Origin of the sequence: Pelagibacterium flavum, from assembly GCF_025854335.1 — a bacterium.
GTDB lineage: Bacteria > Pseudomonadota > Alphaproteobacteria > Rhizobiales > Devosiaceae > Pelagibacterium > Pelagibacterium flavum.
Genome location: NZ_CP107716.1, coordinates 3,458,768 through 3,572,417 on the forward strand (window position 1 = coordinate 3,458,768; position 113,650 = coordinate 3,572,417).

Annotated in this window: 112 protein-coding genes, 1 tRNA gene, 1 other RNA gene, 1 pseudogene and 1 riboswitch (2 of these 116 cut by a window edge); of the genes and pseudogenes, 47 read left to right on the forward strand and 68 right to left on the reverse strand. The window is 61.3% G+C overall.

From position 1 onward, the window contains the following. The 10 genes in view from OF122_RS17335 to OF122_RS17380 are tightly spaced (at most 33 nt apart) and all read left to right on the forward strand, a layout consistent with a single transcriptional unit that may run on beyond the window. Positions 1–601 carry the 3' portion of an ABC transporter permease gene (locus OF122_RS17335; protein ID WP_264225431.1) on the forward strand. The gene continues 377 nt to the left of window position 1, outside the view, so 601 of the gene's 978 nt are visible here — the last part of the coding sequence; the start codon falls outside the window, past its left edge; its stop codon occupies positions 599–601. Then, a complete protein-coding gene (locus OF122_RS17340) occupies positions 601–1,497 on the forward strand; it encodes a carbohydrate ABC transporter permease (protein WP_264225432.1) in 897 nt (298 codons plus the stop codon). The genes OF122_RS17335 and OF122_RS17340 overlap by 1 nt, the downstream gene beginning before the upstream one ends. Before the next feature lie 33 nt (positions 1,498–1,530). Continuing rightward, positions 1,531–2,928: an extracellular solute-binding protein gene (locus tag OF122_RS17345; protein ID WP_264225433.1), complete on the forward strand. Its 1,398-nt coding sequence runs from the start codon at positions 1,531–1,533 to the stop codon at positions 2,926–2,928. Then, complete coding sequence (locus OF122_RS17350) at positions 2,925–4,133, forward strand: ADP-ribosylglycohydrolase family protein (protein ID WP_264225434.1); 1,209 nt, start codon at positions 2,925–2,927, stop codon at positions 4,131–4,133. The genes OF122_RS17345 and OF122_RS17350 overlap by 4 nt, the downstream gene beginning before the upstream one ends. Positions 4,134–4,156: 23 nt before the next feature. Further along, positions 4,157–6,253, forward strand: coding sequence for an ADP-ribosylglycohydrolase family protein (locus OF122_RS17355; RefSeq protein ID WP_264225435.1), 2,097 nt, complete (start codon positions 4,157–4,159; stop codon positions 6,251–6,253). A 21-nt stretch (positions 6,254–6,274) separates the two neighbouring features. Continuing rightward, on the forward strand, positions 6,275–7,339 hold the full coding sequence (locus tag OF122_RS17360; protein ID WP_264225436.1) for an ABC transporter ATP-binding protein: 1,065 nt from the start codon (positions 6,275–6,277) through the stop codon (positions 7,337–7,339). After that, positions 7,339–8,541 (forward strand): CaiB/BaiF CoA transferase family protein, encoded by a 1,203-nt coding sequence (locus OF122_RS17365; RefSeq protein WP_264225437.1) that lies wholly within the window; start codon positions 7,339–7,341, stop codon positions 8,539–8,541. The genes OF122_RS17360 and OF122_RS17365 overlap by 1 nt, the downstream gene beginning before the upstream one ends. Further along, positions 8,538–9,332 (forward strand): HpcH/HpaI aldolase/citrate lyase family protein, encoded by a 795-nt coding sequence (locus tag OF122_RS17370; protein WP_264225438.1) that lies wholly within the window; start codon positions 8,538–8,540, stop codon positions 9,330–9,332. The genes OF122_RS17365 and OF122_RS17370 overlap by 4 nt, the downstream gene beginning before the upstream one ends. 5 nt (positions 9,333–9,337) lie before the next feature. Continuing rightward, positions 9,338–11,116: an SUMF1/EgtB/PvdO family nonheme iron enzyme gene (locus tag OF122_RS17375; protein WP_264225439.1), complete on the forward strand. Its 1,779-nt coding sequence runs from the start codon at positions 9,338–9,340 to the stop codon at positions 11,114–11,116. Then, complete coding sequence (locus OF122_RS17380) at positions 11,101–11,316, forward strand: hypothetical protein (protein WP_264225440.1); 216 nt, start codon at positions 11,101–11,103, stop codon at positions 11,314–11,316. The genes OF122_RS17375 and OF122_RS17380 overlap by 16 nt, the downstream gene beginning before the upstream one ends. A gap of 98 nt (positions 11,317–11,414) precedes the next feature. Here the strand turns inward: OF122_RS17380 and OF122_RS17385 are convergent, their stop codons facing one another. The 3 genes from OF122_RS17385 to OF122_RS17395 all read right to left on the reverse strand — a co-directional run bounded on the left by OF122_RS17385 (position 11,415) and on the right by OF122_RS17395 (position 13,125). After that, complete coding sequence (locus OF122_RS17385; protein ID WP_264225441.1) at positions 11,415–12,050, reverse strand: PRC-barrel domain-containing protein; 636 nt, start codon at positions 12,048–12,050, stop codon at positions 11,415–11,417. Between the two features lie 123 nt (positions 12,051–12,173). After that, positions 12,174–12,791 (reverse strand): hypothetical protein, encoded by a 618-nt coding sequence (locus OF122_RS17390; protein ID WP_264225442.1) that lies wholly within the window; start codon positions 12,789–12,791, stop codon positions 12,174–12,176. Between the two features lie 40 nt (positions 12,792–12,831). Continuing rightward, positions 12,832–13,125 (reverse strand): hypothetical protein, encoded by a 294-nt coding sequence (locus OF122_RS17395; RefSeq protein WP_264225443.1) that lies wholly within the window; start codon positions 13,123–13,125, stop codon positions 12,832–12,834. A gap of 391 nt (positions 13,126–13,516) precedes the next feature. Between OF122_RS17395 and OF122_RS17400 the strand changes: the two genes are divergently transcribed. After that, positions 13,517–14,863: an IS5 family transposase gene (locus tag OF122_RS17400; RefSeq protein WP_264225444.1), complete on the forward strand. Its 1,347-nt coding sequence runs from the start codon at positions 13,517–13,519 to the stop codon at positions 14,861–14,863. Positions 14,864–14,947: 84 nt separating this feature from the next. Here OF122_RS17400 and OF122_RS17405 read toward each other — a convergent pair whose 3' ends face one another. The 6 genes from OF122_RS17405 to OF122_RS17430 form a co-directional block, all read right to left on the reverse strand. Then, positions 14,948–15,142 (reverse strand): hypothetical protein, encoded by a 195-nt coding sequence (locus OF122_RS17405; protein WP_264225445.1) that lies wholly within the window; start codon positions 15,140–15,142, stop codon positions 14,948–14,950. A gap of 108 nt (positions 15,143–15,250) precedes the next feature. Then, positions 15,251–17,929 (reverse strand): EAL domain-containing protein, encoded by a 2,679-nt coding sequence (locus OF122_RS17410; protein ID WP_264225446.1) that lies wholly within the window; start codon positions 17,927–17,929, stop codon positions 15,251–15,253. A 29-nt stretch (positions 17,930–17,958) separates the two neighbouring features. Continuing rightward, on the reverse strand, positions 17,959–18,825 hold the full coding sequence (locus tag OF122_RS17415) for a FecR domain-containing protein (RefSeq protein WP_264225447.1): 867 nt from the start codon (positions 18,823–18,825) through the stop codon (positions 17,959–17,961). A gap of 219 nt (positions 18,826–19,044) precedes the next feature. Beyond that, positions 19,045–19,121, reverse strand: a tRNA-Arg gene (locus tag OF122_RS17420). A 118-nt stretch (positions 19,122–19,239) separates the two neighbouring features. Then, positions 19,240–20,673, reverse strand: a complete 1,434-nt coding sequence (locus tag OF122_RS17425) for a HAMP domain-containing sensor histidine kinase (RefSeq protein WP_264225448.1) — start codon at positions 20,671–20,673, stop codon at positions 19,240–19,242. A 26-nt stretch (positions 20,674–20,699) separates the two neighbouring features. Beyond that, complete coding sequence (locus tag OF122_RS17430) at positions 20,700–22,115, reverse strand: dihydrolipoyl dehydrogenase family protein (RefSeq protein WP_264225449.1); 1,416 nt, start codon at positions 22,113–22,115, stop codon at positions 20,700–20,702. A 280-nt stretch (positions 22,116–22,395) separates the two neighbouring features. Between OF122_RS17430 and rpmH the strand changes: the two genes are divergently transcribed. Genes rpmH through yihA form a run of 4 tightly spaced genes read left to right on the forward strand, consistent with a single transcriptional unit; the run spans position 22,396 to position 25,427 of the window. Further along, positions 22,396–22,530: a 50S ribosomal protein L34 gene (gene rpmH, locus OF122_RS17435; protein ID WP_264225450.1), complete on the forward strand. Its 135-nt coding sequence runs from the start codon at positions 22,396–22,398 to the stop codon at positions 22,528–22,530. A gap of 18 nt (positions 22,531–22,548) precedes the next feature. Continuing rightward, positions 22,549–22,923, forward strand: a complete 375-nt coding sequence (rnpA, locus tag OF122_RS17440; protein ID WP_264225451.1) for a ribonuclease P protein component — start codon at positions 22,549–22,551, stop codon at positions 22,921–22,923. Further along, on the forward strand, positions 22,920–24,746 hold the full coding sequence (gene yidC / locus OF122_RS17445) for a membrane protein insertase YidC (RefSeq protein WP_264225452.1): 1,827 nt from the start codon (positions 22,920–22,922) through the stop codon (positions 24,744–24,746). The genes rnpA and yidC overlap by 4 nt, the downstream gene beginning before the upstream one ends. A 60-nt stretch (positions 24,747–24,806) precedes the next feature. Then, entirely contained in the window at positions 24,807–25,427 is a 621-nt protein-coding gene (gene yihA, locus OF122_RS17450; protein ID WP_264227696.1) for a ribosome biogenesis GTP-binding protein YihA/YsxC, read from the forward strand. Between the two features lie 104 nt (positions 25,428–25,531). Here yihA and OF122_RS17455 read toward each other — a convergent pair. The 6 genes from OF122_RS17455 to OF122_RS17480 all read right to left on the reverse strand — a co-directional run bounded on the left by OF122_RS17455 (position 25,532) and on the right by OF122_RS17480 (position 29,905). Then, positions 25,532–26,480, reverse strand: a protein-coding gene (locus OF122_RS17455; RefSeq protein WP_264224182.1) for an IS630 family transposase whose coding sequence is annotated in 2 segments (ribosomal slippage) — positions 25,532–26,143 and positions 26,145–26,480 — 948 coding nt in all. Because the reading frame shifts where the segments join, the coding sequence is not laid out codon by codon here. 91 nt (positions 26,481–26,571) lie between these two features. Beyond that, positions 26,572–27,276: a glutamine amidotransferase-related protein gene (locus OF122_RS17460; RefSeq protein ID WP_264225453.1), complete on the reverse strand. Its 705-nt coding sequence runs from the start codon at positions 27,274–27,276 to the stop codon at positions 26,572–26,574. Between the two features lie 38 nt (positions 27,277–27,314). Further along, a complete protein-coding gene (msrB, locus tag OF122_RS17465; RefSeq protein ID WP_264225454.1) occupies positions 27,315–27,797 on the reverse strand; it encodes a peptide-methionine (R)-S-oxide reductase MsrB in 483 nt (160 codons plus the stop codon). A gap of 169 nt (positions 27,798–27,966) precedes the next feature. After that, positions 27,967–28,524, reverse strand: coding sequence for a fasciclin domain-containing protein (locus OF122_RS17470; protein ID WP_264225455.1), 558 nt, complete (start codon positions 28,522–28,524; stop codon positions 27,967–27,969). A gap of 110 nt (positions 28,525–28,634) precedes the next feature. Then, entirely contained in the window at positions 28,635–29,351 is a 717-nt protein-coding gene (locus OF122_RS17475; RefSeq protein ID WP_264225456.1) for an anti-sigma factor, read from the reverse strand. An 11-nt stretch (positions 29,352–29,362) separates the two neighbouring features. Continuing rightward, a complete protein-coding gene (locus OF122_RS17480) occupies positions 29,363–29,905 on the reverse strand; it encodes a sigma-70 family RNA polymerase sigma factor (protein ID WP_264225457.1) in 543 nt (180 codons plus the stop codon). Positions 29,906–30,051: 146 nt separating this feature from the next. Between OF122_RS17480 and argB the strand changes: the two genes are divergently transcribed. The 3 genes from argB to OF122_RS17495 all read left to right on the forward strand — a co-directional run bounded on the left by argB (position 30,052) and on the right by OF122_RS17495 (position 33,089). Continuing rightward, positions 30,052–30,942: an acetylglutamate kinase gene (gene argB, locus OF122_RS17485; RefSeq protein WP_264225458.1), complete on the forward strand. Its 891-nt coding sequence runs from the start codon at positions 30,052–30,054 to the stop codon at positions 30,940–30,942. 67 nt (positions 30,943–31,009) lie between these two features. After that, entirely contained in the window at positions 31,010–31,726 is a 717-nt protein-coding gene (locus tag OF122_RS17490; protein WP_264225459.1) for a pyrimidine 5'-nucleotidase, read from the forward strand. A gap of 139 nt (positions 31,727–31,865) precedes the next feature. Further along, entirely contained in the window at positions 31,866–33,089 is a 1,224-nt protein-coding gene (locus OF122_RS17495; RefSeq protein WP_264225460.1) for a hypothetical protein, read from the forward strand. Between the two features lie 130 nt (positions 33,090–33,219). Here OF122_RS17495 and OF122_RS17500 read toward each other — a convergent pair whose 3' ends face one another. Further along, entirely contained in the window at positions 33,220–34,074 is an 855-nt protein-coding gene (locus tag OF122_RS17500; RefSeq protein WP_264225461.1) for an LOG family protein, read from the reverse strand. 823 nt (positions 34,075–34,897) lie between these two features. Here OF122_RS17500 and dapD point away from each other — a divergent pair. Genes dapD through OF122_RS17525 form a run of 5 tightly spaced genes read left to right on the forward strand, consistent with a single transcriptional unit; the run spans position 34,898 to position 38,631 of the window. Further along, positions 34,898–35,743, forward strand: a complete 846-nt coding sequence (dapD, locus tag OF122_RS17505) for a 2,3,4,5-tetrahydropyridine-2,6-dicarboxylate N-succinyltransferase (protein WP_264225462.1) — start codon at positions 34,898–34,900, stop codon at positions 35,741–35,743. 5 nt (positions 35,744–35,748) lie between these two features. Beyond that, positions 35,749–36,918, forward strand: a complete 1,170-nt coding sequence (gene dapE / locus OF122_RS17510) for a succinyl-diaminopimelate desuccinylase (protein ID WP_264225463.1) — start codon at positions 35,749–35,751, stop codon at positions 36,916–36,918. After that, a complete protein-coding gene (locus tag OF122_RS17515; RefSeq protein ID WP_264225464.1) occupies positions 36,915–37,439 on the forward strand; it encodes a hypothetical protein in 525 nt (174 codons plus the stop codon). The genes dapE and OF122_RS17515 overlap by 4 nt, the downstream gene beginning before the upstream one ends. Positions 37,440–37,453: 14 nt before the next feature. Next, entirely contained in the window at positions 37,454–38,023 is a 570-nt protein-coding gene (locus tag OF122_RS17520; RefSeq protein WP_264225465.1) for a hypothetical protein, read from the forward strand. A 5-nt stretch (positions 38,024–38,028) separates the two neighbouring features. Then, the gene (locus OF122_RS17525) at positions 38,029–38,631 is read left to right on the forward strand and encodes a hypothetical protein (RefSeq protein ID WP_264225466.1); all 603 of its coding nucleotides are present in this window, start codon (positions 38,029–38,031) and stop codon (positions 38,629–38,631) included. Here OF122_RS17525 and truA read toward each other — a convergent pair. Genes truA through def form a run of 3 tightly spaced genes read right to left on the reverse strand, consistent with a single transcriptional unit; the run spans position 38,628 to position 40,846 of the window. After that, the gene (gene truA, locus OF122_RS17530; protein WP_264225467.1) at positions 38,628–39,365 is read right to left on the reverse strand and encodes a tRNA pseudouridine(38-40) synthase TruA; all 738 of its coding nucleotides are present in this window, start codon (positions 39,363–39,365) and stop codon (positions 38,628–38,630) included. The genes OF122_RS17525 and truA overlap by 4 nt on opposite strands. After that, positions 39,365–40,288: a methionyl-tRNA formyltransferase gene (gene fmt, locus OF122_RS17535; protein WP_264225468.1), complete on the reverse strand. Its 924-nt coding sequence runs from the start codon at positions 40,286–40,288 to the stop codon at positions 39,365–39,367. The genes truA and fmt overlap by 1 nt, the downstream gene beginning before the upstream one ends. A 42-nt stretch (positions 40,289–40,330) precedes the next feature. After that, positions 40,331–40,846, reverse strand: coding sequence for a peptide deformylase (gene def, locus OF122_RS17540; protein ID WP_264225469.1), 516 nt, complete (start codon positions 40,844–40,846; stop codon positions 40,331–40,333). Between the two features lie 105 nt (positions 40,847–40,951). On the opposite strand from def, the gene OF122_RS17545 reads away from it, so the two are divergent. Then, positions 40,952–42,097, forward strand: coding sequence for a DNA recombination protein RmuC (locus OF122_RS17545; RefSeq protein ID WP_264225470.1), 1,146 nt, complete (start codon positions 40,952–40,954; stop codon positions 42,095–42,097). A 61-nt stretch (positions 42,098–42,158) separates the two neighbouring features. After that, positions 42,159–42,566, forward strand: coding sequence for a hypothetical protein (locus OF122_RS17550; protein ID WP_264225471.1), 408 nt, complete (start codon positions 42,159–42,161; stop codon positions 42,564–42,566). Between the two features lie 37 nt (positions 42,567–42,603). Here the strand turns inward: OF122_RS17550 and recR are convergent, their stop codons facing one another. From recR to OF122_RS17575, 5 genes are all read right to left on the reverse strand, one after another. After that, a complete protein-coding gene (gene recR / locus OF122_RS17555) occupies positions 42,604–43,206 on the reverse strand; it encodes a recombination mediator RecR (RefSeq protein WP_264225472.1) in 603 nt (200 codons plus the stop codon). Between the two features lie 13 nt (positions 43,207–43,219). After that, the gene (locus OF122_RS17560; RefSeq protein WP_264225473.1) at positions 43,220–43,543 is read right to left on the reverse strand and encodes a YbaB/EbfC family nucleoid-associated protein; all 324 of its coding nucleotides are present in this window, start codon (positions 43,541–43,543) and stop codon (positions 43,220–43,222) included. Further along, entirely contained in the window at positions 43,540–45,270 is a 1,731-nt protein-coding gene (locus OF122_RS17565; RefSeq protein WP_408636265.1) for a DNA polymerase III subunit gamma/tau, read from the reverse strand. Before OF122_RS17565 ends, OF122_RS17560 begins: the two co-directional genes overlap by 4 nt. A 52-nt stretch (positions 45,271–45,322) precedes the next feature. After that, an RNA gene (gene ffs, locus OF122_RS17570) (signal recognition particle sRNA small type) lies at positions 45,323–45,417 on the reverse strand. Between the two features lie 54 nt (positions 45,418–45,471). Beyond that, the gene (locus OF122_RS17575; protein ID WP_264225475.1) at positions 45,472–46,305 is read right to left on the reverse strand and encodes a prephenate dehydratase; all 834 of its coding nucleotides are present in this window, start codon (positions 46,303–46,305) and stop codon (positions 45,472–45,474) included. A 292-nt stretch (positions 46,306–46,597) separates the two neighbouring features. On the opposite strand from OF122_RS17575, the gene OF122_RS17580 reads away from it, so the two are divergent. Next, positions 46,598–47,710, forward strand: coding sequence for a c-type cytochrome (locus tag OF122_RS17580; protein WP_264225476.1), 1,113 nt, complete (start codon positions 46,598–46,600; stop codon positions 47,708–47,710). Between the two features lie 81 nt (positions 47,711–47,791). Then, complete coding sequence (locus tag OF122_RS17585) at positions 47,792–48,733, forward strand: 2-hydroxyacid dehydrogenase (RefSeq protein WP_264225477.1); 942 nt, start codon at positions 47,792–47,794, stop codon at positions 48,731–48,733. On the opposite strand, the gene OF122_RS17590 is transcribed toward OF122_RS17585, so the two are convergent. Beyond that, the gene (locus tag OF122_RS17590) at positions 48,727–50,070 is read right to left on the reverse strand and encodes a leucyl aminopeptidase family protein (RefSeq protein WP_264225478.1); all 1,344 of its coding nucleotides are present in this window, start codon (positions 50,068–50,070) and stop codon (positions 48,727–48,729) included. The two genes, OF122_RS17585 and OF122_RS17590, sit on opposite strands and share 7 nt — an antisense overlap. Before the next feature lie 152 nt (positions 50,071–50,222). On the opposite strand from OF122_RS17590, the gene OF122_RS17595 reads away from it, so the two are divergent. Continuing rightward, positions 50,223–50,981 (forward strand): tetratricopeptide repeat protein, encoded by a 759-nt coding sequence (locus tag OF122_RS17595; protein WP_264225479.1) that lies wholly within the window; start codon positions 50,223–50,225, stop codon positions 50,979–50,981. Between the two features lie 32 nt (positions 50,982–51,013). Here OF122_RS17595 and OF122_RS17600 read toward each other — a convergent pair whose 3' ends face one another. The 9 genes from OF122_RS17600 to OF122_RS17640 all read right to left on the reverse strand — a co-directional run bounded on the left by OF122_RS17600 (position 51,014) and on the right by OF122_RS17640 (position 59,416). Next, complete coding sequence (locus OF122_RS17600; protein ID WP_264225480.1) at positions 51,014–52,000, reverse strand: type II secretion system F family protein; 987 nt, start codon at positions 51,998–52,000, stop codon at positions 51,014–51,016. Between the two features lie 12 nt (positions 52,001–52,012). Then, positions 52,013–52,990 (reverse strand): type II secretion system F family protein, encoded by a 978-nt coding sequence (locus OF122_RS17605; protein ID WP_264225481.1) that lies wholly within the window; start codon positions 52,988–52,990, stop codon positions 52,013–52,015. Positions 52,991–52,992: 2 nt separating this feature from the next. Continuing rightward, positions 52,993–54,468, reverse strand: coding sequence for an ATPase, T2SS/T4P/T4SS family (locus OF122_RS17610; protein WP_264225482.1), 1,476 nt, complete (start codon positions 54,466–54,468; stop codon positions 52,993–52,995). A 21-nt stretch (positions 54,469–54,489) separates the two neighbouring features. Beyond that, entirely contained in the window at positions 54,490–55,767 is a 1,278-nt protein-coding gene (locus tag OF122_RS17615) for an AAA family ATPase (RefSeq protein WP_264225483.1), read from the reverse strand. 64 nt (positions 55,768–55,831) lie between these two features. Beyond that, positions 55,832–57,160, reverse strand: a complete 1,329-nt coding sequence (locus tag OF122_RS17620; protein ID WP_264225484.1) for a type II and III secretion system protein family protein — start codon at positions 57,158–57,160, stop codon at positions 55,832–55,834. 45 nt (positions 57,161–57,205) lie between these two features. Continuing rightward, entirely contained in the window at positions 57,206–58,108 is a 903-nt protein-coding gene (cpaB, locus tag OF122_RS17625) for a Flp pilus assembly protein CpaB (RefSeq protein ID WP_264225485.1), read from the reverse strand. A gap of 262 nt (positions 58,109–58,370) precedes the next feature. Further along, entirely contained in the window at positions 58,371–58,907 is a 537-nt protein-coding gene (locus OF122_RS17630) for an A24 family peptidase (protein WP_264227697.1), read from the reverse strand. A gap of 23 nt (positions 58,908–58,930) precedes the next feature. After that, positions 58,931–59,110, reverse strand: coding sequence for a Flp family type IVb pilin (locus OF122_RS17635; protein ID WP_264227698.1), 180 nt, complete (start codon positions 59,108–59,110; stop codon positions 58,931–58,933). Between the two features lie 117 nt (positions 59,111–59,227). After that, complete coding sequence (locus tag OF122_RS17640) at positions 59,228–59,416, reverse strand: Flp family type IVb pilin (protein ID WP_264225486.1); 189 nt, start codon at positions 59,414–59,416, stop codon at positions 59,228–59,230. Between the two features lie 304 nt (positions 59,417–59,720). Here OF122_RS17640 and OF122_RS17645 point away from each other — a divergent pair, with 304 nt between their 5' ends. The 4 genes from OF122_RS17645 (at position 59,721) to OF122_RS17660 (ending at position 62,430) form a co-directional block, all read left to right on the forward strand. Next, positions 59,721–60,185, forward strand: a complete 465-nt coding sequence (locus OF122_RS17645; protein WP_264225487.1) for a pilus assembly protein N-terminal domain-containing protein — start codon at positions 59,721–59,723, stop codon at positions 60,183–60,185. A 132-nt stretch (positions 60,186–60,317) separates the two neighbouring features. After that, a complete protein-coding gene (locus tag OF122_RS17650; protein WP_264225488.1) occupies positions 60,318–60,878 on the forward strand; it encodes a TadE/TadG family type IV pilus assembly protein in 561 nt (186 codons plus the stop codon). 41 nt (positions 60,879–60,919) lie between these two features. Beyond that, positions 60,920–61,678 (forward strand): TadE/TadG family type IV pilus assembly protein, encoded by a 759-nt coding sequence (locus OF122_RS17655; RefSeq protein ID WP_264225489.1) that lies wholly within the window; start codon positions 60,920–60,922, stop codon positions 61,676–61,678. 134 nt (positions 61,679–61,812) lie between these two features. Then, on the forward strand, positions 61,813–62,430 hold the full coding sequence (locus OF122_RS17660) for an HAD family hydrolase (protein WP_264225490.1): 618 nt from the start codon (positions 61,813–61,815) through the stop codon (positions 62,428–62,430). Between the two features lie 100 nt (positions 62,431–62,530). On the opposite strand, the gene upp is transcribed toward OF122_RS17660, so the two are convergent. The 13 genes from upp to OF122_RS17725 form a co-directional block, all read right to left on the reverse strand. After that, a complete protein-coding gene (gene upp, locus OF122_RS17665) occupies positions 62,531–63,160 on the reverse strand; it encodes a uracil phosphoribosyltransferase (RefSeq protein WP_264225491.1) in 630 nt (209 codons plus the stop codon). A gap of 27 nt (positions 63,161–63,187) precedes the next feature. After that, positions 63,188–64,405, reverse strand: coding sequence for a phosphopentomutase (locus tag OF122_RS17670; RefSeq protein ID WP_264225492.1), 1,218 nt, complete (start codon positions 64,403–64,405; stop codon positions 63,188–63,190). Continuing rightward, entirely contained in the window at positions 64,405–65,724 is a 1,320-nt protein-coding gene (gene deoA / locus OF122_RS17675; RefSeq protein WP_264225493.1) for a thymidine phosphorylase, read from the reverse strand. Before deoA ends, OF122_RS17670 begins: the two co-directional genes overlap by 1 nt. Before the next feature lie 117 nt (positions 65,725–65,841). Then, complete coding sequence (locus tag OF122_RS17680; RefSeq protein ID WP_264225494.1) at positions 65,842–66,132, reverse strand: DUF6958 family protein; 291 nt, start codon at positions 66,130–66,132, stop codon at positions 65,842–65,844. Between the two features lie 127 nt (positions 66,133–66,259). After that, positions 66,260–68,629, reverse strand: coding sequence for an aldehyde dehydrogenase family protein (locus OF122_RS17685; RefSeq protein WP_264225495.1), 2,370 nt, complete (start codon positions 68,627–68,629; stop codon positions 66,260–66,262). 146 nt (positions 68,630–68,775) lie between these two features. Continuing rightward, a complete protein-coding gene (gene deoC / locus OF122_RS17690) occupies positions 68,776–69,765 on the reverse strand; it encodes a deoxyribose-phosphate aldolase (RefSeq protein ID WP_264225496.1) in 990 nt (329 codons plus the stop codon). Continuing rightward, complete coding sequence (locus tag OF122_RS17695) at positions 69,762–70,556, reverse strand: purine-nucleoside phosphorylase (RefSeq protein ID WP_264225497.1); 795 nt, start codon at positions 70,554–70,556, stop codon at positions 69,762–69,764. Before OF122_RS17695 ends, deoC begins: the two co-directional genes overlap by 4 nt. A gap of 15 nt (positions 70,557–70,571) precedes the next feature. Continuing rightward, positions 70,572–70,988, reverse strand: coding sequence for a cytidine deaminase (locus OF122_RS17700; RefSeq protein ID WP_264225498.1), 417 nt, complete (start codon positions 70,986–70,988; stop codon positions 70,572–70,574). Next, complete coding sequence (locus OF122_RS17705; protein WP_264225499.1) at positions 70,988–71,950, reverse strand: ABC transporter permease; 963 nt, start codon at positions 71,948–71,950, stop codon at positions 70,988–70,990. Before OF122_RS17705 ends, OF122_RS17700 begins: the two co-directional genes overlap by 1 nt. A gap of 3 nt (positions 71,951–71,953) precedes the next feature. Continuing rightward, entirely contained in the window at positions 71,954–73,063 is a 1,110-nt protein-coding gene (locus OF122_RS17710) for an ABC transporter permease (RefSeq protein ID WP_264225500.1), read from the reverse strand. Positions 73,064–73,071: 8 nt separating this feature from the next. Further along, positions 73,072–74,664 (reverse strand): ABC transporter ATP-binding protein, encoded by a 1,593-nt coding sequence (locus OF122_RS17715; protein ID WP_264225501.1) that lies wholly within the window; start codon positions 74,662–74,664, stop codon positions 73,072–73,074. Positions 74,665–74,695: 31 nt separating this feature from the next. Continuing rightward, positions 74,696–75,703 carry a BMP family lipoprotein gene (locus tag OF122_RS17720; protein ID WP_264225502.1) on the reverse strand — a complete coding sequence of 336 codons (1,008 nt, stop codon included), beginning with the start codon at positions 75,701–75,703 and terminating at the stop codon, positions 74,696–74,698. A gap of 177 nt (positions 75,704–75,880) precedes the next feature. Beyond that, positions 75,881–76,348 carry a CoxG family protein gene (locus OF122_RS17725; protein ID WP_264225503.1) on the reverse strand — a complete coding sequence of 156 codons (468 nt, stop codon included), beginning with the start codon at positions 76,346–76,348 and terminating at the stop codon, positions 75,881–75,883. Positions 76,349–76,506: 158 nt separating this feature from the next. Between OF122_RS17725 and OF122_RS17730 the strand changes: the two genes are divergently transcribed. The 5 genes from OF122_RS17730 (at position 76,507) to OF122_RS17750 (ending at position 81,147) form a co-directional block, all read left to right on the forward strand. Then, positions 76,507–77,712: a cell surface protein gene (locus OF122_RS17730; protein WP_264225504.1), complete on the forward strand. Its 1,206-nt coding sequence runs from the start codon at positions 76,507–76,509 to the stop codon at positions 77,710–77,712. A gap of 17 nt (positions 77,713–77,729) precedes the next feature. Next, positions 77,730–78,680 (forward strand): DUF6384 family protein, encoded by a 951-nt coding sequence (locus OF122_RS17735; protein ID WP_264225505.1) that lies wholly within the window; start codon positions 77,730–77,732, stop codon positions 78,678–78,680. A 7-nt stretch (positions 78,681–78,687) separates the two neighbouring features. After that, entirely contained in the window at positions 78,688–80,184 is a 1,497-nt protein-coding gene (locus OF122_RS17740) for a coiled-coil domain-containing protein (RefSeq protein WP_264225506.1), read from the forward strand. A 107-nt stretch (positions 80,185–80,291) separates the two neighbouring features. Continuing rightward, positions 80,292–80,639, forward strand: a complete 348-nt coding sequence (locus OF122_RS17745; protein WP_264225507.1) for an ArsR/SmtB family transcription factor — start codon at positions 80,292–80,294, stop codon at positions 80,637–80,639. A gap of 16 nt (positions 80,640–80,655) precedes the next feature. Then, positions 80,656–81,147 carry an SRPBCC domain-containing protein gene (locus OF122_RS17750; RefSeq protein WP_264225508.1) on the forward strand — a complete coding sequence of 164 codons (492 nt, stop codon included), beginning with the start codon at positions 80,656–80,658 and terminating at the stop codon, positions 81,145–81,147. Positions 81,148–81,206: 59 nt separating this feature from the next. Here OF122_RS17750 and OF122_RS17755 read toward each other — a convergent pair whose 3' ends face one another. Genes OF122_RS17755 through OF122_RS17765 form a run of 3 tightly spaced genes read right to left on the reverse strand, consistent with a single transcriptional unit; the run spans position 81,207 to position 84,189 of the window. Beyond that, the gene (locus tag OF122_RS17755; RefSeq protein ID WP_264225509.1) at positions 81,207–82,244 is read right to left on the reverse strand and encodes a histidine kinase dimerization/phosphoacceptor domain -containing protein; all 1,038 of its coding nucleotides are present in this window, start codon (positions 82,242–82,244) and stop codon (positions 81,207–81,209) included. Between the two features lie 5 nt (positions 82,245–82,249). Continuing rightward, the gene (locus OF122_RS17760) at positions 82,250–82,693 is read right to left on the reverse strand and encodes a response regulator (protein WP_264225510.1); all 444 of its coding nucleotides are present in this window, start codon (positions 82,691–82,693) and stop codon (positions 82,250–82,252) included. A 2-nt stretch (positions 82,694–82,695) separates the two neighbouring features. Next, on the reverse strand, positions 82,696–84,189 hold the full coding sequence (locus tag OF122_RS17765) for a sensor histidine kinase (protein ID WP_264225511.1): 1,494 nt from the start codon (positions 84,187–84,189) through the stop codon (positions 82,696–82,698). Between the two features lie 137 nt (positions 84,190–84,326). Between OF122_RS17765 and OF122_RS17770 the strand changes: the two genes are divergently transcribed. From OF122_RS17770 to OF122_RS17780, 3 genes are all read left to right on the forward strand, one after another. Further along, positions 84,327–85,052 (forward strand): VWA domain-containing protein, encoded by a 726-nt coding sequence (locus tag OF122_RS17770; protein ID WP_264225512.1) that lies wholly within the window; start codon positions 84,327–84,329, stop codon positions 85,050–85,052. Continuing rightward, complete coding sequence (locus tag OF122_RS17775) at positions 85,049–85,786, forward strand: DnaJ domain-containing protein (RefSeq protein WP_264225513.1); 738 nt, start codon at positions 85,049–85,051, stop codon at positions 85,784–85,786. The genes OF122_RS17770 and OF122_RS17775 overlap by 4 nt, the downstream gene beginning before the upstream one ends. A 121-nt stretch (positions 85,787–85,907) precedes the next feature. Next, a complete protein-coding gene (locus OF122_RS17780) occupies positions 85,908–87,908 on the forward strand; it encodes a BCCT family transporter (RefSeq protein ID WP_264225514.1) in 2,001 nt (666 codons plus the stop codon). A 34-nt stretch (positions 87,909–87,942) separates the two neighbouring features. Here the strand turns inward: OF122_RS17780 and OF122_RS17785 are convergent, their stop codons facing one another. Genes OF122_RS17785 through OF122_RS17805 form a run of 5 tightly spaced genes read right to left on the reverse strand, consistent with a single transcriptional unit; the run spans position 87,943 to position 93,344 of the window. Then, entirely contained in the window at positions 87,943–88,380 is a 438-nt protein-coding gene (locus tag OF122_RS17785) for a GNAT family N-acetyltransferase (protein ID WP_264225515.1), read from the reverse strand. Further along, on the reverse strand, positions 88,380–90,194 hold the full coding sequence (gene edd, locus OF122_RS17790; RefSeq protein ID WP_264225516.1) for a phosphogluconate dehydratase: 1,815 nt from the start codon (positions 90,192–90,194) through the stop codon (positions 88,380–88,382). The genes OF122_RS17785 and edd overlap by 1 nt, the downstream gene beginning before the upstream one ends. Positions 90,195–90,245: 51 nt before the next feature. Then, positions 90,246–90,944: a 6-phosphogluconolactonase gene (pgl, locus tag OF122_RS17795; protein ID WP_264225517.1), complete on the reverse strand. Its 699-nt coding sequence runs from the start codon at positions 90,942–90,944 to the stop codon at positions 90,246–90,248. An 18-nt stretch (positions 90,945–90,962) separates the two neighbouring features. Next, complete coding sequence (zwf, locus tag OF122_RS17800; RefSeq protein ID WP_264225518.1) at positions 90,963–92,444, reverse strand: glucose-6-phosphate dehydrogenase; 1,482 nt, start codon at positions 92,442–92,444, stop codon at positions 90,963–90,965. A 24-nt stretch (positions 92,445–92,468) separates the two neighbouring features. Then, on the reverse strand, positions 92,469–93,344 hold the full coding sequence (locus OF122_RS17805; protein WP_264225519.1) for a BadF/BadG/BcrA/BcrD ATPase family protein: 876 nt from the start codon (positions 93,342–93,344) through the stop codon (positions 92,469–92,471). A gap of 168 nt (positions 93,345–93,512) precedes the next feature. Here OF122_RS17805 and cobU point away from each other — a divergent pair, with 168 nt between their 5' ends. Continuing rightward, on the forward strand, positions 93,513–94,043 hold the full coding sequence (gene cobU / locus OF122_RS17810) for a bifunctional adenosylcobinamide kinase/adenosylcobinamide-phosphate guanylyltransferase (RefSeq protein WP_264225520.1): 531 nt from the start codon (positions 93,513–93,515) through the stop codon (positions 94,041–94,043). On the opposite strand, the gene cbiB is transcribed toward cobU, so the two are convergent. The 4 genes from cbiB to cobA are packed head-to-tail and all read right to left on the reverse strand — an operon-like array spanning position 94,040 to position 98,613. After that, positions 94,040–94,996, reverse strand: coding sequence for an adenosylcobinamide-phosphate synthase CbiB (gene cbiB / locus OF122_RS17815; protein WP_264225521.1), 957 nt, complete (start codon positions 94,994–94,996; stop codon positions 94,040–94,042). The two genes, cobU and cbiB, sit on opposite strands and share 4 nt — an antisense overlap. Then, complete coding sequence (locus OF122_RS17820; protein ID WP_264225522.1) at positions 94,993–96,459, reverse strand: cobyric acid synthase; 1,467 nt, start codon at positions 96,457–96,459, stop codon at positions 94,993–94,995. The genes cbiB and OF122_RS17820 overlap by 4 nt, the downstream gene beginning before the upstream one ends. Continuing rightward, the gene (locus tag OF122_RS17825; protein ID WP_264225523.1) at positions 96,456–97,802 is read right to left on the reverse strand and encodes a cobyrinate a,c-diamide synthase; all 1,347 of its coding nucleotides are present in this window, start codon (positions 97,800–97,802) and stop codon (positions 96,456–96,458) included. The genes OF122_RS17820 and OF122_RS17825 overlap by 4 nt, the downstream gene beginning before the upstream one ends. Then, positions 97,795–98,613: a uroporphyrinogen-III C-methyltransferase gene (gene cobA, locus OF122_RS17830; protein ID WP_264227699.1), complete on the reverse strand. Its 819-nt coding sequence runs from the start codon at positions 98,611–98,613 to the stop codon at positions 97,795–97,797. Before cobA ends, OF122_RS17825 begins: the two co-directional genes overlap by 8 nt. 72 nt (positions 98,614–98,685) lie before the next feature. Between cobA and OF122_RS17835 the strand changes: the two genes are divergently transcribed. Beyond that, entirely contained in the window at positions 98,686–99,450 is a 765-nt protein-coding gene (locus OF122_RS17835; protein ID WP_264225524.1) for a cobalt-precorrin-6A reductase, read from the forward strand. On the opposite strand, the gene OF122_RS17840 is transcribed toward OF122_RS17835, so the two are convergent. Both OF122_RS17840 and OF122_RS17845 read right to left on the reverse strand, forming a co-directional pair. After that, positions 99,425–100,414: a cobalamin biosynthesis protein gene (locus OF122_RS17840; protein ID WP_264225525.1), complete on the reverse strand. Its 990-nt coding sequence runs from the start codon at positions 100,412–100,414 to the stop codon at positions 99,425–99,427. The genes OF122_RS17835 and OF122_RS17840 overlap by 26 nt on opposite strands. 191 nt (positions 100,415–100,605) lie before the next feature. After that, the gene (locus OF122_RS17845; protein ID WP_264225526.1) at positions 100,606–101,625 is read right to left on the reverse strand and encodes a LacI family DNA-binding transcriptional regulator; all 1,020 of its coding nucleotides are present in this window, start codon (positions 101,623–101,625) and stop codon (positions 100,606–100,608) included. 131 nt (positions 101,626–101,756) lie between these two features. Here OF122_RS17845 and OF122_RS17850 point away from each other — a divergent pair, with 131 nt between their 5' ends. Then, the gene (locus tag OF122_RS17850) at positions 101,757–102,248 is read left to right on the forward strand and encodes a hypothetical protein (RefSeq protein ID WP_264225527.1); all 492 of its coding nucleotides are present in this window, start codon (positions 101,757–101,759) and stop codon (positions 102,246–102,248) included. Here OF122_RS17850 and OF122_RS17855 read toward each other — a convergent pair. Genes OF122_RS17855 through cobW form a run of 5 tightly spaced genes read right to left on the reverse strand, consistent with a single transcriptional unit; the run spans position 102,245 to position 108,627 of the window. After that, positions 102,245–102,775, reverse strand: a complete 531-nt coding sequence (locus OF122_RS17855; protein ID WP_264225528.1) for a hypothetical protein — start codon at positions 102,773–102,775, stop codon at positions 102,245–102,247. The genes OF122_RS17850 and OF122_RS17855 overlap by 4 nt on opposite strands. After that, positions 102,772–103,413 carry a cob(I)yrinic acid a,c-diamide adenosyltransferase gene (gene cobO, locus OF122_RS17860; RefSeq protein WP_264225529.1) on the reverse strand — a complete coding sequence of 214 codons (642 nt, stop codon included), beginning with the start codon at positions 103,411–103,413 and terminating at the stop codon, positions 102,772–102,774. Before cobO ends, OF122_RS17855 begins: the two co-directional genes overlap by 4 nt. Beyond that, positions 103,410–107,129 carry a cobaltochelatase subunit CobN gene (gene cobN / locus OF122_RS17865; RefSeq protein ID WP_264225530.1) on the reverse strand — a complete coding sequence of 1,240 codons (3,720 nt, stop codon included), beginning with the start codon at positions 107,127–107,129 and terminating at the stop codon, positions 103,410–103,412. The genes cobO and cobN overlap by 4 nt, the downstream gene beginning before the upstream one ends. Next, positions 107,129–107,572 (reverse strand): hypothetical protein, encoded by a 444-nt coding sequence (locus OF122_RS17870; RefSeq protein WP_264225531.1) that lies wholly within the window; start codon positions 107,570–107,572, stop codon positions 107,129–107,131. Before OF122_RS17870 ends, cobN begins: the two co-directional genes overlap by 1 nt. 2 nt (positions 107,573–107,574) lie before the next feature. Continuing rightward, entirely contained in the window at positions 107,575–108,627 is a 1,053-nt protein-coding gene (gene cobW, locus OF122_RS17875; protein WP_408636266.1) for a cobalamin biosynthesis protein CobW, read from the reverse strand. A 234-nt stretch (positions 108,628–108,861) separates the two neighbouring features. Then, positions 108,862–109,184: riboswitch (cobalamin riboswitch) on the reverse strand. Positions 109,185–109,273: 89 nt separating this feature from the next. Here cobW and OF122_RS17880 point away from each other — a divergent pair. Continuing rightward, on the forward strand, positions 109,274–110,251 hold the full coding sequence (locus OF122_RS17880) for an aldo/keto reductase (RefSeq protein ID WP_264225533.1): 978 nt from the start codon (positions 109,274–109,276) through the stop codon (positions 110,249–110,251). A 10-nt stretch (positions 110,252–110,261) separates the two neighbouring features. Here OF122_RS17880 and OF122_RS17885 read toward each other — a convergent pair whose 3' ends face one another. Further along, positions 110,262–110,927 carry an alpha/beta fold hydrolase gene (locus tag OF122_RS17885; protein ID WP_264225534.1) on the reverse strand — a complete coding sequence of 222 codons (666 nt, stop codon included), beginning with the start codon at positions 110,925–110,927 and terminating at the stop codon, positions 110,262–110,264. Positions 110,928–110,999: 72 nt separating this feature from the next. On the opposite strand from OF122_RS17885, the pseudogene OF122_RS17890 reads away from it, so the two are divergent. The 3 genes and pseudogenes from OF122_RS17890 to OF122_RS17900 all read left to right on the forward strand — a co-directional run. Beyond that, positions 111,000–111,413: pseudogene (locus OF122_RS17890) on the forward strand (winged helix-turn-helix transcriptional regulator); the annotation flags it as partial. Between the two features lie 81 nt (positions 111,414–111,494). Then, positions 111,495–111,932 (forward strand): VOC family protein, encoded by a 438-nt coding sequence (locus OF122_RS17895; RefSeq protein ID WP_264225536.1) that lies wholly within the window; start codon positions 111,495–111,497, stop codon positions 111,930–111,932. 181 nt (positions 111,933–112,113) lie between these two features. Beyond that, the gene (locus tag OF122_RS17900) at positions 112,114–112,488 is read left to right on the forward strand and encodes a DMT family protein (RefSeq protein WP_264225537.1); all 375 of its coding nucleotides are present in this window, start codon (positions 112,114–112,116) and stop codon (positions 112,486–112,488) included. Between the two features lie 51 nt (positions 112,489–112,539). On the opposite strand, the gene aztD is transcribed toward OF122_RS17900, so the two are convergent. Continuing rightward, positions 112,540–113,650: the 3' portion of a zinc metallochaperone AztD gene (aztD, locus tag OF122_RS17905; protein WP_264225538.1), read on the reverse strand. The gene runs 83 nt beyond the window's last position; 1,111 of the gene's 1,194 nt are visible here — the last part of the coding sequence; the start codon falls outside the window, past its right edge; the stop codon is at positions 112,540–112,542.

The window sequence follows — 113,650 nt, forward strand, 5'->3', positions numbered from 1 at the left end:
CAGTACCAATCTGCGCCGCTTCATTCAATCGGCGATCTACCTGCCGCACTTTCTTTCCTGGGTGGTGATCGCCGGTATCTTCATCGCCGCCCTGTCGCCCTCGAGCGGTGTCGTCAACGATATCGGGCAGGCGCTCGGATTTGCGCCGCGGTCTTTCATGACCGAGTCCGGCTCCATTCGCTGGGTCATTGTGTTTTCCGAAATGTGGCGGACGGCGGGCTGGGATTCGCTGCTCTATTTCGCGGCCATCATGGCCATCGATCCCCAGCTATACGACGCTGCGGAAATGGACGGGGCAAATCGCTGGCAGAAGATCATCCATGTCACCCTGCCCGGCATCACACCGACCATCGCAACTCTGTTCATCCTCAATGTCGGCCTGTTCATGAATGCGGGCTTTGACCAGGTCTTCAACCTGTCCAACGACGCCATCCGCGACCAGATCGATATCATCGACACCTATGTTTACCGGATCGGTCTGCAGTCGGGTCAGTTCTCGCTGGCGACAGCGGCGGGTCTGTTCAAGGGCGTTATCGGCATGGTGCTGATCGTTGCCGCGCACACCATTTCCAAGCGCCTCACCGGAAAGGGGGTGTGGTAATGGCCCGCGCCAATTCCACCCGTTTCGAGCGTCTCGAACAAACGATCATCGTATCGAGCCTTTTGCTCATGGTTGTCGTGACGGTTCAGCCGATCCTCAATCTGCTCGCCATTTCATTTTCCGATTCTGCACAGGTGCCCGGAATGAGCGGTCTGGCGGTGATCCCAAGGGGGTTTTCGCTCGATGTCTGGACGCTTCTGATCGCCAATCCCGAGGTCCAGCGCGGCCTGCTCAATTCGCTGTTCATCACGATTACCGGCACGATCCTCAACGTGACCTTCACCGCGCTGATGGCATGGGCACTGTCGCGCCCGCGGCTGCCGGGGCGCCGCATCCTGTTCGTTTTTGTTCTGGCCACCATCGTCTTCGAGCCCGGCCTGATCCCCGATTATTTCGTGGTGCGCGAGCTGGGCCTGCTCAACACCTATTGGGCGGTCATTCTCTATAAGCTCGTCAACGCCTGGTATCTGATCATCCTGATCCGGTTCTTTGAGGAAGTGCCCGGCGAGTTGCTCGAGGCGGCAGAGCTCGACGGCGCCAATGCGTTCCAGACACTGTGGAAAGTGGTGCTGCCTCTTACCATGCCGGCGCTGGCCACCATTACGCTGTTCTATCTCGTCTATCACTGGAACGAGTTCCTGCGCCCGATGATCTATCTCAACGATTCCAGCATGCACCCGCTGCAGGTCGTGCTGCGCAAGTTCGTTCTCGACGGCGACAAATCCTCAATGGTGGGGCTTGCAGCGATGTCGAACTATCAGGGCGCGGCCCAAATCAGCACGCGGGCGCTCAATGCCGGCATGATCATGCTGACCATCCTGCCCATTCTGGCGGTCTATCCGCTGATCCTGAAATTCTTCACGAAGGGCACCATGAGCGGTGCCCTGAAGGGATAACACAAGCAAAATTCCAACAAGGAGGAGGACCAGATGCTTGCAAGACACCTTATGACCACGGTCGCTGCCGTGGCGGCCACGCTGAGTTTGGGAGGCGGCGTTCTCGCGCAGGACACCCCGACCGTAACGATCATTGCGCACGAAAACCCTGGCGATGCCGAGCTTTTCGAGCGGATCGAGGCGGGCATGGCCGAGGCTGGAACGCCGGTCAATATCGAACTGGTCGGTCTGCCAAGCTCGGGCTACGCCGACGCGCTCAGCCTGCGCCTTCTGTCGGGCGAAATCCCCGACATCATCTATTTCCAGGGGGCAGATGCCGAATTTGCCAATCAGGGCATACTGGAAGATCTACGTCCCTGGATCGAGCAATCGAGCTACATCAAGGATGCAATGTGGCCCCACAACGAAGCCCGCATGGAGAACTATCCTTATCTTCTCTACATCTTCCCGGCGCGCACCAAATCGCCGGTGATGCGCTCGGACTGGCTCGAACAGAGCGGGCTCGAGGCACCGACCAATCTCGATGAATGGACGGCGTTCCTCACCGAGATGTCGCAGTCCGATTTTGACGGCAACGGTCAGATGGACACGTACGGCATTCTGGCGCCGGACAATACGGCCGAGCTCGACGCCATCTTCAACCAGTCCTTCGGCGTATCGTCGACCTGGCTTGAAGACGGAAACGGGGAATGGATCCATTCACGCGTCTCGGACGCCGAGCGTGACAAGCTGGCCTACTACCAGATGCTCTATGCCGAAGGCATTCTCGATCCCGAATATGTCACCTCCAACTGGGAAGTGAAGGAAGACAAGTTCTATTCGGGCCGTGTTGCCGTCATCATGGGCACCGCCGGTCCGGTGGTCGAGATCTACAGGACCAAGATGGCCGAGGCCAATCCCGGCGCCGATCTTGCTCTGCTCGATCCCCCCGATGGTCTTGAAGCGGTCAACGTGGCCAAGGAAGACCGCGGTTACGCCATCCACGCCATGAGCGAGAACAAGGAAGCCGCTTTCGCGGTTCTCGATTTCCTCGCCAGCCCCGAAGGCCAGTTCATCGACCGCATGGGTGTCGAGGGTGAGCATTACACCCGCAACGGCGATACATTCGAAGTGCTGCCGGCCATGGGCGGCTGGTATCCGCGCTTCTGGACGGCAAACCCTGACTATTGGACGCCGCCCGTCCCGTTGCTGTCGGACGTGGCTCAGGGTTCGCTTGAGCAAGGCGCCGAATATTTTGTCGCCGACAACGCCTTTGTCTGGCCCGCGGACCTCGCACCGAGCGTCGATGCGGCCGAACAATATTATCGCACCTCGGTGTTCCGCTTCGTTTCTGGTGAATGGTCGATGGACCAGTGGGACCAGTATGTCGACGGATGGTACGCCGCCGGGGGCCAGGCGATGACCGATCACGCAAGGACCGTTCTTCCATGACCACACTGCAGAACACGGGCCCGGCCTTCAAAAGCCGGGTTCGCGGACTGCTCCATGGCGTCGCATTCGGCGACGCCATCGGGGCGCCCGTCGAAAAGCTCACTCCGGCGGAAATCCAGTCCATGTATGGGCGGGTCAATTCTCTGGACAATCAATGGCACCGCACCAGTCGTGACCCGGCTGCGGGCAATGGGCGCGTGCGTGGCAACGGCATCGTCACCGACGATACGCTCATGACCCTCTCGCTCATGGCCGTCTATAATGAAACCGGCCGTCACATCGACGCCTGGGACATGGCCGACGGGATGGTACGCCAGATCGCATGGGTCAAACGCTATGTCCCCGAGCTCCAGCGCGAATGTCCGCTGCTCGAGCGCCTTTTCTATCCCGAGAAATGGATTTTCCAACGCCATCAGCTCTCAGGCTGCGATCCGCGCCAGGGTGGGATCGGCAACATGGTCAATTGCGGCGCGGCAATGTATATCGCGCCGATCGGCGTCGTGAACGCCTGTGATCCGCGCGCCGCCTATGACGAGGCCATCGCTTTCGCCTCGGGTCACCAGCAGAGCTATGGGCTGGAAGCTGCCGGCGTTTTGGCCGCCGCCGTCGCTGCTGCCTTCGTTCCTGGTACAAGTATCGATGCCGTGGTCGATGCCGCCTATGACCGCGCCAAGGACGGCACCCGTGCCGCCATCGGCGCAATCGCCGAGATTGCCAAAGATTTGCGTGCCACCGGTGCCGATTGTGGAGAGGTCGTGCGGGCGTTCCATGAGGCCATCCTGCCTTTTTCGCCGCTCGGGGACGATCTGGACCACACAGCCGCAAAGGCCGGGCGGCCGACCCCCAACTATCAGCCTTCCCGATTCCATTCGATCGAAGAGCTGCCACTGGCCCTCGGGTTTGCGCTCGTGGCGAATGGCGATTTCCGCCGGGCCGTCGAAGACGGCGTCAATTCCGGCCGCGATACCGATTCCATCGGGGTGATGGCCGGCGCGATCCTTGGCGCGATGCACGGAGAGGCCGTGATCGATCCTGCGGAAGCCCAACAGATCGATGCGATCAACCGGCTGGACCTCGCAGGCGAAGCCTCGCGTTTCGCTGCGACATGCAGCGCCATAATGAGCGCCGACCAGACGCGTCTGGAAACGCTCGCCGCCCAGCGCGCAGCCATTTTCGAGACGCCTGCTGTCGCGGCGCAGAACTGATACTCTTTTCAACAGGACCTTTAATGCTTTCCTCCTCCGATCTCGTCCACCGCATCTATTCGGGCTTTCTGGGCAAGGCCATCGGCGTGCGCCTCGGGGCGCCGGTCGAGCCGACCATCTGGAGCTATGAGCGCATCCGCGACACCTATGGCGAGATCACCGGCTATCTGCGCGACTTCAAAACATTTGCGGCAGATGACGATACCAACGGTCCGGTCTATTTCATCCGCGCCATGCGCGATTACCAGCTTGTGCCCACCCCGCAAGAGGTCGCAAAGACATGGCTCAATTATGCCGCCGAGGGCCACGGCATGTACTGGTGGGGCGGCTATGGCCGTTCGACCGAACACACCGCCTATCTCAATCTGCGCGCCGGCATCGAAGCACCGCAATCGGGTTCGATTGCCCAGAACGGCGCGGCGATTGCCGAACAGATCGGCGGCCAGATTTTCATCGACAGCTGGGGCTGGGTGAACGCGGGGAACCCTGAACGCGCCGCCGAGATGTCGGCCAGCGCCGCCTCGGTCGCCCATGATGGGGAAGGACTCCACGGCGCCCGTTTTTGTGCCGCGATGATCGCTGCAGCGTTCACGGCCAAATCGGTCGACGAATTGTTTGAGATCGGCCTTTCGGTCATCCCTTCGGACTCAAAATACGCCGCCGTGGTCAACGCCGTTCTCGGCCAGCACAAAAAGGATCCCGACGACTGGCGCGCCTGCCGAGATCTTTTGACCCGCGATTGGGGCTATGACCGGTATCCCGGCGTCTGCCACATCATTCCCAATGCCGGAGTTCTGGCGCTCGCCATGATCTACGGCAAGGGCGAGCTCTGCCGCACCGTCGAGATCGCCACGATGTGCGGCTGGGACACCGACTGCAATGCCGGCAATGCCGGGGCCATCATCGGCACCTTCCAGGGTATCCAGCCGAGCTGGGACAAATACCGCAAACCCATCAACGACATGGTCGTGACCTCGGGCGTCACCGGCGCGCTCAATATCGTCGATATTCCCACTTTCGCCCGCGAACTGGCGACGCTGGCCCTGCAACTGGGCGGCAGGGATGTGCCCGAAGGCTGGATAGAAGCGATGGAAGACCGCGGCATCCATTTCGACTTTTCACTGCCCGGCTCCACGCACGGGTTCAAAACGTCGGGCACCAACCAGCTCGAACTCAACTGGACCGACAAGGACAATGGCGCAGGAGTTGGCGCCCTGGAAATCCTCGTCGACCGTTTCGAACGCGGCCAGTCGGGCAAGGTGTTCTGGAAGCCCTTCTACCGGCGCGCCGATTTCGATGACGAGCGCTACCGGCCCATGTTCTCGCCGCTGGTCGCCAGCGGGCAGACCGTATCGTTCGATATCTTCATGGAGCCCTGGGAAGGCGACGGCCATTTGCGCATCGCGCCCTATGTCCGTGCCACGATGAGCAAGACAATCATCGAAACCGGGGCTTACCAGCAGCCGGCTGCGGGATCATGGACGCATGTCGAATTCACCGTCCCCGATGCGGATGGCGAAGCCATCGACGAAATCGGTATCGACATCGAATATTTCGGTCGGCTCAAATTTCTGGGCAAGCTCCACCTCGCCAATTTCCGCGTCACGGGCAAAGGCACGACCCGCATCGATCCGGCAAAAGAGGTCGAGGAATGGGAGGCGATCACCCGGTTCACCTGGAACAGGGGCTATTGGAAAAAGGACGGCGCGACGATCACCGGTCTCACCGATACCGATGCCGATCTTTGGACGGGTCACCTTTATACGCGTGACGCTGTTGTCAGCGCCGAGATCACCCCACAGTCGGGCGCCTCCCATCTTGTGAGTTTTCGGGCCCAGGGCACGTCGCGTTTCTACGCCGCCGGGTTTGAGGACGGCAAGCTCCGGATCATCCGCGAGGACTTCGGCAAGAGCGTTCTGGCCGAGACCGATTTCGCTGCCGAATTTGGCCGCTCCTATCATCTCTCAGTCGACGTCAAAGGCACCTCCATTGCCGTCAGCGTCGATGGCGAAAGGCTTCTTGGTGCAAGCGACGATCGTTTCGCCTACGGGCAGGCCGGCGTCCGGCTGGGCGGCCCCGGGCGCTTTGCGGTGTCCAAGTTTGAAATCGTCGAGCAATAGAGGCCGACAGGAAGGATTTCGATGTCCCAGATCACGCTCAGGAATGTCCACAAGCGCTACGGTCAGGTGCCCGTGCTCAACGACATTTCCATCGATATCGCACAAGGTGAATTTGTCGTTCTGGTCGGCCCCTCGGGCTGCGGAAAATCGACGTTGCTGCGCATGATCGCCGGGCTCGAAGACATAACGGGCGGCGATGTCGAAATCGGCGGCAAGGTGGTCAACACCATGCCTGCCAAGCAGCGCGACCTTGCCATGGTGTTCCAGTCCTATGCGCTCTATCCGCACATGAAGGTCGCCGACAATATGAGTTTCGCGCTCAAGCTGGCTGGTCAGCCTAAGGCCGAGATCGACGAACGGGTGAAGATTGCCGCCGACATTCTCGGCCTCGAAAATCTTCTTGACCGCCTGCCCCGCGAACTCTCGGGCGGACAGCGCCAGCGCGTCGCGATGGGCCGCGCCATCGTGCGCAATCCCACCGCCTTTTTGTTCGACGAGCCGCTTTCCAATCTCGACGCCAAGCTGCGTGTCAAGATGCGCTCGGAAATCAAGAAGCTGCATCAGCGGCTGGGCAAGACGATGATCTATGTCACCCATGACCAGACCGAGGCCATGACACTGGCCGACCGCATCGTGGTTCTCCACGATGGTGACATCGCCCAGCTGGGCACGCCGCTCGAGGTCTATCAGGATCCGGCCAATGCGTTCGTTGCCGGTTTTATCGGGTCGCCCGAAATCAATCTGCTGGCTGCCAGAACGCTTGGCCCCGAGGCCGCCGAAGTCGAGTTGACGGATGGCACGCGCATGCCGCTCGCCGGTCCGGTGGCGCTCGAAAAAGGCACGCCGGTCACCTACGGCATTCGCCCACAGCATTTCACTATATCCGATACCGGCGCCAAAGCGGAAATCGTTCTCGTCGAACCCACCGGGGACAGCCAGGAGCTCGTGGTGCGAACCGGGCAGACCGAACTGTCGGTGGTGTTGCACAATCGCGCGATTTATTCGGCCGGGGACATGATCGCGATCGCGCCCGACGCCGAAAAGGCCCTTCTGTTCGACACCAGGACCGGCGCGAGGCTGCGCTGATGGTGCGAAGGTTTGCCCCTGACGCCGATGGCCCGCTCAAGGGCATGAAGGTCATCGATCTCTCGCGCCTCGTCGCGGGGAACATGACGTCGCTGCAACTGGGTGATTTCGGTGCAGAGGTGATCAAGGTCGAGCCTCCCGCCGGTGATCCGTTGCGCGCCTGGAAGGATGGCGGTTCATCGTTTTTCTGGAAGGTCTATGGGCGCAACAAGCGCTCAATCGTGCTTGATCTGCGCCGCCCGGCAGCCATGGAAGCCCTCTGGTGGCTGATCGATGGCGCAGATGTGCTGATCGAGAATTATCGCCCCGGTACGCTTGAAAAGATGGGGCTTGGTCCCCAAGCGCTGCATGCGCGCAATCGCGGCCTGATTGTATTGCGTGTGTCGGGTTATGGTCAGACGGGCCCCTATGCTCGCCTGCCCGGCTTTGGCACGATCGTTGAAGCGATGAGCGGGTATGCCTATCGCGCGGGCTTTGCCGACCGTGAGCCCGTTCTCCCGCCGCTGGCGCTGGCCGACATGATTGCTGGCATCTATGGCGCGTCCGCGGTCACCACCGCTTTATTGGCTCGGGAAAAAGGACACGCTGAAGGACAAGTCATCGACCTCTCTCTGCTCGAGCCGATCTTTTCGGTTCTCGGTCCCGAAGCAGCGATCTTTGCCAAAACCGGGATCGTCAAGGAGCGTGTGGGGTCGGCATCGAACACATCTTGCCCGCGCAACGTCTATATCTGCTCTGACGGCAAATATCTCGCCCTCTCGGGTTCGACACAGGCGGTCGCTGAACGGATTTTCAGGATCATCGGGCGGGCTGACATGATCGATGACCCGAGGTTTGCAACGAACGCAGACCGCATAAAGCACCGCGATCTCGTCGATGCGGCAATTGGGGGCTGGTTCTCGGCCCGCACCAGCGACGACGCCCTGGAGATCATGCGTGACGCCGGAGCAACCGTCGGCCCGATCTATTCCATCGCCGATGCCTACGAGGACACGCATTTCCGTGAGCGCGAAGTGTTTGTCGATCTCGAGGACGCCGAATTTGGGTCCTTGCCCATGCACAACGTCCTGCCGCGTCTTTCGGCGACGCCCGGCGGATTCTATCGCGCGGCGCCCGAACTCGGCGCCGATGGTGAGGCAATCCTGAGCGAAATCGGTCTCGATCCGGCCAGCATCGCCGCCGCACTGGACATTTCGCAATGAGATTACGCTCGCTGCTTTACGTTCCCGCCGACAATGAGCGCTTCATCGCCAGGGCCCATGAGCGCGGCGCCGATGCGATCATCCTCGACCTCGAAGATTCCGTGCGCCCCCAATATCGCGACGCGGCCAGGAACGTTCTTGGTGCCTCCATCCAATCGACCCGGCGAAATGGCGCAAAGGTTTTCGTGCGCATCAATACGGAAAGCGCAATCCAGGACGCCGCCGCTGCAGCGGGCGCCGATGGACTCTATGTCTCCAAGGCCAGCCTCGCCCGGATCGGCGCACTGGCGACCGAATTTCCAAACCTTCCGCTCTTTGCCCTGATCGAAGATCCTTTGGCCCTTCTCGATGTCGCCGCCATTGCCGCCCATTCCGCGGTCGCCGGCCTTGCCGCCGGCGGCGAGGATCTGGCCACCGCTCTGGGCGCCATCCCCGATCCCGATGTGCTGCGGACGCCCAAGCTCCTGATCCATTATGCGGCAAAGGCCCACGGGAAATTCTCCCTCGGCCTATTTCGCTCGATCGCCGATTACACCGACCTGGCAGCCATCGAGGATGCCGCGAAGGAGGCCCGCCGTCACGGTTTCGATGGCGCAAGCTGCGTGCATCCCTCCGCCGTGCCCATTCTCAACACCGTCTTCGCTCCGACATCCGACGAGATCGATTGGGCCCACCGCGTTCTTGCCGCTGCCCGGATGACCGAGGCCGGAGCCTTCACAATCGACGGCCGCATGATCGATGCCCCGATTCTCGCCCGTGCCCGTTCGATCCTTTCGCGCCACACTGACTGATTGTCATGACCCGCCCCGGTTTCTCCCCGTATTCCCCCCGTCCCATCGACATGTCCACTCCGGTTCCGCTCGCCCCCGACGCGGATCTCTCGGTCCTTGATGAAGCCAAGATATTTGCTGCGCCCGATGACCCGGTCGATTGGCCAGCCTGGCGCGCCGCCATCACGCGCTGGCGCGATGAGGCCCGGCGCCGGATCGGCTATGATCCGCATCGCTACGAGGTGATGGCCGAGCCCGGCCCCCGCATTGTGGAAATGGTCTGGCTGTGGGACGAGCGGCTCTACGACTTTGCCACCGGGCGCTTTACTGTCGATGCCTATCTCGATGCTGGCGAGGCCGAATTCGGCGGCTTCGACGCCGTCATGCTCTGGAATGCCTATCCCGTTCTCGGTATTGATGCCCGCGACCATTTCGCGTTTTTCGAGGACATTCCCGAGCTTCCCCAAGTTGTCGCGGCCTTCCAGCGGCGCGGGGTCAAAGTCTATTTCACCTACTACCCCTGGGAGACGGGCTCTGGTCCCGAAGCGATCGAAAAGGTTACCGCGATCGTTGAGCGATGCGGCTTTGACGCGGTCTTCCTCGATTCCTCCAAGGAAGCCTCCTCACGCCTGCGCACCGCGCTCGATGCCATCGATCCAACGCTTCCCATCGAGTGCGAATCCCGCGTTCCGCTTGCCCAGATTGCCGATCAGACGATGAGTTGGGCGCAGTGGTTTGCCGACTCGAACGTGCCCGGCGTGTTGCGGGCCAAATGGTTCGAGCGCCGCCACGAATTGCATCACATTCGCCGCTGGAACCGCTCGCATCTCGACGAACTCCATTCCGCCTGGCTCAACGGCACCGGCGTTCTGGTGTGGCCGGTGGTCTTTGGCGTGTGGGTCGGGTGGAATGACCGGGACCGCGCCATTCTTGCCAATATGCGTCGGCTCTATTCTGAAAATGCCAGTTATTTTGTTTCCGAGAACTGGACACCGCTGGCAGATCATCCTGGTCACGACGCAGAGGTTTATGCCTCGCGTTGGGAAACAGGGGCGGGGCGCCTGTGGAGCCTCGTCAATCGCGGCCAAGACTATGCCGGTCCGCTGCTTGTTGTTGAGCCAAGCGAGGGTGAGCAGGGACTATGGATCGATCTGGTGTCCGGCGCGACACTGGCCACCGAGCGGCAATCGGACGGACGTATTGCGATTTCGGGCACCCTGCCGGCTGGCGCCATTGCCTGCATTGTGAACCGCGCTGCTCCCCCCGCCGCGCCAGGGGCGGACATCGCTTCGGTCGCCCCGGATTTTCCTGCCCGCGTCACAGAGCGTATCGGGGCGCCTATCGTTCGCCACGAACATGTCCCGGTCGGCATGGCGTTGCTCGAGGTTCCTGATGGAGAACTGACAGTCACTTATCGGCTGCGGGAAACCGGGCTCTATGGCGAAACGCCTTACATCGAAGAATGGAAACCCCTGCCGCCCAGGCTGCACCAGATCGCAACAATGACCCGTCCGCTCATTGCGCACAGCATCGCCATTGCGCGCGATGAGGTCACGAATGGCCAATTTGCCGAGTTTCTGGCTGCAACCGACTATCACCCCATGCGTCGAGAGCGCTTTTTGGCCCATTGGCACAAGGGAACGCCGCGCCCTGGGAGCGAAAACGAACCCGTCACCCATGTCGAACTCGACGACGCCCGCGCCTATGCGGCATGGGCGGGGTTGCGCTGCCGACTGAAGACGAATGGCAGGTGGCAGCGCATCGGGGCCTGCTCAACCGAGCCGAACCGATGGTCTGGAATCTGACCGAAAGCGAACATCACGACGGACGCACCCGCTTTGCGATCCTTAAAGGCGGTTGCGCGCCCCTGCCCCAGGTATCGGACTGGCACTTGGAATCCGGCCCGTTGGCGCCGGAGCGCTCGGTTAAACTTCTGGCCGTCGGGGCGGGTCTTGCCCGCTCTCCCATGATCGGCTTCCGCTGTGCTGCGGATATCGGGAGTTAGTCAGACGGCGCGTTGGCGCCCGATGTCTGCGGACCGAGGTCGAAGTCGACCCCGCCCCGCACATTGACTTCCGGACGCTCCCGGCCCTGACGCGAAACCTATTGCGCGGTCAGGCGCTGGTTCTCCCGGTCGTCCTGATAGGTGTCGGGATTGTATTCGGGTTGATTTTCCAGCTCCTCGCTGGTGAACGGGGTGAACACGTACCAGATGCCGCCCGCATCGACCATGAACTCCAGATTGTCCACGCCAAGCGCGACCTGACGGCTTCCGATGCCGAGAAATCCGCCGACGTCGACGACCATGGCATCGACTTCGCCTTCTGCTGTGAGGAGGACATCGTTTACGTTTCCGACGTTTTCATCGTTGGCGCCATAGACATCCGAGCCCATCAGATTGTCGACGGACAGCTGTTCGGGATCGCCCCGCTCAAGCTGGCTGCGGTCCATCATCGTTTGCCCTGGCGCAGTCTGGGGCTGCTGCCCAACGGCGGTGCCCATTCCGGCCTGTCCGATCTGGAAGTTGAGCGTGAACTGGCCGTCGCTCGTGGGCTCGATATAGATTGTGTCGCTGCTGCGGACGGTCACCCCCTGTCCGGCATTTGTAGCCATCGGGTCGTTCTGGGCGGACTGAAGGTCCAGCCCGTCGTCCTGAGAGGTCTGATCCTGGTTCTGCGCGACGACAGAACCCAACATCAGGGTCGAAATGGCCGTAGCTGTGAGGAAGGTGCGAAACATCTCACTCTCCTTAAATCTGTGTTCGATCTCAGTCGCCTGACGTCAGCGACATCCCGGAGATCAATGTCCGCCGATGCGAATTGTTTCTGACTGTCCCGGGAGACAACCTGAGTTATCTTTGGCCTATCCGAGCACCTGTTCCTGTGCACGCCGGCGTTGACGGCGAGACCGGATCTGATGGGTGGATGTGCCACTGCGCAGAAACCAGTCCGATCCGTCCTGCGCAAAATCAAACACCCGTTCCGCCCCGATCACCAATTCTTCGGATGCGTAGTCAGCCAGGATCTTCACCCGCAGAGACGCTTTCTCGAAATCGTCATTATCGATCGCCTCAAGGTCGGGACTTTCCTCGACAATACGCTCCAGAAGACCGTTGAAACTGCCCACTGGCATATAGTCACCGGACCGCATCGGACCTTGCCGGGTGCGCTGACGGGGATCGTCCGGAATATCCTCGCCGTCGCGACGTACAATATCGGTAACCGTCGCCGACCAGCATTTTCCCTCGGTCTCGAAGCTGACGATGATGGCTTCCACATAGATCGGCTCGGTGCTCATGTTGGAGATGAAGCACTCAGCATCAAGGCTCCTGCCTGCGGCCCTGTTGATGACGATCTTTGGCTGGGTCTGGCGTCTGTATTGCCGCAGGAAGGTACCGAGGTAGACGACCCAGACGATAAGCATGCCGAAATTTGACGCAACCGACAGGGCCGCGCCGTTATCTGATACCCATTCAAGCATTTTTACCTCGCCGGGCCCTTTTTGCAGCGCGAAAGCAGCGTCAGGCCGTCAGAACATGTCCCTCAATAACGCCGCGCTTGCCTTCGGGGTTCAATCCGCCGTCGCTGATCTGTTGTACGCCATAAAGCTTGTCGTCGGTGAAGGCGCTGGAGCGGATGGAAAAGATGTCGTCGTTTTCGTTGTGACGATCGGCGGAAGCGGCCTCAGCTTCTGCGGCTACCAGGCGTGCGTCTCCGCTAGATTTGGCGCGAACCAGCACGTCGCCATGATTCATTGCCAAATCCCAACCGGGGTCTTGAGGGTGAGCAAGTGGATACAGCTTGTAGATCGGCATGAGCTCGATTCCTTGGTGAACAGACGTTCAATTTATGAAACGAGCCCCGCTTTCGGCGGTTCCCGCACTCACTCAGGTGAACGCTGTCGCATGACCGCTGGAACTTGCCCCCGGCCAGGCCCGTTGGCCCCCGAGACTTGAGCCCGCTGAAACAAAAGTAAGGAGACATCTCATGGCAAATGCCGGCAAGAAAATGGGAGCTCGTCGCCCGTGAACAATTGGCAACGAGCTGGAATTGCGCGGTTTTCGGCGGCCTTGGAAGTATCCTGTTTCGCAAGGTTGTGAGGATTTGGCGGCATTTGCTTGCGTTTTCGCATGCGCGCGCATGAAGGGTCTGGGCATTTCGATCGCGGCCTGATTCAGTGCGAGGACCGAAGATGGAGCCCCGCCGATGCGCCCCAGGAAGCCCGACCCGACGCCGCAATCCGACATGTTTCGAGAGAGCCTGGAGGCGATCCTTGATCCCCGGCACGAGCTCCTGCGGCTTGCGGCACGCATCGACTGGGACCGGCTCGACGCGCTCTATGGCGCCACCTTCGTGGAGCAGGTCGGCCGCCCCGGCCTGCCGACCCGACTGATGGTGGGACTGCACCTGTTGAAGCACATCAAGGGACTTTCGGATGAGGCCGTGTGCGCGGCCTGGGTTGAGAATCCCTATCACCAGGCGTTTTGCGGCGAGACCCATTTCCAGCACAGGCTGCCGGCGGACCGCTCCTCGATGACCAACTGGCGCAAGCGCATGGACGCCGACAAGCTCGAAGCGCTGCTGGCCGAGACGATCTCGATTGCCATGGCAAGCGGTGCCGTCAGCGAGCGCCAGCTCGAACGTGTCACGGTCGACACCACCGTCCAGACCAAGGCAGTGGCCCATCCCACCGACAGCCATCTGATGCTGCGGGCGATCGAATGGCTGAACCGGGCGGCAAGGGCCAATGGCGTGCGGCTGCGCCAGTCCTATCTTCGCGTGGCACGCCGTGCCCGCAAGGAGGCGGCCCGCCTCATGCATGGCCGTGGCCACAAGCAGGCGAAGGCGCATCTGCGCTTCATGCGCACGCGGTTGGGCCGACTGATCCGCGACATCGAGCGCAGGATCGATGGCGACCCGACTCGCATGGAGGCTCTCGCAACCGTCCTGGAACGGGCCCGGATCATCCATGGCCAGAAGCCCGGCGACACACAGAAGCTCTACGCCTTCCACGCGCCGGAGGTCGAATGCATCGGCAAGGGCAAAGCTCGCACCCGATATGAGTTCGGCGCAAAAGCCTCCTTTGCCACCACCAACGAGCGCTGCAAGGGCGGCCAGTTCGTGCTCGGCGCCCTGTCCTTGCCCGGCAACCCGTATGACGGCCACACGCTCGGTGCTCAGCTCGATCAGGTCGCCCGCATCACCGGACAGAACCCCGCCCGTGCCTATGTCGACCGCGGCTATCGCGGACATGGGCTCAACCGCGACGGGCTGGAGGTCCATGTCTCTCACACGCGCGGCATCACCTCACCCACCATCAGGCGAGAACTGCGACGGCGAAACGGAATCGAGCCGGTCATCGGTCACATGAAGCAGGACGGCCATCTGGAACGAAATCCCCTCAAGGGCATCGAAGGAGACGTCATCAACGTCATGCTCTGCGCCATCGGTCACAACCTCCGGCTCCTCCTGGCATGGTTCAGGAAGCTTTTGTGGCTGATCCTGGCGCTCATCCTGTTCCCGAACAGCACGGCCCGCTCACGCCCTGCCTGACAAAACCGGATTCTTCACAGGCGACGAGCTCACCCCACGGGCCAGCAGGGCGCCAAGCCCGCTGGGAAGGTCGAGCCCGGCGCATTACCCGACGAATTCGACTATGCCGATGACATTCACGGTCGCAACAGCCTGCGCGCCAACCATCAGCAGAATGTCCGCAATGAGCGTCAAGCCCAGGCCGGTGCCACCGGCAAGACCGAGGGCATCGTTGAAAGTTTCGAAAAGCGCAGGAAAACCAAATAGACGTTCGGCGGGGGAACTCCCGTCAACGCCCAAGATCCGCCCGGCTTCCCCTTCCACAGCAATGGTGTGGGGCGCGCTACCGAAGCGCCCCACGGGGCCGCAGCAGCACTGAAATGGCCCACATCACCGCTTTAAGAGCCATCAAGCCGCCGCTTGGGCGATGAGTGCACCGTCGATCGGTCGGCTCCAGTAATAGCCTTGGCCAAATTCGCACCCGAGCTTTCTGAGAATTTCGGCCTGGTGGGCGTGTTCAATGCCTTCAGCAAGGACGCGCTTTCCCATCGTTTGGGCAATATCGATAATGCCGGCGACTATGCCGGGCGTGGCTCCGGGAACGGCCAGCCGATCGATAAACGCCTTGTCGATCTTGAGGATATCGAAGGGCAGCTGGTCGAGATAGGCCAGAGAGGACTGTCCGGTCCCGAAATCGTCGATGGCGATGGTAATACCCATTGATCTAAGTCTCTCGAGCTCGGCAACCACGTTCGCGCGCATGGACATGGTTGCTGTTTCAGTGATCTCGAGCTCAAGGCGATCGGCAGGAAGTCCGGTGATGTCGAGCGCCGCCGCGACGTCGGCGGCCAGATCGCCCAGTTCGAAATGCAGAGCAGAGATGTTTACGGCCACACGCATGCCGTTCGTCCAACGCAGCGCAGTCCGGCAGGCCTCCACCAACACCCAACGGGTGATTTCGACAATCATGCCGGTTTCTTCCGCGATGGGCAGGAACTCCCCCGGGGGGACAATCTCGGTCCCGCGCCGCCACCGCAAAAGAGCTTCGGCACCAATCATGCAACCGGTTCGCAGGTCGATTTGCGGCTGGAACTGAAGGAAAAACTGGTCATCCTCGAGCGCCTTGGCGAGCTTGGCCTCAAGCGTTCGATTGCGAGAAACCTGCGCCGATTGAGATTGATCGTAGAGGGTAAGCTGGTTGAGGTTTCGCCGGTCATTGGAAATGAGTGCCGCCTCGGCACGGCTTAGCCAGGTCTCGGGATTTTCCACAGCGTCTGCATCGGCGTAGCCGGCACTCAGGCCGACAGCTGCCGTGTGACCCTCGAGGTCGAAAGCGAGACGGGTGGTTTTGCCGATCATCTCGAACTGGTGCTCGATCCTCTCGTCAGACAAGGCTGCCACGGCAAACTGACCCTGGCCCAGATGGGCAACAGCCGAAAACCCGCTGGCTCGTAGCCGATCTGCGAATTGGCGCAGCAGCGTATCGCCAGCGCAGTGTCCGAGACTTGCGGTGATGGTGCCAAATCGCTCAAGCTGAACGACAAAGACGCCGGACACTTGCTCCCCGCATCCTTGTGCATCATGCAGGCGCTTAAGGAACCCCGAGCGCGACAAGGTATCTGTGAGCTGATCGTGATCGGCAAGATAGCGGAGTCTGGCTTCGCCGTGTTTGCGTGCCGTGATGTCCCGGAACGTTACCGTGACAATGCTCTGCTTTCGCTCGCCGAATGTGCTGTGGGTTGCCACATACTCAATGTTTCGGGGCCGGCCTTCGGATTCTACTATCGCTTCGCCCTGAACGCTCGTCTTGCAGTCGATGGCATTATCTATTGCCACGCCGATTTCGACGGGCAAAAGGTCCGAGAGATTCCGGCCTACCGGGGCACACCCAAGAAATTCGGTTGCGAAACGGCTTGCCGAGATGACCTCGCCATCGGGCTGCGCTATCAACACGCCATCAAAATTGTCCGCGATCACCTGCTTGAGCATGGCCCGGAAGGCATCGCGTTCGCCGCCAAGTCGCTGGACCAGGAAGCCGAGAATGCGGGTATCAAGGATTACGGTTCCAAGCATCAGTGCCGCCGTTCCAGCATGGTAGATGCCGGTGGGCAGCATCACGGCACTCCCAAGATAGAGAGCAAGCGCAACGCCCTCTACCGCTAGCGCTCCAATCGCAAGAGCGATGATGCGCACGATGGGACTATGAATAGGCAGAGCGACCTGTAGCGCAAGAAGCAATAATGCGGCCCCGGTCATCCACCAGGGTGAGGCATTAACGAGCCCACGGCCTGCAAGTGCAGTTTCGGCCGCCAGGATCTGAACCACCGCTCCGGGCTGTGGCCCCTGGTTCGGTGTGAAAAACAGGTCTTTCAGCTCCAGAGCTGACGCGCCAAGAACAACATGCTTGCCGGCAATCAGATCGGGTTCGGCTGTGCCATCGAGCAGGTCTCGCGCTGAAACTTTCGGTATGGTGTCAGCGTCGATTCCGTAGTCGAGCGACTGATACGAAGAGCCTTCACTGCCTCCCGCCAGTGCGGTGGCGAGCGATGGAATGCCGCCCTCCTGACTCCACGCATAAGAAGGCACTGCCCGAACGATGCCCAGCACGTCAGTGAGCGCACCAGCAGCGAACATGTCCGAGTATTTCAAGAACTCTGGCAGTGGGCGCGTGAGATCGCCACTCTCATTCCGCTGGAACGCAGCGAGATACACATACCCGCCCGCAGCTTCCAGAGAATCTGCAAGGGCCGCATCGTCCCCGCGGGCGCTGACCGCCGAAAAATCGACATCAACCCAGACATCGTAGGCGCCCAGTTCAAGCGCCCTGTCGATGATCTGGGCATAGACCGCGCGCGGCCAGGGCCAGATACCGACGGTATCGATAGTGGCTCCGTCTATATCGAGAAAGACGATGTCCTGGGATGCTGCGCGCGAACTTTGGCCAAAACGCCAATCGGCAAGGTCGCGGTCCAGCGAAACCGTCGCATTGAGCGCGGCCAGGGCAAAAAGACCGACTGCAATGAGCACCGCTCCGGCCAGACGGTAACGTCGGTTCCGAGTCGATGTATCAGCTTGCGTTCGGAACATCGCCCGCCTCCGGTGACGCGCGCTATCGCCTAGCCCTGCCCAACGCCATTGCCTGGCGCATTTCCGGATTTGCCAGGCGCTTCGCCCGAACGACCGGGCGCATTGCCGGAGTTGCCCGGTGCTTCGGCCGAACGACCGGGTGCATTGCCAGAGTTGCCCGGCGCATCACCCGAATTGCCTGGTGCACCGCCCGATTGTCCCGGCGTGTTCCCCGAGTTACCGGGTGCTTCGCCCGAACGGCCGGGTGCGTTGCCCGAATTGCCCGGCGCGTCCGAACTGTTGGACATACCATTGGACTGGGTGCCTGTCGGCACGTTTACCGGCCGTCCTGCAGCATCGATCACCGTAGGCAGCTGGCCCTGTCCCTCGACCGCCAGCCTGCCCGAGCCGCCGACGGCACGCTGACCGGCATTGATCGCGACCGAAAGACCGCGCTCGCTTTCAGTGACCGACACAGTGCCACGCTCAACCGAGACGTCGCCGCCGTTTTCGTCAGCGAACACAGTAAAGCGAGTGCCCTTGACCACCGCTACCATATGATGCGTCCGGATTCCGAAGTGCTCGACATCCAAAGCTTCCACATCCGCCGTGATCTCGCCCCCCGAATGGAGCACCCATGTATAGTCACGTCCTTCGAGCGCCGAAATCTGGATCTGGGAGTTTGGCCGCATCTCCAGCACCTGTTCGCCTGACCGGAACGTTACATGACCGTTGGCGCCCGTGCGGATAATGCGGCTGTCTTCGATGACGTCGCCAATCGATATTGGTATCCAGGTCTCATCGACCATGGCCAGGACAACGCCGCGCAGACGATCAGCCTGCCATTCACCTGCGATTGTTGGTTGGCTAGCCATCAGGGCGGCTGCGAATGCCAGAGCTGTCTTGAAAATATTCATGGGTGGCCTCCAATGTTGGAGCCATACTCGCCGCCCACAGTTAACGGAATGCTTCGCTCCGCAGCGACGAGTCGCGCGTGCTAAAGAACGCGTTAATGTCGGGATGACAATCCTGTTCAGGTGCTAGTCGATCGTCTCTATAGCGCCGATCAGCGACCCGGATTTATCCTCGCTGCGCAAGCGGGATGTTGGTGACGCAATCCAGGTCTTTGAAATGAATGGCGCGCCCGAAAGGATTCGAACCTCTGACCCCCAGATTCGTAGTCTGGTGCTCTATCCAGCTGAGCTACGGGCGCGCAGTGCCGTTGCGGTGAACGCGGTTTCGGGGCAGTTCGCCCGAGCGGCAGGCGAACGCTTATACTGGCTCGGCGGCCATTGCAAGGGGCCAGAGGGGGAAGTTTTTGAGGAAATTCGTCAGACGCCCCCAGCGGTGCCCGACGGCAGATCGATGGCGAAAGCTGTGCCTTGCGCCGTCTCGAGCAGTTCCACGCGTCCGCCATTGGCTTCGACAAGTTCGCGAACGATGGCAAGACCCAGGCCCGTGCCGCCGGCCCTTGCGGAGCCCTCAAATGCAACGAACAGGTTCTCTCGCGCGCGGGGCGGCAGGCCAGGTCCATTGTCGGCGACAACGAGCCGCATACCCTCAGCCGTCCGCTCATTGGAAAACTGGACATGGGGCGCTGCGACATCGGGGCTGGCCTCAAGCGCTTCGCGTGCATTCTTGAACAGATTGGTCAAAACGCGCGCAAGATGGTCAGGATCGACAAGAATGACCGAATCATCGGGAACCTGATTTTCAAACACGATCCGAGGATGCCCCGTGAGCCCGGCCGAAAGCGCGGCCTCGAAGCCGAGAGCCCGCAGATCGACTGGCTCGGCACGGGGCGGGGCCGATTGCTGACGACCGTAATCAAGCACCGTCTGGGCAAAGGTTATCGCCTTATCGAGCGTGGTTACGAGCCGCGGCGCCAGGCGCTGCACCTGGGGGTCATCGAGATTGGCCACCTGGTCTGAGAGCAATTGGGCCGAGGTGAGCATATTGCGCAGGTCGTGATTGATCTTGGACACAGCCATCCCCAGATCGGCCAGATGCCGGCGCTGGCGCAGCATGGCGAAGAGTTCGGCCTGCGTGTCGGCCAGAGCCCGCTCGAGAATGCCGATTTCATCCTTGCGGGCCGCGTCAGGCACGATGACCAGCGTGCCGTTTTCGGGATTTTCACGAAATGCCAGCATCTGGTTGGTGAGGCGCTTGATCGGCCCGATCAAAAGGCTCTCGGCCAGGATATAGATGACAAAAGCGGTAACCCCGGCAACGACGATGGAAACGAGCACGATATTGCCGGCATAGGTCAGAAGGTCGGCCCGCAGCGGGCTCTCGGGCATCAGGATTTCGACCACGGCGTCGCCCGCGCCGGGCGGGACGCCAACGATGCGCAGGGTGCGCTGCCCCCCAAGAAACAGAGTATCGAGCGCCTCGACAATCAACCGCATGGGGTTGGTGTCGCGCAGATCGGCCAGATGGGGCTGCTCGGGCATGGACACGGCCTCGAGCCCGATCAGATCGGTCTGTCCCTCACGGCGATAGACGATGGCGATGGCGCCGGCAGCCTGCAAGAGCGGGTCGGTGATCTCGGCTGGCAGGTCCATAACGTCGGGGGCGGTGTCGAATACCCGCACGGCCACGCCGCCGACACGCAGCCGGTCCTCGAGCCAGCCAACGCGATAATTGGCGAGCGAGGGCAGGAAAACAGCGACTTCCACAAGAAGAATGACCAGCGCGATCGCCGCTATGATCTTTATGGAGAGGCCGGAGAACGGGCCAGGCACCTTGGCAATGTCGCGTGTCATTGTGCCAGCCTACAATCCGATTTTACCTATGGCAACAAACGCTTAAGCAGACGCCGCCAGCCTGTGAACGCGGCGCCGGGATGGCCCCGGGCATATTCGGCGGCGGCCAGGGGTATGATCTGGGCGAAAGATGGGTATGGCACGACAAGCCCACCGAGTTCGGACAGCGTCATTTTCCGCGCAATGGCAAGGGCAAAGACCGGCACGAGTTCGCTGGCAGTGGGGCCCACCACGCCTGCGCCCACCACTCTGCCCGAGTCGTCGAGAATGATCTTGGCATGGCCATGCCGCTCGGCGCGCGCCAGGGCCGCGTCAGTCTGGGCCAGCGCGATGCGGACAATTTCGAAGCGATCCTTGAATCGTGCTCTGGCTTCGGGCTCGGTCATGCCGATCCTGGCAATGGCAGGGCTGGTATCAACGACGTGCGGCACCAGACCCTCGGCGCCTGCCGAACCGGCTATGGCATCCACAGCGAGCTCGGCGCTGTGGCGCGCCGCGTGAACCCCGACATGTCCGGCGGCGTCGCCGACAAGGAAGATGCGGCGGTTCGAAGTCCGGCCAAACCGCGCCAGCGCCGGGCGCGCGCCCTGCATGCGCACACGGGCAGCCTCTAGGCCCAATCCCTCGAAATCGGGCTCCCGCCCGGTTGCGAACAGCAAATGGGTGCCCTCGATCCGCTCTTCATCGGGTCCGGCCTTGATATCGAGGGCAACCTGCTCATTGCCGCCGGCGATAGAAACGATCCCTGTGTGGATGCGCAGCTCAAGCCCCTCGGCCCGCAGACGCCGCAACACGATATCGACCAGTTCGCTGTCTTCACCGGCCAATGGCTCGAGCATTTCAACGACGGTAACCTTGGCGCCCAGCCGCAAATGGGCCTGGGCCAGCGCCAACCCTGTCGCGCCCGCCCCTACGACGATCAGGTGAGACGGGCGGCGGGTTAGCTCGAAAATGGTTTCTGGCGTAAAGAACGGTACACCATCGCGCCCGGGAATGTCTGGCAGGATGGGCCGCGATCCGGTGGCGAGCAGAAAATGGGGCGCCTTGATCGAGCGTCCCGCGACCTCGATCGTGGCCGGGCCGGTGAACCGGGCCCGGCCCTTGACGATCTCGACGCCCTGGCCGACCAGATGCTCGGGAGAAACGGTCGCATTCGCATCTTCGATCATGGCGCGAATGCGCGCATTGATGCGGGCGAAATTGATGCGCGGTTCATCGGTGCCCAGGCCAAGATTCCTGGCGTTGCGAATATGGTCGGCTCGCTCTGCTGCGGCGGCCAGCGCCTGGGACGGCAGAGCCCCCCAATTGTGCGCAACGCCGCCAAACTCTCCGGCTTCGACCAGCACGACACGCAGCCCGCGCGCCAGCGCACGCTCGGCCGCCGCTATCCCGGCCGGACCGGCTCCAACGATGCAAAGATCGATCCTGTCGCCCTGCGCCACGCGGCTGCCCTCAACCTTTGACCTTGATCCAAGACCCCGGCCGAATCCATGATGGGTTATTGCCCCGCTTTTAGCGCGGCCAAAGCGCGCTGGCCAGCGCCAGAGAACACACGCGATTGTGGCCATAGCACAATTGACTTGCCCCCACCTTTTCCCTATAAGCCGCCCAACCTTTGCCGATGGCCCGGGACGGCTTGTCCCATTCCCTTTCGCGCAAGACTTAAAGACAACAGACAAGCTTAACCAGAGGATCGCGCGGACCGGCGCGCGATGAACCATAATGAAGCGTACTTTCCAGCCGAGCAATCTTGTGCGCGCCCGCCGTCACGGTTTCCGTGCCCGCATGGCGACCAAGAACGGCCGCAAGATTCTCAATCGCCGTCGCGCGATCGGGCGCAAGCGGCTTTCGGCATAAGTCGGGCCTCGCTCCGATATGCCGGATAGCCCGGCATTGCCGATACGGCGCCTGAAAAAACGGGCGCAATTTCTTAAAGCCGCGCGGGGCAATAAAATTGCCAGGCGCGGCTTTGTGTTGCAGGCCACACCTGTTGCCGACCTTGCTCCCGGTGTAGGATACACCGTGACCAAAAAGACCGGCAATTCGCCCGAACGCAGCCGCATCAAGCGTCGGCTGCGTGAAGCTGTGAGGGCCTGTTCGGACCGGCTGGTCGCCGGCCACGACTATGTGTTGATCGGGCGGCGCGAAAGCCTGTCCGAACCGTTCGACAATTTGACGCGCGAACTCGGCAAGGCCATCGCGCGCCTGCACAGACCGGCCCAAGCGCCAAGCGGACATCCAAAGCCATGAACGAAAACAATCGCAACATGATCCTGGCCGTCGTCCTGAGCATGCTCGTGCTCTTTGGGTGGCAGTTTTTTATCGCAGGACCACAGCTCGATCAGGCCCAGCGCCAGGCCGAACTTTCGGCCCAGCAGGAATTGGCTCAGGATAGTGCAGACCTGGCGGCCCCCAGCGCCGATGGCGTTGCCGGCGCGGCGCCATCGGCGGACACCGGCACCCAGGTCTTTGCGACGCGCGAGGATGCCCTTGCCGCCTCGGATCGTGTGGCGATCGAAACAGACGCTCTTTCCGGTTCGATCAATCTGACCGGCGCGCGCATCGATGATCTCCATCTGTTGCGCTACAACGAGACCCCCGACCCCGACAGCCCGACCATCACGCTTCTGTCCCCGGTCGGCTCGGACGTTCCCTACTATCTCGAACAGGGCTGGGTTGCCGCTCAGGGAAGCGATGTGGCGCTGCCCACCGGGCAGACCGAATGGAGCGTTGAAAGCGGCGACACGCTGACCGCCGAAACACCGGTGACGCTGGTCTGGGACAATGGCGAGGGGCTGATTTTCCGCCGCACCATCAGCGTCGATGAGAACTACATGTTCACCATCGACCAGAGCGTTGAAAATTCGGGCGCCGGCGATGTGACCCTGTTCCCCTATTCGCGCATCGCGCGGCTCTATACGCCCCAGACCCAGAATTTCTTCATTCTGCACGAAGGCCCCATCGGGGTTCTTGGCGATGCCAATCTGGTCGAGCGCTCCTATTCGGACCTCGAGAACGAAGGCCAGCTCGATTTCGCCTCGACGGGCGGCTGGCTCGGCTTTACCGATAAATACTGGGCCACCGCGATCATTCCGCCGCAGGAACAGGCGATCAACGCGCGCTATTTCCACGGTACCAGCGCGCCGAGCGGTCATGACTACCGAGCCAATTTCGTCGCCCAGGACGCTGTCGTTGTTCCTGCAGGCGGCAGCGCGTCGCACGAGAGCCTGGCCTTTGCCGGAGCCAAGGTTGAATCGATCATCGATTCCTATGAGACCGCCTATTCGATCGACCGGTTCGAGTTGATGATCGACTGGGGTTGGTTCCACTTCATCACCAAGCCGATGTTCTATCTCATCCGGCTGCTCTACGAATTCCTGGGCAATTTCGGCCTGGCCATCCTGGCGGTGACCGTCATCGTCAAGGCGCTGTTCTTTCCGCTGGCCAACAAGAGCTATGCCTCGATGGCCAATATGCGGCGCGTGCAGCCCAAGATGAAGGAAATCCAGGAAAAGCATAAGGACGATCGCGCTGCCCAGCAGCAGGCGATGATGGAGCTCTACAAGACCGAAAAGATCAATCCCATCTCGGGGTGCTGGCCGGTCCTGATCCAGATCCCGGTGTTCTTCTCGCTCTACAAGGTTCTGTTCGTTACCATCGAAATGCGCCATGCGCCGTTCTTTGGCTGGATTCAGGATCTGGCGGCGCCCGATCCCACCCACATCTTCAACCTGTTCGGCCTTCTGCCTTACGATCCCAGTGCGGTGCCGGTTATCGGCTCGTTCCTGGCCATCGGTATCTGGCCGGTCATCATGGGCATCACCATGTGGGTGCAGATGCGGCTAAACCCGCCCCCGGCAGACCCCACCCAGGCGATGATCTTCAACTGGATGCCGGTGATCTTCACTTTCATGCTGGCGACCTTCCCGGCGGGTCTGGTGATCTACTGGGCGTGGAACAACTTCCTCTCGGTCGTCCAGCAATGGTTCATCATGCGGCGCCATGGCGTGACCGTTGACCTGCTCGGCAACATCAAGAGCTCGTTCAAGCGCAAGCCCAAGGCTGCCGAATAGCGACAAGCGCGAGGGCCGGGAAACCGGCCCTTCTTTTTTGGATCGCCCAAAATGACCGATTTGCCTGAAACTGTCCGCCTGCTGTTTGCGCGCCCCTGGATATTCCTCAAGGGCTGCGTTCGCGTTTCCGATCTTCCGGCCGACGATATCGTCGAGATTGCCTTTGCCGGACGCTCCAACGTCGGCAAATCCTCACTGATCAACGCCCTTGTCGGCCAATCGGCGCTGGCCCGGACGTCCAATACGCCGGGCCGGACTCAGGAACTCAATCTGTTCGCCCCCCAAGAGGGCGGCATCCGGCTCGTCGACATGCCGGGCTATGGCTTTGCCAAGGCCCCGAAGCCGGCAGTCGAAAAGTGGAACAAGCTGATCCACCAGTTCCTGCGCGGGCGGCCAAATCTGCGCCGCGTCTATGTGCTGGTCGATGCGCGCCACGGCCCCAAGCCCAATGATGCCACGGTGATGAACGAACTCGACAGGGCTGCCGTGTCCTATCAGGTGGTGCTGACCAAGGCCGACAAGCTCAGCGAAAAGGACCTTGGCGGCGTAGTGGACATGACGGCCAAATTCATCGCCAAGCGCCCCGCCGCTCACCCCGAAATCATTCTCACCTCCAGTGAGAAGGGCCTGGGCATCGATGTGTTGCGGCGGGAAGTGGCGCGGCTGCGCGAGGGTCTTTAGAGTCGCAGCCCGATTGAATAGATCTGTGGCTTTAAGTCTTTGCTTTGGCGCGTGATCGAACCGGAAAAGTCTGCAACTTTTCCTGATCACACTTTTAGAGCCTTTCAGTTTTTAACAGAAGCGTATCCTGCATTTTCGAGATAATTTGCGCATTCGTCTTGGCTGATGTTTGAGATGAGGTGGCCGACGTGACGCCATGTATCCTCAAGGGTGCGCATTTGGGCTTGGCGCATCCAATGCTTGATCTTGGCGAAGGCCTGCTCGATCGGGTTGAGGTCGGGCGAATAGGGCGGCAGGAACCAGAGCCTGGCACCGGCGGCCTTGATGGCTTGGCGAATGGCTGCGGCCTTGTGGCTGCCGAGATTGTCCATGACGACGATATCGCCAGGTTCCAGCACCGGCACGAGTTGCTGCTCGACATAGGCGCGGAAGCACTGACCATTGATCGGCCCGTCGAACACGCAAGGCGCCGTCAGCCGGTCGCAGCGCAATGCGGCCAAGAAGGTGAGCGTGCGCCAGTGACCATGCGGGGCAAAACCACGCAGGCGTTTGCCCTTCTGCCCCCAGCCACGCAGCGGCGCCATGTTGGTCTTGATCCATGTCTCATCAATGAACACCAGCCGCCGGGGATCGAGATCCGCCTGAAAAGACCGCCAGCGCCGTCGCCGCCGGGCTATGTCGGCACGAGCATGCTCAAGGGCGAACAGTGTTTTTTTTGAAACGAAGCCCCTCACGGCGCAGGAATTTCCACACCGTATCGTGCGACACCTTCACCCCGCGCGCCGCCAGCTCCTCCTTCAGTCCGTGCAGCGTCAGATGCGGTCTCTGGTCAATGCGCTCAACGATGAATGATCGGTGAGGGTCGAGAATGCGCTTGCGGTGCCCACCCATCTTGCCGGGCTCCACCGAGCCCGTAGCCCGGTAGCGCTGATGCCACTTCACCGCCGAGGAAACGGCAACACCAAAGCGGGCCGCGACAGACCGGCAGCTCTCACCGGTCTCGATCGCACCAACGACACGCTCGCGAAGATCATTGGATAGAGGTGCTGTCATCAGATGCTGGCCTCCTTCCCAGCCGACATCTTGAATCACAAAATCCCGAACTCGGGAATCCCCAACCGATTCAATCAATGACTGAACCGCTCTAGCTGGTCAGAAACCGGCTGATGGCTCCCGAGAGGACCACACTGTCCGAGCGGGTCTTCATCGAATCGTGCGCCGCTTCGACTGTGTCGTCAGAAACCTTGCCACGCCGCAGATCGATCAGCGCGCTGGCATAATCGTCTTCGAATTCCGGGTGAGGCTGGAAACTCAGTATCTTGCCCCCGGCATAGACCAGCCCTGCGTTGGGCGCAAATTCGTTGCGCAGGATCACTCTGGCCATTGGCGGCGGCGCTATCACCTGGTCCTGATGGGAACAGGCTATGGCCAATTTTTCGACACCCGGCACGAAATGGGGATGAACAGGCATGACGTCATAGACGTGCCGCCCCAGTCCCCATCCCTTTTCCGATTTGCGCACATCTCCGCCCAAGGCGTCTGCGATGATCTGGTGGCCAAAGCAGATGCCCACCATCTTGGTGCCGCTTTCATGGGCCTGGCGAATGAAATCGCGCAGCGGGTTCATCCAGGGCAGCGGGTCGTAAACACCGGCTGGCGAACCGGTGATCAGCACGGCCTCCTGCTTTGCGGGATCGGGCAGCGGCGCCCCCTCGAGCACAGGCACGAAGCGGGGTGTGATGCCGGCGCCATGGCGGGCCAGCATGGTGGCAAACATTTCCGGATAGGGACGGAACCGGCCGCGCAATGGCTCTGGCACGAGGCCCGTTTCAATGATGGTGAGATACATGGGGAGGGACCGCAGACTAACGATCCCGCATACAGACCCTAGGCCGGGACGAACGTCAAGGCGACGCCGTTGATGCAGTGGCGCTTGCCGGTCGGTTCGGGTCCGTCATCGAAAATATGGCCCAGATGTCCACCACAGTTCGAGCAATGGCATTCGGTGCGCACCATCATGAATGTCGTGTCGATCGAAGTGCCGATCGCGTCTGGCAGCGCTTCCCAGAAGCTGGGCCAGCCGGTGCGGCTGTCATATTTGGCTTCCGACGAATAGAGCGCCTGCGCACAGCCGGCGCAATGATAGATGCCGGGCTCGTAGAGCTTGTCGAGCTCCGAGGTAAAGGATCGCTCGGTGCCGTGCTCGCGCAGCACATAATATTGCATGTCGTCGAGCCGCTCGCGCCATTCGGCTTCGGTGAGAGTAAAGGGAAAATCCCCCTCGGCGCCTTTGGCAGTCAGGACAAAGCCCAATGTGGCGGCGCTGGTGGCGGCGGTGCCGGCAAGCAGGAAATTGCGACGGTCGATCATGGTCATTCTCCTTGCGGCGTTTATCCCAGCAAATTGCCTCGCGATCCAGTCAAACCCGCGTGTATCGGGGCTGAACATGGTTGCGCCCGGCCGACGGAGGGCGGGCCGGGCGCAGTTTGCGGCTCATTGTCAGGATTGGGGGCGAACGCTGAGCCGCGGTGCCTGTTGCTTACATGGCCGGCGTGAAAACCGCGTCGGTCACATGGATGACGCCGTTGGACTGCATGACGTCGGCGATGGTGACGGTCGCGGCCGTGCCGTTTTCGTCGGTGATGGTTACAGTGTCGCCATCATAGGTGGCTTCAAGCATGCAGCCGCCCAGCGTTTCGATGGTGTGGCTGCCGCCATCGGCATCGATCATGCCCACAAGGTCAGCCGCGGTTGCTTCCACGCCAACCACGTGGCAGGTCAGAACCTGCTGCAGCATTTCGAGATTTTCCGGCATCAAAAGCGTCTCGACGGTGCCTTCAGGCAGGGCGGCGAAGGCGTCGTTGGTCGGGGCGAATACTGTGAAGGGGCCATCGCCCTGCAGCGTTTCGACAAGACCGGCAGCTTCCACCGCAGCGACCAGGGTCGTGTGGTCGGCCGAATTGACGGCGTTTTCGACGATGTTCATGTCCGGCGACATCGGCGCGCCGCCGACCATCGGGTTGTCCTGCGCGAAAGCAGCGCCAGTCAGCGCCGAGGTGGCCAGGAGGGCTGAAAGAGCAATAGCACGGGTCTGCATGGTGTTCGTCTCCTAAAAGATCATCTGTTTTGACCTCCCCTTTTTGGGGAAGTTCGGGACCAGTTACGGAGCGTGAGAACAACAAGTTTCAGCTTTTCGAAAAAAAAATGTCAGATAGCGGCAATCGGGCCGGCTGCCACGACCGGGCCCTGGGGATCGCCGGTTGGCGAGCCGCCTTCGACTTCCCGCGTGACGGCGAGCGTAATGCCCTGAGCCAACCGGCCGCGCAGCGTCTCATCGACTGCAATGGTCTGGGCCTCGGCCACATCGATCACACCCATAGAGATCGGTGCATTGTCGCCCTCGATGAACCAGAGCTCATAATCATTGCCGGCACCGGCCGGCGAGCCGGTACCGCTCACCCGCAAGGCCCCGGTGCCCGCATCATAGCGCGCGATAAAGCTCACGTCGCTGTCGACTGTCTGCATCGCCGCCACAAGTTGGGTGGTATCGAGCGGTGTTTCGACGGTCGGCAGGAGCAGATTGAGACCAACCGAGAGTACGGCCACAGCGGCCGCGACCCCGGCCAGCGACCGCCAGAGCAGGAGCGAATTGTACCAGGGCGTTTTGGCGGCCACATCGGCGAACAGTCTTTGCTCAATCTTGTTCAAGAGCCCCGCCGAGGGCGTTGTGGGCACGTAATCTTCATTAAAGGCGGAGAAGCGGTGCTCCCAATAGGCAACTTCGGCAGCAAGATCGGGGCGCGACTCGATTGCACGCGCCATTGCGGCGCGGCTTTGCGCGCTTGTCAGTCCCAGCACATATTCAGCAACCGCCACGCGGCGCTCTTCGTCCCGGTTCAGATCGTTGTCGTCAAAATCGCTCATCGTTTCGTCTATTATGCTCCAAGACAGTCGCGCAAGGCCAGGAGCGACCGGCGCAGCCAGGTGCGTACCGTATTGAGCGGGACGCCCAGCCGGTCGGCCAGTTCATTGTAGCTTTCACCTTCGACATAGGCCCGGCGCACCGCTTCGGCGCGTTCGGGCTTGAGTTGTTCCATGCACTGCTCGATCCGGTTGCCGTCATCGGCGTTCATTGCCGACTGCTCAGGCGTCATCCCGGAATCGTGCAGATCGAACGCTTCGTCAATATCTGTATGACCCGACCGTCGCGCACGCACCCTGTCGATAGCGTTGTTGCGCGCAATGGTAATCAGCCACGTCATGGGGCTCGCGGCATCGGGGCGATAGCCCTCCGCACGCTGCCAGACCTTGATGAAAACGTCCTGCAAGGCGTCCTCGGCTTCGCTCCTGTTGGAGAGTATACGCAGGCTCACGCCAAAAAGTTTCGCGCTCGTGCGGGCATAGAGGGCACGAAACGCGTCGCGATCGCGCAGAGCGACACGCGCCAGAAGATCGGCAATTTCAGCGGTATCGGCCATAGGCGCCCTCCCTATCGCGTAACAATTGCTTTTTTTACTACGCGCTTCATCCGTAATTGGATCACAAGGCGCCTGGCGAGGACTATTCACGGGGCGCGCGTTCGGGTTAGAGAAGTTTTCAAGACCAAACGGAGTTGCCTTGCCTCATGGCCGACGGACTTGAAAACGCCTACGACGCCGAAGTGCTGTCCAAGGCCCTGCCCTTCATGCAGCGCTACGAGAACAAGACGGTGGTCATTAAATATGGCGGCCATGCCATGGGCGATCCCGAACTGGGCAAGGCTTTCGCCCGCGACGTGGCCTTGCTGAAACAATCGGGCGTCAACCCGATCGTGGTTCATGGCGGCGGCCCGCAGATCGGCGACATGCTCAAAAAGCTCGGCATCGAATCCAAATTCGAGGGCGGCTTGCGGGTGACCGACAAGCGCACCGTCGAGATCGTGGAAATGGTGCTGGCCGGCTCAATCAACAAAGAGATCGTGGCGATGATCAACGCCGAGGGCGAGTGGGCCATCGGATTGTGCGGCAAGGACGGCAACATGGTGTTTGCCGAAAAGGCCAACAAGAAATATGTCGACCCGACCTCCAATATCGAGCGCGTTCTCGACCTCGGTTTCGTCGGCGAGCCTGTCGAGATCGACCGCACGCTGCTCGATCTTCTGGCCCGCTCGGAGATGATCCCGGTCATAGCGCCCGTCGCACCGGGCCGGGACGGGAACACCTACAACATCAACGCCGATACGTTTGCCGGCGCGATCGCGGGGGCGGTATTTGCCAAGCGCCTGCTGTTCTTGACCGACGTTCCGGGGGTGCTCGACAAGGATGGCGAATTGATCCCCGAGCTTTCGGTACGCGAAGCGCAGCAGCTTATCGCCGACGGCACGATCTCGGGGGGCATGATCCCCAAGGTCGAAACCTGCATCGAAGCGCTCGATCGGGGCGTTGAAGGCGTGGTGATCGTCAACGGCAAGACTGCCCATTCGGTACTGCTCGAGCTGTTCACCGAACATGGCGCGGGAACGCTGATGGTGCGATAGGGGGGGGGCCGATCACACCTTCGTTTCCAGTCATCTCCCATTCATCGATTTGGGGCATAATGGGACTATGAACCACATGAACCCGCCTGCCGCCTCCACCCGCCTCGATTTCGACCATGTCACGGACTGGGTTTTCGACCTCGACAACACGCTTTATCCGCGTGAGTGCAATCTGTTTGCCCAGATCGACACGGCCATCACAGGTTATGTGATGAAGGTCGCTCAACTCGATTTCGAAGCGGCGCGCAATCTGCAGAAGGCCTATTACCGCGACCACGGCACCACGCTGAACGGGCTGATGAAGTTCCATGCCATCGACCCCGACGACTATCTCGAAATGGTCCATGCCATCGACTACTCACCGGTGGAGGCGCATCCCGAACTCGTCGAGGCCATCGCCGCTTTGCCTGGGCGCAAATTCATCTTCACCAATGCCAGCGCCGGGCACGCCGAGGCCGTTCTCGCGCGCCTGGGGGCGTCCTCGCTCTTTGAGGGCATCTTCGATATCAAGGCCGCCAAATACCAGCCCAAACCGCTGGAAATCGCCTACACGGACTTTCTGGACGCACACGGGATCGGGGCCAGGCAGGCCATCATGTTCGACGATCTGGAGAAGAACCTGCGGGTGCCTCATGCAATCGGCATGGCGACGGTGCAGGTCGTGGCCGGTTCAGGGTTCGAACACGACCAGTGCGACGCGTGGGAGCTTGGCCGGGGCGAAGATCTGGACCATGTCCATCACATCACTGACGATATCGTGGCCTTTCTCGCGCGTTGCCGCTGACGCTTTTTTGCCCGATTGGCGTGATCGAAAAGTCATCTCAATGCATTACCGTCAATGCTGGCCGTATGTGGCAGCAATGGTATAAGTTCGCAGCTTTGTTGCAAAATGGCGTGATAGACGCCGAAAAACGGGGACCGTCATGAAAAACCTATCTCGCCTTTCCCTTGCCGCCCTCCTTTTGGCGGGAACCAGCCAGGCCGCTTTGGCGCTTGAAGCCACCGATTTTGCCGATCGGCTCGTCGAAACCAGCAAGCTGATGGGCGTTTCCTTTGCCTATGGCTCGGCCACGGCCGAAGGTGACACGGTAACGATTTCCGATTTCGTCATCTCGATGCCGGGCCAGGACGATATCGACGTTCCGGGCGATGTGGTGTTTACCGGCGTGGTGGAGACGGCCGAGGGGGGCTTTAGCGCCGAGCGGGCGACCATCGCCGACTTCGAATATACCGATGAGGAGGAAGGGTTTTCCGTCAGCTTCGTCGACATCGCGGCCGAGGGCATCGTGTTGCCGGCCGATGCGGGCCTCGATTCGGTCATCGAGATCGGATTCAACCTCTATGACCGCATTTCAGCGGGACCGCTGTCGATTTCAGACGAGAGCGGCACCGAACTTTTTGCCATCGACCTCATGGAAGTTACCATGGAGGAGCCGACGGCCGAGGGCGGTCTTAGTTCAGCCTATCAGGTCAGCGGCATTCGCGGCGATTTGAGCGCCATCGAAGAGCCCGAAGCCCAGGAGGTCATGGAAGCGTTCGGCCTCAGCCAACTCAGCGCTTCGATGTCGGGTTCGGGCACCTGGTGGCCACAGACCGGCGCGGCCAGTGTCGATGACGTCTCCTTTGTGGTCGATGAACTCGGTTCGCTGTCACTGGACTTTGCCGTCGAGGGCTACACCGAAGAGCTCTATCGCGAACTCATGAAGGTCAACCTCAAGATGGCCGAAATGGCCGAAGCCGGCATCGAGATCGATGAAGACCAGATGGCGGATATGTCGGAAGCCATGCTCGAGAAGATGGCCGATGTGAAGCTGGTCGACGGTGCGCTGCGCTATGACGACGATTCACTGTTCATGAAAGTGCTCGATTTCATCGGTGCCGAACAGGGCGTCGATGGCGAAACCTTCAAGGCCGGCCTGCAGTTCATGGTTCCGATGGCACTGGCAGAGGTTGAAAACGCCGCCTTCAAGACCATGGTCACAAACGCGGTCAACACCTTCATTGCCGACCCGCAGAACTTCACCATCTCGGTCGAGCCCGAAGAGCCCATCGCCTTTTCCGAGTTCGAAGGCATGGAAGCCGAAGTGGAAAACGATCCCTTCGTTCTGGTCGACCTTTTGAACGTGCAGATCACTGCCAACCAGTAAGCAGTCTGGTGATTGCCGGAGGGCCCGTCGACACCGGCGGGCCCTTTTTTGTTTGTCGCGCTTTTGAACCGAATAAATGGTGTCCACCCCGGATCATGTCCGGGGCATGCTTTTCTTGAACCCCTCCGGTTCAGGCTGGGTGTTCGATCCTGGGCAGATTGTAGGTCTGGCGCACGATCTCCCAGGCTTCGTCGGCGGTATCGACAAAACTGAAGAGCTTGAAATCGTCGGGCGAGATCGTCCCCTCTTCGGCCAGCGCCTCGAGGTTGAGAACCCGGCTCCAGAATTTCTTGCCAAACAGCAGCAAGGGAATGCGATCCATACGCCCGGTCTGGATAAGGGTCAGGGCCTCGAAAAACTCGTCCATCGTCCCAAAGCCGCCCGGGAAGATCGCCACCACCTTGGCGCGCATCAGGAAATGAATCTTGCGCGTCGCGAAATAATGGAAATTGAAGGAAAACTGCGGCGTCACATAGGTATTGGGCGCCTGTTCGTGCGGCAGGACGATATTGTAGCCGATCGAGGGCGCACCCACATCGGCGGCACCACGATTGCCCGCCTCCATCACCCCCGGACCGCCGCCCGTTGCCACCACATAGTCGGTGAAGTCGGTGGCTTTTGAGGTCAGCGAGGCCAGTTGAGCAAAGCGCCGCGCCTCCTCGTAATAGATCGAATTGGCCTCAAGGTTCTTTTTGGCTTCGTCGGTCTTTGCCGCCCAGGCGGGCTTGCCGGGCTCGGGGATGCGGGCGCCGCCGAACAGAACCACCGTCGAATTGACATTGGCTTCGCGAAGCCGGAATTCGATCTTGAGATATTCGAGCTGAAAGCGGACCCCGCGCAGGTCTTCGCTGGTCATAAACTCTTCGTCAGCGAAAGCCAGTCGATACGCCGCCGACTCGGTCTGCGGCGTATGCGGCGAATGGCGTACGGCTTCCATATCCTCCTTGGACGAACGCAGCGAGGAATGGCGTTTGCGGCCCATCATCAGGCTCCTTTTTGGTCTTTCAGTTCTGTTTACTATGTCAGGGCGGTATTAAGGATGGGTGGCGATTTTTCCAAGATCCTGACGCCGATGTGTGCTGCAGAGCTTAGCTCATTGTCGCTGCGGGTTGACCGGGGATTCGCAAAGGTTCGTGCCTTTGCCGTCTCGCCTCTCCACCCCCATTGTCATTCCGGGATTTATTCCCGGAATCCATCATGATGCGTCGCCACACGCCCCAGCCGCAAAGAAACTTATCCCCGCCCATTCAACCTCCCCCATACTCCCTTTCACGAACCCGCGCACATGGACGCAAGCGCAACGAACGTTTGGGCGGGGTCGGTCCGGGTTCCTTGCGGGTCGCCGCAGGGAAGGCCCAAACGTCACAAGCGCCGGACGGCGTGAACCGGCCGCCTGATCTCGGTTTCGAGGCTGGCGCGATTTTGCTAACGCCGTCGTACTCTCGAAAGGGAGAAGGGATTGACCCTAGCCTTCTGAAGGGCGACTAAGCCAAAAATCCCGGGCGCGTGGGGCGATGATCGCTTCATATACTAACTAAACATGCGGAGCGTTCATCGCCCCATGCCGTCTGTCTGGAGCGCTTCCAGAAAAAGTGGGAACCGGTTTTCGGTTCGGAAGCGCGACCAGCAAGAAAGTCATCAGCAAGCCGAGGCGATCTCGCCGTCGGCGGCTCTTGCATGTCTTGAAGAAAGCCCTCCTCCAGCCGGCATCCCAAGCCGAATATGGGTTTCCCCACCCAATCGCTTCGGTTAAGGTCCGCGCCGAATTCTCCCTTCCTTCTGCCAAGACTAAAAGGCCCGCAATTCCCATGTCCATGAGTGAGCTTGCCGCAACCATCGATGCCGCTTTTGAGGCCCGCGATAGTGTCAATTACCAGACGACCGGCGAAGTGCGCGATGCCGTCAACCAGGCGCTGGGATTGCTCGATTCGGGCCAAGCGCGCGTTGCGGAGAAAGCTGCCGACGGGGAGTGGGTGGTCAATCAGTGGCTCAAAAAGGCCGTGCTGCTCAGCTTCCGCCTCAACGACATGGAAGCCATTCCCGGCGGCCCGGGTGGCGCGCAGTGGTGGGACAAGGTGCCGTCCAAATTTGCCGGCTGGAGCGAGAGCCAGTTCCGCGCCGCAGGTTTCCGCGCCGTCCCCGGCGCCATAGTGCGGCACTCGGCCTTCATCGGCAAAAACGCCATCCTCATGCCGTCCTTCGTCAATCTTGGCGCCTATGTCGACGAGAGCGTCATGGTCGATACATGGGTCACCGTCGGCTCGTGCGCCCAGATCGGCAAGAATGTGCACCTCTCCGGTGGCGTGGGCATCGGGGGTGTGCTCGAACCGCTTCAGGCCGGACCGGTCATCATCGAGGATCACTGCTTTATCGGCGCGCGTTCCGAGATCGTCGAAGGCGTCGTGGTGGGCGAAGGCTCGGTCATTTCCATGGGCGTTTTCATCGGCCAGTCGACCAAGATCGTCGACCGGACGACGGGCGAAATCTTTTACGGCAAGGTGCCGCCCTATTCGGTGGTCGTCTCGGGTTCACTCCCCGGCAAACCGCTCCCCAATGGAGAACCCGGCCCGAACCTTTATTGCGCGGTGATCGTCAAGCGGGTCGATGAAAAGACCCGGTCCAAAACCTCGATCAACGATCTTCTGCGCGACTAGCGATCATGAGCAATCGCGCCGTCCCGCTGCTCGCCGATCTGATCCGCCGGCCTTCGGTCACCCCGATCGAAGAGGGCGTGCTCGACGTGCTCGAAGCCTTCCTTTCTCCGCTCGGGTTTGTCTGCACGCGGCTGAAGTTCGAGGGCGACGGCTCCTATCCGGTCGACAACCTCTACGCCACCCGCAAGGGCAAAGAGCCCGGACCACATCTGTTGTTTGCCGGTCACACCGACGTTGTCCCTCCTGGGGATGTCACCGCCTGGACCCATGATCCGTTTTCCGGCGAAATCGTTGATGGCGTCATGTGGGGCCGCGGCGCCACCGATATGAAAAGCGGCGTCGCCGCCTTCTGCGGTGCCGTGGCGCAGCTTGCCCAAACTGGCGCGCTGGAAAAGGGCACGGTCTCTCTCGCCATCACAAACGATGAAGAAGCCGACGCGGTAAACGGCACGAAAAAGCTGATGGAATGGGCCGAGGCGCAAGGCGAGAAATATGATTTCGCCATTGTGGGCGAGCCCTCCTCGTTCGAGGTCTTCGGGGACTCGATCAAGATCGGGCGGCGCGGGTCGGTTTCGGGCAAGATAACCGTTATCGGCAAGCAGGGGCACGCGGCCTACCCGCAGCGCGCCAACAATCCCATGCCGGTCGCAGCCGAAATCGTGCGAGCGCTTTACGTGCCGCTCGATGACGGTACCGAGCACTTCCAGCCCACAAATCTCGAAGTCACCGCGATCGACACCGGCAATCCGGCGTCGAATGTCATCCCTGAACGCACCACGCTGCGCTTTAATGTCCGGTTCAACGACATTTGGACCGGCGAGACACTGCTTGCCGAAATCCACCGTCGGCTCGCCGCAATCGAATTGCGCGGCTGTCATCTCGAATTCGAACAGCTCGGTCCCATCTCGCGGTGCTTTATCTCCCCGCCCGAGGGGCACGTGTCTCATTTGTGCGACGTGATGGAAGACTTCAACGGCGTCCGCCCGCTCCTCTCGACCATCGGGGGGACGTCGGACGCACGGTTCATCTCGCTTTATTGCCCTGTCGTCGAATGCGGCCTGATCGGAGCGACCATGCATCAGGTCGATGAGCGGGTACCGGTCGCCGATGTCGAGCGCCTGGCCGAATTTTACGCCACCTACATCGCCAGCTTTCTGGCAAGGAAGCAGGCATGACACTGGAAACGCTCAAGCAGGCCGGAGCCGGCTGGTCGAAGATCCTGGGCAGGCGCCCCGATTGGCAAAGCCATTTTCGCTTTGACGCCGAGGGCATGAATGGTGGTTTCCTTGCCTTTGGCGCCGCCGTTCTGGTTGCCATCGTTCTGGCAACGCTGCGGTTCGGCTTTCCCCCGCCCCTGGCCATGGCACTTGTCGTCGTCCAGCATCTGCTTCCGCTTCTGGCCCTGTTCATTGCCACGGGACTGGTCGCACGCCTGAGCGCCTTTTCCGGTTCCACCGCGAGCTTTGTGGTTCCTGGCCTCTACCTTCTGGCGGCGATGAAACTTGTCGAGGGTCTCGCAACGCTTCTGGGCGTACCGCTGGCCGGCGCCATACTGGCCGTTACCGGCATTCTAGGCTTCCGGCTGGCACAGGCAAACGGGCTGAGCCTCCCCACCGCGATCGGGTACGGGCTGGCCCTGTTCGTGCTGCTTGCGGTCCTGCCCATCGCCCTCTACATGTTGGTCAACGCCTTTTAGAAAGCCATTCTTTCGTGTCCCAAGCCCAGCCGACCCTTTTGGAAGAAACCCGTTCCGCTGTTGCCGGAACCTGGCGGCTGATTGTGGGGCGGCGCGACGCGCCGGGTTATTTCTTCACCGACATGCGCGGGCTCATCTCAAGCTTTATCGCGCTCTTGGTTTCGGTGGCCGTCACCTTTCTCATTTCGGCGCTTGTGGCCCCGGGAGAGGCTGAGGTCTCGACCTTCGCCGCGCTGGTTCAGAATGCATTGCTTTATGCCGGGATCATGGGCGGGTCGTGGGTCGTTTTGCGCCTCACCGGGCTCACCGAGAAGTTCGCGGCCTTCGTTACAGTCGAAAACTGGGTGAACGCCGTCGTCTCGATCGCACTCGCCTTTGTCGCGCTGGTGACCACCAGCGCGGAACTGATCCTGCTTCTGGCCGTGGTCATCGGTTTTCTGGCCCGCATCAACAATGCACGGCTGGTGGTGGGCATGAAGGCCGGACAGATCGTCATGCTCATCGTCGTCCAGACCATAGGCATGCTGGTTGCCCTGCTTGCCGTGGGGGTTCTTTACGGTCCCGTGCCCACCCCCGAGATCTGACCGGGGTGGTAGACCGCCGATCGAAATTGATCGAAGAAGGCGCCTCGGCTGTCGGGGGTACCTGGAACCTGATGCTGGGGCGCCCCGATGCCCTTTCCCGGTTCGACTTCTCCCAGCGTGGACTTGCAGGCAGCTTCATTGCCCTGATTGTGGCGTTTGTCGTCTTCACGGCCATTACGGAAATGGGCGCCGCGGCCCGGCAAACCATGTCGCCTGCCGGTCAACTCTTCATCACCGGCACCCTGATCGCAGCCCGCTTCGTCGCGCTGCGGGTTGTCCTGCCGTGCCTTGATGCGCTGCATGGTTTCCGACCCGTCATGGTTGCCAGCAACTGGGTCAATGCCATCGCGGTCGGAGGGCTGGTTGGAGTGACGTTTTGTGTCGCTTTCGCTGGCGCGCTGATGCTTGGCCCGACAGCGGGCGAAACGCTTGTCGCGATCATCCTGACGCTGTGGGCAGCCATCGCCATCGCCACCTTTATCGCAGAAATCAACATTCTGCGTATCATTGCAGGGTTGCGGGGCAGCGAGGTCGTCATGGTGCTGGCGGCTCAGCTCTTTGCTATGATCCTTGCGGTATTTATCCTCGCCCAGCTCCCCTTGGACTAATAATCGATCGCCATCAGGTAGAGCCCGGAGGATGGAGCCATGGCCCCACACCGCGACCTGTCCTGCGCGTCGAGCGCCGCCTTCAGACCAGTCACTGGCCAGCGCCCCTCCCCCACAAGCTTCAGTGATCCGGTCATGGAGCGCACCTGATGATGCAAAAAGGCGCGCGCCGACGCTTCGATGATGATCAGATCGCCGTCACGCTTGACGTCCAGCCTGTCCAGCGTGCGAAGGGGGGAATTGGCTTGGCATTGGGCGGACCGGAAGGTCGTGAAATCGTGCCGCCCCAGAATGGTCTGCGCGGCCTCTTGCATGGCTTTCTCGTCGAGCGGCACCGCCACGTGCCAAACCCTGTTGGCCTCCAGAGCCGGACGGGCGCGGCGATTGAGGATCAAATAGCGATAATGGCGCGCTTTGGCCGAAAAGCGCGCTTCGAAGTCCCCGCCGACCAATTGGCAGTCCAGAATGGCGATCGGGTGGGGCTTGAGATGGTAATTCAGCGCCTCGGACACGCGGAAGGGGTCCCATTCGCGTTCGAGGTCGAAATGGGCCACCTGCCCCCGTGCATGAACCCCCGCATCGGTGCGGCCCGCCGTCTGGGTGCGCACGGCCTCGCCGGAAAAGGCTTCGATGGCAATTTCGATTGCTTCCTGCACCGAAAGCGCATCGGCCTGGCGCTGCCAGCCCACGAAGGGCGTTCCGTCATATTCGATGGTCAGCTTGTAGCGGGGCATCAGCCCACCTGGCGCCCGGTCAAATCGCCCGCCCCGCGCAAGAAGGCTTCAGCATCCATTGCACCCTTGCCTTCGCGTTGTACCTGCCTGAACCGCACGGCGCCTTGCCCGCAAGCAATCGTCAGCCCCTCAAGCACGGTGCCAGGCTCGCCTTGCCCTTCGGTCAAGGTCGAGCGCAGCGCCTTGACCCGCACCGGCTTGCCGCCAAGCTCGATCTCGAACCACGCGCCAGGGAAAGGCGACAGGCCGCGGACATGGTTATGAACCTCTTGTGCGGGCCGGGAAAAATCGATCCGTGTCTCGGCCTTCTCGATCTTTTTGGCGTAGGTGGCGCCATCATCGGGCTGAGCGGTGAATTCGAGAGCGTCACGGTCAAGCGCCGACAGCGCCCGGCCCATCAGGTCCGCGCCGGTGCGCATCATTTCGTCATGGAGTTCGCCCGCCGTCATGTCCGGGCCGATGGAGATGAAATCGACAAGGCTTACCGGACCGGTATCGAGCCCTTCTTCCATCCTCATCACCGAGACCGCCGTGCGCTCGTCCCCCGCCATGATGGCCCTCTGGATGGGCGCGGCACCCCGCCAGCGCGGCAAGAGCGAGCCGTGCAAATTCAGACATCCCTTTTCGGGCGCTTCAAGCACCGCAGGCGGCAGCAGCAGGCCGTAGGCGACGACCACCGCCACTTCCGCGCCCAGCGCCGCAAAGGTCGCGACGTCGGCGGAGTCCTTGAAATTTTTCGGTGTGAACACCGGAATGCCGAACTCTTCGGCCGCCAGGTGCACCGGCGATTTACGCTCGGCCTGGCCGCGTCCCGCGGGCCTGGGCGCACGCGTATAGCACGCAACGACCTCATGACCGCGCATGACGATCTCGGTCAGCGTGGGCACGGCGAAATCGGGGGTGCCCATGAAGACGACGCGCATCGGATTGCCCTTCGATTTCGAGACGGATGGACGGCGCGCAGATCAGCTGGCGAGCCGGGCCTTTTTCTGGAACTTCTTGTTCACGCGGTCGCGCTTGAGGCGCGAAAGGTAGTCGATATAGAGCACGCCATCGAGATGGTCGATCTCGTGCTGCATGCAGACCGCAAGGCGACCCGTCGCGTGGCGGGTGATTTCCTCACCCTGCGGTGTGAAATATTTGACTGTGACCTCGGCGGGCCGTTCGACCTCGTAATAGAGCTCGGGGATCGACAGGCACCCTTCCTCGGACACAGCGGTTTGTTCGCTCAGGCCGACGATCTCGGGATTGACCATGGCGATCTTGCCGGAGTCCGGATTTTCCTCGTCGGCCAGATCGATCACCACCACACGCTTCATATAGCCGATCTGCGGACCGGCCAGCCCGATGCCGGGCGCGTCGTACATGGTTTCAAACATGTCATCGACGGTCTTTTGGAGGTCTTCATCGAACGCCTCGACGGGCTCGGCCACCTTGCGGAGCAGAGGATCGGGCAGGATGAGGATTTCGCGTACGGCCATTCAATAATCTCGGAATTGGTGTGTGACGCACTGGTTAATGCAGGTGTACCACGCGGGTCAAGCAAAGCGGATATGGGAAGGGGCGAATCAGATAACAAGAACATTATGGAAACAGTGCTCTTTGACATCGGCGGAACGCCCATAACCATCCTTGAAGCCCTGGCCGGCGGGCTGGCGATAGCGGTGCTCGGGCTCATTATCGTCCTGATCGGGCAGACCCGCGCCGCACGGCAGCGCGAGGAGCAGGCAGCAATCGATGCCGCGCGCAATGCCGAAATGGAACGGCACATGGCCGACATGATGCGCATTCAGTCGGAAATGACTGGTCGCATGCAGACCATGAGCGAAATTTTCGGCACGCGAACCTCCGATCTTGCCCGGGTTCTCACCGAGCGGATCGATGCCAATTCGCACCGGGTCAACCAGTCGATGACTGAAAATCGAACCAAGACCGACGAAACGCTCACCAAGCTCAATGAACGGCTTGCGGTGATCGACAGAGCGCAGACCAACATCACCCAATTGTCGGGCGAAATTGTTTCGCTGCAATCGATCCTGTCCAACAAGCAGCAGCGCGGCGCATTCGGTCAGGGGCGCATGGAGGCGATCATCGCCGATGGTCTGGCGCCCAATTCATATGAGTTTCAGGTTACGCTTTCCAACAATTCACGGCCCGATGCGCTCATCCATATGCCAAACAATGCACCATCGCTGGTGATCGATGCCAAATTTCCCCTCGAAGGCTGGCAGCGGATCACCGATGCGGAAACCCCCGAGGCGGTGCGCGCCGCCATGACCGGATTTCGCAACGATTGCACAACGCACATCAAGGCGATTTCGGAGAAATACCTGATCGCGGGAGAAACCCAAGATACCGCCTTTATGTTCGTGCCCTCGGAATCGATCTTTGCCGATCTGCACGAGCGGTTCGAGGACGTCGTACAGAAGGCGGCACGGGCTCGGGTGGTCATCGTGTCGCCCTCGCTGCTGATGCTGTCGATACAGGTGATTCAGGCGTTGCTGCGCGACGTGCGCATGCGCGAGCAGGCCCATATCATCCAGAAGGAAGTCGTCGCGCTTCTCGCCGATGTCGGACGCCTCAATGAGCGGGTCAACAAGCTCCAGAACCATTTCCGGCAGGCCAATCAGGATATCGACGACATCCTGATTTCAACCGGCAAGGTGACGCGGCGGGGCGAGAAGATCGAAGCGCTGGAATTCGAAGAGGAACGGCCTTCACTTCTCGAATGATCTGGCAACCTTGGCAAGGCTGCCGCGTTGTCCCGGCACGATCATGCCAAGGAGGAGAGCGATGGCAGAACATCCCCATGAAGGTCGCGTCATCCCGGTCGATCAGGCGCTCGGCGATGAGGCGAACCCTCGCGCCACACTCATGCCCATGAGCCTGGATGAGGTTAATGACTATCTCTACGACGAAAGCCGCCCGGCCGAGGAGCGACTCGACCGCCTGCGCGAGATTTCAGACAACCTCGCGGGATTGGAAGCATCCGATGTCGGGAGCGATATCGACACGTTGCGCGATGAGGTCCAGGCGGCCATCGCAGCGCTGGAGGGCGCCGGTCGCGCCGCGCCTGAAGATGCCGCGACCAGCTTTGATCCGGCAGATCATATCGAAAGCCAGTCACCCGATGATGATGACGCGATTTCACGCATCACAGGCGAACCCGATAACGAAGGCTACGAGGACAAGCCCGAGTGAACGAATTTCGGGCTGGCGCGCGAATGGCAAATGCCGGTCAAAATCGGGTGCGGGCCTTGAGGGCCTGGCTGAGCGTCCCTTCGTCGAGATAATCCAGTTCGCCACCAACCGGGACGCCGTGAGCCAGACGGGTTATGGTGATTCCGGTATCGGCGAGCCGATCGGTGATGTAATGGGCCGTGGTCTGCCCTTCGACAGTGGCATTAACCCCAAGAACGATTTCAGAATAGTCAGGCGCTCGACGGATCAGCTGATCAATGGAAAGATCGTCGGGACCCACCCCGTCAAGCGGGGAGAGTACACCTCCTAACACGTGGTAACGCACCTGCCCGATACCGGCGCGCTCAAGAGCCCAAAGGTCGGCCACATCTTCGACAACAATCAACAACCCCGATTCAGCACGGCGCGGGTCCGAGCAGATCGTGCAGGGGGAGATGGTATCGATATTGCCGCAGGTCTGGCAGACTTTGACAGCCTCAATGGCACGCTCTAGCGCAGCAGCGAGCGGGGCCATCAGCTGTTCTTTCTTCTTTATCAGATGAAGAACGGCGCGGCGGCCCGAGCGCGGGCCCAAACCCGGCAGGCGCGAGAGAAGCTGGATGAGTTGTTCGATTTCCGGCCCGCCGGAGGTGTTCGCCATGTCGCCCCGATTCCTAGAACGGGAACTTCATGCCCGGCGGGATCGGAAGACCCTCGGTCATTTCACCCATTTTTTTCTGCAGGAATTCCTCGCCCTTGCGGCGCGCATCGGCGTGAGCGGCAACAATAAGGTCTTCAAGGATTTCAGCCTCTTCAGGCTTGAGCAGCGAAGGATCGAACTTGACGCCCTGCAGATCGCCTTTGGCGGTCATGGTCACCGTGACCATGCCGGCCCCGGCCGTTCCTTCAACCACATGGGCGGCTGCCTCGGCCTGCATCTCCTGGGCCCGCTGCTGGAATTCCTGGGCCTTCTTCATCATGCCCATAAGATCTTTCATTCGTCTTCCTCCGGCTCGATGGGAGCTTCAAAATCCTGCGCTGCCGTTTCCAGCTCGTTGGTCAGATCAGGACGCGACTTGATGTTCACCAGCCTGGCGCCGGGGAAGGTCTCCATCACGGCTTTGACCAACGGGTCTTCGAGTGCCGCGTTTCGGGCATTATCTTCGGCCGCTCGCCGCGCCTCACGCAAAGTGGGTGCCGCGATCTCCTTGGTCGAGATGGTGACGAGCCAAGGGCGCCCCGTCCATTCCTTGAGCCTCGCCGACAGCATAGGCACGATGGAAGGGTTGGCAGAAGGCGTCAGCGCCACCTCGATGCGCCCAACTTCAAAGGACACCGGCTTGATATCGGATTCTAGAGCATGCTTGACAGCGATATCACGCTTTTCGCCAGCCAGGGCGACGATCTGCTCATAGGATTGCGGGACAGCACGCGCTTCGGTGCGCGGCGCCGATTGCGGTGACGGGTCGGGTGCTGCGGACGGCGCAAAGGCGCGCGCATGATTTCCACCACCACCATTGGGGGCCGGAGCAGACGGCACCGGGCCGGAATCGCCCGGTTGGCTTGTCAGCTTTTCGATCAGTTCGTCAGGGCTGGGCAGATCAGCAGCATAGGCAAGACGGATCAGCACCATTTCCGCCGATTGCAGACCGTTGCCCGACTGGGCGATCTCGGCGAGTCCTTTCGACAGGATCTGCCAGGTTCTGGTCAGGATGCGAAGACCGAGCTTTTGGGCCAGTTCGGCCCCGCGGCTGCGTTCGTCAGGTGTCAGCACCGGATCTTCGGCGGCCGACGGCACGATCTTGATGCGCGTTACCAGATGGGTCAACTCGGCCAGATCAGTGATAATCGTCGTCGGATCAGCGCCCGAATCATAAAGCGCGCGCGTGTCGTCGAGTGCGCCAGCGATGTCGCCGCCCATCAGTTTCTCAAAGAGATCGATGATCCGCGCCCGATCCGCGAGCCCCAACATGTCGCGTACCGACTGCACGCTGATCTGCCCGCCACCGTGAGCGATGGCCTGGTCGGTCAGCGAAAGGCAGTCACGCGCGGAGCCTTCCCCGGCGCGCACGATCATCGAGAGGGCCTCGGGTTCGACCGGTATGGCCTCTTTCTCGAGCAGTCCTGAGAGATACCCCGTCATCACCTCGGGCGAAATCCGCCGCAGGTCAAAACGCATGCAGCGCGACAGGATGGTCACCGGGACCTTGCGGATCTCCGTCGTTGCGAAGATGAACTTCACATAAGGTGGCGGTTCTTCGAGTGTCTTTAAAAGCCCGTTGAACGCCGATGTCGAAAGCATGTGCACTTCGTCGATGATGAACACCTTATAGGGTGCGCTCATCGGCGGGGTGCGAGTCATTGCGTTGATTTCGCGAATGGAATCAATGCCGGTATTGGATGCGGCATCCATTTCCATGACATCGACATGGGTGCCGGCGATAATCTCGGCGCAATGAACCCCTTCTCTGGACAGATCGAGCGTTGCATGCGGCCCGGTTTCATCGGCGTAGTTGAAGGCGCGGGCAAGAATTCTGGCGGTGGTGGTTTTACCCACGCCGCGCACGCCGGTCAGGATGAAGGCGTGGTGGATACGGCCGGTCGCAAATGCATTGCCCAGCGTCTTGACCATCGCGTCCTGCCCCACAAGGCTCTCAAAGCTCGATGGCCGGTACTTCCGGGCCAGAACCTGATAGGGCGTTGCTGGGGTCTGGGGGGTCACCATCGCGGGCCGTTGCTGGGGGAACTGCCGCGCCATTACCGAATGGCGCTATAGAGCAGGAGGCTGACGACGACCCGTGCCGTACTCGTTAGGGCTGCTTCCTTCCGGACCTGACCCGGTTGGCGAGCGGTTCGTCCGCCACCAACCTCCCGTCCCCTATGTGCTGCATCGGGAACGGGTTTGCAAGAGGTCAGTGGGACTCTTTCACGGCGCGGAGTCGGCTACCGGATAGATTCCGAGCAGTTTGAAATGGTCGGAGAAAAACCCCAGTTCCTCAAGCGCCAGCTTGACGTTGTGGTCGTCGGGATGTCCCTCGATATCGGCATAGAACTGGGTCGCCGTGAACGAGCCGCCGACCATATAGCTCTCGAGCTTGGTCATGTTGACACCATTGGTCGCGAATCCGCCCATAGCCTTGTAAAGCGCTGCGGGAACGTTGCGAACGCGGAAGACAAAGGTGGTTTTGATTTTCGTCCCGTTCGGCTTGGGCGATATGGGGTTACGCGCCATAATCAAAAAGCGGGTCGTATTATGGGCAGCATCCTCGATGTTTTCGGCAATGACATCGAGCCCATAGGTTTCGGCGGCAAAGCGCGAGGCGATGGCAGCGATCGACCGATCACCCTTTTCGGCGACTTCGCGGGCCGATCCAGCGGTATCGACCGAATTGATGGTGCGCAGTTTGTGTTTGGCAATGAACTTGCGGCACTGACCCAGAGCGACCGAGAGCGACTGTACGGCCTCAATGTCCGACAGTGTCGCGCCACGTACCCCCAACAGGTTCATGCGAACGGGAAGGTAATGTTCGCCGATGATATAAAGACCACTTTCGGGCAGAATGTGGTGAATATCGGTGATGCGGCCATAAAGGGAATTTTCGACCGGCACGACGGCGTAATCGGCCTCTCCCGTTTGCACGGCGGCGATGGTTTGCTCGAACGTCACGCAGGGGGCCGGCTGGTCGTCCGGAAAGAGCTCTACAGCCGTGGCGTGACTGAAAGCTCCCAATTCTCCCTGAAAGGCGATCTTGCGTGACATAGGCGTGGTCCCAAAGAATGAATGCGCGCGCACCTAACCCTCCCGACCAATGGGTGTCAATTGAACGCTGGGACGGCAAAATTTGGCTTGCGGGATTGTCGCACCCGGCCTATGGCGGTTGCGTGGGCCGTTGCTTCCATTATATGGTCCGCGCGCGGGCTTGACGGTCGAATCCGTGGCTTTGGCGCAGGTGTGGAAACGCCCTGCTTCCCGGATCGCCGATCGAGGGCCCGTGTTTTGCGTTCTGCTGCCGGCGCTCGGGCGGGGATAACGGTACGGAGAGACCGAGGTTATGAATTCATTTGAACTCAACAAGATTTTTGGTGCGATTCTGGGCACCTTGGTCTTTGTGATGGGTGTCAGCTTCATCGCTGACGAGGTTTACGCTCCGATCGAGGGACGTGGCGCGAGCTATGACCTTCCAGAGCCCGCTGCCGAAGGCGAAGGCGGCGGCGAAGAAGCACCGGAAGTGCCCTCGATTGCTGCCCGCATGCAAACAGCTTCTGCCGAAGAAGGCGCAAGCCTGATTACCCGGTGCCAGTCGTGTCACGATTATTCTCCGTCGAACGAGAACCGCACGGGACCCGGCATCTACGGGGTGGTCGGCCACCCCATCGCCAGCCATGAGGGCTTTGCCTATTCGGATGCGCTGGCAACGCTTGGGGCCAATGGCGAAATCTGGGACTACGAACATCTCGACGCCTTTCTGGAAAGCCCGCGCAATTACGCGCCGGGCACCAAGATGAGCTTTGCCGGCCTGTCCAACCCTGAAGATCGCGCCAATCTTATCGCATTCCTGCGCGAAAATTCGGACGATCCCTTCCCGCTTCCCGAGGCTCCTGCCGAGGAAGAAGCTGCACCCGCCGAGGGCGGCGAGGGCGAGGGCGGCGATGAGGCGCCGGTTGAAGACGAACTGACCGCTGCATTGGCGGCCGTGACACCTGAGGACGGCGAGGCATTGATCGTTCGCTGCCAGGCCTGCCACGACTATTCGGCTGAAAACGCCAACCGCGTCGGACCGGGCATCTACAATGTCGTCGGGGCGGAAATCGCCCAGCACGAGGACTATTCCTATTCGGACGCACTGGCGTCGCTGGGTGCCGAGGGCGAGACATGGACGCCGGAAAATCTCAGCGCATTCCTTGAAAGCCCGGCCGATTTTGCGCCTGGCACGCGGATGAGCTTTCCGGGACTGGCCAATGTCGAAGATCGCGCCGCACTGATCGTGTTCCTCAATTCGATTTCGGACAATCCCATCGAGCTTACGGGTGGCGCCGCCCCCGCCAAGCAGCCGGTTGTCGAAGAGGTCCAGGAGCTCAATCTCGAGGAGTCCGCTGAAGGGGACGACCCGGTGGTGATCGACGCGGACGAGCCAGAGGCCGCGCCCGAAACGCCGGCCAACTGATCGTTTATTGAGCGACGACATGTATATTGGGCCGCGCCATAGGGTGCGGCCTTTTTCTTTAGGGACAGATGGGAGGATTCAATGGCTCTGTTGTTGCATTTAACCGGCATCGATGAGGCGGGTTGGGCGAAAGGGTTCCGCGAGGCAATGCCCCACTATCGCGTTGTCACGCGTGGTGAGGAATTCGATCCGGCAGAAATTGAATACATCTTTGTCTGGAAGCCGGCGCCCGACGCATTCGAGGGCCTGGACAATCTCAAAGCCATCCTGTCGCTGGGTGCGGGTGTCGATGCTCTGCTTGAGCACCCCTCGCTTCCTGACGTTCCTGTCATTCGCTTTGTCGACGACGAACTCACCCATTGCATGAGCGACTATGTCATCTCACAGGTCACTATGCATCAAAGGCTGTTCACGCGATACGCGGCCCATCAGAAGGCCAAAGTCTGGAGCCAGCTTTATCCCCCGGCAAGCCACGAAATCGCAGTGGGAATCATGGGCCTGGGCGTGCTTGGGACAGACGCGGCCGAAAAGCTCAAGGCCATCGGTTTTGCCGTCAATGGCTGGAGCCGCTCTGCCAAGTCGATTGAGGGTGTGGAAGGCTTTGCCGGAGACGCACGATTCGCGGACTTCCTTGCGGCCACCGACATACTGGTTTGCCTTTTGCCGCTGACCGAGGAAACGCGGGGCATTTTGAATATGCAAACCTTCAAGGCGCTGCGCAGGGGCCGACTGGTGGGCGGACCGGTGCTGATCAACGCAGCCCGTGGCGGACACCAGAAGGAAGCCGATATCGTTGCCGCACTTAAAGACGGCACGCTCGGCGCGGCCAGTCTCGACGTGTTCGAAGTCGAGCCCCTGCCCCGCACCAGTCCACTGTGGGAGATCGAAACCTGTTTCGTCACACCCCACATCGCGGCGATATCCAACGAGCACAGCGGGGTCCGCTATTTCTCGCAGATTATTGCCGATCATCAGGCCGGCAAGCCTTTACGCAACGTTGTCGACCGGGGACGGGGCTACTGACCGTAGCGGGTTTTGAGCACGCCAAAGAGTGCCCGAATGCCCTGATCGGTGCCGCCATATGGACGACCCGGCCGGGCCTCGGGTGCCCACGCGAAGATGTCGAAATGCATCCACTCGGTCTCGGGTTTGACGAACCGGTTGAGAAAAAGTGCGGCGGTGATCGATCCCGCCAGCCCGCCGGTCGAGATGTGATTGACGTCGGCGATCTTTGAAGACAGCAGCTTGTCATAGCCGTTCCAGAGCGGCATGGGCCAAAGCGGATCGTCGACCGCCATGCCGTGCTCGACGAGCGTTTTCGCGAAGGCTTCATCTCGGGCATAGACAGGCGGCAGGTCCGGACCGAGCGCCACGCGGGCGGCACCGGTCAGAGTCGCCATGTCGATGACAAGGTCCGGATCTTCCTCGTCGGCCAAAGCGAGGGCATCGGCGAGGATCAGCCGCCCTTCCGCGTCGGCATTGCCGATCTCGACTGTCAGACCCTTGCGGGAGGGCAGAACGTCCCCCGGTCGGAATGCATTGCCGGCAATCGAATTTTCAACGACCGGGATCAGGACGCGCAATCGCACCTTGAGGCCGGCGGCCATTATGGCGTTAGCCAGCCCAAGCACATTGGCCGCTCCGCCCATGTCCTTTTTCATCAGCGCCATGGAACTGCCGGGCTTGATGTTGAGCCCTCCCGTATCGAAGGTTACGCCTTTGCCAACAAGGGTCAGCTTGGGGTGAGCCTGGTCGCCCCAGGAAAAGTCCACCAGACGTGGCGCCTGATCGCTGGCGCGACCAACAGCATGGATCATGGGAAAATTCTGCTCCAGCAGATCATCGCCGCGGACGACATTGATCGCAGCGCCATGCGCTTTGGCAAAATCGGCGATCCAGACCTCAAACGCGTCCGGGCCCAGATCATTGGCCGGAATGTTGACCAGATCGCGGGCGATGAATACCGAATTTACAAGGTTTTCAATTTCTTGCGCTTCGGCGCCCTCGGGCAGTTCGAGGACGGGGCGCTCCTTGGACTTCGAATACCGGTCGAATCCATACGCGCCCAACCGGAAACCCAAGGCAGCCAGTGTGGGATCGCCAAAGCTGCCTTCCAGCCGGTATAGACCTGCGGGCAACGCTGAAGCAGCCAGGCCCAGGATCAGGGCTGAGCGGTTGGCATCCGGCCCGAGGCCGAAAAGATGAGCCTCGATGTTGCCGTCCACATCAGGCAGGGCAAGGAGCTTGCCCGATTGGCCTGAAAAGTCATTGTTCCTTGCCCAGGCCTTCTGCGCCGCGCTTATGTTGGCGGCGTCAATGCCGTTCTCAGCTACGCAGATGATCGGTGTGGTCTTGGGCATGAAAAACTCCAGGTCGGGATCAAGCCCGTTTGTAGCGGGAGCGCCCCAAGACCGCAATCGCGACGCGAACGCGTTTAACCCGGCGTTAGGGTTAATGAATTACTTCTGGAATGGAATATTGCACGCGCGAGCGCAGGGCGCTGGGGGTCGGAATGGGCAGAATTGGTTTGGTGTTGCTGGCGGGCGTCGCCACCATCGCTCTGGCCGGATGCGCCACCAATCGCACCGGTGCACTGAATGCTGATTACGCCAATCTTTCCGGCCCGCAAATCCAGGCAAGCGTTGCCGACCTGTCCCAGCGCTACGCCCAGGACCCGCGCAACAGGGTACTCGGCATCCACTATGCCGCCGCCCTGCGGGCCGCCGGCCAAACCGAACCCGCCGTTACCGTGCTCGAAAATCTCATTTCGGTCCATCAAGGAGACGCCGAATTGGGCTTGGCCTATGCCAAGGCACTCTCGGCAGCCGGCCGGTTCGAACAAGCGCTCCGGGTGGTCGATAACGCCATGAACCCCGTAACACCGGATTGGGATGCGCTTTCGGTGCGCGGCGCCATTCTCGATCAGATGGGACGCCCGGTCGAAGCTCGGCAGGCTTACACCCAAGCCCTGCTATTGGCACCCCAGGAAGCGCGGCTCTATGCCAACTTAGGGCTTTCCTACGCCATGACAGGTGAGCTCGTGCAGGCAGAGGCCAATTTGCGGCAGGCGGCCTCAATGCCCGGTGCCAATTCAAAGGTGCGCCAGAACCTGGCCCTCGTCCTCGGCCTGCAGGGTCAGTTCGAGGCAGCTCGCGCGATTTACGCTGCAGAACTCCCGCCCGAGCAGGTCCAGGCCAACATGGACTATATTCGCGCGCTTCTGACCCAGCAGGACCGCTGGCAGGCCATCCGCAACGACACGCCTGCCTGAACAGCGATTTCACACCAGCCCGCGCGGCCCGATCAGAGCGAGGTCACTGTGATGATGGCCGGTGCCATGATGATTATGAAGAGTACCGGCAGAAAGAAGACGATCAGCGGGACGGTCATCTTGGGTGGTAGCGCCGCCGCCTTTTTTTCAGCTTCCATCATGCGCGCTTCACGCCCTTCTTCGGCCATGACGCGCAGGGCCTGACCAACCGAGGTACCGTAGCGTTCGGCCTGGATGAGCGCTGTCATCACCGAACGTACACCATCGAGCCCGGTGCGTCGGGCAAGATTGTCATAGGCGCGGGTCCGGTCTTCGAGAAAGGACAACTCTGCTGTTGTCAGGGTCATTTCTTCGGCGAGTTCGACACTTTGCAGCCCGACCTCTTTGGCGACCCGCTTGATCGCGTGCTCGATGGACATGCCCGATTCAACGCAGAGCAGGATGAGATCAAGCGCGTCGGGCCACGCCTTCTTGATCGAGCGCTGGCGTTTCTGGATCTTGTTGCGCAGCATCAGAACGGGGATGTATGCGCCGATCAGCCCCACGCCCAAGGCATAAACCAGATTGAGAAAGAGCGGGCGGCCACCTGGTGTAATGAAGATGAGATAGAGAGCTCCGAGCGCAAAAAAGAGGAAGGGCGCAACGAAGCGCACGAACAGATGTTTTGTCAGCTCGCCCTGGCCGCGCAGGCCGGCCTGAGCGAGGCGGTCCATCGTGTTTTCGTCCACAAATGCCTTTTGGAGCGAGAAGCGCTCGACGGTGGACTTCATATAGGTGCGCGCATCGGCACCACGAATGTTGCCCCGCCCGCCTTCCTTGCCTTCGGCCTGATTGCGCAAACGGGCCATTTCACGCGCCCTCATCTGCTCGCGCTCTATGGCCACCTTCTTCATGCGGTCCTTGCGCTCGACGCGCTCGAATATCTGTGAGCCGAATGTAAAGACGATGGCTGCAGCCGAAATCGCCGCGAAAACTGCGATAAGGAAATCGGGATTGACTATCTGGTCAGCGAGGCTCACGCGGAATCTTCCCTAATAGTCGAACTGGATCATGCGGTTCATGACGAACACACCCGTCATCATCATGCCCGCGGCAACGCCCAGGCAGATGTTGCCCACACTGGTGGTGACAAGCGGCGCCAGATAGCCGGGACTGATAACGGACACGGCACCGATAACGAAGACAGGCAAGGCGCCGATAATCATCGCCGAAGCCTTGGCCTCCGAACTCATGGCCTTGACCTTGCCTTTCATTTTCTTGCGGTTGCGCAGAACGATGGCAAGGTTTGACAACGCTTCGGAAAGATTGCCGCCCGATTGCTGCTGGACGGTGATGACAACGATGAAAAAGTTGACTTCGGACAAAGGGACGCGATCAAAAAGCACAGGGACGGCTTCAGCCATGCTTTTGCCCACCGATTGCTGGTCGAGAACGCGCATGAATTCCGATCGCACCGGCTGTTTGACTTCCCTGGCAACGAGCCGAATGGAGTCGTTGAGCGGCATGCCCGCCCTGACACCGCGTACGATAGCCTCAACGGCGTTGGGCAATTCGTCGAGATAGGCGCTCTGGTATCTCTTGCGCCGCCAGCCCAGATAGACATTGGGCAAGACATAGGCACTGGCCATGGCAAAGACTGCAGCATAGAGCAGTGGGACCTGCACCACGATCAGAACGACAAACATGCCGATGCCCAGAATGATGGAGTTGCGAATCCAGACCTTTACCGAGGTCTTGATCCCCGCCTGAAATATCCGGTGCTTCAAGGTGGTCTTGGCGCGGCGCGCGTTGAGAGCGTCCGATTGCTGCTTGAGCGCATCCTGAACCGTGCGGCGGCGCGTCTCTCTGGTCTTGTCCGCGGTGACAGTCTGCCGACGCACCTGCACATCGGCCTGAAGCGCTTTCATTCGCTTGTCGGCTCGGCTCGAACCAGCCAGCGCCGGCACGAAGGCGATACCCAATGCTCCAACGCAGACCACGACGAGGATGGCGAGAATGAGTGGGCTCATGGTCAGCGTATCAGTTCATGTTGTTCGACATTGGCGCGCTCGAGAGCCTCAACGAGCGCAATTTCCTCGTTGAAGTAGCGGGCTTTCTCGGTGAACTGGGGCTTGGTGATGCCGGTGGACCGATGACGACCAAGCAGGGCGCCGTTGGCGTCTTCTCCCATGATGTCGTAAAGGAACACGTCCTGAGTGACGATGACATCACCTTCCATACCGAGCACTTCAGAAATATGGGTGATACGGCGCGAACCGTCACGCAAGCGGGCCGCCTGAACGATCACGTCGATCGAGGATACGATCATTTCGCGAATGGTGCGGCTGGGGAGCGCGAACCCACCCATGGTGATCATCGATTCCAGACGGGAAAGGGCCTCACGCGGAGAGTTGGCGTGCAACGTGCCCATGGATCCGTCGTGGCCGGTGTTCATGGCTTGGAGAAGATCGAACGCTTCGGGGCCACGCACTTCGCCGACGATGATCCGCTCAGGACGCATACGAAGACAGTTCCTGACCAGTTCGCGCATGGTGACTTCGCCTTCGCCCTCAAGGTTGGGCGGGCGGGTTTCCAACCTGACGACGTGGGGCTGCTGTAGCTGCAGCTCCGCGGAGTCTTCGCAGGTGATGACACGCTCGTCTTTGTCGATGAAGGCGGTAAGACAGTTGAGCAATGTGGTTTTGCCAGAACCGGTACCGCCGGAAATCAGGACATTGGCCCGCACGCGGCCCAACACGCGCAAGACTTCGGCACCCTCGGGGGAAATCGAGCCGAACTTGACCAATTGAGGCAAGGTCAGCTTGTCCTTTTTGAACTTACGAATGGTCAGCGTAGGGCCATCGATCGAAAGCGGCGGAGCGATGACGTTCACACGAGAGCCATCAGGCAAACGCGCATCGCATATGGGTGAGGATTCATCCACACGGCGACCGACCTGGCTCACGATGCGCTGACAAACGTTCATCAGGTGCGCATCGTCGCGGAAGCGCACATTGGTCAGCTTCACCCGTCCATTCACTTCGATATAGCAACGCTGAGAGCCATTGATCATGATATCGGCGATGTCGTCGCGGGCCAGAAGCGGCTCAAGCGGGCCATAGCCCAGAACGTCGTTGCAGATGTCGTCGAGCAGATCTTCCTGCTCGGAAATCGACATGACGAAGTTCTTGAGAGCGATGATTTCGGCGACGATGTCGCGAATTTCCTCGCGCGCGGAATCCTGATCCATGGCAGCGAGCTGCGAGAGATCGATCGAGTCAATCAGGGCCGAGAAGATCGAGGATTTGGTCTGGAAATAGTTCTTGTCACGACCCGTGGATTCGACGGTATCAACGCTATCTTCGATCCGTGTCGTCCGTGGGGGCTCGGTTGTGGCACCTGAGGGCTGCGAGCGGGCATGCTCAAGCTCCGGTGCCTCGGGAAGAGGCGCCGGGCGACTTGGAGCCGGCTGGGTGTTGCCACCGAAACTCGCGCGCTTGCCGAACATCGTTTAAAGCCTTCCTTGTAATTACGCCCGCTTGCGCTTGCGAAACAGGTCGGGGATACGGATTCCTGAGGGCCGGCTGGTCGCCTGAGCACTCGATCGCCCGGTGAGCTCAAGACCAAGCGAGCGGAAAGTGTCGTTGACCTTATGAGTCGCCGAAACTTCCGCGATCATCTGTCCATTGTTCGCAGCGGTTCCGAACAAGGCCGGTTCAAAGCCGATCTGAGCGGCAAGGCGGCATTCAATGGACGAAGCGAACTCGGCCGGCGGGATTTCAGGACGCTTGGAAATACCCGTTTTGTTGACCACGATAAGCGGGTCGCTATCGCTCGGCCGCAGCGCCTTGACCGCGTCGGCAATGGCCTTGGCGTTGCGCAGATTGGCAAGATCGGGCTCGGCGACGATCACGACCTCATCGACGGCAGCCAGAGTGTGGCGCACCCAGCTTGTCCAGAGATGGGGGATGTCGAGAATGACAACGGGAACGGTCTTCTGGCTGAGCTCGATAACCTGCTCGAAACTGCGTTCGGAAAGATCGTAGGCCCGATCGAGCGTGGCAGGTGCGGCGAGAAGGGAAATGTGATTGGCCGCCTTACTCATCAAGCGATCGAGCATCACCGCGTCCATCTTGTCACTGGCATAGACCGCATCGGCGACGCCCTGGGGCGGATCCTGATTGAAATCGAGGCCGGCTGTCCCGAAGGGCAGATCGAGATCGACAACCAGAACGTCCTGGCTGATCGAGCGGGCGATCGCCCAGGCGACGTTATGCGCGACAGTGGAGGCCCCGGCCCCGCCCTTGGCAGAAATGAAGCCCATGGAGCGGCCGATTGGCGCCGCACCTTCGGAGGCGAACAGGTCGGTTATGGCGTTGATGATGGTCGCGCTTGAGGACGGCATGACCAAATATTCGGAAACACCGGCGCGGATGAGGCTGCGGTAGAGCATCACATCGTTGACGTGTCCGATGACGATAACCCGGGTCGAGGCGTCGCACACCTCCGCCAGCTTGCCCAGGGCGCCTTCGATCTGATCGGCTGGCAATGTGGTTTCAACGAGGATGAGGTTGGGTGTGGGGTTGGTGCGGTAGGTTTCGACCGCCCCCTCCAATCCACCGTTGTGCGTCGTGAGCGCCACCTTCGACATCCGCCGATCGTGGGTCGTGTCCTCGATGATTTGCGCGGTCTGTGAGTGCTCGCAGAACGCCTGAATCGTGATACGCGGGATCAATCGTGCGCCGCTTACCGTCTCGGCGGGTGCATCGGATGCATTTGCACGATCATCGTTGTCGATAAAGTTCATCGTTTCTACCCCAAACGGGACGTCTCAAAAAAGGCACCCCGGCGGCAATGCCGGAGCGAAGGGATCAGTCAAGCATGAAACCAACGGAGCCACGGAACTGTCCGCCCGCCGCGCCGCCGACCCCGTACATGCTCTCCATGCGCCCCAGAAAGATGGCTTCGGCATCTGAAGAGGGTTGATAGAAGTCGTCCGGCGTGGCGACCGGGGTCACGCTTGGCTGGGCGATCACGGGCGTGACGAGGATCACCAGTTCGGTTTGGGAGGTGCTGTATTCGTAAGACCGGAACAGCGCGCCGAGAATGGGGATGTTGCCGAGCCCGGGCAATTCGTTGATCTGGCGCCGTGTCCGCTCCTCGAGCAGCCCTGCAATCGCCAGCGTCTGGTGAGCTGGCAGTTCCACCGATGTCGAGGCACTGCGCGTATTGAGAGCACCCGAAATCGTATCGGAAATCTCGGAAACCTCGGTATTGATATCCAGCGCGATCAAGCCATTCGAGCGCACAGTCGGTGAGAAATTCAGCTTTATACCGTATTCCTTGTAGTCGTAGCTTTCTTCACCATCGCTAACCACGCGGATCGGCAACTCGCCGCCAACGTGGAAATTTGCCTCTTGTCCCGACATTGCCGTGAGCACCGGTTCAGCGAGAAGGCGCAGGGCGTTCTGACTCTGCAACGCCTGCAGCGACGCGTCGATTGAGAAACCGCCCTGGCTGAAATCGCCTGAATAGCTGCCAGCGGAATCCCCGGTTGCGGGTGCCGAATTCAAGCCCAGATTGAGCGCGCCAACCGAGAGCGACCCGGACAGATTGATGCCCAGTGCCTGCGCGGCGTCGCGCTTGATCTCGGCTACGACGACCTTGAGCGCCACCTGCTGGCCGCCTGCGACGTTGATGACTGAGGTTACATTGCTTTCGCCTCCGACATACTGCGCCGCTATGGCGACCGCCTTTTCCATGTCATCTCCGGACTGAACGTCGCCCGAAAGAATGACTGAATCGGCAAAGGACTGAACCTGGACGCGTGAGCCGGGAAGCAGACGATTGATGGTTGCAGCAAGGCCCGAGGAGTCCTGGGCCACGGAAATCTCGATCACCGCGATGCCGCCGCCCGAAGAGTCCAGAAACAGGATGTTGGTTTCGCCCGCCGCGATGCCCTGAATGACAGCGCGCGTACGCGTCCGCATCAGCGCGTTGGCGACGCCTGGTTGGGATACAATAACCTCTCCTGCTTCAACCGGCAGATCGATTATGATCGACTTGTTGACCCCGATTTCCACGTATTGAGTGCGCCCCAGCTCGCTTTGGGCTATGCGCAAATGTGGAGAGGTGGCGGCAAGGACCGGCGTGGTGCCCGCCAGCGCCGCAAGCATCAAACCCGTCAACAAAGCGCGCATCAGATCAAACCGAGCGGCGAAAGGCTGTTTCGGAGCGAAGAACATCTATCTGACCTCGATGACGGGTGAAGACGGCTGAGCCGGCTCGATTGGAGCAGCGGGGTTGTCCAGAGCCGAGACCGACGTGCCCGAAGGGGGCGCGCTACGCGGGGCGCTGGATGTGATCGATTGTGATTGGCCGTAGCGAACGAGCCTCACCGTCTGGCTTCCGCTGTTGTCGTCTGCCACGGTTTGTCCAAAATCGACGACCGAACGCAGAACCAGCGTCAGCCGTCCGATGGATCCAGACTGCAGGATCGTCTCCGACTGGGCCGGCGTCACCTCCAGTGTCGCGATTTCGGCGCTCTCAAAGACCTGCGAGGAAGGATTGTCGGGATCGACCTGCCCGCCCGTTGTGCCGGCTTCGCCAAGGCGTGTGCCTATGGCCAGAACGCGAATATTGGAGAGGATTGTCTCCGAATAATCGCCACCCGAGCGGGTGAGAACGATATCGACACGATCGTTTGGAACGATGTAACCGCCCGACGCGGAGTCGGGGTTGACCGCGACCGAGACGGCCCGCATGCCTTGCCCGATAACAGCCGAAAGATAGCCCTGTGTCGAGTTGACCAGCTTGGCTTCACGGATGGGTTCCCCGGGGAAAAATTCGAAGCGTGCCACCGAGCCAGCCACCTGCTGGGGCGCATCGGGAACGGCGCTGGCCGTGATGAATTCGGAGCGCAGCGCCCCCTCGGGCCAATCCTGCCAGCCCACGTCTGCTTCGGTAAGGCGCTGCCCTAGGCCGATTGCCCGATTGGCTACCAGAACCTGAGCGCGCGCCTCGCGCTGCAATTCGACGGTGGCCGACTCTTGCTGAGGACGGGGATTGTTGCCGCGCGTCGCCAGGAACGCGGCGAGCCCGCCCGCCACGATAGCGACCACGATGAGCAGAATACGCGCCGGTTTCATCTGACCCTAAACTCCCGCTGGCCCATGCCCTTTGAGGCACTTGCACTGTTTTTGGGAGACAGGACGTCTCGACACTTCCGGCCCCCAACGATCAGCCCCTGAGCGCAAATCTGGATGCGCTTGTGGGCGTGATCGGACAACTATTGCCGGGAAAGGGTCAAAACTTGGTTAATCGATGCTTTTTTGCAAAGGTTAACCAATGGTTTAAGGCAGGTCTTTTGCGTAAGCTGAAAGGAGGTTCCCGACCTTCGCGAAGGAAGGCTTACAGTGTGCCCAATTGATCAAGCAGTGTTTGCTGGACCGCCTGACTGGTCACCAGTTGCTCATAGATGAAGGTCTGGGGATAAACCAGCATGGCGCCGATCGCCAGGGCAATGCCGTAGGGCACACCGGTTTTGGGATGGTGCAGGCGGGCGATCCATCCAACGCTCAGAAGCGGCGCGGGAAGTGCGTAGCGGCGGCTTATCACAAGCGCAAAGGTCAATATACCGCCCAGGACGGCCGCATAAAGAAGAAAGGGCAGCATGAACTCAAAGCCCATCCACATGGCGACCCCTGCCGCCAGCTTGGCGTCTCCCCCACCGATCCAGCCCAGAGCAAAGAGAGTAAAAGTAACCACCAGGACCAGCGCGCCCGTGGCCAGATGAATCCCAATGAGTGCCGGGCTCATGCCCACGATCAGCGCGACGATCACGAAGCCCGCGACAACAGCAGCCACAAGCGCATTCGAAATCCGCATAGTCAGCAGATCCGAGCAGGCGGCGAAAGCCATTAGAAGAGGGAAGACGAAAGCAAGTATTGGATTAATCACGCCAACCACCCTTAACCGCCGCCGGACGAAAGCTCGGTAGAAATATTGTCGGAGATGTATTGGAACAGATCGGTGAATCCTGCTTCGAACATCGTCAGAGCTCCAATGACAAAGATCGATACAAGAGACGCGATCAGTGCGTATTCAATCGCGGTCGCTCCCCTCTGATCCTTGATGAATGCCCTTAACACGATTAGCCCTTGTCCTTCCAAAGCGCCTTACTCGTACATCTCTAGCGGCGTTCTGCTTAACAAATCAAAAAAAGAAAGGGGGCTGATGCCCCCCTTCTCAGCTTCAAAAGCCCACTATTAGCATGTGCCGTTGATATCGGCCGCTGAAGACAAAGTCTCGCCGATCGTACAGAACGTGCTTTCCAGCGCCGGCCCGGCAAGCGAAAGTCCGGCGATGATGACGACCGCCACCAGCGCCGCGATCAGACCATATTCGATGGCAGTAGCGCCGGATTCATCGGCGACGAATTTCTTGAACAGATTCATGACTAAGCTCCTTGTTCGTGCGTCCTCGAGTGACTGCATCGTTCGACGCGTCACACATCGAACATGGCGCCAAGCTAGTCTCCGCCAGTTGAAATTGAGTTAATCGGGCTTTTCAAAACCTCCTGTTCCGCACCAATACTCAACATGACTAGCAAATCGTTTCCATGGCCCGTAACATTCTAACTATTCTCGCTCCACCCTGTCTTTATATATATGGCCGTCGCATCGGACCTCCGTTTGCCAAATCGTAACCATTGACGTCCATGATCGGGTAACCATGTCAATCGGGGCGGGAATTGTAATCATGCCGGGTCAGTTGCGCAGCACCTTGATTGCTGCAGTATTTCTCATGGGTGGATACGGCCTGGGTCCCGCCATCGCCCAGGACCAGGACGCCGTCACCGTCACTGTCAACACCAATATGGCCCGGGTGCTTCGCATCAATGCCCCCGCAGCCACGGTGATTATCGGCAATCCGGCAATCGCCGATGTCACGATACAGGATCCCCAGACGTTGATCCTGACCGGCAAGAGCTTTGGCCGCACCAACATGATCATCCTCGATTCCAATGGCGATCCCATAGCCGACACCATTGTGGAAGTGGCCCAACTCACCTCCGACACCGTTACGGTCTTCATGGGGGCCCAGCGAACCTCGATGGCCTGCGCACCCAACTGCCAGCCCGTCATCATGCTGGGAGACGACACCAGCTACACCTCGGATGTCATCTCTTCGAGCAGCATTATCGACGGCGCGGCCAGCCGTTAAAGCCAATTTATCCTCAGCTCTTAAGTCCCGGTTTACCTTGGCTGCAAATGGCGGGTGGCTGTGACCAAACCCTAACTTTCGGTTAGTGAGCTTTTGCGTATTGTGCCCAGCGATTTCAGATGGAGCGCGGGCATGGGGACCACCGCAAAGAAGGTATTGAGCGAGACGTGGCTTGTGCGCGGTCTTGCGCAACGCTTTGTGCGCTGCAACCGAGGTGTGACGGCTGTCGAGTTTGCCGTCGTCGGCCCTGTGTTTTTCGCCTTCATCGGGGCAACGCTGGAAACCGCACTCGCCTTTTTTGCCGGTTATGCCCTCGATACGGCAATTATCGATTCTTCACGGCTGATCCGCACCGGGCAGTCCGCCTACATTTCCTCGGAAGCCAATTATCGGGAAGCGGTCTGCTCCAGGCTTTACGGCTTGTTTGATTGCGATCAGATCCGGATGTCAGTGCGGGCAATCGATGATTTTGGCAGCTTTTCGATGACCGACCCCATAGACCCCGATAGCGGCGATTGGACGATGGAAGACTCATTTGCCAGCGCCGAACCGCTTCAGACCATGATGGTCGAGGCCTATTACAAATGGCCGACATTTTTCAACATTCCGGGCCTCAATGCCGGCCAAACGGCCGACGGCAAGCGGCTCCTGGCGACCACTCACGTCATCCGAACGGAGCCCTTTACGCTATGAGCAGGCTCGGCAAACATTTAATCGGCCCACTGAAGCAGATCGTGGGAGATCAGAAGGGCATCGCCGCTGTCGAATTCGCATTGATCGTTCCAGTGCTGATGTTGACCTATCTCGGAGCAACCGATGTGACTCAGGGGCTGGCCATCGATCGAAAGCTCGGCCAGGTCGCTTCCACAGTGTCCGATCTGGTGGCTCAGGAAGACGGGATCACCAGCGATCAGGTGCACGCATTCTTCGAATCCGGGATTGCGATCATGCGTCCGTTCGACTTCGAACGGACAAAACTGCGCCTCACCATCATCGAGGTGGAGGGCGGTTCGACCACTGTAACGGGCGCAACTGCGCGGAATTGGGAGATCGAAGCCAGTAACGGAGAGACTTACGAGCTCCCTTCCAACATGGAGGCGCTGGCTGATGGACGTTATGTGGTCGTCGCTGAGGCAGGCTATGACTATACTCCCCTGTTCGGAACCGTCTTTGACAGCACGCTTTCCCTCCAGCAGCGCTCCCTGCATACCACACGCAAGGACGTGGTCGACTTTGGCTTTTCGCCAGACGGTTCTCCCGTGAGCGGAGCCGAACCGCTCGAAGGCGAAGAGGAAGTTGTCGACGAGACCGAGACCGGTGAAACGGGAGACGATGGCTCGACAGGCGAAGACGAGGGTTCATCTGGTGACGACACCGGTTCTTCCGATAGCGGCGATTCCACGGACGATGACGATGATGATGACTCATCCGGCGGCTGGGGTGGTGGCTGGGGCGGCGGCTGGGGCGGCGGATGCTGGGGCTGGGGCTGTTAATCGCTGTCACCTATCCGCCTTGCCGGAGTGTTCGTTCGAAGGGAGCCTAGCCCCATAATCGCGACGAATAGTGCCGTTGCAAATCGCGCGCCGACCTGACATGAAATCAGCTCACCCCCGGTCGGAGCCACCCAATGTCAGAGCCTCTCATTCCCGTGTTCGATCTTGGCGGCGTTTTTGTCGACTGGGACCCGATGCACCTGTTCCGTAAGCTGTTTGCGACCGAGCAAGAGGCTCGGTGGTTCGGGGAGTCCATTTGCACCAAGGACTGGAACCTCGAATTTGACGCGGGCGATATCTATGCGGAGGGCGTGGCGCGGCTGATTACGCGGTTTCCGCGCTACTGGCGCGAAATCCAAGCCTATGACACACGCTGGAAGGAGACCATCGGCGGTATCTTTCAAGGGACCGTTGATATCCACAACGAGTTGATCGAAGCGGAGATTCCGACTTTTGCGATCACCAATTTCTCCTGGGAGAAATGGGTCTCCGTGCTCGACGAGTGGAGCTTTCTCGAAAAATTCGACGGTGTTGTGGTCTCCGGACTTGAAAAAATGGTCAAGCCCGATCCGCGCATCTTCCGGCTGTTCTGCGACCGCTACGGGCTCGCGCCGGAATCCTGTGTCTTTATCGACGATAATCAGGCCAACGTTGTATCTGCCCGCGCGGTTGGCATGGAAGCCATCCACTTTTCATCGCCCGAAGCGCTGAGGGCCGAACTTATCAGCCTTGGATTGCCGCTCAAGAATTAGAGCATTTCAGCGTTTCTACGAATCGCTTCAATTGCTCTAAGCCTTTGTTTTGTCGCGCTTCCGGACCGGATAAGTGGTGCCCACTTATCCTGGAAGCACTCTAGCGCGTGCCGTACATCCGGTCGCCGGCGTCGCCCAGGCCGGGTACAATGTAGCCGTGTTCATTGAGCCTTTCATCGAGGCTGGCCGTGAAGATCGGCACATCGGGATGGGCCGTCGTAAAGCGATCAACGCCTTCAGGCGCGGCCAGAAGGCACAGGAACCGGATGTTGTTGGCGCCGCGATCCTTGAGTTTTTGAACTGCCGAAATAGCGGAATTTGCGGTTGCCAGCATGGGGTCGACTACGATCACCAGACGATCGGCGGCGTCGGATGGTGCCTTGAAATAGTACTCGACGGCCTCAAGTGTTTCGGGATCGCGATAGAGCCCGATATGGGCGACGCGGGCGGAAGGGACCAGATCCAGCATCCCGGTCAACAGCCCTTCGCCGGCCCGAAGGATTGAGGCGAATACCAGCTTCTTGCCCTTGAGCGTGGGCGCACGGGTCGGACCGACAGGGGTTTCGATATCGATATATTCGAGCTCAAGATCGCGGGTGACCTCGTAGCACAGAAGATGCGCGATCTCCCGCAGCAGCCGGCGGAAGCTGGCGGTCGAAGTGTCCTTGCAGCGCATGATGGTGAGCTTGTGCTGGACAAGGGGGTGATCGACGATGGTCACGTTCTGCATGATGGGGCCGCTCTTTTTATTTTATCGTTACAGGGCGCTCGTGCCGTGCTTTCCCGGCGCGATGCCCAGCCAGTGGGCAATTGTTTCGCCAATATCGGACAGAACGGGGCGCAAGCCAATGCTCCCCTTGTCCAAAGAGCGGCTAAATAACAGGATTGGCACCTGCTCGCGGGTGTGATCGGTGCCGGGCCATGTGGGGTCGTTGCCGTGATCGGCGGTGATGACCAGAAGATCGTCGTCGCGGAGCCTGGCGATGAGTTCGGGGAGGCGGCGATCGAACTGTTCGAGGGCGTCCGCATATCCGCCGGGATCGCGCCGGTGACCGAATTCTGTATCAAAATCAACGAAGTTCGTGAAAATCAGAGCGCCATCGGTTGCCATGTCCATGGCTTCGAGCGTGCGATCGAACAGCACCATATTACCCGATGCCTTGATCTTGTGGGTGATGCCGCGCGCTGCGTAGATGTCGGAGACCTTGCCGATGGCATAGACCTGCCGGTCTGCCGATTTGAGGCGATCGAGCACTGTGTCTTCGGGGGGATCGATGGCGAAATCGCGCCGGTTTCCGGTGCGTTTGAAGCTCTTGGCATCTTCGCCGAGGAAGGGTCTGGCGATGACGCGACCGACCTTTAGGGGGGCTGTGAACTTGAAGACCGTCTCGCAGAGCGCGTAGAGGTTTTCGAGACCGAAATGCTCCTCGTGGGCGGCGATCTGGAAGACTGAGTCCACCGAGGTATAAAAGATGGGCTTTCCGGTGCGGATCGACTCTTCACCGAAGTCCTCGATGACCTTTGTGCCCGAGGCGTGGGTGTTGGCGAGGGAGCCTTCAAGACCTGCGGCCGCGTAAATTTTCTCCAGCAATTCCAATGGGAAAGCGGGGTTTTCGTTGGGGAAGTAGCCCCAGGCGAAGGGGACCGGGACGCCGGCGATTTCCCAATGGCCCGAGGGAGTGTCCTTGCCGATGGAGACTTCGCGCCCGACGCCCCAACGCCCGCCGAGGGGGGTGTTGCTCAGGCCGGGCGGGACCGTGCCGGTGGAGAGCTCGGCTGCGGCGCCGAGGCCAAGACCGTCGAGATTTGGCAGATATAACATACCCTTACGGGTGCCTTCGATATCGCCACGGCCATCGGCGCAGGCCTGGGCGATGTGGCCGAGGGTGTCGGCGCCCGCATCGCCGAAATCGGCGGCGTCGGGGGCACCGCCGATGCCGAAACTATCGAGCAGACATAAGATCGCGCGGGGCATCACTGGCCTCCCTTGGGCGGAATTTCACTATAGATAACAGGATGTTCAGGCGCATCCTCATCGATCACGTAAGCCGCGAGAAGGCGCCTTTCGGCCTCTGCGGCAGTGGCCTCGTCGCGAGCATGGATGCGGGCGATGGGGGTTTGCGGGTCGACTTTCGTGCCGATGCCGGCGAGGCGATCAAAGCCCACATGGTAGTCGAGCTTCTGATTTGGGTCGGTGCGTCCTCCCCCCAGAACGACCACCGCCATGCCCACTCCACGTACATCGATTTGGGCTACACGCCCAATGGACACTGGGTGCACTTCCCTTACCACGCCCACTGGACCGGGCACATATTTTTCCAAATCGTGCCAGGACCCTAGCGCATTTGCCATGGCAAAAAACTTCTCGGCGGCGGCCCCGCTGTCGAGCGCAACCCTGGCGCGGATAAACCCGTCATCATAATCGAGAGCCATGCCACCGAGGACAAGTCCGTGGGCGCAAAGAGCCAGCGTTACCTCTTCGAGGCGCGGGTCGCGATGGGCACCGGTGAGGAAATCGATGGCGTTCTTCACCTCAAGCCAATTGCCCGCCGCAGAGGCGAGCGGCTGGTTCATGTCGGTTATGAGCGCACCGGTTTTCAGCCCCGCTCCATTGGCGACCGATACCAGGCTTTCGGCCAACCCGACTGAATCCTCGAGCGTCTTCATGAAGGCACCCGAGCCGGTCTTGACGTCGAGGATGAGGGCATCGAGCCCGGCGGCGAGTTTTTTGGACAGGATGGAGGCTGTAATGAGCGAGATGTTTTCGACAGTCGCTGTGACGTCACGGATGGAATAGAGCCGCCGGTCGGCGGGGGCGAGATCATCGGTCTGGCCGATAATGGCGCACCCTACGTCCTTGACCACCCGGCGCAGGGTGTCGATGTCGGGATTGGTCATATAGCCGGGTATGGAATCGAACTTGTCGAGCGTGCCGCCGGTGTGCCCGAGACCGCGGCCGGAAATCATCGGAACGTAAGCGCCGCAGGCGGCCAGGATCGGCGCGAGCATCAGTGAAACATTATCGCCCACTCCGCCGGTCGAGTGCTTGTCGATCGTGGGGCCATCGAGATCGGACCAATCGAGCACGCGGCCTGAATCGCGCATGGCGAGGGTCAGCGCCACCCGCTCATTACGCGTCATGTTCTGGAAATAGACGGCCATGGCAAAGGCGGCGGCCTGCGCGTCGTTGACAGCGCCCGAGGTGAGTCCGGCGACGAAACCGGCGATATCGGCTGTATCGAGTTCAAGACCGTCGCGTTTTCTCGCGATCACTTCCTGGGGGAGAAGGGTCACAGAGAAGCCCCCCTCATCCGTCGCTTCGCGCCACCTTCTCCCCCGAGGGGAGAAGGAAGAAACAGCGAGTGCTTGTCCATAATGCCAAACTGTGTACCTGAGACGCGCAAACCGAGATCAAACCTTGTGGAGCCGGACAGGAGATTTGGGCGCGCGCTTCAATATGCCCTTGGCCTCAAGATCGAGCTGGACGCATTTGAACCACCAGCCGGCTTTTTCGCCGCCGGGAAACAGGTCCTGGGGCAGGTCGGGCTTGATGGCGGCGATCAGATCGGCCGGGGTGGCGCCCGGTTCGGTTGTGGGAATGTGTTTCATCACCGCTTCGCGGACCGCCATGTATTTGGCCTTATCGACCCGCGTCTTGTGGTTGGGGGAGGTGAAGTTTTCGACTTCGATCTTCTCGTTCATGGTTCAGGCTCCGATCTTAACCGCCCAGGTTTGCGTGTGTCGCGGCCCCTGCCCTGGATTCCGGGAATAAACCCCGGAATGACAGTTGGGGATGTGGAGAGGGCGTCGTCAAATTGCCCTTTTGGTATCAGGCTCCGTACGGCACCCAGACATTTTTGATCTGGGTGGCTTTGCCTAGGAGGTAATCGCCCTCCAATGCCGGGTCGGCCCAATCGAAGGCAAGTCCGCGGGTGGTCCAGCTTTGCTTGACGTTGCCTGCCGAGAGCTTTTCGATTTCGGTGGAGTCTGCCAGAGAACCGGCGAACCAGATGCCGTCCACGCCATCGTGTTCGGCCAGGGTTGTGGCCAGTGATTTCGCATCGCCGGTGACGATGTTGACGACACCGGAGGGGACATCGGAGGTTTCGAGCACCTGATAGAAATCGGTGACGGCCAACGGATAGGCCGATGAGGGGATCAGGACCGTGGTGTTGCCCATGGCAATGGCCGGGGCGAGCAGGGAAACGGCACCGAGCAGCGCGCTTTCGAGCGGGGCGGCGATGCCGATAACGCCAACCGGTTCGACCATGGCCACCGCCATCATGCGGGCGGGCGGATTGTGAACGGCACCATCGAACTTGTCGGCCCAGCCGGCAAAGGCAAACAGCCGCTCGACCGAAAGATCGACCTCGCGTCGCGCCGCATTGGCCGACGCCCCGGTCATCGACCGGATGCGATCGGCAAATTCGGTTTTGCGATAGTCGAGATTTTCCCCGAGATAATAGAGCACCTGGGCGCGGTTATGGGCCGTGGCATTGCTCCAGCCCAAGGCGGCGCGGGCCGCTTCGACAGCGTTGCGGATGTCCTTGCGGTTACCCTCTCCCACTTCGCCCAGATGCTTGCCGCCGGACGACAGGACGGACCTTGCATAGCCTGAATCGGGGCGGGCCTGCTTGCCGCCGATATAGAGCTTTGCCGTGCGGTCGATGCCGGTTGTTTCGCTTGTGTCGGCCGGGGTGGGCCGTTTCACGTCCGGGGCGGCTTTGAGTTTTTTCTCCCAGGCGGGCTTGAGGTAGGCGGCCATGCCTTCCCTTCCCCCTTCGCGACCGAAGCCGGATTCGCGATAACCGCCAAAACCCACCGCCGCATCGAACTGGTTGGTGGAATTGATCCACACGACGCCGGCCTTGATCTGAGGGGCGATATCGAGGGCGAGATTGACGTTTTCGGTCCAGACCGATGCTGCGAGACCGTATTTGGTGTTGTTGGCCAGCTCTACCGCCTCTTGGGGTGTGCGGAAGCTCATGGCGACGAGCACGGGGCCGAAGATTTCTTCGGACGCCAGCGTGTGGGCCGGAGAAATTCCGGTGACCAGCGTGGGGCGGACATAGCACCCCTTTTGCGGCATATCGCCATCGGGCGAATAGAACTCGCCACCCTCGGCCTTGCCGGCCTTCAAAAGATCGAGAACCCGTTCGACCTGAACGGGGGCAACGAGCGCGCCGATATCGATGGATTTATCCAGCGGATCGCCGACGCGCAGGGTTTTCATGCGCTGCTTGATCTTGGCGATGAAGGCGGTTTCGATCGATTCCTGGACAAGAAGGCGCGAGCCCGCGCAGCACACCTGCCCCTGATTGAACCAGATGGCATCGACCAGCCCTTCGACGGCGCTGTCGAGATCGGCATCCTCGAACACGACGAATGGCGATTTGCCGCCCAGCTCGAGCGAAAGACCCTTGCCCGAACCGGCAGTGGCGCGGCGGATGATCTTGCCCACCTCGGTGGAGCCGGTAAAGGCGATCTTGTCGATATCGGGGTGGGTGACAATGGCCTCGCCGGTATCTCCGGCCCCGGTGACGATATTGACGACGCCCTTGGGCAGGCCGATGCGAGCGCAGATTTCGGAGAACAGCAATGCGGTCAGCGATGTGAATTCGGCGGGCTTGAGGACAATTGTGTTGCCCGCCGCGAGGGCCGGAGCGATCTTCCAGGCCAGCATCAGCAGCGGGAAATTCCACGGGATGATCTGACCGCAAACGCCATAGGGCACATGGTCGGGGAAGGATTTCCCCAGATGCTGGGCCCAGCCGGCATGATGATAGAAATGGCGGGCGACGAGGGGGATATCGATGTCGCGGGTTTCGCGGATCGGCTTGCCATTGTCGAGGGTTTCAAGAACCGCAAACAGCCGGCTTTCCTTCTGAATCTGGCGCGCGATGGCATAGAGATATTTGGCGCGCTCAAAGCCGCTCAGTTGCGACCAGCCGGGGAACGCGGCGCGGGCCGCCTTGACGGCCTTGTCCACATCGGCTTTGCCGGCTTCGGAAATGTCGGCCAGCTTTTCGCCATTGGCCGGATTGGTCGAGGCGAAGGTTTTGCCTGGCCTCGTGAAATCACCATCGATGAAATGGCCGAATTTCCTGCCATGGGCCGCCAGCCAATCGAGGGCCGGGCCGGGCGCTTCGGGGGCCGGGCCGTATTCGAGGGTTTCAAAGATTTCCGCCACTTTGGTCATTGTAGTCTCCTTTGCCTCACGCGCCGTATCGCAATTGGCATGACGCTATTCGCTATGCCAATTGCTGGCGCTCCGGCGGGGCGGCCAAAAAGTTGGCCGGGGTCCTCGCTGCGCTCGTCCGGCCCCTGCCAAACAAGCTCATTGTTTCAGGCCATCGCGAAGCGGTAATCGGCGGCGTAGTGGCCGGTGATGCCGTGTTCGATCTGGCGTTCGATATCGGTCAAAAGCGAGGAGGCGCCAAAGCGGAACAGGTGGGGTTCGAGCCAGTTGCGGCCCAGTTCCTCACGCATCAGCGCCATATAAGTGAGCGCGTCCTTGGCTTTTGAAATGCCGCCGGCCGGCTTGTAGCCGATCTCGATGCCGGTCTGCTCATGAAACCAGCGGATCATGCGGACCATGGCCAATGAGGTGGGCAGGGTCGCGTTGGTCTTTTCCTTGCCGGTCGAGGTCTTGATGAAATCGGCGCCGGCCAGCATGCAGACCAGCGAAGCCTTGGCGACATTGGTGAGCGTTGCCAACTCGCCGGTGCCAAGAATGGTCTTGATGTGAGCTTCGCCACAGGCGGCGCGCATGGCACGGACCTGATCGTAAAGTCCCTGCCAATCGCCGCTGAGCACCATGCCGCGCTCGATGACGATGTCGATTTCCTTCGCGCCGTCCTCGACCGAAGCCTCGATTTCCGCAAGACGTATCTTGAGGGGGGTCAGGCCGTGGGGGAAGGCGGTGGAAACCGCGGCGACGGGGATATTTGTACCCTCGAGCGCCTTGACGGCGGTCGCAACGAAATTGTGGTACACGCAGACCGCCGCCGGGGTGATGCCCAGCTTTTTGACGCCCATGGCTTCGACCAGATCGGCGCGGATGGGATTGCGGGCCTTGGCGCACAGGCGTTCGACCCGGCCCTGCGTGTCATCGGAATTGAGCGTGGTCAGATCCATCAGTGACACGGCCTTCAAAAGCCAGGCAAGCTGGTGGTCCTTTTTGACCGAGCGGCGGGCGCCGATCGTTCCGGCGCGGCGTTCGAGCGCCGAGCGGTTCATGCGCACGCGTTCGACCCAATCGAGATCGAGCGGAAAGCCCGGATTGCGCTTGTGGCCGGTGGCGTGGCTCTGGCTGTCGACGATCTTGAGACTCATATCTCCTCCATCAGCGCCGGGATGAGGCGCTTCAATTTCTCGGCCCCGTATTTCGCCACGTCCTTGGTCTGGGTGTGGGAGATGACCTCCTGAGCCATGCCGGCGCCCATATTGGTGATCGAGGAACAGGCCCAGACCTTAAGGCCCAGGAACCGCGCCAGGATCACCTCGGGGACCGTGGACATGCCGACCGCGTTTGCACCCAGGGTCTGGGCCATGCGGATTTCGGCCGGCGTTTCGAAGCTGGGGCCAGAATACCACATATAGATGCCCTCCTTGAGGGCGATTTCGAGGCGGGCGGCGACCGCGTGGGTCGTGGCGCGCAACTCGGGATCGTAGGCATCGACCATGTTGACGAAGCGGGCGTCGGTATCCTCGCCGATCAGCGGATTGACGCCGGCGTAATTGATGTGATCGGAGAGCAGCATCAGATTGCCGGGCGGAACGTCGTGATCGAGCGAGCCGGCGGAATTGGTCAGGAGCAGCGTTTTGGCGCCGAGTTCGGCAAGGGTTTCAAGCGCCGGGCGCATGGCGGCGGGGTCGCCATGCTCGTAATAGTGCTGACGGCCGGTGAGGATGGCGAGACGCCGGGAGCCCATCTGGCCGATGAGCAGATCCTTGCCGTGGCCGGAAACGCCGCCCTGGGGGAAGCCCTTGAGATCGGAAAAGGGGATCGTGACCTTGTCGGTCAGCAGGTCGCCGATGTCCGACAGGCCCGAGCCCAGGATCAGCGCGGCATCGATCGGGGTATCGCCCGCCAGATTGCGGATGGTCTTTTGTGCCTTGGCCATGGTTCAAATGCCTTTTTAGGCCCGGTTCAAAAATTCCGGGCCGAAAGAGTGCGGCAGAAGTTCGCCCAGCGTCGTAAAGAGCGGCTCGCCTTCGACCCCGAGGCAGATGATCGGAGTGGTTTCGGAGGCGAATTCGCGGATGCGCTGGCGGCAGCCGCCGCAGGGGGTGACGGGGGTTGTGCCGGGGCCCGTCACGAAGATCTTTTCGATGCGCTTGCCGCCGCCGGCCAGCATGGCGGCAATGGCCGAGGGTTCGGCGCAATTGCCCACCGGGTAGGCGGCGTTTTCGACATTGCAGCCCGAATAGATGTTTCCGTCATCGGCAAGGATGGCGGCGCCGACATGGAAGTTCGAATAGGGCGCGTAGGCGCGGGCGCGGACGGCCTCGGCTGCGTCGAACAGGGTTTTGTCCTGAGGCGAAAGTGTTGCCATCACCGCTCCTTGACATAGGGCTGGCCGGCCGCCTTGGGCGCGATGGCGCGACCGACAAAGCCGGCAAGCAGCAGGATGGTGAGGACGTAGGGCAGAGCCTGCATGGCCTGGGTGGGGACAGCGCCGATCAGCGGGAGTTCGACGCCTTGCAGGCGGTATTGCATGGCTTCAAGGAAGCCGAACAGGAGGCAGGCGCCGAGGGCGGGATAGGGTCTCCACTTGGCGAAGATGAGCGCCGCGAGCGCGATATAGCCACGGCCCGAGCTCATTTCACGCGAGAAGCTGGCGGCCTGGGCCGTCGAGAGATACGCCCCGCCTGTGCCAACCAGAACGGCGGTTATGGCAAGGGCCTTGTAGCGCAGGAAGCTCACCGACATGCCGGCGGTGTCCAGGGCCTTTGGATTTTCGCCCACCGCGCGCAGGCGCAGCCCGAAGCGGGTGCGCCAGAGCACCCATGCGGTCAATGGCACGGCGAGGAAGGCGAGATAAGTGAGGATCGTGTGTCCGGACAGGAGCCCCGAATAGATGGGGCCGATGACCGGAACGCCGGCCAGCTCGCGCGCGAAGGGCAATTCGATGCCGTAAAAGCGGGCACCGCCGGACAGGGCGGGCGTGTTGCCGCCACGGCCGAACCAGGCGGCGCCCAGAAAGACGGTGAGGCCCGAGGCGAGGAAATTGAGCGCCACGCCGGAAATGATCTGATTGCCGCGGAAATTGATCGAGGCGAGGCCGTGCACGGCCGAAAACATCAGTGATACGCCGATGCCGGCCATGAGCCCGAGCCAGACATTGCCGGTGACCGAGGCCACGACGGCGGCGCCGAAGGCCGAGCCGAGCAGCTTGCCCTCGAGCCCGATATCGACGATGCCGGAGCGCTCGGAGTAAAGGCCGGCGAGGCAGGCGAGGATCAGCGGGGTCGAGACGCGGATGGTGGTGGTGAGAACCGAGATAATGTCTTCCATCGCCTATGCCCCCTTCTCTTGCGGCACGGGATCGGGGTCTCGCTTCTGCCGGGTGGCCATGAAGGCAAATTCGACCGGACGGCGCAGCATGTTGCTCATGGCGCCGGTGAAGAGGATCACGAGGGCCTGGATGGTGACGATCATCTCGCGGGTGATGGCGGGCATGGTAAAGGCCAGCTCCTGCCCGCCCTGATAGAGCACCCCGAAGAGCAGCGCCGAGAGCCCCACCCCGATCGGGTGCGCCTTGCCCATGAAGGCCACGGCGATGCCGACAAAGCCGGTGCCAGCGACGTAACCCAAAATCAGGCGTCCGTGGGCGCCGGCGGTGTCGTTGACGGCGACCATGCCGACCAGCGCGCCGGAAATGGCCATGGTGGCCATGATGAGCTTTGCGTTGGACATGCCCGCATAGCGCGCGGCGGTGCCGTTGTGTCCCATGGTGCGCAGGGCGTAGCCGAATTTGGTGTGCCAGATCAGGATGTAGACGCCGACCAGGGCGAGAATGGCGAGGATGAAGGAGATGTTGACCGGGGTGTTGCGCAGCAAGGGTATCCATTCGGACAGGAACGGCACACGGGTCACATCGACGATGCGGGCGCTCTCGTCGGAGTTGATGTTTTCGGGCTTGAGAATGCGCGAGATGATGTAGCTCATCATCGAGGTGGCGATGAAGTTCATCATGATGGTGGTGATAACCACATGGCTGCCGCGCTTGGCCTGCAGATAGCCGGGAATGAAGGCCCAGGCGCCGGCGAAAAGCGCCGAGGCGATCATGATGAGCGGCAGGGCGAAGGCCCAGTGCAAGCCACCGACGGCCAGAGCGACCAGGATGGCGCCGAGCCCGCCGACATAGGCCTGCCCTTCGCCGCCGATATTGAACAGCCCGCCATGAAAGGCCACGGCGACGGCAAGGCCGGCAAAGATGAAATTGGTGGTGTAATAGAGCGTGAAGCCGAACCCGTAGCCATAGCCGAAGGCGCCATAGAGCATGATACGCACGGCTTCTATCGGGTTTTCACCCACGATCAGAACGACGATGCCCCCGATGATGAAGGCCAGCGTGACGTTGAGCACCGGCAGAAGGATGACATCGACCCAGCGGGGCAAGGGCATGGACGCACTCATTGGCTCGACTCGGTGGATTTGGTTTTCTCGCCCGCCTTGACCCCGGCCATGAGCAGGCCCAGTTCGCCCTCGTCGGCGGTGACCGGATCGGCTTCCCCGACGATCTGGCCATCGAACAGGACGACAATGCGGTCCGAAAGGGAGCGGATTTCATCAAGCTCGACGGAAACCAGCAATATGGCCTTGCCAGCGTCGCGCATCTTGATGATCTGATTGTGGATGAATTCGATGGCGCCGATATCGACGCCGCGGGTCGGCTGGCCGACGATCAGAACGTCGGGGTCGCGCTCCATCTCACGGGCCAGGACAATCTTTTGCTGATTGCCGCCTGAGAAATTGGCGGTCTTGAGATCGGCATTGGCGGGGCGGATGTCGAATTTTTCGATATGGCGCTGCGCTTCGGCGCGAGCGGCCTTGACGTCGAGCATCAGCCCTTTGCCGTAATTCTCATGATAGCCCAGAATGGCATTTTCCCACTCGAAGAAATTGGTGACCAGCCCCATGCGGATACGGTCTTCGGGCACATGGGCCAGACCGTTGCGGCGCAGCATGGCGGCGCTGTCTTCGTTGACGGCGGTCACGTCTTGGCCGTTGATGGAAATGGTGCCCGATTTGGCGGCGCGCATACCGGCTACGCATTCGAGCAATTCAGACTGCCCGTTGCCCGCGACCCCGGCCACGCCGAGAATTTCGCCGGCCCGCACGCTGAGCGAGATGCCCTTGAGCCGCTCGGTGCCCGCATCATCGGTGACGACGAGATTTTTGACGTCCAGCAGCACGTCGCCGGGCTTTGCTTCTTCCTTGTGAACACGCAACAGGACGCGGCGGCCCACCATGAGTTCGGCCAATTGCTCGGGGCTGGTCTCCGAGGTGACCAGCGATTCCACCATCTGGCCCTGACGCATGACCGAGACCGTATCGGTGATCGCCATGATTTCGCGCAGCTTGTGGGTGATCAGGATAATGGTCTTGCCCTCGTCGCGCAGCGTCTTGAGCACCTTGAACAGGTGATCGGCTTCAGCCGGGGTGAGCACGCCGGTCGGTTCGTCGAGGATAAGGATATCAGCGCCGCGATAGAGCGCCTTGAGAATTTCCACCCGCTGCTGCTGGCCGACCGACAGGTCCTGGACCAGCGCATCGACGGGAACATTGAGCCCGTAATCGTCGGCAAGGCGCTGCAGCTCGCGGCGCGCCTTTTCGACACTGGGGCTCAAAAGCGCCGAATCCTCGGCACCCAGAATGACGTTTTCGATGACCGAGAAATTGTCGACCAGCATGAAATGCTGGTGAACCATGCCGATGCCAAGCGCCAGCGCGTCGGAGGAATTGTGAATGACGACCGGGCGGCCGTTGACGACGATCTCGCCGCTGTCGGCGTGGTAAAAGCCGTAGAGGATCGACATCAGGGTCGATTTTCCGGCCCCGTTCTCGCCCACGATGCCATGCACCGTGCCGCGCGCAACGGCCAGGTCTATATCCCTGTTGGCGTGAACCGGCCCGAACCTCTTGTTGATCTTTTTCAGTTCGATCGCAAGAGAGGTGTCAGCGGCCGGAGCCGGCCGCTGAACGTTTTCGGTTTGCGTGTCCATTATCGGACCCTTCCCTTAAAGGGGCGACGAATCAGACCGGGCAGGACTCGTCTTCGCGGTAGTCGTGAACGACGATTTCGCCCGAGACGATCTTGGCCGTGATCTCGTCAACCATGGCGCGCATCTCGTCGGTGATCAGTTCGGCGTTGTTTTCGTCAAAAGCCGCCCCGACACCTTCTTCGGCGAGACCGAGGACCTGAACGTCGTTGGTCCATTCATCATTGGCAAAATCTTCGAAGGCGTCGTAAACGGCAACGTCAACGCGCTTGAGCATCGAGGTCAGAACCTGTCCGGGGTGGAGATGGTTCTGGTTGGAGTCCACACCGATGCCGAGAACGCCGGCATCCGCCGCGGCCTGGAGAACGCCGACACCGGCACCGCCTGCGGCGTGATAGATGACGTCCGCGCCACGATCGATCTGGCTGCGCGCAACTTCGGTGCCACCACCGGGGTTGTTGAACGCATCAAAGCCCGTGCCGATGGCCGTTTCGATCACTTCGATGTCGGGGTTCACGTAAGCGGCGCCCTGCTTGTAGCCGCAGCCGAAAGCCTGAAGCAGCGAGAAATCGAAGGCCGGAATGAAGCCGATGGTGCCCGTTTCGGTGGCCATGGCAGCCAGCGCGCCGACCAGGAAGGAGCCTTCATGCTCCTTGAAGACCACCGAGCGCACGTTGTCGATATCGTCAACGACGGTGTCGATGATGACAAACGAGGTATCCGGGAAATCAGGGGCAACGGCGCGCAGTGCGGTTTCCCAGGAAAAGCCCGGCAGAACGATGGGGTTGTTGCCGCGCGCGGCAAACTGGCGGATGGCCTGTTCGCGCTGGGCATCGCCGGCAATTTCAAGATCCTGATAGTCCTGCCCGGTATCGGTCTTGAACAGTTCGGCGCCGGTATAGGCCGCCTCGTTGAACGAAGCGTCGAACTTGCCGCCGCCATCATAAACGAGCGCGGGATCGGCAAGGGCCGTGCCGGCCAGAAGTGTGGTCAGGGCGACGCCGGCGAGGGCGGCGATGCCAGTCTTTGTTGTTTTGGACATGATTGATGCTCCCTATTCACGGGCTGCAGAAAGGGGCCCGGCGACGGCCGGTGCATTTCCACGCGCGATGGGTTCAGATACAATCGCGCAAACAAGGCAGACGCAATAGAGAATTTCAGTTTTTTGACCATTTGGGCAAAAAATTTTGGGATTGCGGTAAACCGCGAAGATATCCGCTTAAAGCTGCGGCTCCAAAGGGACCACCCTGGCGCCCATGGCCGTGCCGAAACGTTCGAAAAAGCCGTCTATGACCTTCTGGGCGGAATTGCCGACGATGGCCCTGCCCAGTTTCATGATCTGTCCCGAAGCGCCCCCGGTGGCCTCAAAGCTTAAAAGCGTGGCCGTATCGAGATCCATCAAGGTGATATCGGCCGAGGCCTGGGCCTTGCCCAGCAGCCCGCCCCTGCCCTGACCGGTCAGGGTATAGCTTATGGCCGGATCGATATCGGAGAGAAACAGATCGCCTTTGAAGGTTGGCTGGACCACGCCGAGATTGACGGAGATTTCGAGTTCGAGCGCGGTATCGGACACCCAGCGGATCGACTTGCAGCCGGGAATGCAGGCCTTGAGCACTTCAGCATCGTTGAGCGCGTTCCAAACCGCGAGCCGATTGGCTTCGACCCTGTAGCGTCCACCGAAATCCAAGCCGTCTTCCTCTTCATTTAACTCAAACACCGTGTATGCGGCTTTTTGGCACCAATGGCGATAAAACAGCGCCATGTTGTGCATGCGCAATTGTCTTATCTGTTGCAAGGCGGAATCATGTCACCACATCTGCCAAAGTTGCAACAGGGACGTGGGCAATGAGCACCGAGATGACCCAAACCGAAGCTCCCCAGCTTATGGACAAACCGCTCCAGTATCTGGACAAGGCCGTGGCGGCGATCAAGGATCTTGGGCTATGGCCCGAGGGCGAGTCCGGCGAAGCGCCGATCACCGGACTTCTGGCCGAAATCACCCATCTCGACGACACAAAAGTCATCCTGATCGGGCGCGTTCTGACCCAGGCGAGTGCCTTTAACGAGGTGGTGCGCACTCAGGTCGCTGCCATGAATGTGGGCGAGCGCTACGAGGACATCACAAAATCGTTCAACTCGATCCGTGACGATGCCAAGGGCATGGTCGACCAGCTCGAGGACGGCAAGATCGATATTTTCGAGCGGGCCTCGAACGTGTGGATGAAGGTTTCGCGCGGCGATATCGCGGCGCGGTTCGACAAGATTCGCGACACCTATCTCGACGTCTCGAAAGACACCAAGGACCAGATCGACCGCGAACACACGATCCTTGAAGCCTATCGCGACTTCCGCGGCGCGCTCAAGCAGGCCGAAGTGATGGCGCTCGAAGTGCTCGAAATCGCCAGCGCGCAGCTCGAGCAGCGCAAGGTTGACCTCAAGGCTGCGACCGAAAAGCTCAACGCGTTCACCGAAGGCACGCCCGCCGACCGGGCGCGGCTGGAGATGGCGCGGGACGAACGGGTGCGCGACCTGCAGAACGAGGAACGCCGCTATCAGATCGCCAAGGATCTTTCGGACAATCTGACGATCTCCTATTCGACCTCTGAAGTGATCATGGCGCGGCTGATGCAGACGACCAATGCCAAGGAGCGTGTCTATCAGCAGTCGATCTCGTTCTTTTCGACCAACGAAACCGTGCTCACAGCCCTTTCGGCCTCGTTTACGGGCCTGTTCGGGCTCCATGAATCCACCGAAACGCTCAATGCCATGAAAGAAGGCATGAGCCAGAGTCTCGAAACGCTTTCGGACATCGGCGGCAAGGTGCAGGAAGAAGCGCTCAAGGCCGGGTATGGTCCGACCATCCGCGCCGATGCGGTCAAAAAGCTCGTCGACAGTGTGGTGAGCTATCAGGAAAAGAGCATCGCCATCATCTCCGAAATGCGCGACCAGGCCACCAAGAATTCGGCTGAAATCCGTGACGCCGTCGAAGACGGCAAGAAGCGGCTGGCAACGCTCGCCGCTGAAGGCAACGCCCTCGTTTCGGCCCGTTAGGATGCGATAACCCGATTATGGCAAGCGGTGGGGCAATAACGGGACAGACTGGCAAGGCGCCGCTGGACGATGTGATGCTGGCCATGGACGTGGTGGATACACTGCGCCATGAGCAAAATCTCGTGGCTCGCGAACTGGGGGCCACCGCCCGCGAAGCCGAACTGATCGAGCGCCTGCGCAAGATCTATCACGACCAGGGGATCGAGGTTCCAGACCATATCCTCAAGGAAGGCGTCAAGGCGCTGGCCGAGAGCCGGTTCACCTATACCCCGCCGCCCAATACATTCTCCAAACGGCTGGCCCGGCTCTATGTGAGCCGGCAGCGCTGGGGGCGGCCCGTGCTGATCGGGGCGGCGCTGCTGGCTGTGGTGCTGGGAGGATATTTTCTCGTCTATCGGCCCTATCAGGCGGGCATGGAGGCGGCGGCGCGGATCGAGCTGGCCGAGGGACTGCCGGCCCGGATGGACGAGATCTATCAGCAGATTTTCAACGAAACCAAGGTGCAGTCGGCGCTCGAAGTGGCCGAGCCCTGGGTAGAGCGCGGCAAGGCGGCGGCCGAGCGCGGCGATCGCGAGGGCGCGCTGGCGGCGATCGATCAGCTCGAAGCCATCCATGAAACGCTTCTGGCCGAATATTCGATCCGTATCGTCAACCGGCCGGGCGAATCCACGGGGATCTGGCGGTTCCCCAAGGACAATACCGAAGCGACCAATTATTACCTCGTGGTCGAGGCGATCGGCCCCGAGCAGAATCCGGTGACACTGCCGATCACCAATGAGGAGACAGGGCAGACCGAAGAGGTTTCGACCTGGGCCATAAGGGTGCCCGATGTCACCTATGAGGCGGTGCGCGCCGACCGGCAGGATGACGGCATCATCCAGCGCAACATTTTGGGCATAAAGCAGTACGGGTTCCTTGATACCGACTACGCCATGCCGGTCATGGACGGGGCGATTACCCAATGGTGAGGCTGCAATGAGTGTAAGCGGACCTCAGGCCATGCGGGCGCTCGATGATGCGCTGCGCGACATAAGGCGCGAGGAAGACGACATCACAAAGCGCATCGCGCGGGCCAATGAGCGCGTCGGCAAGCTGCGCGAGACCGAATTGGGGCAATTGCGGGCGCTGGCCACCGTGCGGCTTTCGCCCCAGGTGCGGGCCGAATTGACCGGAACGCTGAGCCAGGCCGAGAGCCGGGCGCGCGAGATGCTCAAGAGCCATGCCGCCGCGATGGCCGACATGGAAAAGGTGCTGGCGGGCAAGGAGACAGAACTTGCCAAGCTGAGCACCGAGCGGCAGGACCTGCTCGAAAATACGCAGAAATGGCAGGCCGAAATCGACGCCCTGGACGAACCCGTCAAGGCGGCGCTGGCCAATGACGCGGCCTATGGGGCGCTGGTTGCAGAGCGGGCCGAGACCGAAAAGGTCGCCAATGAAGCCGATCGCAAGGCCGATATGGCCGAGGCGGACCGTGAAGAAAAGGGCAAGCCCTATCGCGACGATCCGCTGTTTTCCTATCTGTGGGATCGCGGATACGGCACTGGTGCCTACAAGGCCGGCAACATAACGCGCATGCTCGACGAGTGGGTGGCGCGGCTGGTGGGCTTTGCCGATGCGCGGCCCAATTATGCAATGCTGATCGCCATACCCGAGCGCCTGCGCGAGCATGCCGAGAAACTGGCCGCCGATGCTGACGCGCTCGACGAGAAGGTTCGGGCGCGCGAGACGGCGGCGCTGGATGCGGCCGGTGGCGCGAAGGCACGTGCGGCGCTGGAGGCGGCACAGGCGCGGGTTGAGGCCATCGATGCGGAATTGCTGGCTATCGAGGACGAGCGCGAGAACCTGACGGAAAAGCAAAAGCAGATTGCCGACGGGGGCGACCCGGCCTTCGCCAAGGCCGTGGACATGCTGGCCGAGGCGATCAGCGCCACGGGCATCGAGAAGCTTCTGACCGAAGCGCGGGCCACCCGCACCGAGGAGGACGACGCGATCGTGGTGCGGCTCGAGGAGACGCGGCGGCGCATTGCCGAAGAGCAGCTCGAGCTCGACGATGAACGCAGCCGGCTCAAGGTGCTCGAGGCGCGCAGGCGCGAGCTCGAGGACATAGAGTTCGAGTTCAAGAAATCGCGCTATGACGACCCCCGGTCCCGGTTCGGCAATGACAAGCTGGTGGGCGATCTTTTGACCGAATTTCTCAAGGGCGGGATGACCGCGGCGGCCTATTGGGGCCAGTGGCGGGAGTCCCAGGACTGGACCGGCACATCGGGCCCGATCGTTCCCACTTCGCGGCCCCGGTCGAAAAGATCGAAAGGCGGGTTTTCGGTGCCGCCGGGCGGCTTTTCGCCACGGCCGCCTTCGGGCGGCAATTGGGGCGGCTTCTCGCGCCCCCGCAGCGGCGGCTTTGGCGGCGGCGGATTCAAGACCGGTGGCGGTTTCAAGGGCGGCGGATTCAAGACCGGCGGCGGTTTCTGATCTCTTCATAGCGGTCCGGGAGGGAAGGGCCCTGCAAGCGAGCGCTTGACAGGCTTGGGTTCCGCTTGTATTCAACTAATTAGTTTACAACTAAACGGTTGAATACAATGCCCGCCAGCGACCCTCTCAGCCAGATCTTCGGCGCCCTCGCCGATCCCACACGCCGCGACATTCTGGCCCGGCTCTCATTGGGCCAGGCGAGCGTGGGGGAATTGGCCGAGCCGCACGAGATGAGCCTGGCTGCCGTCTCCAAGCACATCAAGGTGCTCGAGAACGCCGGGCTGATCGGGCGCAAGAAGGACGCGCAGTTCAGCTACTGCACGCTGGTGGCGAGCCCGCTGAAAGACCTTCAGGGCTGGCTCGATGCCTACCGGAAGTTCTGGGACGACAATCTCGACCAGTTCGAAACCTACCTTGCCGAGCTTCAGCGCGGCGACCCCGATTCAAAACAGTAAGCCAGGGAACAGTCCAATGAGCGACACAGTCATCGACCTTCCGGCCGACAAGCCAATCATTACCTTCACCCGCACCTTCAAGGCGCCCCGTGCGCTGGTCTGGAAGGCCTATACCGAACGCGAACACGTCGCGCGGTGGTGGGGGCCACGGTCCATCGGACCGGTGGAGATCATCGAACATGATTTCAGGCCAGGCGGGAGCTGGCGCTATGTGCAGGACGTGCGGGATGCCGGCAAGGTCACCTTTTTTGGCCGGTTCGTCGAGATCGATGCGCCGGAAGGCTATGTGAACACTTTCGGATTTGAGAGCCCGTTCGCTTCAACCAAGGGCAAGGAAGGACGCGAGACCCAGCGCTTTGAAGATATGGGCGAGACGACCCGCTATATCGGCACGTCCCATTTCGACGATTTTGCGAGCCGCGATGCCGTTGTCGCCTCGGGCATGGAAAGCGGCGCGCGCGAACAGATCGAGCAGTTCGCAAATTATGTTCGGGAACTGGGGCAGTAACCCAAACAGCCGCATGGAAACGACCGACGTCGCTTCAAGCCATTGTTGCCGCCCGCGAATCAGATTTCGATCTGCAGGCGGGCACGGGTGCCTTGCGGCACCTCGTCATAGGCAAGCGTCGCGCCAAGCCCCGTCGCCGTTGCGGCAATGACGCGAGACCCCACGCCGGTGCCATGAATTTTGCCCTCGCCGGTCCACCCTACCCCATCGTCCTCGACGATGATCTCACACGTACCGGGCTCGATCTGGCTGGCTTTGACGCGGATTTCGCCGGGCTCGCGATCCCGATAGGCATATTTGGCGGCGTTGGTGACCAGCTCATTGACGATAACGCCGACCGAAACCGCCTTGTCGGTGGGAATGCGGATGGCTTCGGCGACGAGCTTGATGTCTGCGGCGGCGCCGTCGAGACTCATTGAGATCTGTATTTCGTTGGCCAGATTGCCCAGATAGGCATCGATCTCGACAAAGCGAACGTCATCGGTGGTGTAGAGTCGCTTGTGGATACCGGCAATTGCCGAGATGCGCCCCTGGGTTTCGGCGAGCGCTTCCTTTGCCGCCGGGTCGGCAACAGCGGCCGCCTGGAGCCTGACAAGCGCAGCAACCAACGCCAACGAATTGGCGACGCGATGGTTGACTTCGGCCAGAGCCAGTTCGGCGCGCTCCTTGGCGGCGCGCAGTTCGCGCTCGGCCTGCTCACGCGCCTTGCGCAGGCGCGAGGTCAGAATGGCCTGTTCGACAGCATTGCTCAAAAGCTCGAGAAAATCCTCGCCCACGGTCTTGAGGACGTAATCGGCCGCACCGGCCTTGAGCGCGGAGACGGCAATTGCCGCTTCGGTCGATCCGGTCACATAGACGACCGGTGGGGATTCCTCACCTGCCGCCACCTCCTCAAGCATGCTCAGCCCGGTGCCGTCGGCCAGATAGTGATCGAGAACGAGGACATCGATGTCGCCCCCACCAAGCCGTTCAAAGCCTTGTTCGGCACAGGTGACATGGATGATCTCGCGACCTTGTCGGCCCAGCACCTTCTGGACCAGCCGCCCGAGGGCGGGATCGTCATCAACATAGAGAATTTTGGCGGGTCTGTTGGGCATTTGCCTTACGCGGTCTCCGGAACCTGCATGACGGAAAAGAACATGCCCAGCTGGCGGATGGCGTTGGCAAATCCGTCATAGTCCACCGGCTTGGTGATGTAGACATTGGCACCAAGATCATAGCAGCGCTGAATCTCGCGCTCGTCATCGGTGGTGGTGAGCACAACGACAGGCGTGCGCTTTGTATGGGGGTTTGCCTTGACCTTTTCGAGAATTGAAACCCCGGTCATGTCGGGCAGGTTGAGATCGAGCAGGATCAGATAGTGACGATGGGTGCTCACGACGCCGCTGCCATCCTCGCCAAACAGATAGGCCAGCGCATCGGTACCGTTGACGAAGGGGATGATCTCATTGTTGACCCCGGCGCGACGGATGTTCTTTTCGATCAGGCGCGCGTGCCCATCATCATCCTCGATCATAAGAATGGTGACTGGTTTTGCCTCGGTCATGATCAATCCTTGCTTTTTGCGATGGCGCGCAGATCAGGCGCGATTGTAACGGTAAACGTGGTTCCCTGCTCAGGGTTCGATTGCAACTGGATGTCCCCGCCAAGATTGCGGGCCATTATCCGCACATGGGCGAGCCCGATACCCTCTCCGGGGACATTCTGGTTGCCCGATCGCCGGAACAGCTCAAACACGCGGTCATGATCCTGGGCGGAAATTCCACGGCCATTGTCGATCACATCGATAACGATACGGCCGTCGCGTTCCTGCCGACCATTAACGGTAATCGCTATGGGGCGCTCTGGATGCCGGTACTTTATGGCATTGTCGAGAAGGTTGCCCAAAATCTGTTCCAGCGCCAGGCGGTCGGAAAACACCGGTGGGCTGGAAACCTCGATAATTATCTCGCCGTCGGATTCGGTGACCTGATGGCGCACGGCCGATACAGCGGATTCCACAAGCTCTTCGAGATCGATCCGCTCGGCCTTGAGCTTGCGCCGACCCTCCCGTGAAATCTTGAGAATGGCGTTGATCAGGCCATCCATCTTCTTTGTCGAAGAGCGGATGAACCCTATGGCCTCGGGAAGGTCTTCGGTCGCAGTCCGGCGCGCTTCGAGGAGAACCGGATCCTCGGGATCGCCGGAATGGCTGTCAACGAGTGCGTTGATGGGGCCAAGGGAAGCCTCGAGCTCGGAGGTAAAGCCCATGATGTTGACGAGCGGCGAGCGCAAATCATGGGTCACTATATAGGCGAAACGCTGCACTTCCTCGTTGGCGCGCATGAGGTCGCGTGTGCGCTCGCCGACCCGGGCCTCCAGGTCGCGGTTGAGGATTTCGACCTCGGCGCGAGCCGTATCGATTTCGCGCGTGTAGCGCAGGACCAGCCAGGCGGCGCCACCGACAACCCCGATGATGACCAGTGCGCCGATAATGGCGATGATGCGCAGCGCGCCCACGGCACCACGCTGTTCGACAACGCCATTGAAGGTTCGCTCGTCGGCCGCGCTGACGATCGCGTCGAGGAGTGTTGTGATCCGCTCCATGATGATTTCGCCCTGATCGGTCCGCACCAGGTCCAACGCGCCTTGCAGATTGCCCTGCCGGGCCAGATCGAGCGTCCTGTCGAGCTCGGCCAGCTTGTTTTCGATATCGGTGCGCATCTGGATCATGGGCTGCTCGGCCGCCAGATAGGGCACAAGCAGTTGATTGAGCAGATCGTAAGCGGGCATTATGCGATCGACGACGTCGCGATAAGGCTCGAGGTAGCGTTCATCGAGCGTGAGCAGATAGCCGCGCTGGCTCGACTGGGCACTCTGGAGCAAATTGCGCAAATCGACCGCCGCAATGCGCGCACCGCGGGCCTCGGCCACTTCGTCGAAATGGGCACCGTTGCGTTCGACCAGCCAGATTGCGGTGCCGACAATGCCTATCAGCGCCAAAAGGCCAACTATGATCAGCGCAAGGCTGGACCGGGCAAAGCCCTTTGACGATATTGGCATTTTTGGTGATGAGGTCCGGCCGTCGTAGTATCGAGTTGAACTTTTGCCGGAAAATTGAACCGAAGACAAGCGGCGCGGCCGACCCGACCTTGCAGGGCACGGCGCCGCGGCCCATATTCGGAGGGAAAGGAGAGGACGTGGCCGAAAAGACACCGACGAAAGCTCCCAATACCCCTCCGACCGCCGATCGCGCATCGCATGCGGAGGTCGCCGATTTCGTTGCCAAAGTGGGCGCCATGAGTGCTGCGAGGACGACGAATGCGGATGAACGCGGTCGCCTGCTGTTTGCCATGGACGCCACAATGAGCCGCCAGCCCACCTGGGATCTGGCCTGCCAGTTGCAGGGCGAAATGTTTGAAACCGTGGCCAAGACAGGCGGGCTCGATGTCCAGTTGATCTATTTCCGCGGCTTTGGGGAATGCCGGGCTTCGCGCTGGGTTTCCGACGCGCGGGCGCTGGCGGGCCTTATGACCGGCATCGATTGCCGCGGCGGGCACACCCAGATTTCCAAGGTGTTCGCCCACGCCCGAGCCGAGCACAACAAGAAAAAGATCAATGCCGTCGTCTATGTGGGCGACGCCATGGAAGAAGATATCGACAAGCTGGCCCAGAAGGCGGGCGAGCTGGGGCTCTTGGGCTGTCCGATGTTCCTGTTTCAGGAAGGACACGACCCGATGGCGCAAACGGCCTTCAAGGAATTCGCGCGGCTGACCAAGGGCGCCTATGCGCGGTTCAACGCCGGCGCGGCGGCGGAACTGGCCGCCTTGCTGCGGGCAGTGGCCGCCTATGCCAGCGGCGGACGAGCGGCGCTCAAACTCCAGCAGGGCGGGACGGCGAAACTGCTCCTCGAACAGCTTTCATGATCTGGTTGCTGCTTGTCGGCGCCGTGGCGCTGATCGCGCTCTATCTCTATTCACTTTTTGTGCAGGGCGAGATCCGGCAATTGGTGCGCACGTTGCGCTGGGTTGTGGGGGGCGGACTTGTCGCAGGCGCGGCGTTGCTTGGCCTGCGTGGGCAAATGCTCTTGGCCAGTTTCATGGCGGCGGGCGGGCTGGGCGTCTTGATGCGCGGACGGCTGGGGCCGATCGATTTCGGGGCCGGCCTGTCGAGCCCGAACAATGTCTCGAGCGTTTCTTCGGCCTATCTCGACATGAAACTCGAACACGAAACGGGGTCGGTTTCGGGCACTGTGCGGGCGGGGCATTTTGCCGGACGCGAATTGGCCGACCTTTCAGCGGAAGAGTGCTGGGCGCTCTATGATGAAGTGGGCGATGATCCGGACTCGCTGGCACTTTACAAAAGCTGGCTGGACGCCAATCGCGCCGGTTGGCGCGACTATTTCGCCAGTGAGTTCGGAATGGAAACCGGCGATGAGGAAGCCGAGGCCTCCCACACGGCGCCCGGCGTCAGCGGGCTGGAGGAAGCCTATGAGGTGCTCGGGCTGGAACCGGGAGCCAGTGCCGAGGCGATCAAGGCGGCACATCGCAAACTGATGAAAAAGGTCCACCCCGACACGGGCGGATCGGCGTTTCTGGCCGCCAAGATCAACCAGGCCAAGGATTTGCTGCTCAAGGAGACCGCCTCGCGCAAGCCGTGAGGGAAAACGCGTTGTTTTCCACAGGCGGTTGTAACACCGCCACGCACTGATAGACTTTGCTCAGTTTGATCGCCCCGGGCCGCTGTTGTCTGGTGGCCTGAACAAGAAATGAGTGGGGTTCATGTTTTCGGGTTTCGTCATCAATCCACCGGTCTTTTTCGGCGCCATAATCATTATTGCCGTCTTCCTTTTGATCGGGGTCGTGGTGCCCGATCAGGCAGCCGATATCTTTTCCGCATTGCAGGCCGGTATTCTTGGCAATTTCGGCTGGCTGTACCTGCTGTCGGTGGGCATTTTCCTCGCGGCGGTGCTGCTGTTTTCGCTGGGGCGCTTCGGATCGCTCAAGCTGGGACCCGACGATGCGACGCCGGACTTCAAATATCTCTCCTGGATAGCGATGCTGTTTGCGGCCGGCATGGGAATCGGGCTGATGTTTTATGCCGTCGGCGAACCGATGACCCATTTTTACGCTCCGCCGACCGCCGAGCCGGGCAGTATCGCGGCAATGCGCGAATCGATGGCGGTGACGTTTTTTCACTGGGGCATCCATGCCTGGGCGATCTATGCCGTGGTGGGGCTGTCGCTGGCCTATTTCGGCTATCGCTACAACCTGCCCCTGACCATACGGTCCGGGCTTTACCCACTGCTCAGGAGCCGGATCAACGGACCGATCGGGCACGCTGTCGACATCTTCGCCATTGTGGGCACGATGTTTGGAATCGCCACCTCGCTGGGGCTCGGGGTCAACCAGATCAATGCCGGGCTCAACTATCTGGTCGGCCTGCCGATCGGACCGCAGGTGCAGGTGCCGCTGATCGCGATCATCACGACGCTGGCAACCGTCTCGGTGGTCACGGGGCTCGACAAAGGCGTGCGCATCCTTTCGGAAACCAATCTGGTCGTGGCCGTTCTGCTCATGGTGTTCGTGCTGATCGTGGGGCCGACGGCGGATCTTTTCCGCGATTTCGTTCAGAATATCGGGCTCTATCTCGATACGCTGCTGTTGCGGACCTTCAACATCTATGCCTATGAGCCCACGCCCTGGGTCGATGGCTGGACGCTGTTCTACTGGGCCTGGTGGATTTCGTGGTCGCCGTTCGTTGGCATGTTCATCGCGCGCATTTCGCGCGGGCGCACGGTGCGCGAATTCATCGTCGCGGTGCTGTTCATCCCGGCCGGCTTCACCTTTTTCTGGATGACGGTGTTCGGCAATACGGCGATGTTTATCGACACCGGGGTGGCGGCCGGAGAACTGGGCGCGGCGGTGGCCAACGACGTGGCGGTGGGGCTGTTCCAGTTCTTTACCTACCTGCCGCTCCCGGCGGTCACCTCGACGCTGGCAGTCATTCTCGTTGCGGTGTTTTTCATCACCTCCTCGGATTCGGGTTCGCTGGTCGTGGACACCATCGCGGCCGGCGGGGAGACGGAAACCTCAACCGCGCAGCGCATCTTCTGGTGCGTCATGGAGGGCGTTGTGGCGGCCGGGCTATTGCTGGCAGGCGGGCTCGGTGCGCTGCAATCGGCGACCATCGCAAGCGCCCTGCCCTTCACATTCGTGATGCTTGCGCTGGTGTGGTCCCTTTATGTCGGCATGCGGGCCGACCTTGCCCAGCAGGACGCGCAAGCGGCCTCACCCCATTCCGGACCGGCCCATCCTGCCTCGGGGCTGACCTGGCAAAGGCGGCTGGCCCTGATGCTCAAGGCGCCAACGCTCAGGGAGGTCAAGGCCTTCATCGGCGGCGACGCCAAGGCGGCGCTCGAACAGGTGCGGGACGAATTGGCCAAGCGCGGTTGGGAGGCGCATCTGGAAGAGGACGAGGCGGCCGGGACCATCGCGCTGGTGGCACCGTCCGAGGCGATGCGCAACTTCGTTTACGGCCTGCAGAGCGCCGAACAGCCTCTGGCGGCGTTCACGGCCTTTGAGGCCAGCCGGCCCGAAGTGCGCCACGAGGCGCGGACCTATTTCTCGGATGGTTCGAAAGGCTATGATGTGATGGGGATGACGCGCGAGCAGCTCATAGCGGACGTGCTGGTCCAGTTCGAGCGCTACCTGGCGCTGGTCCAGATGCCGGCGTCCCAGCTCGTGAGCGCAGCCCCCGAGCACAGCGTCGAGACAAGCTAAGGCAGTTCGGGGAGGGCAAGCCCTCCCCGACCGTTCAGTAGTTCTTCATTTTCAGATGAGGAATGCCGGCGTCCATGAACTGGTCGCCAAAGGCGACGAACCCGAGACGGGCGTAAAAGCCCGTCTTGTCGGACTGGCTTTCAAGATAGCAGCGCGGCTGACCGTTTTCGCCCGCCACCTGCACCGCAAACTCGATGAGCCGGGCGCCGAGCCCTTTTCCGCGATGGGACGCCGCGATCGCCACACGGCCGATCTTGGCATGCTCGGGCTTGAACAGGATGCGGGCGGCCGCAACGACCGCGCCATCGAAGATGCCCACGATGTGGGCGGCCGTCATGTCGTCGGCATCGTGCTCGAGCTCTTGCGGCACGTTTTGCTCGATCACGAACACCTCCCGCCGCAGGGCAAAGCCGAGATTGCACAGCGGCGAGAAGACCGGGACGGCGAGCAGCGTGAAGTCGTGTTGCGCCATCAGGCGAAAACGCTCGCGCCGCGATCGGCTGTGCCCACGAGTTGCCGGAACCCGGCGAACAATTCGCGGCCCATGCCGTAATGCTGGTCCGTCAAATCCTCGGTGGCCGCCGGGCGGGCCGCAAACTCCTCGGCATCGCCCAGGTAGTCAAGCGTTCCGGTTTCGGCATCGAGGCGCAGCAGATCGCCATCCCTCACCCTGGAGATGGGTCCGCCATCGGCGGCCTCGGGGGTCATGTGGATGGCGGCGGGCACCTTGCCCGAAGCGCCCGACATGCGCCCGTCGGTGACCAGCGCCACCTTGATGCCCCGATCCTGCAGAATGCCGAGCACTGGCGTGAGCTTGTGCAATTCGGGCATGCCGATGGCCTTGGGGCCCTGAAAGCGGATAACGGCGATAAAATCGGAGGTCAATTCGCCGGCCTTGAAGGCGTCCTGCAGGCCCTGCTGGGAGTGAAAGACCCGCGCTGGCGCCTGGACGAGTCGGTTTTCGGCCTTGACGGCGGAGATCTTGATGACCGATTTGCCCAGATTGCCCGAGAGCAGTTTCAACCCGCCGGACTTGGCGAAGGGCTCGCTGGCCACGGTCAGCACCTTGGGGTTGCCGCTCTGGGCAGGTGCCGGCTCAAAAGTCAGCTCTTCTTCGATATAGCGCGGCTCTTTGGTGTAGGCGTCGAGCCCCTTGCCCCAGACGGTGGTCACATCGTCATGGAGATAGCCCGCGTCGCGCAGTTCGCGGATGAGGAACCCCATGCCGCCGGCCGCATGGAAATGGTTCACGTCGGCCAGACCGTTGGGATAGACGCGCGCCAGAAGCGGAACGACGTCGGAGAGGACAGACATGTCTTCCCAAGTGATCTTCAAACCCGCCGCGTTGGCCATGGCAACAAGGTGCATTGTGTGATTGGTCGAGCCGCCCGTGGCGAGCAGGCCGACCAGGCCGTTGACTATGGATTTTTCGTCAATGACGTGACCGGCGGGAGTATATTCATTGCCCTGCGCGGTAATGGCCAGCGCCCGTTTGGTGGCGGCTTTGGTCAGCGCATCGCGCAGCGGGGTGCCCGGATTGACGAAGCTGGCGCCGGGCAGGTGCAGGCCCATGATTTCCATGAGCATCTGATTGGAATTGGCGGTGCCGTAAAAGGTGCAGGTGCCGGGACCGTGATAGGATTTGGATTCGGCTTCGAGCAGCTCGTCGCGCCCGACCTTGCCTTCCATATAGAGCTGACGAACGCGCGCCTTTTCATCGTTGGGCAGGCCGGTGGTCATCGGACCGGCGGGGATGAACACCGCGGGCAGATGCCCGAAGGTCAGAGCCGAGATGACGAGGCCGGGGACGATCTTGTCACAAATGCCAAGGAAAACCGCGGCATCGAACATGTTGTGGGACAGGCCGACGGCAGCGGCCATGGCAATCACATCGCGGGAAAACAGCGAAAGATCCATGCCGAGCTGGCCCTGGGTCACGCCATCGCACATGGCGGGCACGCCACCCGCGACCTGGGCAACACCACCGGCCTCGCGCGCTGCCTCGCGGATGATGGCAGGGTAGGTCTCATAGGGCTGATGGGCCGATAGCATGTCATTGTAGGAGGTGATGATGCCCAGATTGAGCGCCTGGTCGCCAGCCAGCTGAGCCTTGTCGGAGGGACCGCATGCTGCAAAGCCGTGGGCGAGATTGCCGCACGAAAGCGCCGAGCGGTAAACGCCCTGGGCGCGCGCCTTGTCGAGCCGGTCGAGATAGGTGCGGCGCGAGGCTTCCGAGCGCCGCGCGATGGCGTCGGTCACGTCCTTGATTGTGGTTTTTACGGTCATGGTCGCCTCCTTAGCGAGGATGAAGGAGGTGACCCTGGGTCTGGTTGGGCCTCAGGGACACCAGAAGAGGGAAACGGGAATATGGTTTTGTGAAAGGACGGCGCGCACCGGCATGGATTCGACCGGGCCGGTCTGAAGCGCCTTGTCGAGCACCTGGGCTTTTTCATCGCCTTCGATGTGGAGATAGAGGGCGCGCGTGGCCAGCAGACGGGGCAGTGTGAAGGTGACGCGCGGTTCGCCCGCGCCGGGGGCATTGATGGCGATGAGCGGGCCATCGGCATTGAGCGCGTCCTGAAGCGTGTCGCCGCCGGGAAAGAACGAGGCGGTGTGGCCGTCATTGCCCATGCCGAGGACCACGGCATCGAAGGGCATGGGCAGGCAATCGAGAGCGGCGTTGGCCTTTGCGATCCCCGCCGCGTCGGGCTCGGGCGTCCCGGCGTAAAGCGGGACAAAGGCAGCGACGGCGGCGGGACCGGCCAGAAGATGTTCCTTTACCAGCCGCGCGTTCGAGCGTTCGGAATTTTCGTCCACCCAGCGCTCGTCGACAAGGGTGATCGCCACATTTTCCCAATCGACGTCCTGGCGCGCTCCGAGCACTTCGAAGAAGCGTTTGGGGGTCGAGCCGCCGGAAACGGCAAGCGAAGCCGTGCCGCGTTCATCGAGCCCGGCATTGAGGTTTTCGGCAATTGCATCGGCAAGGGTTTCGGCCAGCCGGTCCTTTGTCGAAAAGACGTTGCGCTCAATGGTCATCGCGGTCTCCCAGATGTTTCAGGCATCGCCTTCGTGCCAGGTGCGGCCGTCGCGCTCGATCAGCGCGACCGAGGCAGTCGGCCCCCATGTTCCCGCAGTGTAGGTCTGGGGGGCATCTGACGCATTGTCCCAGGCCTGACGGATCGGGTCGATCCAGCGCCATGCGGCCTCAAGCTCGTCGCGGCGCATGAACAGGGTCTGATTGCCGCGAATAACATCCATCAAAAGCCGCTCATAGGCTTCGGGGGTGCGTTCGGAAAAGGTTTCGGCAAAGGACAGATTGAGCGGCACCTCGCGCAGGCGCATACCGCCGGGACCGGGATCCTTGATCATCAAAAACAGCTTCACGCCCTCGTCGGGCTGCAGGCGCAGGACAAGCTTGTTGGGCCTTGGCGCGCCTTCGGCATGATCGAATATGGAATGGGGGATGGCGCGGAACTGAATGACGATTTCCGAAACACGCGAGGGCAGACGCTTGCCGGTGCGCAGATAAAAGGGCACGCCGGACCAGCGCCAGTTCTCCACCTCGGCCTTGATCGCAACAAAGGTTTCGGTTTTCGAGCCCTTCTTGTCCTCGGGCAATTCGTCCTGATAGGAGGTGACCGAACCGCCATTGACCGCGCCGCCCTTGTATTGACCGCGCACGGTAAACTTGGAGACATTGTCGCCGGTGATGGGCTTTAGCGAGCGCAGGACCTTAAGCTTTTCGTCGCGCAGGGCATTGGCATCGTCAGACGCCGGAGGCTCCATGGCGACGAGGCACAAAAGCTGCATCATATGGTTTTGCACCATATCGCGCAGGGCGCCGGAATCGTCGTAATAGCCGCGCGTGCCCGCGCCGACATCCTCGGCTACCGTGATCTGGACGTGGTCGATATGGGCGGCGTCCCAGATGGGCTCGAACAGGATATTGCCGAAGCGCAGGGCCAGAAGGTTCTGGACGGTTTCCTTACCGAGATAGTGATCGATGCGGTAAACCTGATCTTCGGCGAAGACCTCGGATATCGCATCGTTGATTTCCATCGAGGATTCGAGGTCGTGCCCCAGGGGCTTTTCGACCACGACGCGGGCATCGCGGCGCCAATAGCCCTTGTTGTCGAGATAATCGCAGATGGGTCCGAACAGGGAGGGAGCCACCGCGAGATAGAAGGCGCGCTCGATCTCGGGTTCTGTGCGCAGGGCCTTTTCGAGATCGGCCCAGCCGTCCTTGTCGGTCACATCGTTGGCGATATAGGAAAAGCACGAGATGAATCGGGCGATCACATCCTTGTGCTGATCGACCTTTTCAACAAATTCAGTGACCGCCTCGCGGGCGAATTTCTGGAAATCGGCATCGGAGAGTTCCGAACGCGACACGCCGATGATGCGCGAGCGCTCATCGAACTGGCCATCGGCAAAGCGATGATAGAGCGCGGGGATCAGCTTGCGCCGGGTCAGATCACCAGTGGCACCGAACACCACATAATCGAATGGCTGGACCGGAATAATGCGTGCGGACAAGGACGGGCCTCCGTCATTAACAAATTAGCGGGCGGCGTTCTGGCGGGCCAGGATCACAGCGCCATGCAAAGGTTCGGCGCGGGGCAGAGAGACGTAATCGCCATAGCGGATTTCGAGCAAAGGCATAAGCCTCTGGCCAAAGCCGCCGACAATGGCCAGTCTGTCTGCACCACAGGATTTGAAGTAAGACACATAGCGATCGATATAGCCAAGCTCGATTTCCATCAGCTCGGCGGCGACCGGATCGCCTTTTTCGAAATATTCGATGAAAAGCGGCATCAGCGCGCCATAATCGGCGGGCTGGCGCCTGTCGAAACTCCAGGCCATCACCGCATTGAGATCGCCGCCCAGTTCGGCGAGGACAGCCTCGGTGAGCGGCGAGGTTGCGACCAAACCGTCATGGGCCTCGACCGTGTAGCGCACAAGTTCGCGCCCCAAAATGGCACCCGACATCTGATCGCCGATGTGAAAACCCCAGCCGCCGACCTGAAAACGCTGGCCTTCGACCAGCGCCATGCCCGCCGAGCCGGTTCCGACAATAATGACCGCGCCATCCTCGCCCTCATGGGCGCCGGCGCGGGCGATGTCGATATCGTCATAGACGGTGACATGGGCGAAGGGCCACGGGCGCAGCGCGAAAGCCTCGCGCGCCGAGGGCAGCCGTGCGCCGGCCATGCCAAAGCACGCCTCGGTGTTTGCGGTTTCCCCATAATCGAGCCCGGCCAGGGCAAACACCTGCCTTGTGCCTTCCTGAATGGAGGCATAGGCCGGATCGCCGCCTTCGAGCTGGAGATTGGACCGCCCGCCACGCGCTTCGGCGAGGGTTTCAAGGTTGGCATCGGCGAGGCGGATGCGGCAATTGGTGCCGCCGCCATCAACGCCGAGGAAGTATTTTGGCACGATCGGATCAGCTCCCCGTTTTCGCGGCGGACCATACTGCGCTTGCGCATAGGACGAAAGTATTATGAGGTCAAATCGTAAATCGGCCCGATGGAGCGATCAGGCTGGTTGAAGAGCTGAACGGGCGCAGCCATTTTGGCCCCGATACTGACAGCGGAGGGCATAGGTTTGGCAAATCACATTCTGGTTCTGGGCGGGACGCGTTCGGGAAAGACGGCGCTGGCCGAGCGCCTTGCCCTGCGGGACAGCGCGTCTCCCGCCTATCTGGCCACTGCCGAGGCGCTGGACGATGAAATGATCGAGCGTGTTTCGGCCCACCAACGGGCCCGCGAGGGGCGATTTGCCACCATCGAGGAGCCGCTGGAGCTGCCGCAGGCACTGTTTGCGGCGGCGCAGGCCCATGATGTGATTCTGGTGGATTGCCTGACCTTGTGGATCACCAACCTTTTGAGCATGGAGCGCGACGTGGCCGAGGAGGTCGATCTGCTGGTCGAAGTGCTCGAAAATATCACCGACACCCAGGTGATCCTGGTTTCCAATGAGGTGGGGCTGGGGATCGTGCCCGACAACGCGCTGGCCCGCACGTTCCGGGATTTGACCGGGGCGGCGCATCAGGAATTGGCGGGGATTTGCGAGCACGTCTATTTCGTGGTTGCGGGGCTGCCCATGGTGGTCAAGGGCAAGACGCCCAAGCTTTAGAAGACGATCGAAAATAGCGCCCATACGGCAAGGATGCCGAGGGCTATGAGCATGGCCTTGTCGTAAAGGCTTATGGCGGTTGCAATATCCTCGGCGGTGAGGTTGCGCTTGCCCTTACCCATTTTCGGCAGATCGAGCAGTTCGCCCTTGTAAGCGCGCGGGCCGCCGAGGCCGAAACCCAGCGCTCCGGCGATGGCGGCTTCGGGCCAGCCGGCGTTGGGCGAGGCGTGACCGGGTGCGTCGCGGCGGGCAGTTTCCCAGGCGGCTGTGGGGTCGGCTCGTGGCATGGCACGGGCTGCCAGGGCGAACAGGGCGGCTGTCAAACGCGCGGGGATGAAATTGACCAGATCGTCGAGCTTGGCCGACGCCCAGCCGAAGGCGGCGTGGCGCTCGGAGCGGTGGCCGATCATGGAATCGGCGGTGTTGATGGCCTTGTAGATCGCGGCGCCGGGCAGGCCGAACAGGGCGAGATAGACCAGGGGGGCGATGACACCGTCGGAGGTGTTTTCGGCCAGGGTCTCGATGGCGGCGCGGGAGACCCCCGCCTCGTCGAGTTCGGCGGTGTCGCGGCCCACGATGTGGGCGACTTCGCGGCGGGCGCCCTCGATGCCCTGTTCGCGCAGGGCGCGGGCGACGGCGAGGACGGCGTCGCGTAGGCCTTTCTGGGCGATCAGTGTCGAGGCGAGGAGGATTTCTATGAGCCAGCCGAAGGGCAGGAAACGCAGGATCTGCTGGAGGCCGAGGGTGACGATGAGGACGGCGAGAACCACGATGGCGATGGCGATGGCGCCCGCTATCTTGCGGGAACCAAAGGATTTTTCGGGGTGGTTCTGGCGCTGGTCCAGAGCGTCGATCAGTTTGCCGATCCAGATGACCGGGTGGCCAATGCGATCTGTGAGCCAGGCGGGGTAGCCGACGAAGCGCTCGAGAAGGGCGGCGAGAAAGGCGATCACGATTGCGGCTCCCGGGCGAGGGCGAGGATGGCGTTCAGATCGAGATGGGTTTCGAGGTGGGTGGCGAGGTCGTCCAGGGTCTGATCGATCATGGCATCGAATTCGAGCAGCGGGTCGGTGGAAACGCCAAGGTCTGCAAGAAATTGGCGGCGGAATGCGTCGGCGGCAAAGAGGCCGTGCAGATAGGTGCCCATGATTTTCCCGTCCGCCGAGCGGGCGCCTTCGGGGGTGCCATCGACATGGGCGAAGGGGCGGGATGTGTCGGGGCCGGTGGTTGTGCCCATGTGCATGTGGTAGCCGGTCAGCGGCAGGTCTGAGAGGGCGTCGTTGGCGGTTTCGAGGCGGAGCTGCTTGCCCCCTTCGAGACGCGTCGTGACGGCGAGATGGCCAAGTCCCTGGGTTTGCCCGGCTTTTCCTTCGATGCCGTCGGGGTCGGCCACCATGGTTCCGAGCATCTGGTAGCCGCCGCAGATGCCCAGTACGTGGCCGCCGGCGCGGATATGGGCGGCGATGTCGATATCCCAGCCCTGCTGGCGGAGGAAGTCGAGATCGGCGCGCGTGGCTTTCGAGCCGGGGAGGATGATGAGTTTTGCCTCACGGGGAATGGGCTGGCCGGGCTGGACGATGATCAGGCGAACGCCAGGTTCGGCGCGCAGGGGATCGAGGTCGTCGAAATTGGCGATGCGGGCCAGACGCGGGACGGCGATTACGGTTTCGGCGGAATTTTGTTCAATTGTTTCCAAGGCCAGGACATCTTCGGCCGGAAGCCGTGACGCATCGGGAAAATGGGGGACAACGCCGAGGCAAGGGCGCGAGGTACGGGTTTGCACGAAGTGGCGGCCGGCATCGAACAGGGACGGGTCGCCGTGGAACTTGTTGACCAGCGTTGCCGCGATCAGATCGGCATCGGCGGGGTCGATAACGGCGAAGGTGCCGACAAGCGAGGCGATGACGCCGCCGCGGTGAATGTCGCCGACCAGGATCACCAGAATCTTGGCTTGCTGCGCGAAACCGAAATTGGCGATATCGCCATCGCGCAGGTTTATTTCCGATGCACTGCCGGCACCCTCGACGATGACGAGATCGTTCTGGGCGGCGAGAAGGTCAAACGCATCGAGGACGGCGGGCATGAATTGGGTGCGGGATGAAAAGTACTCGCGGGCCGACATGGAGGCGACACGACGCCCCCTGATAACCACTTGAGAACCTGTATCTTTTTCCGGCTTGAGCAGGACCGGGTTCATCAAGGTGGTGGGCTGCTTGCGGGCGGCTTTGGCCTGCAGGGCCTGGGCGCGGCCGATCTCGCCGCCATCGGATGTAACGGCGGCATTGTTGGACATGTTCTGGGGTTTGAAGGGCGCGACCGACAGACCGCGATTGGCGAAGGCGCGGCAAAGTCCGGCCACGATCAAGGACTTGCCGACATCGGACCCGGTGCCCATGACCATGATGGCGCGGGTCATTGCGGGCCTCTTTCGATGATGTGGGCGTAGGACCCCATGACGTTATCGAGCACGCAGCCCATGGGGTCGAGGGGGGTGTCGAGGGCGTCAAACGCCGCAAATAACGGCGGCAAAGGGGATGAAGTGGAGTGTTCGGTGAGGCCAGGGTACCGGCCATTGGACAAGACCTGCCGGGAATAGTGAAATTCGTGCGCACACAGTCTTTCCGGCCATGGCAATGGCGAAGAATGGGTGAGGCGGCGATAGCCGAGGACGCGCTTGGGGCGGTCGATGGCGGTGGAAACCGGCAAAAGGTTTGCCATGGGGTAGGTCGCCCCCGATTTGTCGGTGAGGGCCCGCCCAAGGACCATATAGCCACCGCATTCGCCATAGATCAGCGCGCCGCGGTCGCGCGCTTTGATAAGGCCGGTTTTGAAACCCGCTGCGTTGGCGAGGGTGGCGCCATGGAGTTCGGGATAACCGCCGGGAAGGAAGACGGCGTCGGCATCTGCATCTGGCGCCTGATCAGCCAGGGGCGAAAAAAAGCTCAGCGAGGCTCCGCCAGCATGCCAGCTTTCCAGCAAGTGGGGATAGACAAAGGCAAAGGCCGCGTCATGAGCGATGGCGATGCGCTGGCCGAGCGGCGCAAGGCTGGGGACCGGCGCGGCGGAGGCCACCGGGGCGGCGATGGCGCCGAGCAGGCGGAAATCGAGATGGGTGGTCATCACAGACCCGGCGCGGGCCAGATGGTCATCGATCCCCTCGATGTCGCCGGGAAGGACGAGGCCGAGATGGCGTTCGGGCAGCGCGAGATCGGCGCGGCGCGGGATGGCGCCAAGGCAAGGGATGCCGGTTTTTGCCAGCGCGGAGCGCAGCATGGTTTCGTGGCGGTCGGAGGCGACCTTGTTGAGGATGATCGCGGCGATGGAGACATCGTTCCGCCATGAGGCAAAGCCGTGGACGAGGGCTGCGACCGACTGGGCCTGGCGGTCACAATCGAGGACGAGGACAACAGGCAGGTTGAGCGTTGCGGCGAGGTCGGCCGTGGAGCCTTTGCCATCGATGGCGGAATCGAACAGGCCCATGACCCCTTCGATCAGCAGCGTATCATGGCGCTCGGCATGCCGGGCGGCGCGGGCCACAAGGGTGGCGGCGTCCATGGCCCAGGGGTCGAGATTGATTGCGGGGGAGCCGGCAGCTCTGGAGAGAAAGGCGGGATCGATATAGTCGGGGCCGGTCTTGGCCGGGGCGACGCGATAGCCCGAATTTGTGAGCGCCCGGGCGATGCCGAGCGTTATGGCGGTCTTGCCCGAACCCGAGCGCGGGGCGGCGATGATGAAGCCGCGAGGGACGGGATCAGCCAATGGCATTCTCCCGCTGGGCGGCGGCGTACCAGTCGAAAGTCTCGCGGTAGCGGGAGACGGGGCCGAGGACGATGATGGCCGGGGTGGGTACGTTGGCATCGGCCAGTTCCCCTGCCCGGCCCAGGGTAGATTCAAGAACGGTTTGATCGGGCAAGGCGGCATTGGAGACGATGGCGAGTCGATCGGCGGGATCACGACCGGCGGCGATCAGTTTTTTTGCGATCGAGGGGAGATGCTTGACGGCCATATACATCACAATGACCGGGGAGGCTGTGGCGATGGAGCCCCAATCCACGCCCTGCGGGATGCCGCCCTTTTCGTCGTGACCGGTGAGGAATACGACGGTGTGGTTGGTGTCGCGATGGGTGACGGGGATTCCCGCATAGGCCAGCCCGCCGATCCCCGCCGTAATGCCGGGCACGATGCGGAAAGCGATGTTTTCGCGGGCAAGGGTCTGGACCTCCTCGCCGCCGCGCCCGAACATCATGGGGTCGCCCCCCTTCAACCGCAGCACGCGCTTGCCGGCGCGGGCGTGTTCGACGAGTTTCAAGGTTATGTCAGCCTGTTTGGCCGAAGGCTTTCCGCCGCGCTTGCCCGCATAGATCTTTTCGGCTTTTGGATTGGCCATGTCGAGCAGGCCGGGGCCAACGAGGGCGTCATAGACGATGACATCGGCCTGCCCCAGAGCGTGATAGCCCAAAAGCGTGATAAGGCCGGGCGCGCCGGGGCCGGCGCCAACCAGCCAGACCGAGCCCGGCGCGAACACCGGAAACTGCGCGGCATCGAGACGAGCGAAATGGCCCTTGTTCATCGATTTGCGCTTGAGCCAGCCGAGCACGCGAATCCCCATTTCCTTTTTGAAGGTGTTGTATAAGTCTATGCCATGAATTCGGGCAATCGCGACACCACTGGCAAGCGCATATTGATCCTTGGGGGAACGACCGAGGCGCGCGAACTTGCGGGCATGCTGGTTAAAACCGGTTACGACGTCATCACCTCACTGGCGGGGCGGACCGATAATCCACGTTTTCCGGCGGGTATCGTGCGGATCGGCGGGTTTGGCGGCAAGGAGGGGCTGGCCGCCTATATCAAATCCAATGACATCCACATGCTGATTGACGCGACCCATCCCTTTGCGGCGCAAATATCGATCAATGGCGTTGCCGCCGCTTCGGACGCCGGTGTACCCCTGATCCGGCTCGAACGCCCCGCGTGGGAAGCGCCCAAGGGTGCAGTCTGGGTCGAGGTGGGGACCGCCCAGGACGCAGTGGACGCCCTGCCGCGCGGCGCGCGGGTGCTGCTGACGGTGGGCCGGCAGGAATTGGGACCGTTCCTGGCCCGCACCAGCTGCCATTACACAGCGCGCATGATCGAGGTGCCGGCCGGGCTGCCCGATGACTGGGACGTGATTGCGGCGCGCGGGCCGTTTACGCTTGCGAGCGAAATCGCCTTGATGGAAGACCGCGGCATCACCCATCTGGTGACCAAGAATTCGGGCGGCGCGCAGGTGGCAGCCAAACTGGCTGCGGCGGCAGAGCTTTCAATCCCCATCATCGTGATCCGGCGCCCCCTTCTGCCCAAGGCAGAAACCGTGGATTCGGTGGTTTGGGCGCACGAAAGCGTCAAGCGGATTTTCCGAACCGGTTGACGTCGACAGGCGTATCGGCCCGTCCCAGGGCACAGGTCACATTGCCCGCGATCCGCTTGGGCATGATGAGCGTTCCGGCCTTTATGGCCACCGCCTCGCAAACGCCCGAAAGTCCGATGGCCGCCTGGACACTGGCCGAAGGGGTTGCCAGCCGCTTTTTCTCGCGGTCGATTTCCCGGCGGGTGAACGTGCGCAGGGGCACGCCGAAATGGGTGGCGGCCTCGAGAAGCGCGGGTGTTCTGCCATGGGTGTGGATGGTGGCCAGCGCGGCAAGGGCCTTTGGGGCGATGCCGGCGGCTTCCAAAGTGGTCTCGACCAGCGTTATCACCTCGCAGGCCGCCGCCTTGCTGGTACAGCCCAGCCCCGCAACGATGGTTTTGGGGTGGACGAGCAGGCCGGGGCCTGGCGCGGGGCTCTCGGTGAGGCGGAGCAGTTGGCTGCCATCGCGCGAGACCGGATAGCCGGCCAGTTCGAGCCAGCCCGAAAGGCCTTCGACACGCAGCTTTTCCCCCTTGAGGAGCGCCGCCATCAGCGGGCGCACCGCCTCGGGATTGGCCACCACATAGCCGGGGGGCGGATCGTCGAGGGAGAAATCGTAGAGCGAATCGGAAGTGGCTGTGACAGCGGCAAAGCCGCGAAAGCCGTCCGCTATCCAGCGGGCCAAAGCATTGGCGCCGCGATGGCTGCCCAGCAGGGGCACGGCAACCTTGCCATCGGCGGAAACCGCAACCACGGGCGGTTCGGACATCTTGTCACCCAGCGTGCCGGCGAGGAGCCGGATCAACGCGCCGGTGGCGCACACCCCGACGATGGGAGCGCCCTGACGATAGGCATCGGCAGCCAGAGGCGCGGCGTCTATCCGGCCCGGACCGCACAAATGCACCGGCGCACCCAGAAGCTGGGCGACGTGACGGGCGATCTCATCGCCGCGAGGCGAGGTGGAAAATACGAGCGGGGTCTTCAACGCCAAAATTTAAGTTGAGTGAGGCAGTTCGGTTTTTCGCCTAGCACGGTTGGGGGAAGTGGGCAATGTGTTGGGGCGGGGACGCCGCGCATATGGCGGATCGACGAGAGGTTGGGGGTACTGGATCCCGGGTCTTCGCCCGGAATGACGGCGGTGGGGAGGAGGGGCTGGGGGCAGCCTCGGCCCGGCGGTCAGGTGATGCGAGCGACCGACTCGCGGGGGACCAGATGGACGGGCAACTCAATGATGGGGAGCTCGGCCTTTGTACGCCCTTCGATAATGTCGAGGACCAGATTCATGGCGTGGCGCCCCATTTCCTCTTTGGGCTGATGCACGGTCGAGAGGCCGGGCACATAGGTATCGGCGAGCACGATATCGTCGAACCCCATGACCGAGAGATCGTCCGGCACCGAAATGCCATAGCGGTGAAGCTGGGAGATAAAGCCCATGGCCGCCTCGTCATTGGCGCAGAAAATGGCGGTGGGGCGGTCCTTGAGCGAGAGGAAACTCTGGGCGGCGGCGCGCCCGCCAATGGCCGAAAAACCGCCTTCGAAAAACCAGGTATCGTTGACAGCGATCCCCGCTTCGCCCATGGCGCGGCGCAAGCCGTTGGCGCGGGCCCGGCGTACCGGGGTGCGGTGGGGGCCATAGGCGTGGCCGATGCGGGTATGTCCCATTTCGATCAGATGCCGGCCGGCGACATAGCCGGCGCGTTCGTTGTCGATCAGGATATGGGGCACGCGCATATAGCCGCGCTCCTCGCTCATGGCGACGATGGGCGGGGGGCCGGCATAGAGCTGCTGCAACAGTTCAAGGTCGTGGTCGGCGATTTCGTGGCCCGAGAGAATGATAACGCCATCCACCCTGGCATTGCGCAAATTGGACAGGATCAGATCCTGGGTGCCGCCGGGGCTGGGATTGGCAATGATCGTGGAATAGGAAGAGGCTTCAGCGCGGCGCTGGATGCCGCGGAAGATTTCCGAATAATAGATGTTGCCGATATCGGCGGCGACCACGAGGACGGTGTTGGCGCGCTGCTTTTTGAAATTGCGCGCGGTTTCCGATTGCACATAATGGAGGGCGTCAACGGCTTCCTGCACCTTGCGGCGGGTCTTTTCGGTGACGGTTTCAGGCGCGTTGATGGCCCGCGAGACTGTGGCCGTCGACACGCCGGCCTGGCGCGCCACGTCTCCGATGGATGGTCTTTTCACTTGCCCCTGCCCCAAACAGCTGCTTTTGAGGCCCCTGTTTACGCCAATTGTGGCCGGAGCGGAACCACGGGCGAAGTCAATGGAATCAAGGCGGCTTGCGAAAGCCATATTCGCCGGGCAATCATCGCTCCATGTTGCGCCGATTTGTGTTTGCCATAGCCATTTTCTCCAGCGTTTCCGGCAGTTTTCCGGCGGCGGACTGGACGCGTTACGTTAACCCGCGATTCGGCGCGGCCGTCGATATTCCGGCCGATTTTGCCGCCGAGGGCCCGGCCCAGGTGGCTGGAGAAGGCAAAAGGTTTCGCGCTTCGAACGGGCGGGCGGTGATTACCGCCTGGGGCGGGCCGGTGTTAGAGGCCGATTTTCTGGCCGAGATGCGGGGGCGGATCGGGGCTGAAGAGGCTGAAGGCTGGACGATCACCTACCGCTCGGAAACTCCGGACTGGGCGGCGTGGGGCGGAACGCGCGGCGGGCACGTCTTTTACGCCAAGACCATTCTTGTCTGTAACGGGCAGCAAACCGCCAATGTGCGGCTCGACTATCCGGCGATGGACGTGCCGGCGTTCGACGCCGTGGTCAACCGGCTGGGGCAGAGCCTGGCGCAGGACGGGGCGTGTTTTTAAGGAGCAGGCCAGAGCCGGAAGCGATCGTCGGGAGCCACCAGAGCATTGGCCGCTGCAATGCCATCGGGCCATGACATGGCTCGGCCGAAGACCGAATGGATGAGGCCGCTTAAAATCGGGGCTATCGCGGCGCCGTCCGGGTAGTCCTTCGGGGCGATATAGTGGGCAGCGCCGGCGGCGAGAAGGGCGGCGGCGAAAGCGTCGGTCCCGGTGCCGCAAGCCGTCGATATCACCGTTGAGGCGTCTACCCGTATTCCAGTGAGATCAGTAGCGCGGAGGCGGTTACCGGCAAGATCGAGCGTGTCGATCCCGCGCGCCATTTCAGGCATTATGAACCCTTCGTCGTCACCATGGCCGGTGATGATAGCAAGGTCGCTCGGGCCACCATTGAAATTGAACGCGGTCAGAACCGCGCTCGGCCCTCCGATGCGGCGAAGCTGAACGTCAATGCCTTGGACTTCAAGCAGCGCACGAATGAGCAGCGGCTCGTCGCCCGGCTCCAGCGCGATGATGACGGCACGGCTCAAAACTCAATCCCCGCCTGGGCCTTGATGCCCTGTTCGCGGAAGGGGTGTTTGATCTGGGTCATTTCGGTGACCAGATCGGCGATCTCGATCAATTCGTCCTTGGCGTTGCGGCCGGTGACGATGATGTGCTTGTCGGCCGGGCGGGTCTTTAGGGTTTCGAGGACTTCATCGAGCGGTAGATAGTCGTAGCGCAGGCAGATGTTGAGTTCGTCGAGCAAGACCATCTGGTAGTCGGGATCGGCGATCAGTTCCCTGGCCCGGTCCCAGGCCTGGCGGGCGGCGGCCAGATCGCGCTGGCGGTCCTGGGTTTCCCAGGTGAAGCCATCGCCCATGGCGTTGATCGAGACCTGATCGGGGAAGTGCTCCAGAATATCGCGCTCGCCGGTGTGCCATTTGCCTTTCACGAACTGGACGATGCCGATTTTGAAGCCGTGGGCAATGCCGCGGAACACCATGCCGAAAGCGGCTGTGGATTTGCCCTTGCCCTTGCCGGTGTGAACGATGAGCAGGCCCTTTTCGTTCGAATTGGCCTCGACCAGCTTGTCGCGGGCGGCCTTTTTCTTTTTCATCTTTTCAGCGTGATAGGCGTCGCGTTCGGCCTCGGTCATCCGGTCGGTCTTTTTGGTGCGTTCGGTCATGTCTCGTCCTCGAGATAGGCGTAGGCGGAATTGGAGCGGGGGGTCCAGAAGCCGCGGATGCGGGCTTCGGAAAACTTTTCGATCAGCTCATCATAGCCAAAGCGGTTGGCGGTGATGAGGAAATCGCGGGTGACGTCGTCCTCGATGAAGGCAGCGAAGGCCAGGTCGAAATGGTGGGATTTGATGGCGCCTGTGGTGGCGGCAAAGCCGAACATGAAATCGACCGTCGCGATGATCTCGAAGGCGCCACGATAGCCGTGGCGCTTCATGGCGTCGATCCATTTGGGATTGACCACGCGGGCGCGCATCACACGGGCGATTTCTTCCTCGAGCGTCCGGACTTTTGGGGTTTCGGGACGCGAGGTATCGAGATGATAGGCGGCGGGCTTGTGGCCCGAGAGGGTTTCGACGGCGGCGGAAAGGCCGCCTTCGAACTGATAATACTGATCAGAATCGAGCAGATCGTGCTCGGCATTGTCCTGGACATGGACGACGGCATCAGCCGATTTGAGGCGGGCAGCAAACAGCGTTTTTTCGGGCACGCCTTCGGTGTGGGCGCCATAGGCGTATTGGCCGGTGGCGAGGACGGCTTCGGCGAGGTCCGATTTTTCGGCCCATTTGCCAGTATCGACCAGCTTGCCGATGCCTGCACCATAGCCTCCCGGCGCAGCGCCGAAAATGCGGTGGCCGGCGCGCAAACCCGCTTCGTCCTGTGTGGCGCCTTGTTCCATCATGGCCAGAGCGTCGGTGCGCATGCGGGCGGCGATGGGGTTGTCCTCGATGGGTTCATCCAGGGCCCCGATGGCGCGGATGGCGCGATCGAACAGGGCGATCTGGGCGGGGAAGGCATCGCGGAACAGGCCCGAAATGCGCAAGGTGACATCGACACGGGGGCGGCCGAGCTTGGCGAGCGGGATGATCTCATAGCCCGAAACGGTGAGCGAGGCGCCCTGCCAGACGGGCCTGGCGCCGATCAGGGCCAGAGCCTGGGCGATGTCGTCTCCGCCGGTGCGCATGTTGGCGGTGCCCCAGACGCTCATGGCGAGCGAAGTGAGCCAGAGGCCATGATCCTGATAGTGGCGCTTCAAGAGATTTTCGGCGGCTTTGTGCCCCAGTGCCCATGCTGTCTGGGTAGGGATGGCGCGGTTATCGACCGAATAGAAATTGCGGCCGGTGGGCAGCGTATCGATGCGGCCACGGGTGGGGGCACCCGAGGGGCCGGGGGCGACGAACTTTCCGGCGAGGCCGTCGAGGAGCGATTTGATCTCGTTGGGACCGGAAGCGGCCAAGCGCGGACGGATGGCGGTTTCGATGGTATCGAGGACTTCCACCGTGGCGGTCCAGTCGGGATCGGGCGCGCGGCCGGTGACGAGATCGGCGGCGAGGGCTTCGAGGCGGTCGATGGTGTCTCCGTTGGAGCGCCACATCCCATTGGTGGCCAAGACATCCGGCTTAGGGCCGCTCCAGGGGGCGGAAAGGTCGAGGGAGAGGGGATCGATGCCGAGCTTGAGATCGTCGGCCAACGCGCGGATGAGCGAAGCATCGCCCCCCTGCCCTTCTCCACGCGGGACGCGGGCGAAGGCGACGAGCAGATCGCGCTCGAATGTGCCGGTGGGGGACTGGCCGAAGATGTGCAGGCCGTCGCGGATCTGGGCTTCCTTTAACTCGCACAGGAAATTGTCGATCTGGTTGAGCGCTTCGGTTTCATCGTCGGGCAGGCGCAGATCGAGATCGAGGCGGGCGTCGCGGGTGAAATCGAGGATCTTGCGTTTGAGGCTCTCCAGACGCCGCTGGTCCATGCCGAGGGCAGCATAATATTCATCGAGCAGGGCTTCGAGGTCCTTGAGCGGGCCGTAGGTTTCGGCGCGGGTCAGAGGGGGGACCAGATGGTCGATGATGGTGGCGCCGGTGCGGCGTTTGGCCTGGGTGCCTTCGCCCGGATCGTTGACGATGAAGGGGTAGAAATGGGGCACCTGCCCCCAGAGGACCGAGGGGTAGGATTCGCTGTCGAGGGCATTGGCCTTGCCGGGCAGCCATTCGAGATTGCCGTGCTTGCCATTGTGGATAAGAGCGTCGACGCCGAACGCATGGCGCAGCCAGAGATAGGAGGCGATATAGGCGTGAGGAGGCACGAGATTGGGATCGTGGAAACTGATCTCCTCGGGCACATCGTAGGCGCGGGCCGGCTGGAGCAGGATGGCGATGTTGCCGAAGATTTTTATGGGCAGATGAAAGGCGTCGCCGCGCACGAAGGGATCGGCTTCCGGCGTGCCCCAGCGGGCGGGGACATCCTCGCGGATGCAGGGGTGAAGGGTTTCGAGCCAGGCCTTGTAGGTTTCAATCGGAAGGGTGGCGTCCGAAGTGCCCTGCCGGGGGCGGGCGTTGGTAGGGCCGGATTGGAGGTGTTCGATGAAGGCGGTGCCCGACGGCGGAACAGGCCGAACATGATAGCCCGCTTCAGCGAGGGTTTTGAGAATTTCGACGCTCGACTGGGGGGCGTCATAGCCGACGCCGTTGGCGAGGCGGCCATCCTTTAGCGGGTAGTTGGCGAGGACGAGACCGATCTTGCGCTCGGGGGGCGATTTGGCGCGCAGGCGGGCGTAGTTTTGCGCGAGGTCGGTGGCGCGGGCGATGCCGTCGGGTTCGGGGGTGAAGGCGGTGAGCGGGCATTGGGTGCGCTCGTGCCAGACCGCTTCGGCCTTGTGGCCGACGATCAGCGCGCCGACGCGGCCATCGATTTCGGGCAGGACCACCTGCATGGCGAGGTCCTTGGAGGTCAAGCCGCGCGGGTCGGCTTCCCACATGATGGGTGGGCGCGAGCCCTGGACGAGCTGGATCACCGGCGCATCGGTGAGGGCGAACGGGTTTTTCTCGGGGGCGAGATCGTTGATGCCAAGGGCGAAGCCGATGAGGTTGAAGATGGCGGCAGGCTCGATGTCACCCAAAGCTTGGCGCACGAACGCAGCGCAGTCGGGAGATTTAAGCGAGGAGATGACGATGGGCACTGGCGCCAGACCGTGACGCTCCAGCCCGCTTATCAGCGCTTCGAGCGTCGCTGTGCCCGAACCCTCGAGGACGGCGCGGTAAAACAGAATGGGCACATGGGCCGGCTTTTCGCGCGTCGTTCCCATCGGTTCGGGACAAACATCCCGCGCCAGCTGGCCGACAATTCCTCGTTCCCGATCCCAGAAGCCGAAGGCGGGGAAGGGATCGGGGGCATGGGCGATGGGATTGCCCGCAGCGAGGGCGCGAAAGGCCGATAGGATCGCATCGGCGTTGTCAGGGCCGCCGGTCAAAAACAGTTTGTGAAGGGCGTGCCAATCGGGCTCGGGGATTGTGGAGCGGGACAACAGCACAGGATCGGGGACCGCGTCGCCGGGCAGGAAGGCCAGAGGAATCGATTTTTGCCGTGCCAGCATTTCGATTTCATCGCAGCCATAGGGCCAATAGGCCGAGCCGCCGATGAGGCGGATCACGATCAGTTTGGAATGAGCGAGGGTATCTTGGCACCAGAGGTCCACCGAGAAATTGTGGGTCAGCCGCATGAGATTGGCCAGCCGCAAGCCGTCCTCGCCAGCCCTATCGGCGGCGGCGGCGAGCATGGCCAGTTCGCTATCGGCGGACGAAGCGAAGGCGAAATCGCCCGGGGTCTGGGCGAGGTCGATGGCCTCGCCTTCCTGCTGGAGCGCACCGGCCTGGGCGGCAAGCAGATGCATCAGCGGTCGCTCCAGGGGCGGACCGTGAGGGCCAAGGCGACAATGCCAGCAAGGGCTGTGGACATGATAGTAAGCGCGTCCAACTGATTGCGGCCAGAAACGACGCTCAGAACGAGTAGCGGCAAGACTGCACCGGTCATCCCCCCGATCAGGATCACGCCGGTCCAGCGTTGTGAGGTGGTGTAGAGCATATCATCGGCCACCAGCCAAAGTGCGGCGGCGGCGATGGCCGCGAGTAACCCAAGCTGCCAGCTGTAAACGAGATGGCCGATGAATATGAACGGGAGAAGATTTAGGAATGACTCGTTTTCCCAGGACCGCCCGACGACCATGAAGGCAACGAACGTCACCAGTGCGCCAATGACAGGGCCGGCCAGAACGATCCACGCCGCAAGCGCCAGTCGGGAGCGTCGATAGGCAGTTTCCGTATCCGGCCCTGTCATCGCTATGCCGCCTCGGCAATCTTTTTCAGGCTCGCCTCGATGGCATCGCGGGCCAGGGGGCTTTCGCCGATGACCACGAGGCGGGTTTCGCGCGCTTCGCCCTCTTGCCAATCTCTATCGAAGTAGGCGTTGACGCGGGGGCCGACCGCCTGGATGGCCAGGCGGGCGCGGGCGCCGGGGATGGCAGCAAAGCCTTTGAGGCGCAAAACGTCATGGGTGGCGATGGTATCGGCGATGGCGGTGAGGAGCTGGTCGCGGCCGGGGCCGGAAGGGATGGTGAGCGAAAACGAATCGAAATCGTCATGCTCATGGCCCTCGCCATCGTGCTCAAGCTCGTGATGGCTTTCGCGGCCCTCAAGATTGTCCTCGGTGGACATGCCAAGACCGAGCAGGGCAAGCGTATCGACGTGGCCGTTGGCGGCGCGCACGATCTGTGTGCCAGGGCGCATGTGCTTTTTGAGTTCGGCTTCGACGGCTTCGAGGGCGGCGGGTTCGACAAGGTCGGTCTTGTTGAGAACGATCATGTCGGCGGCGACCATCTGGTCTTCGAAAAGCTCGCCCAGCGGGGTTTCGTGATCGAGCATTTCATCGAGCCGGCGCTGGGCGTCGACGGCCTCTTCGTTGGCGGCGAAGCGGCCTTCGGCGAGCGCGGCGGCGTCGGCAACGGTCACCACGCCATCGATGGTGACCTCGGCCTTGATCTCGGGCCAGTTAAAGGCGCGGATCAGGGGCTGGGGCAGTGCCAGCCCCGAGGTTTCGATGACAATGTGATCGGGGCGGTCAGGGCGGGCAAGGATCTGGTTCATGGTGGGGATGAAATCGTCAGCCACGGTGCAGCAGATGCAGCCATTGGCCAGTTCGATCATATCCTCCTCGCGGCAGGTTTCGTCCCCGCACCCGGCGAGCACGTCCTTGTCGACCCCGATATCGCCGAACTCGTTGATGATGAGCGCGATGCGCTTGCCCTTGGCGTGGGCGAGCAGATGGCGGACAAGGGTTGTCTTGCCGGCGCCGAGGAAGCCCGTGATGACGGTTGTCGGGATTTTCGAGGTCATGCGACCCTCCATGGAATAGCTGAAACAATCTAGGCTGAAAGGGGGCGCCGCGCAGAGCGGCTGCGCGGTGGGCGCAGCGGACCTGTCGCCTTAACATGTCCTATGCGCGATCGGCTCCCCTAACGGGCAAAGGGCGGATCGGACAGGACGGATCGCGGGCCGGCCGCGGGAAAACTTCTGGTCGTCACAGCAACACCCTCCGTGTGCAAATGCGAAATGCCGCCCCCATCATGGGGCCGGTTCTCTGTGCTGGCAGGTCTCCTGGCTGGCCACTTTCGAGCAATTCGGCGATTGTCCAATCGCCTCATGGCTCCCGATTCTCATCGGGCGCGCTTCCGAACCGCAAAAGTGATATCCACTTTTGCTGGAAGCGCTTCATCGGCTTCCGGATGCCTTCCCGACCCTCAGGATCAGTGGATTTTCCGGAATCCATCGCGGCTTACAGTTGCGGGGGCAGCCACGGCATTGGCCCCTTTTGGGTCGTCCGCACCGTGTTCCCTTTTGCTTCCCGTTTCGACTCTTGCAACGAAAGGGGAACCAACACGGTTCTAGATGTGCCACGCGCAATGACCCCGCGTCAATTGCATCGGAGAGCGTGCTCGCTTATCACCAGAGAGAACCAGACAATCGGAGAGGCAGGATAAAGATGAAAACGCGGCGATTGGGCAAAACCGACTTTCTGGTTTCCGAAATCGGATTGGGTACCTGGCAGCTGGGCGGCGATTTCGGCCCGATCGAGGATAATGACGCCTCGACGATCCTGGCCAATGCGGCGCGGCTGGGGGTCAATTTCTGGGATACCGCTGACGTTTACGGCAACGGGCTTTCCGAGCACCGGATCGGCACGTTCTATGGCAAGCCCGACGGGCTGGTGGTGGCCACCAAGGTGGGCCGTGCGGCGGCGCTCTATCCCGACAAATACACCAAGGGCGGGGTACGCGAGAGCCTTGAAGAATCGGCACGGCGGCTGTGCGTGGACAGTATCGACCTGGCGCAGCTGCACTGCGTGCCGCGCGACGTGCTCGAAGCGGGCGAAATCTTTGGCTGGATGGATGAGATCAAGGCCGAAGGTCTGATCAAGAACTGGGGCGCAAGCGTGGAAACGATCGCCGAGGCGGAGATCTGTCTTGAGCACGAGGGGCTGGCGACGCTGCAGATCATCTTCAACATCTTCCGCCAGGACGCGGCCGAAAGCCTGCTCGACAAAGCGATGGAGCGCGATGTGGGGGTGATCGTGCGCCTGCCGCTGGCTTCGGGGCTGCTGTCGGGCAAATATACGCGCGACACCGAATTTTCCCCCACCGACCACCGGAGCTACAATCGCGACGGGCAGGCATTTTCAGTGGGCGAGACGTTTGGCGGCATCCCGTTCGAGGTCGGGGTGGAACTGGCCGACGAGTTGCGCGGCTATGTGCCCGAGGGCCAAAGAATGAGCCTTTTCGCGCTGCGCTGGATTTTGGACCACAAGGCGGTCTCCACGATCATTGCCGGGGTTTCGCGGCCCGACCAGATCGGGGTTAACGCAGAGGCCGGGGACCTACCCGAATTGCCGCGATCGGTCCATGAAAGCCTCGCCACCTTCTATGCAGAAAAGGTGCGACCCAATATTCGCGGCGAGATCTGAGCCGGCTGGGTCAGGCCCTTGCCAGCAATGCCGTCAGTTCATCGGGCATGAGCAACGGGACGTCGTGGCCGCAGGGCAATTCGTGTACCGTCCAGGCCGGATCGTTGCGCAGCGGAGCGGCGACAGAGCCGAAACCATCCCAGCCGGTGGCGAGGATGAAGGCCTTGCGGGCGATCTTGAGATAGGCGCCGGTAACTTTGAGGCGTTCGGTGAAAGTGCCCGTCGGCTGTGGCGTGGAGAGAGCAGCGACACGGTCGCATTCGGCCTTCGTGGCGTATTCGCCGTCGCCGATTTCCGGGGCCGGCACCACCGGACCAGTGAGTTTCTCACCCATGATGTCTTCGAAGGACTGGCCATCTTCAGGAATGAAGGCATCGAGATAGACGATCGAAGCGATGCGCTCGAGCGCACGCTCGGCAACACCTGTGGCGACGAACCCGCCATAGGAATGGGCGACCAACACCACATCGCTGAGGTCATGCCAGACCATCTCGTTGACGATGTCGTTGATGTGCGTGCTCAGGGTAATGGGCAGTTGCGCAAGGTGCGAGCGCTCCCCCAGCCCGCTCAGCGTCGGCACATGCACGTCATGGCCCGCCGCGCGGAGCCGCTTTGCCACGAGATCCCAACCCCAGGCGCCAGCCCAGGCACCATGCACCACAACAAAGGTCGTCATCGCTTCCTCCTTTTTATGATTGCAAAATACAATCACTTGCTTTTTACAACCATTAGACATAGAGTCAACCCTATGGACTCATCGCCTTTTCGCTCCGGCTGCCCGATCAATCTCGGCCTTGAAGTGTTCGGGGACAAATGGACCCTATTGATCATCCGCGACATGATGTTTGCGGGCAAAAGGCATTTCCGCGAGTTCCTGGCCTCGGACGAAGGTATTTCCACCAACATTCTGGCGGACCGGCTGGCCATGCTGACGCGCATCGGCATCATCACCCGGGCCGACGACCCCAGCCATCGCCTCAAGGCCATCTATTCGCTGACCGAAAAAGGCATCCAACTTCTGCCGGTGATCGCGCAGATCAGCCGCTGGAGCCGCCGCTATATGCCGGTCGACCCCGTGCTGGCCGCAACAGGGGAGGCGCGGGACCGGGCCGGGCCGGGCGCGGTGGAGGCGCATATGGACGCCTTGCGGGCGGTTCATCTGGCTGGAGCCCCATAGAACACCCTGCCGCTTGGCAGGCAGGTATGAGCTTACGGTCTAAACGACAATATGTAGAGAGGATACATGGCACTCAAACGGATGGACAATGTCGGAATCGTCGTCGAAGACCTCGGCCGGGCGATCGAATTCTTTGGCGAGCTGGGGCTCGAGCTCGAAGGGCGGGCAACCATCGAAGGAGAATGGGCCGGACGGGTCACCGGACTGGGCGACCAGTGCGTGGAGATTGCAATGATGCGTACGCCGGACGGTCATAGCCGGCTTGAGCTTTCCCGCTTCGTCACCCCCGCCGTTGTGGCGGATCACCGCAATGCGCCGGTCAACGCCTTAGGCTACCTCCGCGTCATGTTCACCGTGGACGATATCGACGAAACGCTCGAAAAGCTCGGCAATCGCGGCGCGCAGCTGGTGGGCGAAGTCGTTCAGTATGAAGACGCGTATAGGCTTTGCTACATCCGTGGGCCGGAGGGGCTGCTGATCGGGCTCGCCCAGGAACTTCGCTGAAGAAATCCGGTCGGTGCCGGCAGGCTCGTGCGAGCGCGGCACCGGATCAGCCCATGGCCGCATCAGGATGTACATTTTCGAAGGTTCGACGTGCGCGGATAAGGATTGGGCTTGATTTTGGCGCGGGAAGCGCGCTTTCGATTTCGGTCCGCCAATCGTGGCGATGTCCGAGACCTGATTCATGACCGCCCTTGCTGCCGTCCCTTCTCTTTTCTCCCTTGCTGCCCCGATCCTGCTCCTGATCGCCTCGAACGTCTTCATGGCGTTCGCCTGGTACGGACATCTGAAATTTCCCGGAGCGGCGCTGTGGGTGGTGGTGCTGGTGAGTTGGGGGATCGCGTTTTTCGAATACTGGCTGGCGGTGCCCGCCAACCGGATCGGGTATGGCACCTATTCGGCGGCCGAGCTCAAGACCATTCAGGAAGTGATTTCGCTCTCGGTCTTCGCGCTGTTTGCGATTTTCTATCTCGGCGAAAAATTCACACTCAACCACATGCTCGGGTTCGGCTTTATCGCGCTGGGGGCGTTTTTCATCTTCAAGGGGCCGATCCGCTAGAGCCCTGTCTGATGGCAGGAGGGACCGCCCCGAAAGGCGGTCCTTTTAGTGTCAATGGACGGCGCCGGAGCCGCCGGCGACGACGATGCCCATGGGGAGGCCATCGACGGCGATGGTGCCGGAAGGCTCGAAGGCGACCGCGTCGATGCGATGGATCTGCGAAGCGTTGGGGTCGGTGACGAGGATTTCGTCGCCCGCCACCGCGATGCGGGGGCGCGGGTCGGACCAATGACCGTCCATGGAATAGGGGCCGGTGAGTTCGAGAGTGGCGCTTATTTCACCCGAGAGCGTGTTAAGACGGTGCAAATTGCCGTCTTCGGTGAAGATATAGGCGAACTGCGGCCGGACGGAATCGACGGCGAAATGCACGCGGCGCGTGGGCAGATCGACGAGGCGGAAGCTTTCCTGATGGGGATCGATCAGAACGAGACGGTCGGCGCCGTAATTGCCGAGGAAATACTGGATGCCGACGCCACCGAGCAGGGTCGAACTTTTGCCCTCGGGCAGCGCTTCATCGTAGGGGAGATGGGTTATCTGGGGGTCATCGGCGCTGTCAGTGACCAGAAGAAGGCCCGTATCGCAGGCGATGGCAAGCAGATTGCCGGAACTTGCCTCACCATGAAGGCCGGGACAGGCGTGGGTATCGCCAACCTGCCGGTCGTCGGCGTCGAGCACATTGATACCGACGGGCAAGTTGGAGGGGTCTTCGGGGTGCGGTTCGGTGATGAGCGTATAATCGCCATAAGCAGCGGCAACACCGTGATGGGGGGCGCCGGACGGTACGATGCGCGGCTCGGTTGCGCCGAAATCAGACTCATCGATGATTTTTGCCACGCCCTCATTATCGAAGAACAGGGCGATCTGGCCGTGATGGTCGACGAAGTGGACCGGATATTCGCCTTCGATTGCTGTGTCGAGCAGCGCGGGATCGGTGATCTCGATATCGCCATGGTCGCCGTGATCGTCGATTGCGATGCCGGTGTCGATGGCCTGGACGATATTGGCATTGCCCTGAACGGCAAAGACGCGCTGGGCGCTGGAGGTGACATAGAGGCTGGCTGGACCGTTAAGCGCGAAGGTGTCGACGACTTCGCCGGCTTCGAGGTCGATAACGCTGACGGTTCCCTGGGCCTGATCGGCGACGAAGGCGCGCCAGACGGAA

Bases quoted from the DNA above. Each gene is read 5' to 3' on its own strand.
- OF122_RS17475 (WP_264225456.1), bottom strand. From the start codon at position 29,351: ATGAGCGATTTTGACGACAACGATCTGAACCGGGACGAAGAGCGCCGC.
- OF122_RS17720 (WP_264225502.1), bottom strand. From the start codon at position 75,703: ATGTCCAAAACAACAAAGACTGGCATCGCCGCCCTCGCCGGCGTCGCC.
- OF122_RS17755 (WP_264225509.1), bottom strand. From the start codon at position 82,244: ATGCCCAACAGACCCGCCAAAATTCTCTATGTTGATGACGATCCCGCC.
- OF122_RS17395 (WP_264225443.1), bottom strand. From the start codon at position 13,125: ATGCCGATCTACAAGCTGTATCCACTTGCTCACCCTCAAGACCCCGGT.
- OF122_RS17370 (WP_264225438.1), top strand. From the start codon at position 8,538: ATGAGATTACGCTCGCTGCTTTACGTTCCCGCCGACAATGAGCGCTTC.
- OF122_RS17740 (WP_264225506.1), top strand. From the start codon at position 78,688: ATGAGTGTAAGCGGACCTCAGGCCATGCGGGCGCTCGATGATGCGCTG.
- rnpA (WP_264225451.1), top strand. From the start codon at position 22,549: ATGCCGGATAGCCCGGCATTGCCGATACGGCGCCTGAAAAAACGGGCG.
- OF122_RS17785 (WP_264225515.1), bottom strand. From the start codon at position 88,380: ATGGCGCAACACGACTTCACGCTGCTCGCCGTCCCGGTCTTCTCGCCG.
- OF122_RS17775 (WP_264225513.1), top strand. From the start codon at position 85,049: ATGATCTGGTTGCTGCTTGTCGGCGCCGTGGCGCTGATCGCGCTCTAT.
- OF122_RS17870 (WP_264225531.1), bottom strand. From the start codon at position 107,572: ATGACAGGGCCGGATACGGAAACTGCCTATCGACGCTCCCGACTGGCG.
- OF122_RS17375 (WP_264225439.1), top strand. From the start codon at position 9,338: ATGACCCGCCCCGGTTTCTCCCCGTATTCCCCCCGTCCCATCGACATG.
- def (WP_264225469.1), bottom strand. From the start codon at position 40,846: ATGGCCGTACGCGAAATCCTCATCCTGCCCGATCCTCTGCTCCGCAAG.
- argB (WP_264225458.1), top strand. From the start codon at position 30,052: ATGGCCGACGGACTTGAAAACGCCTACGACGCCGAAGTGCTGTCCAAG.
- OF122_RS17680 (WP_264225494.1), bottom strand. From the start codon at position 66,132: ATGAACGAGAAGATCGAAGTCGAAAACTTCACCTCCCCCAACCACAAG.
- OF122_RS17895 (WP_264225536.1), top strand. From the start codon at position 111,495: ATGGCACTCAAACGGATGGACAATGTCGGAATCGTCGTCGAAGACCTC.
- pgl (WP_264225517.1), bottom strand. From the start codon at position 90,944: ATGACCATTGAGCGCAACGTCTTTTCGACAAAGGACCGGCTGGCCGAA.
- OF122_RS17515 (WP_264225464.1), top strand. From the start codon at position 36,915: ATGACACTGGAAACGCTCAAGCAGGCCGGAGCCGGCTGGTCGAAGATC.
- OF122_RS17545 (WP_264225470.1), top strand. From the start codon at position 40,952: ATGGAAACAGTGCTCTTTGACATCGGCGGAACGCCCATAACCATCCTT.
- OF122_RS17715 (WP_264225501.1), bottom strand. From the start codon at position 74,664: ATGGACACGCAAACCGAAAACGTTCAGCGGCCGGCTCCGGCCGCTGAC.
- OF122_RS17645 (WP_264225487.1), top strand. From the start codon at position 59,721: ATGCCGGGTCAGTTGCGCAGCACCTTGATTGCTGCAGTATTTCTCATG.
- OF122_RS17425 (WP_264225448.1), bottom strand. From the start codon at position 20,673: ATGACACGCGACATTGCCAAGGTGCCTGGCCCGTTCTCCGGCCTCTCC.
- OF122_RS17480 (WP_264225457.1), bottom strand. From the start codon at position 29,905: ATGGCCGATACCGCTGAAATTGCCGATCTTCTGGCGCGTGTCGCTCTG.
- OF122_RS17705 (WP_264225499.1), bottom strand. From the start codon at position 71,950: ATGGAAGACATTATCTCGGTTCTCACCACCACCATCCGCGTCTCGACC.
- OF122_RS17590 (WP_264225478.1), bottom strand. From the start codon at position 50,070: ATGCCCAAGACCACACCGATCATCTGCGTAGCTGAGAACGGCATTGAC.
- deoC (WP_264225496.1), bottom strand. From the start codon at position 69,765: ATGAGTCTCAAGATCGTCGACAGCCAGAGCCACGCCACCGGCCACAAG.
- OF122_RS17605 (WP_264225481.1), bottom strand. From the start codon at position 52,990: ATGAGCCCACTCATTCTCGCCATCCTCGTCGTGGTCTGCGTTGGAGCA.
- OF122_RS17835 (WP_264225524.1), top strand. From the start codon at position 98,686: ATGAATTCGGGCAATCGCGACACCACTGGCAAGCGCATATTGATCCTT.
- rpmH (WP_264225450.1), top strand. From the start codon at position 22,396: ATGAAGCGTACTTTCCAGCCGAGCAATCTTGTGCGCGCCCGCCGTCAC.
- OF122_RS17745 (WP_264225507.1), top strand. From the start codon at position 80,292: ATGCCCGCCAGCGACCCTCTCAGCCAGATCTTCGGCGCCCTCGCCGAT.
- recR (WP_264225472.1), bottom strand. From the start codon at position 43,206: ATGGCGAACACCTCCGGCGGGCCGGAAATCGAACAACTCATCCAGCTT.
- OF122_RS17615 (WP_264225483.1), bottom strand. From the start codon at position 55,767: ATGAACTTTATCGACAACGATGATCGTGCAAATGCATCCGATGCACCC.
- OF122_RS17385 (WP_264225441.1), bottom strand. From the start codon at position 12,050: ATGTTTCGCACCTTCCTCACAGCTACGGCCATTTCGACCCTGATGTTG.
- OF122_RS17710 (WP_264225500.1), bottom strand. From the start codon at position 73,063: ATGCCCTTGCCCCGCTGGGTCGATGTCATCCTTCTGCCGGTGCTCAAC.
- OF122_RS17400 (WP_264225444.1), top strand. From the start codon at position 13,517: ATGCGCCCCAGGAAGCCCGACCCGACGCCGCAATCCGACATGTTTCGA.
- OF122_RS17695 (WP_264225497.1), bottom strand. From the start codon at position 70,556: ATGGCCAAGGCACAAAAGACCATCCGCAATCTGGCGGGCGATACCCCG.
- OF122_RS17765 (WP_264225511.1), bottom strand. From the start codon at position 84,189: ATGCCAATATCGTCAAAGGGCTTTGCCCGGTCCAGCCTTGCGCTGATC.
- cobN (WP_264225530.1), bottom strand. From the start codon at position 107,129: ATGCATCTGCTTGCCGCCCAGGCCGGTGCGCTCCAGCAGGAAGGCGAG.
- OF122_RS17760 (WP_264225510.1), bottom strand. From the start codon at position 82,693: ATGACCGAGGCAAAACCAGTCACCATTCTTATGATCGAGGATGATGAT.
- OF122_RS17730 (WP_264225504.1), top strand. From the start codon at position 76,507: ATGAGCACCGAGATGACCCAAACCGAAGCTCCCCAGCTTATGGACAAA.
- OF122_RS17380 (WP_264225440.1), top strand. From the start codon at position 11,101: ATGGTCTGGAATCTGACCGAAAGCGAACATCACGACGGACGCACCCGC.
- cobO (WP_264225529.1), bottom strand. From the start codon at position 103,413: ATGACCGAACGCACCAAAAAGACCGACCGGATGACCGAGGCCGAACGC.
- OF122_RS17640 (WP_264225486.1), bottom strand. From the start codon at position 59,416: ATGAATCTGTTCAAGAAATTCGTCGCCGATGAATCCGGCGCTACTGCC.
- OF122_RS17850 (WP_264225527.1), top strand. From the start codon at position 101,757: ATGTTGCGCCGATTTGTGTTTGCCATAGCCATTTTCTCCAGCGTTTCC.
- truA (WP_264225467.1), bottom strand. From the start codon at position 39,365: ATGCCCCGCTACAAGCTGACCATCGAATATGACGGAACGCCCTTCGTG.
- OF122_RS17575 (WP_264225475.1), bottom strand. From the start codon at position 46,305: ATGTCACGCAAGATCGCCTTTCAGGGAGAATTGGGAGCTTTCAGTCAC.
- OF122_RS17360 (WP_264225436.1), top strand. From the start codon at position 6,275: ATGTCCCAGATCACGCTCAGGAATGTCCACAAGCGCTACGGTCAGGTG.
- msrB (WP_264225454.1), bottom strand. From the start codon at position 27,797: ATGATCGACCGTCGCAATTTCCTGCTTGCCGGCACCGCCGCCACCAGC.
- OF122_RS17355 (WP_264225435.1), top strand. From the start codon at position 4,157: ATGCTTTCCTCCTCCGATCTCGTCCACCGCATCTATTCGGGCTTTCTG.
- OF122_RS17550 (WP_264225471.1), top strand. From the start codon at position 42,159: ATGGCAGAACATCCCCATGAAGGTCGCGTCATCCCGGTCGATCAGGCG.
- OF122_RS17410 (WP_264225446.1), bottom strand. From the start codon at position 17,929: ATGTTCCGAACGCAAGCTGATACATCGACTCGGAACCGACGTTACCGT.
- yidC (WP_264225452.1), top strand. From the start codon at position 22,920: ATGAACGAAAACAATCGCAACATGATCCTGGCCGTCGTCCTGAGCATG.
- fmt (WP_264225468.1), bottom strand. From the start codon at position 40,288: ATGCGCGTCGTCTTCATGGGCACCCCCGATTTCGCCGTGCCCACGCTG.
- cpaB (WP_264225485.1), bottom strand. From the start codon at position 58,108: ATGAAACCGGCGCGTATTCTGCTCATCGTGGTCGCTATCGTGGCGGGC.
- OF122_RS17620 (WP_264225484.1), bottom strand. From the start codon at position 57,160: ATGCGCGCTTTGTTGACGGGTTTGATGCTTGCGGCGCTGGCGGGCACC.
- upp (WP_264225491.1), bottom strand. From the start codon at position 63,160: ATGCAGAACGTGACCATCGTCGATCACCCCCTTGTCCAGCACAAGCTC.
- OF122_RS17685 (WP_264225495.1), bottom strand. From the start codon at position 68,629: ATGACCAAAGTGGCGGAAATCTTTGAAACCCTCGAATACGGCCCGGCC.
- OF122_RS17880 (WP_264225533.1), top strand. From the start codon at position 109,274: ATGAAAACGCGGCGATTGGGCAAAACCGACTTTCTGGTTTCCGAAATC.
- dapE (WP_264225463.1), top strand. From the start codon at position 35,749: ATGAGCAATCGCGCCGTCCCGCTGCTCGCCGATCTGATCCGCCGGCCT.
- OF122_RS17350 (WP_264225434.1), top strand. From the start codon at position 2,925: ATGACCACACTGCAGAACACGGGCCCGGCCTTCAAAAGCCGGGTTCGC.
- OF122_RS17490 (WP_264225459.1), top strand. From the start codon at position 31,010: ATGAACCACATGAACCCGCCTGCCGCCTCCACCCGCCTCGATTTCGAC.
- OF122_RS17390 (WP_264225442.1), bottom strand. From the start codon at position 12,791: ATGCTTGAATGGGTATCAGATAACGGCGCGGCCCTGTCGGTTGCGTCA.
- OF122_RS17560 (WP_264225473.1), bottom strand. From the start codon at position 43,543: ATGAAAGATCTTATGGGCATGATGAAGAAGGCCCAGGAATTCCAGCAG.
- OF122_RS17595 (WP_264225479.1), top strand. From the start codon at position 50,223: ATGGGCAGAATTGGTTTGGTGTTGCTGGCGGGCGTCGCCACCATCGCT.
- OF122_RS17610 (WP_264225482.1), bottom strand. From the start codon at position 54,468: ATGTTCGGCAAGCGCGCGAGTTTCGGTGGCAACACCCAGCCGGCTCCA.
- OF122_RS17340 (WP_264225432.1), top strand. From the start codon at position 601: ATGGCCCGCGCCAATTCCACCCGTTTCGAGCGTCTCGAACAAACGATC.
- OF122_RS17750 (WP_264225508.1), top strand. From the start codon at position 80,656: ATGAGCGACACAGTCATCGACCTTCCGGCCGACAAGCCAATCATTACC.
- OF122_RS17585 (WP_264225477.1), top strand. From the start codon at position 47,792: ATGGCTCTGTTGTTGCATTTAACCGGCATCGATGAGGCGGGTTGGGCG.
- OF122_RS17345 (WP_264225433.1), top strand. From the start codon at position 1,531: ATGCTTGCAAGACACCTTATGACCACGGTCGCTGCCGTGGCGGCCACG.
- OF122_RS17415 (WP_264225447.1), bottom strand. From the start codon at position 18,825: ATGAATATTTTCAAGACAGCTCTGGCATTCGCAGCCGCCCTGATGGCT.
- OF122_RS17670 (WP_264225492.1), bottom strand. From the start codon at position 64,405: ATGCCCCGCGCGATCTTATGTCTGCTCGATAGTTTCGGCATCGGCGGT.
- OF122_RS17470 (WP_264225455.1), bottom strand. From the start codon at position 28,524: ATGCAGACCCGTGCTATTGCTCTTTCAGCCCTCCTGGCCACCTCGGCG.
- OF122_RS17900 (WP_264225537.1), top strand. From the start codon at position 112,114: ATGACCGCCCTTGCTGCCGTCCCTTCTCTTTTCTCCCTTGCTGCCCCG.
- OF122_RS17660 (WP_264225490.1), top strand. From the start codon at position 61,813: ATGTCAGAGCCTCTCATTCCCGTGTTCGATCTTGGCGGCGTTTTTGTC.
- OF122_RS17500 (WP_264225461.1), bottom strand. From the start codon at position 34,074: ATGATGGGCCGCAAACGCCATTCCTCGCTGCGTTCGTCCAAGGAGGAT.
- OF122_RS17460 (WP_264225453.1), bottom strand. From the start codon at position 27,276: ATGTATCTCACCATCATTGAAACGGGCCTCGTGCCAGAGCCATTGCGC.
- cobA (WP_264227699.1), bottom strand. From the start codon at position 98,613: ATGAACAAGGGCCATTTCGCTCGTCTCGATGCCGCGCAGTTTCCGGTG.
- OF122_RS17580 (WP_264225476.1), top strand. From the start codon at position 46,598: ATGAATTCATTTGAACTCAACAAGATTTTTGGTGCGATTCTGGGCACC.
- OF122_RS17365 (WP_264225437.1), top strand. From the start codon at position 7,339: ATGGTGCGAAGGTTTGCCCCTGACGCCGATGGCCCGCTCAAGGGCATG.
- OF122_RS17650 (WP_264225488.1), top strand. From the start codon at position 60,318: ATGGGGACCACCGCAAAGAAGGTATTGAGCGAGACGTGGCTTGTGCGC.
- OF122_RS17700 (WP_264225498.1), bottom strand. From the start codon at position 70,988: ATGGCAACACTTTCGCCTCAGGACAAAACCCTGTTCGACGCAGCCGAG.
- edd (WP_264225516.1), bottom strand. From the start codon at position 90,194: ATGACCGTAAAAACCACAATCAAGGACGTGACCGACGCCATCGCGCGG.
- OF122_RS17495 (WP_264225460.1), top strand. From the start codon at position 31,866: ATGAAAAACCTATCTCGCCTTTCCCTTGCCGCCCTCCTTTTGGCGGGA.
- OF122_RS17565 (WP_408636265.1), bottom strand. From the start codon at position 45,270: ATGGTGACCCCCCAGACCCCAGCAACGCCCTATCAGGTTCTGGCCCGG.
- OF122_RS17820 (WP_264225522.1), bottom strand. From the start codon at position 96,459: ATGACCCGCGCCATCATGGTCATGGGCACCGGGTCCGATGTCGGCAAG.
- OF122_RS17735 (WP_264225505.1), top strand. From the start codon at position 77,730: ATGGCAAGCGGTGGGGCAATAACGGGACAGACTGGCAAGGCGCCGCTG.
- OF122_RS17780 (WP_264225514.1), top strand. From the start codon at position 85,908: ATGTTTTCGGGTTTCGTCATCAATCCACCGGTCTTTTTCGGCGCCATA.
- dapD (WP_264225462.1), top strand. From the start codon at position 34,898: ATGTCCATGAGTGAGCTTGCCGCAACCATCGATGCCGCTTTTGAGGCC.
- cobW (WP_408636266.1), bottom strand. From the start codon at position 108,627: ATGACCTCGAAAATCCCGACAACCGTCATCACGGGCTTCCTCGGCGCC.
- OF122_RS17885 (WP_264225534.1), bottom strand. From the start codon at position 110,927: ATGACGACCTTTGTTGTGGTGCATGGTGCCTGGGCTGGCGCCTGGGGT.